This window comes from Bradyrhizobium rifense (genome assembly GCF_008123425.1).
Classification (GTDB): domain Bacteria; phylum Pseudomonadota; class Alphaproteobacteria; order Rhizobiales; family Xanthobacteraceae; genus Bradyrhizobium; species Bradyrhizobium rifense.
In genome coordinates this window covers 1-115,343 of sequence record NZ_VSSS01000038.1, presented here as the reverse complement: position 1 = coordinate 115,343, position 115,343 = coordinate 1, and the positions used below count along the sequence as shown (strand labels likewise).

84 protein-coding genes and 13 pseudogenes (1 of these 97 running past the window's edge) are annotated in these 115,343 nt (G+C 58.0%); 29 read left to right on the top strand and 68 right to left on the bottom strand.

Annotation, left to right across the window (positions count from 1 at the left end; all coding sequences use genetic code 11):
• The 4 genes and pseudogenes from FXB40_RS25235 to FXB40_RS25220 form a co-directional block, all read right to left on the bottom strand.
• A protein-coding gene (locus tag FXB40_RS25235) for a C45 family autoproteolytic acyltransferase/hydrolase (RefSeq protein ID WP_148774865.1) crosses the window boundary here: on the bottom strand, positions 1-334 show its 5' end (the start). 758 nt of this gene lie to the left of the window's left edge; 334 of the gene's 1,092 nt are visible here — the first part of the coding sequence; it begins with the start codon at positions 332-334; the stop codon falls past the left edge of the window.
• Between the two features lie 592 nt (positions 335-926).
• Positions 927-1,426 (bottom strand): annotated as a pseudogene (locus FXB40_RS25230) (helix-turn-helix domain-containing protein); the annotation flags it as partial.
• 302 nt (positions 1,427-1,728) lie between these two features.
• Positions 1,729-2,415, bottom strand: a complete 687-nt coding sequence (locus FXB40_RS25225) for an SUI1 family translation initiation factor (protein WP_148774864.1) — start codon at positions 2,413-2,415, stop codon at positions 1,729-1,731.
• A 500-nt stretch (positions 2,416-2,915) separates the two neighbouring features.
• On the bottom strand, positions 2,916-4,199 hold the full coding sequence (locus FXB40_RS25220) for an IS256 family transposase (RefSeq protein ID WP_187437126.1): 1,284 nt from the start codon (positions 4,197-4,199) through the stop codon (positions 2,916-2,918).
• Positions 4,200-4,676: 477 nt separating this feature from the next.
• Between FXB40_RS25220 and FXB40_RS25215 the strand changes: the two genes are divergently transcribed.
• Positions 4,677-5,633 carry a D-2-hydroxyacid dehydrogenase gene (locus tag FXB40_RS25215; protein WP_187437133.1) on the top strand — a complete coding sequence of 319 codons (957 nt, stop codon included), beginning with the start codon at positions 4,677-4,679 and terminating at the stop codon, positions 5,631-5,633.
• Between the two features lie 1,665 nt (positions 5,634-7,298).
• On the opposite strand, the gene FXB40_RS49925 is transcribed toward FXB40_RS25215, so the two are convergent.
• Complete coding sequence (locus tag FXB40_RS49925; RefSeq protein ID WP_283812948.1) at positions 7,299-7,421, bottom strand: hypothetical protein; 123 nt, start codon at positions 7,419-7,421, stop codon at positions 7,299-7,301.
• Positions 7,422-7,471: 50 nt separating this feature from the next.
• Between FXB40_RS49925 and FXB40_RS49320 the strand changes: the two genes are divergently transcribed.
• Positions 7,472-7,708 carry a hypothetical protein gene (locus FXB40_RS49320; RefSeq protein WP_246207947.1) on the top strand — a complete coding sequence of 79 codons (237 nt, stop codon included), beginning with the start codon at positions 7,472-7,474 and terminating at the stop codon, positions 7,706-7,708.
• On the opposite strand, the pseudogene FXB40_RS49315 reads toward FXB40_RS49320, so the two are convergent.
• Positions 7,649-7,822 (bottom strand): annotated as a pseudogene (locus FXB40_RS49315) (hypothetical protein); the annotation flags it as partial. The gene FXB40_RS49320 and the pseudogene FXB40_RS49315 overlap by 60 nt on opposite strands.
• Before the next feature lie 132 nt (positions 7,823-7,954).
• On the opposite strand from FXB40_RS49315, the gene FXB40_RS25205 reads away from it, so the two are divergent.
• Positions 7,955-9,337 carry an LLM class flavin-dependent oxidoreductase gene (locus tag FXB40_RS25205; protein WP_148774861.1) on the top strand — a complete coding sequence of 461 codons (1,383 nt, stop codon included), beginning with the start codon at positions 7,955-7,957 and terminating at the stop codon, positions 9,335-9,337.
• A gap of 385 nt (positions 9,338-9,722) precedes the next feature.
• On the opposite strand, the gene tnpC is transcribed toward FXB40_RS25205, so the two are convergent.
• From tnpC to tnpA (FXB40_RS25185), 3 genes are all read right to left on the bottom strand, one after another.
• Complete coding sequence (tnpC, locus tag FXB40_RS25195; RefSeq protein ID WP_148774927.1) at positions 9,723-11,201, bottom strand: IS66 family transposase; 1,479 nt, start codon at positions 11,199-11,201, stop codon at positions 9,723-9,725.
• 122 nt (positions 11,202-11,323) lie between these two features.
• Positions 11,324-11,680 carry an IS66 family insertion sequence element accessory protein TnpB gene (gene tnpB / locus FXB40_RS25190; protein ID WP_135179688.1) on the bottom strand — a complete coding sequence of 119 codons (357 nt, stop codon included), beginning with the start codon at positions 11,678-11,680 and terminating at the stop codon, positions 11,324-11,326.
• On the bottom strand, positions 11,677-12,105 hold the full coding sequence (gene tnpA / locus FXB40_RS25185; RefSeq protein WP_148774860.1) for an IS66-like element accessory protein TnpA: 429 nt from the start codon (positions 12,103-12,105) through the stop codon (positions 11,677-11,679). Before tnpA (FXB40_RS25185) ends, tnpB (FXB40_RS25190) begins: the two co-directional genes overlap by 4 nt.
• A 609-nt stretch (positions 12,106-12,714) precedes the next feature.
• Here tnpA (FXB40_RS25185) and FXB40_RS25175 point away from each other — a divergent pair.
• A pseudogene (locus tag FXB40_RS25175) lies at positions 12,715-12,964 on the top strand (transposase domain-containing protein); the annotation flags it as partial.
• A 232-nt stretch (positions 12,965-13,196) separates the two neighbouring features.
• Here the strand turns inward: FXB40_RS25175 and FXB40_RS25170 are convergent.
• On the bottom strand, positions 13,197-15,020 hold the full coding sequence (locus tag FXB40_RS25170; RefSeq protein WP_148774859.1) for a hypothetical protein: 1,824 nt from the start codon (positions 15,018-15,020) through the stop codon (positions 13,197-13,199).
• Between the two features lie 154 nt (positions 15,021-15,174).
• Between FXB40_RS25170 and tnpA (FXB40_RS50455) the strand changes: the two genes are divergently transcribed.
• The 5 genes and pseudogenes from tnpA (FXB40_RS50455) to FXB40_RS49305 all read left to right on the top strand — a co-directional run.
• Complete coding sequence (tnpA, locus tag FXB40_RS50455; RefSeq protein WP_210352184.1) at positions 15,175-15,756, top strand: IS66-like element accessory protein TnpA; 582 nt, start codon at positions 15,175-15,177, stop codon at positions 15,754-15,756.
• Positions 15,757-16,100: pseudogene (gene tnpB, locus FXB40_RS50450) on the top strand (IS66 family insertion sequence element accessory protein TnpB).
• A gap of 112 nt (positions 16,101-16,212) precedes the next feature.
• Positions 16,213-16,779 (top strand): annotated as a pseudogene (locus FXB40_RS25155) (transposase domain-containing protein); the annotation flags it as partial.
• Positions 16,780-17,035: 256 nt separating this feature from the next.
• Positions 17,036-17,809, top strand: coding sequence for a class I SAM-dependent methyltransferase (locus FXB40_RS25150; RefSeq protein WP_187437124.1), 774 nt, complete (start codon positions 17,036-17,038; stop codon positions 17,807-17,809).
• Between the two features lie 405 nt (positions 17,810-18,214).
• Positions 18,215-18,445: pseudogene (locus FXB40_RS49305) on the top strand (transposase); the annotation flags it as partial.
• Positions 18,446-18,635: 190 nt separating this feature from the next.
• Here the strand turns inward: FXB40_RS49305 and FXB40_RS25145 are convergent.
• A pseudogene (locus tag FXB40_RS25145) lies at positions 18,636-18,770 on the bottom strand (ATP-binding protein); the annotation flags it as partial.
• 514 nt (positions 18,771-19,284) lie between these two features.
• On the opposite strand from FXB40_RS25145, the gene FXB40_RS25135 reads away from it, so the two are divergent.
• Complete coding sequence (locus FXB40_RS25135; protein ID WP_148774856.1) at positions 19,285-21,387, top strand: recombinase family protein; 2,103 nt, start codon at positions 19,285-19,287, stop codon at positions 21,385-21,387.
• Positions 21,388-21,393: 6 nt separating this feature from the next.
• Here FXB40_RS25135 and istB read toward each other — a convergent pair.
• Positions 21,394-22,032 (bottom strand): annotated as a pseudogene (gene istB / locus FXB40_RS25130) (IS21-like element helper ATPase IstB); the annotation flags it as partial.
• A 19-nt stretch (positions 22,033-22,051) separates the two neighbouring features.
• A complete protein-coding gene (istA, locus tag FXB40_RS25125; protein WP_148774855.1) occupies positions 22,052-23,593 on the bottom strand; it encodes an IS21 family transposase in 1,542 nt (513 codons plus the stop codon).
• 338 nt (positions 23,594-23,931) lie between these two features.
• On the opposite strand from istA, the pseudogene FXB40_RS25120 reads away from it, so the two are divergent.
• Positions 23,932-24,176 (top strand): annotated as a pseudogene (locus tag FXB40_RS25120) (transposase domain-containing protein); the annotation flags it as partial.
• The gene (locus FXB40_RS49300) at positions 24,173-24,523 is read left to right on the top strand and encodes a hypothetical protein (RefSeq protein ID WP_246207921.1); all 351 of its coding nucleotides are present in this window, start codon (positions 24,173-24,175) and stop codon (positions 24,521-24,523) included. The pseudogene FXB40_RS25120 and the gene FXB40_RS49300, both read left to right, overlap by 4 nt.
• Before the next feature lie 124 nt (positions 24,524-24,647).
• On the opposite strand, the gene FXB40_RS25110 is transcribed toward FXB40_RS49300, so the two are convergent.
• The 3 genes from FXB40_RS25110 to FXB40_RS25095 form a co-directional block, all read right to left on the bottom strand.
• On the bottom strand, positions 24,648-25,718 hold the full coding sequence (locus FXB40_RS25110; RefSeq protein WP_148774854.1) for an NAD-dependent epimerase/dehydratase family protein: 1,071 nt from the start codon (positions 25,716-25,718) through the stop codon (positions 24,648-24,650).
• A gap of 11 nt (positions 25,719-25,729) precedes the next feature.
• On the bottom strand, positions 25,730-27,253 hold the full coding sequence (locus FXB40_RS25105) for a GMC family oxidoreductase N-terminal domain-containing protein (RefSeq protein ID WP_148774853.1): 1,524 nt from the start codon (positions 27,251-27,253) through the stop codon (positions 25,730-25,732).
• Positions 27,254-27,945: 692 nt separating this feature from the next.
• On the bottom strand, positions 27,946-28,995 hold the full coding sequence (locus tag FXB40_RS25095) for an NAD-dependent epimerase/dehydratase family protein (protein WP_148774852.1): 1,050 nt from the start codon (positions 28,993-28,995) through the stop codon (positions 27,946-27,948).
• A gap of 823 nt (positions 28,996-29,818) precedes the next feature.
• Here FXB40_RS25095 and FXB40_RS50445 point away from each other — a divergent pair.
• Entirely contained in the window at positions 29,819-30,235 is a 417-nt protein-coding gene (locus FXB40_RS50445) for a transposase (protein WP_148774851.1), read from the top strand.
• A gap of 66 nt (positions 30,236-30,301) precedes the next feature.
• Here the strand turns inward: FXB40_RS50445 and FXB40_RS25085 are convergent, their stop codons facing one another.
• From FXB40_RS25085 to FXB40_RS25075, 3 genes are all read right to left on the bottom strand, one after another.
• Entirely contained in the window at positions 30,302-31,696 is a 1,395-nt protein-coding gene (locus tag FXB40_RS25085) for an IS4/Tn5 family transposase DNA-binding protein (protein WP_246207919.1), read from the bottom strand.
• Positions 31,697-31,822: 126 nt separating this feature from the next.
• Complete coding sequence (locus FXB40_RS25080; RefSeq protein WP_148774850.1) at positions 31,823-32,308, bottom strand: hypothetical protein; 486 nt, start codon at positions 32,306-32,308, stop codon at positions 31,823-31,825.
• Between the two features lie 921 nt (positions 32,309-33,229).
• Entirely contained in the window at positions 33,230-35,146 is a 1,917-nt protein-coding gene (locus FXB40_RS25075) for a UbiA family prenyltransferase (protein ID WP_187437123.1), read from the bottom strand.
• A gap of 1,005 nt (positions 35,147-36,151) precedes the next feature.
• On the opposite strand from FXB40_RS25075, the gene FXB40_RS25070 reads away from it, so the two are divergent.
• Together FXB40_RS25070 and FXB40_RS25065 are read left to right on the top strand one after the other, a co-directional pair.
• Complete coding sequence (locus FXB40_RS25070; RefSeq protein ID WP_246207943.1) at positions 36,152-37,471, top strand: M20 family metallopeptidase; 1,320 nt, start codon at positions 36,152-36,154, stop codon at positions 37,469-37,471.
• A gap of 60 nt (positions 37,472-37,531) precedes the next feature.
• The gene (locus FXB40_RS25065) at positions 37,532-38,701 is read left to right on the top strand and encodes a M24 family metallopeptidase (protein WP_148774848.1); all 1,170 of its coding nucleotides are present in this window, start codon (positions 37,532-37,534) and stop codon (positions 38,699-38,701) included.
• Positions 38,702-39,521: 820 nt separating this feature from the next.
• Here FXB40_RS25065 and FXB40_RS25060 read toward each other — a convergent pair.
• The 4 genes from FXB40_RS25060 to FXB40_RS25040 form a co-directional block, all read right to left on the bottom strand.
• A complete protein-coding gene (locus FXB40_RS25060) occupies positions 39,522-41,342 on the bottom strand; it encodes an ABC transporter permease subunit (protein ID WP_148774847.1) in 1,821 nt (606 codons plus the stop codon).
• Between the two features lie 18 nt (positions 41,343-41,360).
• Positions 41,361-42,407: an ABC transporter ATP-binding protein gene (locus FXB40_RS25055; protein ID WP_148774846.1), complete on the bottom strand. Its 1,047-nt coding sequence runs from the start codon at positions 42,405-42,407 to the stop codon at positions 41,361-41,363.
• A 138-nt stretch (positions 42,408-42,545) separates the two neighbouring features.
• Entirely contained in the window at positions 42,546-43,535 is a 990-nt protein-coding gene (locus FXB40_RS25050) for an ABC transporter substrate-binding protein (RefSeq protein ID WP_347339779.1), read from the bottom strand.
• 845 nt (positions 43,536-44,380) lie between these two features.
• Complete coding sequence (locus FXB40_RS25040) at positions 44,381-45,916, bottom strand: porin (RefSeq protein WP_148774844.1); 1,536 nt, start codon at positions 45,914-45,916, stop codon at positions 44,381-44,383.
• Between the two features lie 476 nt (positions 45,917-46,392).
• Between FXB40_RS25040 and FXB40_RS25035 the strand changes: the two genes are divergently transcribed.
• Positions 46,393-46,875 carry a MarR family winged helix-turn-helix transcriptional regulator gene (locus tag FXB40_RS25035; RefSeq protein ID WP_148774843.1) on the top strand — a complete coding sequence of 161 codons (483 nt, stop codon included), beginning with the start codon at positions 46,393-46,395 and terminating at the stop codon, positions 46,873-46,875.
• 23 nt (positions 46,876-46,898) lie between these two features.
• Here FXB40_RS25035 and FXB40_RS25030 read toward each other — a convergent pair whose 3' ends face one another.
• Complete coding sequence (locus FXB40_RS25030; protein ID WP_148774842.1) at positions 46,899-47,753, bottom strand: alpha/beta hydrolase family protein; 855 nt, start codon at positions 47,751-47,753, stop codon at positions 46,899-46,901.
• Positions 47,754-48,673: 920 nt separating this feature from the next.
• On the opposite strand from FXB40_RS25030, the gene FXB40_RS49290 reads away from it, so the two are divergent.
• A complete protein-coding gene (locus FXB40_RS49290) occupies positions 48,674-49,393 on the top strand; it encodes an aspartate/glutamate racemase family protein (RefSeq protein ID WP_246207917.1) in 720 nt (239 codons plus the stop codon).
• A 145-nt stretch (positions 49,394-49,538) separates the two neighbouring features.
• Here the strand turns inward: FXB40_RS49290 and FXB40_RS25020 are convergent, their stop codons facing one another.
• From FXB40_RS25020 to dapA, 3 genes are all read right to left on the bottom strand, one after another.
• Entirely contained in the window at positions 49,539-50,669 is a 1,131-nt protein-coding gene (locus FXB40_RS25020; RefSeq protein WP_148774841.1) for a M20/M25/M40 family metallo-hydrolase, read from the bottom strand.
• 95 nt (positions 50,670-50,764) lie between these two features.
• On the bottom strand, positions 50,765-51,325 hold the full coding sequence (locus FXB40_RS25015; protein WP_148774840.1) for a cupin domain-containing protein: 561 nt from the start codon (positions 51,323-51,325) through the stop codon (positions 50,765-50,767).
• 121 nt (positions 51,326-51,446) lie between these two features.
• Positions 51,447-52,340: a 4-hydroxy-tetrahydrodipicolinate synthase gene (dapA, locus tag FXB40_RS25010; RefSeq protein ID WP_148774922.1), complete on the bottom strand. Its 894-nt coding sequence runs from the start codon at positions 52,338-52,340 to the stop codon at positions 51,447-51,449.
• Between the two features lie 681 nt (positions 52,341-53,021).
• On the opposite strand from dapA, the gene FXB40_RS25005 reads away from it, so the two are divergent.
• Positions 53,022-54,443 carry an FAD-binding oxidoreductase gene (locus FXB40_RS25005; RefSeq protein ID WP_148774839.1) on the top strand — a complete coding sequence of 474 codons (1,422 nt, stop codon included), beginning with the start codon at positions 53,022-53,024 and terminating at the stop codon, positions 54,441-54,443.
• Between the two features lie 187 nt (positions 54,444-54,630).
• Here FXB40_RS25005 and FXB40_RS25000 read toward each other — a convergent pair whose 3' ends face one another.
• The 20 genes and pseudogenes from FXB40_RS25000 to FXB40_RS24905 all read right to left on the bottom strand — a co-directional run bounded on the left by FXB40_RS25000 (position 54,631) and on the right by FXB40_RS24905 (position 80,696).
• Complete coding sequence (locus FXB40_RS25000) at positions 54,631-56,520, bottom strand: DUF6259 domain-containing protein (protein ID WP_148774838.1); 1,890 nt, start codon at positions 56,518-56,520, stop codon at positions 54,631-54,633.
• Between the two features lie 562 nt (positions 56,521-57,082).
• Positions 57,083-57,913 carry an ABC transporter permease gene (locus tag FXB40_RS24995; protein ID WP_148774837.1) on the bottom strand — a complete coding sequence of 277 codons (831 nt, stop codon included), beginning with the start codon at positions 57,911-57,913 and terminating at the stop codon, positions 57,083-57,085.
• 5 nt (positions 57,914-57,918) lie between these two features.
• Entirely contained in the window at positions 57,919-59,169 is a 1,251-nt protein-coding gene (locus FXB40_RS24990) for an ABC transporter permease (protein WP_148774836.1), read from the bottom strand.
• A gap of 65 nt (positions 59,170-59,234) precedes the next feature.
• A complete protein-coding gene (locus tag FXB40_RS24985; RefSeq protein WP_246207916.1) occupies positions 59,235-60,299 on the bottom strand; it encodes an ABC transporter substrate-binding protein in 1,065 nt (354 codons plus the stop codon).
• 118 nt (positions 60,300-60,417) lie between these two features.
• A complete protein-coding gene (locus tag FXB40_RS24980) occupies positions 60,418-61,512 on the bottom strand; it encodes an ABC transporter ATP-binding protein (RefSeq protein WP_148774835.1) in 1,095 nt (364 codons plus the stop codon).
• An 890-nt stretch (positions 61,513-62,402) separates the two neighbouring features.
• Positions 62,403-63,512 (bottom strand): S-(hydroxymethyl)glutathione dehydrogenase/class III alcohol dehydrogenase, encoded by a 1,110-nt coding sequence (locus tag FXB40_RS24975; RefSeq protein ID WP_148774834.1) that lies wholly within the window; start codon positions 63,510-63,512, stop codon positions 62,403-62,405.
• 131 nt (positions 63,513-63,643) lie between these two features.
• Positions 63,644-64,879: an NAD(P)/FAD-dependent oxidoreductase gene (locus FXB40_RS24970; protein ID WP_148774920.1), complete on the bottom strand. Its 1,236-nt coding sequence runs from the start codon at positions 64,877-64,879 to the stop codon at positions 63,644-63,646.
• A gap of 14 nt (positions 64,880-64,893) precedes the next feature.
• Positions 64,894-65,727 carry a sugar phosphate isomerase/epimerase family protein gene (locus FXB40_RS24965; RefSeq protein WP_148774919.1) on the bottom strand — a complete coding sequence of 278 codons (834 nt, stop codon included), beginning with the start codon at positions 65,725-65,727 and terminating at the stop codon, positions 64,894-64,896.
• A gap of 61 nt (positions 65,728-65,788) precedes the next feature.
• Positions 65,789-66,109, bottom strand: a complete 321-nt coding sequence (locus FXB40_RS24960) for a Rieske 2Fe-2S domain-containing protein (protein WP_148774833.1) — start codon at positions 66,107-66,109, stop codon at positions 65,789-65,791.
• Positions 66,110-66,266: 157 nt separating this feature from the next.
• Positions 66,267-67,268, bottom strand: a complete 1,002-nt coding sequence (locus FXB40_RS24955; protein WP_148774832.1) for a sterol desaturase family protein — start codon at positions 67,266-67,268, stop codon at positions 66,267-66,269.
• Positions 67,269-67,815: 547 nt separating this feature from the next.
• A complete protein-coding gene (locus tag FXB40_RS24950; RefSeq protein WP_148774831.1) occupies positions 67,816-68,907 on the bottom strand; it encodes a Gfo/Idh/MocA family protein in 1,092 nt (363 codons plus the stop codon).
• A 28-nt stretch (positions 68,908-68,935) separates the two neighbouring features.
• Complete coding sequence (locus FXB40_RS24945) at positions 68,936-69,562, bottom strand: cupin domain-containing protein (RefSeq protein WP_148774830.1); 627 nt, start codon at positions 69,560-69,562, stop codon at positions 68,936-68,938.
• Positions 69,563-69,583: 21 nt separating this feature from the next.
• Entirely contained in the window at positions 69,584-70,435 is an 852-nt protein-coding gene (locus FXB40_RS24940) for a phosphoenolpyruvate hydrolase family protein (protein WP_148774829.1), read from the bottom strand.
• Positions 70,432-71,634, bottom strand: coding sequence for a Tm-1-like ATP-binding domain-containing protein (locus tag FXB40_RS24935; RefSeq protein ID WP_148774828.1), 1,203 nt, complete (start codon positions 71,632-71,634; stop codon positions 70,432-70,434). Before FXB40_RS24935 ends, FXB40_RS24940 begins: the two co-directional genes overlap by 4 nt.
• 964 nt (positions 71,635-72,598) lie before the next feature.
• Positions 72,599-74,743, bottom strand: a complete 2,145-nt coding sequence (locus FXB40_RS24930) for an ADP-ribosylglycohydrolase family protein (RefSeq protein WP_148774827.1) — start codon at positions 74,741-74,743, stop codon at positions 72,599-72,601.
• A gap of 399 nt (positions 74,744-75,142) precedes the next feature.
• Positions 75,143-76,060, bottom strand: coding sequence for a ribokinase (locus FXB40_RS24925; RefSeq protein WP_148774918.1), 918 nt, complete (start codon positions 76,058-76,060; stop codon positions 75,143-75,145).
• A 33-nt stretch (positions 76,061-76,093) separates the two neighbouring features.
• Positions 76,094-76,281: pseudogene (locus FXB40_RS49285) on the bottom strand (sugar kinase); the annotation flags it as partial.
• Positions 76,282-76,463: 182 nt separating this feature from the next.
• A complete protein-coding gene (locus FXB40_RS24915; RefSeq protein WP_246207914.1) occupies positions 76,464-77,525 on the bottom strand; it encodes an ABC transporter substrate-binding protein in 1,062 nt (353 codons plus the stop codon).
• A gap of 323 nt (positions 77,526-77,848) precedes the next feature.
• A complete protein-coding gene (locus FXB40_RS24910; RefSeq protein ID WP_148774826.1) occupies positions 77,849-79,075 on the bottom strand; it encodes a RidA family protein in 1,227 nt (408 codons plus the stop codon).
• 595 nt (positions 79,076-79,670) lie between these two features.
• Positions 79,671-80,696 carry an NAD(P)-dependent oxidoreductase gene (locus FXB40_RS24905; RefSeq protein WP_148774825.1) on the bottom strand — a complete coding sequence of 342 codons (1,026 nt, stop codon included), beginning with the start codon at positions 80,694-80,696 and terminating at the stop codon, positions 79,671-79,673.
• A 401-nt stretch (positions 80,697-81,097) separates the two neighbouring features.
• Here FXB40_RS24905 and FXB40_RS24900 point away from each other — a divergent pair, with 401 nt between their 5' ends.
• The 5 genes and pseudogenes from FXB40_RS24900 to FXB40_RS50440 all read left to right on the top strand — a co-directional run bounded on the left by FXB40_RS24900 (position 81,098) and on the right by FXB40_RS50440 (position 86,051).
• On the top strand, positions 81,098-82,177 hold the full coding sequence (locus FXB40_RS24900; protein ID WP_187437122.1) for an ABC transporter substrate-binding protein: 1,080 nt from the start codon (positions 81,098-81,100) through the stop codon (positions 82,175-82,177).
• A 46-nt stretch (positions 82,178-82,223) separates the two neighbouring features.
• The gene (locus tag FXB40_RS24895; protein WP_148774823.1) at positions 82,224-83,072 is read left to right on the top strand and encodes an ABC transporter permease; all 849 of its coding nucleotides are present in this window, start codon (positions 82,224-82,226) and stop codon (positions 83,070-83,072) included.
• 7 nt (positions 83,073-83,079) lie between these two features.
• A complete protein-coding gene (locus FXB40_RS24890; protein WP_148774822.1) occupies positions 83,080-83,970 on the top strand; it encodes an ABC transporter permease in 891 nt (296 codons plus the stop codon).
• Positions 83,971-83,982: 12 nt separating this feature from the next.
• Positions 83,983-85,065: an ABC transporter ATP-binding protein gene (locus FXB40_RS24885; RefSeq protein ID WP_148774821.1), complete on the top strand. Its 1,083-nt coding sequence runs from the start codon at positions 83,983-83,985 to the stop codon at positions 85,063-85,065.
• Between the two features lie 583 nt (positions 85,066-85,648).
• Positions 85,649-86,051 (top strand): annotated as a pseudogene (locus FXB40_RS50440) (transposase).
• Here FXB40_RS50440 and FXB40_RS24870 read toward each other — a convergent pair.
• Together FXB40_RS24870 and FXB40_RS24865 are read right to left on the bottom strand one after the other, a co-directional pair.
• A complete protein-coding gene (locus FXB40_RS24870; RefSeq protein WP_148774818.1) occupies positions 86,009-87,406 on the bottom strand; it encodes an aminotransferase in 1,398 nt (465 codons plus the stop codon). The pseudogene FXB40_RS50440 and the gene FXB40_RS24870 sit on opposite strands and share 43 nt — an antisense overlap.
• A gap of 12 nt (positions 87,407-87,418) precedes the next feature.
• Positions 87,419-88,927 carry an NAD-dependent succinate-semialdehyde dehydrogenase gene (locus tag FXB40_RS24865; RefSeq protein WP_148774817.1) on the bottom strand — a complete coding sequence of 503 codons (1,509 nt, stop codon included), beginning with the start codon at positions 88,925-88,927 and terminating at the stop codon, positions 87,419-87,421.
• A gap of 157 nt (positions 88,928-89,084) precedes the next feature.
• On the opposite strand from FXB40_RS24865, the gene FXB40_RS24860 reads away from it, so the two are divergent.
• Positions 89,085-89,561, top strand: coding sequence for an Lrp/AsnC family transcriptional regulator (locus FXB40_RS24860; protein ID WP_148774816.1), 477 nt, complete (start codon positions 89,085-89,087; stop codon positions 89,559-89,561).
• 587 nt (positions 89,562-90,148) lie between these two features.
• On the top strand, positions 90,149-91,828 hold the full coding sequence (locus tag FXB40_RS24855; RefSeq protein ID WP_148774815.1) for an MFS transporter: 1,680 nt from the start codon (positions 90,149-90,151) through the stop codon (positions 91,826-91,828).
• A gap of 247 nt (positions 91,829-92,075) precedes the next feature.
• Here the strand turns inward: FXB40_RS24855 and ald are convergent, their stop codons facing one another.
• The 7 genes and pseudogenes from ald to FXB40_RS24820 form a co-directional block, all read right to left on the bottom strand.
• A complete protein-coding gene (gene ald, locus FXB40_RS24850) occupies positions 92,076-93,188 on the bottom strand; it encodes an alanine dehydrogenase (RefSeq protein ID WP_148774814.1) in 1,113 nt (370 codons plus the stop codon).
• Between the two features lie 198 nt (positions 93,189-93,386).
• Complete coding sequence (locus FXB40_RS24845; protein WP_148774813.1) at positions 93,387-93,734, bottom strand: hypothetical protein; 348 nt, start codon at positions 93,732-93,734, stop codon at positions 93,387-93,389.
• A gap of 15 nt (positions 93,735-93,749) precedes the next feature.
• Positions 93,750-94,231, bottom strand: a pseudogene (locus FXB40_RS50435) (amidase family protein).
• Between the two features lie 242 nt (positions 94,232-94,473).
• Complete coding sequence (locus FXB40_RS24835; protein ID WP_246207909.1) at positions 94,474-95,889, bottom strand: amidase; 1,416 nt, start codon at positions 95,887-95,889, stop codon at positions 94,474-94,476.
• A 939-nt stretch (positions 95,890-96,828) separates the two neighbouring features.
• Positions 96,829-98,220: an amidase gene (locus FXB40_RS24830; RefSeq protein ID WP_148774811.1), complete on the bottom strand. Its 1,392-nt coding sequence runs from the start codon at positions 98,218-98,220 to the stop codon at positions 96,829-96,831.
• Between the two features lie 77 nt (positions 98,221-98,297).
• Positions 98,298-99,833 (bottom strand): AMP-binding protein, encoded by a 1,536-nt coding sequence (locus FXB40_RS24825; RefSeq protein ID WP_148774810.1) that lies wholly within the window; start codon positions 99,831-99,833, stop codon positions 98,298-98,300.
• Positions 99,834-100,310: 477 nt separating this feature from the next.
• Positions 100,311-100,985, bottom strand: a complete 675-nt coding sequence (locus tag FXB40_RS24820; RefSeq protein ID WP_187437119.1) for a GntR family transcriptional regulator — start codon at positions 100,983-100,985, stop codon at positions 100,311-100,313.
• A gap of 88 nt (positions 100,986-101,073) precedes the next feature.
• On the opposite strand from FXB40_RS24820, the gene FXB40_RS24815 reads away from it, so the two are divergent.
• The 4 genes and pseudogenes from FXB40_RS24815 to FXB40_RS24800 all read left to right on the top strand — a co-directional run bounded on the left by FXB40_RS24815 (position 101,074) and on the right by FXB40_RS24800 (position 104,745).
• Positions 101,074-101,859, top strand: coding sequence for an enoyl-CoA hydratase/isomerase family protein (locus FXB40_RS24815; RefSeq protein ID WP_148774808.1), 786 nt, complete (start codon positions 101,074-101,076; stop codon positions 101,857-101,859).
• A gap of 411 nt (positions 101,860-102,270) precedes the next feature.
• Complete coding sequence (locus tag FXB40_RS24810) at positions 102,271-102,993, top strand: helix-turn-helix transcriptional regulator (protein ID WP_148774807.1); 723 nt, start codon at positions 102,271-102,273, stop codon at positions 102,991-102,993.
• Positions 102,994-103,087: 94 nt separating this feature from the next.
• Complete coding sequence (locus FXB40_RS24805; protein ID WP_148774806.1) at positions 103,088-103,720, top strand: acyl-homoserine-lactone synthase; 633 nt, start codon at positions 103,088-103,090, stop codon at positions 103,718-103,720.
• 71 nt (positions 103,721-103,791) lie between these two features.
• Positions 103,792-104,745 (top strand): annotated as a pseudogene (locus tag FXB40_RS24800) (LysR family transcriptional regulator).
• Here the strand turns inward: FXB40_RS24800 and FXB40_RS24795 are convergent.
• From FXB40_RS24795 to FXB40_RS24740, 12 genes are all read right to left on the bottom strand, one after another.
• Positions 104,718-104,960, bottom strand: coding sequence for a DUF2274 domain-containing protein (locus FXB40_RS24795; protein ID WP_148774805.1), 243 nt, complete (start codon positions 104,958-104,960; stop codon positions 104,718-104,720). The pseudogene FXB40_RS24800 and the gene FXB40_RS24795 sit on opposite strands and share 28 nt — an antisense overlap.
• Positions 104,961-104,966: 6 nt before the next feature.
• Positions 104,967-106,172 (bottom strand): TraB/TrbI/VirB10 family type IV secretion system protein, encoded by a 1,206-nt coding sequence (locus tag FXB40_RS24790; RefSeq protein ID WP_148774804.1) that lies wholly within the window; start codon positions 106,170-106,172, stop codon positions 104,967-104,969.
• Positions 106,169-107,143, bottom strand: coding sequence for a P-type conjugative transfer protein TrbG (gene trbG / locus FXB40_RS24785; RefSeq protein WP_148774803.1), 975 nt, complete (start codon positions 107,141-107,143; stop codon positions 106,169-106,171). Before trbG ends, FXB40_RS24790 begins: the two co-directional genes overlap by 4 nt.
• Before the next feature lie 2 nt (positions 107,144-107,145).
• Entirely contained in the window at positions 107,146-107,826 is a 681-nt protein-coding gene (gene trbF / locus FXB40_RS24780) for a conjugal transfer protein TrbF (RefSeq protein ID WP_148774802.1), read from the bottom strand.
• Positions 107,827-107,876: 50 nt separating this feature from the next.
• Entirely contained in the window at positions 107,877-109,112 is a 1,236-nt protein-coding gene (gene trbL, locus FXB40_RS24775) for a P-type conjugative transfer protein TrbL (RefSeq protein ID WP_148774801.1), read from the bottom strand.
• A 3-nt stretch (positions 109,113-109,115) separates the two neighbouring features.
• The gene (gene trbK-alt / locus FXB40_RS24770; protein ID WP_246207907.1) at positions 109,116-109,457 is read right to left on the bottom strand and encodes a putative entry exclusion protein TrbK-alt; all 342 of its coding nucleotides are present in this window, start codon (positions 109,455-109,457) and stop codon (positions 109,116-109,118) included.
• 29 nt (positions 109,458-109,486) lie between these two features.
• A complete protein-coding gene (gene trbJ, locus FXB40_RS24765; protein WP_148774799.1) occupies positions 109,487-110,221 on the bottom strand; it encodes a P-type conjugative transfer protein TrbJ in 735 nt (244 codons plus the stop codon).
• Entirely contained in the window at positions 110,218-112,659 is a 2,442-nt protein-coding gene (gene trbE / locus FXB40_RS24760) for a conjugal transfer protein TrbE (protein ID WP_148774798.1), read from the bottom strand. Before trbE ends, trbJ begins: the two co-directional genes overlap by 4 nt.
• A 10-nt stretch (positions 112,660-112,669) precedes the next feature.
• Positions 112,670-112,933 carry a VirB3 family type IV secretion system protein gene (locus tag FXB40_RS24755; protein ID WP_007600323.1) on the bottom strand — a complete coding sequence of 88 codons (264 nt, stop codon included), beginning with the start codon at positions 112,931-112,933 and terminating at the stop codon, positions 112,670-112,672.
• On the bottom strand, positions 112,933-113,259 hold the full coding sequence (locus tag FXB40_RS24750; RefSeq protein ID WP_148774797.1) for a TrbC/VirB2 family type IV secretion system protein: 327 nt from the start codon (positions 113,257-113,259) through the stop codon (positions 112,933-112,935). Before FXB40_RS24750 ends, FXB40_RS24755 begins: the two co-directional genes overlap by 1 nt.
• Complete coding sequence (trbB, locus tag FXB40_RS24745; protein WP_246207938.1) at positions 113,256-114,176, bottom strand: P-type conjugative transfer ATPase TrbB; 921 nt, start codon at positions 114,174-114,176, stop codon at positions 113,256-113,258. The genes FXB40_RS24750 and trbB overlap by 4 nt, the downstream gene beginning before the upstream one ends.
• Before the next feature lie 308 nt (positions 114,177-114,484).
• Positions 114,485-115,343, bottom strand: an 859-nt coding sequence (locus tag FXB40_RS24740; protein ID WP_148774795.1) for an electron transfer flavoprotein subunit alpha/FixB family protein, incomplete at its 5' end; no start/stop codon positions are given.

Below are 115,343 nucleotides of genomic sequence, written 5' to 3'. Positions count from 1 at the left end.
CATCGAGAACTAAGTTTGACAAATCAACAGCTCGCCGAGCCATCAGACGAAGCCAAATTTCGTGCCGAATGTTGAGCATCGTGAGTGTTTCCACAGGCCGATTGGCCGCTTCGGCGACGCCTCGCAGTTCGTCAACGTACTCCGGCGATAGCTTCTCCAGAAAGGAAAGCCAACACTCCGCTTCGGATTGGACGGTCTTCTGATCAGTGCCGTATGCACAAAACCGCTTTAGATAGAATTCCGCATTTTCTCCGATTTCCGACCGCATTATCTCCCCATGTTGCCTCCCGCGCTCGCGAGGCGCTCCAGCGAAGCTAATGAACTTCAAACTCATAATTCGACCCCCAAGATTAGCGGATGTGAGGCCACCCGCCTGCTAATTCTCCGCGGCGAGCGGCTTGTGCGCGCCCTACCGGCGAAAATCGACTTAAGCTGCCGTTTCACAAGAGACTATGTCCTTCGATGTCTCCGTGTGGGAGAGCAGGACTAGTACAGCCTGCCTTCCAGCGCATCACTAGAGAGAAGTAACGCAATTCATCTGCCGCGAGAACATTGATTTCGTCAAAAACAACTTCACTATCCAACGGCAGAACGTGCGCTAGGAAAGCGGGATGTCCGTTAACGACCGAGAGTTTTCAAGGTATCGAATAACCTCATCAAGTTCTCCTGGGTAGAAGCCTCGACTCTGGATGCGTTAAGCAAGAGTCGGGCCTATTGTGAAGAGGGGAGAGTCGATGGTTTACCGGAGAATTCACGATATCCATTTGGCTGCCGTGCCCTGCTTTGGTTCGGAAGGCAAACAGGTCATGTCGACAAATTAGCAATGGTTGGGCGACATATTGAACTGAGAGCTAAGATTCGCTTTCCTGCTCCTTACGTCGGTGGTCAGGCGTACATACTCCACCAGCTCCCAGGCCTTCGCGCGCAATGCAGACGTGAACGAAATCCCACTCTGCGCCACGGCTTTTGTTCGGACCAGTCCGATCGCCGGTGATGCGATGACCGACACGCTCGAAACGCCCGAGCTCTTTGATGTCGATGTGAATGATCTCGCCTGGGTTCTCGCGCTCATGGCGGCGCTCCGGCTCGGCCGGCTCCAGATCGCGTATCCGATTTCAATCCCAAGCGGCGAAGGACGGGGCTGACGGTGGACGGTGACACCTCGACTTCGGCAGCGATCTGCTTGCCGGTGTGGCGCTGGCGGCGCAACGCCTCGACAGCGGTACATATGGTGACCGTCTGGAGGAGCGATCGCGCAACCCTTCCACACCTTCCGCGCGGAACCTCTTAACGCATTGGGCAACGGTATTCGGCATCGTGTTGAAGTGGTAGGCCGCTCGGCCTTGCTCAATTCACCTTCCACCACGCTTCGCACCATCGCCTCTCGGCGTTTGGGTGTCAAAGGCGCATTCTCGTGGATGTTCATCTGGTCCCTCCTTGAACACTGACGCTTCGCAAGCTCAGCTTCATCGGTTCAAACCAGATGGACAACCTGCTGAGAGACGACATCTAGGGCGGAATGTCGCCCCGCCCGGCGGCGGAAGTTCGGCATTTCGATAGCGAGCGCCGCGCGCTTTGTCAGGGAATAGCGCGACAGTGGGGCCACAAAAAAGGCAAGCGGCAGGGCGCGACCAAGGCTTGCAGCTGATCGACGGCGAGGACTGCTCCTGACGAGAGAAGCGATCGAAAGGCACCTATCGAGTTGGCCGGAACGATACAAGGCATGGCTCACGCGCTTCTGTTGTGACGATCGATTTGCCGTATCATCTCCTCGCCGGTTCTCCAGAAGAGCCAATCGTCATCTTGAATGCCCTCGGCTACCAGGCGCAAAATCGACCCACCTGGTTCGCAGTGCGGACAATCATACACCTGCTTATCGACTGTCCACTTCCCTGCAAGTGCACACGTAAAATCAGGAGCCCACATCGCGAGAGACGCACCGAGTAAAATCCCTGTCGTCACGGCTGCCATACCCTGCCCCCTGAAATCTCTGCGCACCCAAAAGTCACCGTGGTAGGCGACCTTTCCCGTGATAGTTCCGGCGCTTGGTGCCTTGCAAATACAGGAGTCCTGTGGATGTGCATGCTTAGTAGGATCTGCGTAGAAGAACCTGAGAGATTGAAGGTGTTCTGCAAGGTTGCTATGGTGGAGATTGTATAGTCGCGCAGCCGCCACAAGGGCCACCTCATTGTCGTTGTCGAAGCCGACGACCCAATATCCTTCGTCGGGCTTAATCGGTGATCGATTAGGCCGAAACACCGGAGAGGTCTTTCCTTTTGTTGGAGTTGCCTCTGTGATCGCGACATATTCATGGAAATCAAATCCAATCGAAACCTTAATACCTTTCTGAAAAGCAGCTTGTTCATGCCGATGAAGGAAGCGTGATACCTCTAACGGACTGATTGGGTTTCTCATGGTAGTCCTTTCTGTTTTCGTCCTGCTTTGATCGCCTGTCGGCCAGCTCGCAGTAGCTGATGTCACAGATGCGTGAGCGGCCCATGTACTTTGGCTCTGCACTGCATAGCGCCTCCGCGGGTGTACAGACGCGTGCAGCTAGCTCGTGCTCGCCCGATAAGCACCGCTGGTGCTCGGTGGTCTCGCACATCTTGCAACTGCTGCACGAAGAGATCATGACTAGATGGCGTACACATATACCCCTCTTCGTGACGACATAGTCGTGAACTTAATTGCTGAATGCCTTTGTCGTTGCCGTATAAGCATTCGGTTTCCCTCGCCCAGTGCACCTCTTCTTTGAGCAATGGTCGTGCCAAGCTTATAGAGGCCACAAGCTTCTGAGTAGGTAGGGGAAACTCAGCGAGAGCTGGGAGGCAGGTGCTATGAACCGGACGAACCTTGTTAGCGCTGTCTGAAACCAGACAGGAGCTATCGCCAAATTTTGGTGACGGCCGGGCCGGTTAGGCGGCGGCGCTTGTGGGCTGACGGTCGGTCGGCTTAGCGATGACCTCGATCCCGTTGTTGAATGTCACACCGAGAATGAGTTTTGGCAACTGGTTGTGGCCATCGAGACGACGCCAGTGTTTCTGGGCGCCCTCGACCAGTTTGAAGACCATCGCGAGCGCGGTCTTGTTGGATAGGCAGCCCTTCGATCGGATCGTGCGGTGGCGCACGGTAGCGAAGGTGCTTTCGATGGGGTTGGTCGTGCGCAGGTGTTTCCAATGCTCGGCCGGGAAGTCGTAGAAAGCCAGCAGCGTGTCTCGATCCTTGCGGAGGCAGTCGGCCGCCTTCTCGTATTTCAGCGTGTAGCTCTCGATGAAGGCGTCGAACGCCAGCTCGGCTGTGGCCTTGGTTTCGGCCATCCAGATCTCCTGCAGCGCGCGTTTGGCTTTCGGGTGCTGGCTCTTCGGCAGCTTGGCAAGTACGTTGGCGGTCTTGTGCACCCAGCAGCGCTGCTCGCGCGTTTTCGGCCAGACCTCACCGGCGGCCTTCCAGAACCCGAGTGCGCCATCGGCGATGACGAGCTGCGGGGCCACGTCGAGCCCGCGCCGCTTCAGATCGAGCAGCAGATCGCGCCAATCGTGCGCGCTCTCCCGGGCACCATCGGTGAAGCCGACCAGTTCCTTGCGGCCTTCCGGCGTCGCGCCGATCAGCACGAGGATGCATTGCTTTTCGTCTTCGAGGCGGGCTTCGAGATGAATGCCATCAGCCCAGATGTAGACGTAGCGCTTGGCCGACAGATCGCGCTTCTGCCACGCGGCATGCTCGTCGAGCCAGCCGTCCTTCAAGCGGCCGATCGCGGAGGCCGACAACCCGGCAGCATGCTTGCCAAGCTGCGCCGCCAGCGCCTCGGAGAAGTCGCCGGTCGAAATCCCCTTCAGATAAAGGACCGGCAGCAGCGTCTCGATCGACTTCGAGCGGCGCATGTAGGGCGGCAGGATCGACGGCGAGAACCGGATGCGGCCAGGATCGGCAGCGGCGGCCTCGCGATCGCGTACACGCGGCTGGCGGACGGCGACCGGACCGATACCGGTCATCACCTCGCGCTCCGGCAGGTGGCCATGGCGGACGACGCGCTGGTGGCCGTCCGCGGTCTTCAAATCGGCATGCTGGCCGAGAAAGTCTGCAACCTCGGCTTCGACCGCCTTGGCGAGAAGGGCACGTGCCCCGTTGCGCAAGACTTCTGTGAGTTGATCGTCGAAGATTCCTGGCTGAATCAGCTGGATGACGTTATCGTTGGACACGGCATATCGCTCCTTCGGTGGAGAAGTGGAGGCGTCAAGCACCCCCACGATATGCCGCCTTCCCGATTCCCGCCGTCACCAACTTTGGGCGATAGCTCCCAGACAGAGTTGCGCCTCTATCCAGCGCCGCTTTACCGAGTCGCGCATGGAGTTCCTTCCGATCACGTGAGCAAGCGACGGATCAACACCACCAGCTCGACGTTGCTACCATAGCAGGTAGTTATTTCGCGGACGCACATGTCGTAAACGTCCATCACAATCGCGTTGCGAGGCCACGCGATGTGCCAACGCCGAACGAAAACAGACTCTAGCATGGAAGGAAGACTCCGGTGATCTTGCCATCTAACATCTTCGACCCCTCCTGTGTTGCGCGCACGCATACGCTAGTGAGTCTTGCGATGGATATCACTAATCCCGGACACAGGTCCTGCCTACGCGAAGTGACCTCGGCCAGCTAGCATGACATTTCCCAGACCTATGGCAGGCGAAGCTGTCACTATCCTGATCAACGATACCGCGGCCGATCAATATTCGGAGCTGATTCGTGAACGCTTTCCCTATGTACGCGTGTTGATCGCCAGGGACGCGTCGTCACTACATGAATACATGACGGATGCAGATGTTCTCCTGAGTTCCCGCTTTCCGGTCCACCTATTCGACCGGGCACGTCGGCTGCGCTGGTTCCAGTGCAGCAATGCGGGCGTCGACTCGGTCCTGCCCATCGGCGATCGCATTAAAGGTATCACCGTGACGAATGCTCGGGGTATTCATGGCGAAATTATCTCTGATTTCGTGATTGCAGGCGTGACCATTATGCACTGGAACTTCCTCCAGTTTTTTCGTGAGCAGGCTCGCAGGGAATGGCGGCCTCGGGATGTCGCGCCACTCGCGGAACGGACGCTCGGCGTGGTTGGTCTCGGGTCAATTGGCTCCGCCATCGCCCGTCGTGGCAAAAGTATTGGCATGAGGGTGATCGGGTCGAGACGTGACGTGTCGCAGCCTGTGGCGGGCGTCGACAAGCTCTTCTCGCCGAACGACCTTGCCGAGCTCCTTCAGCTCTCTGATTTCGTGGTCCTTGCTGTTCCTCAAGTTCCTGCAACAACTAGTCTAATCGGCCGCAAGCAGCTTCAGCTGATGCGCCGCACCGCGTTCCTCGTCAACATAGCCCGGGGCTCAGTTATTGTGGAGCGCGAGCTCATCGACGAGCTCCAAGCTGGCACCATTGCCGGAGCGCTCCTCGACGTGTTCGAGCGAGAACCACTCCCTCCGGATAATCCGCTCTGGACGATGCCTAATGTCATCGTCACCCCGCATGTTGCTGGCTATCCCTCGGACTACACCAGACGCGTGTTCGAGATCTTCGGCGAGAACTTGCAGCGGTTCCTTCAGATGCAGCCGCTGCGCAATGTAGTCGACCTGGATCGCGGCTACTGATTGGCGGTTCAAGGCCGACGAGGCGCTGTTGACGCGAGATCGTCGGTCATTCATATGATGGCCGGCACAGGATGCACCGATCGGACAACCGAGGCCACCGGCAGAGACAACAGCCATACTCGACCTCCAGCAAAGATCGTGTTCATTGCCGACGAATAGCCGGCAGAGAAATAGGGCTCCGCGATCCATATTGCGAGTAGCTTCGCTTTTCCCATAGGCGGGTGCCGACCGAGATCCGGGTTCGTGGCCATTAGATGAAACGTCTATCTATCACCCTCTGGATCACTCCCGAAAGCACCGCGACTGCCAACGGTTTTTCCTCGCTGCGATGGTCGTTGTGGTCGCCACGTGCTCCACTGTCCCACGTAAGCTGCCGGCTCGTAAACGACATCCAAGCTCAGCAGCATCTGTCTCCCGGCACCGTGGTGGGGCAAACGGAGGGCTTTGCGAGTCCTAACATCTGACAATGCCGTTCGCTCTCGTAACCCTCCAAGTAGCCTCGCTTTAAACCTATCGGGATTGTCAGGCAGGGCGCCGCTTACATCCAACTCAGAGCATATTCGCCGTCACTAGGCGAGGCGTTCGACGTTCCTGGTTCACTTCGCCCCGGGCCAAGCAATGCTTTTGGCGAGCAAGCAACTTCTTGACCCAATGGAGAAGACGGTTCAGCGTTGACAGTTTGTCGAACATACGACCGGCCGCTTGGGATGAGCGCCTCGCCTGGAGATCAAGTACGTCCTCCATGCGGGTGACATCTTGGCAAACGATTTGCCGAACTTTGAGGTTATTTTCCGCGAGGCGTCCAAGAATCGCTCGCGCGGCGGAAGGTTGTGTACGGTGAGTTTGACTAGCGCAACCGCCAGCAGCTCAAGCGTCCGGGGGCACGGCCCTTTGGCGGAGTGGCACAGTCTTCCCCCAGCAGGGCCTCTTCCCTTCTAGGGAGTTCGCGCGCTGGCCCCGCCACGCCAATCTTCGTTCAGCGCCCGTCCAGATTGCGTTCCAAGCGGCACTTGGTCCGGTATGCGGTCGAACCACCTAGGTCAACGCTACTAGCGATCTCGTCGTCGATCTCGGCGAACAAACTCTGCGCTTGCTTGAGCTTGCAGGATACATGTTTGTCGCCGCTGAGCGACGCCTCGAGGTGGGCCGATCGATTGGCTGATTTCCGCCCGATAGCGTACATTCATCCCTGCCGTCTAGAGCGTTCACGCCTAAACAGGGGCAGCACCTGGCCTTCATCCACCTCTATAGCGGCTGCATCGCAAATCCGGCGGAGACCGACATGCAAGAATTCGCCTCAGCTCGCGTTCGGTTCACCAAATGGTGCTCTCGTACGAGCGAGCAAGCCTCATCAACATTAAGCCACACCCGAAGTATTGAAGTCCTCATCGATTCCGTGCCAGAGCTAGTATGCGCTGCGACCGAACTCATCAAAATCACTGGCCGGACCCACTGGGCTGCTGCGAGACGTGCGCCAAAGGCATTCAAACGCACACCTCCTAACCTCCACAATCAGGAGTAAAACCAAGCCGGCATGATTTGTTGCTGTCACCTCCAGTGACGTTTGCTATTCGCACACTGTCGGCGAGGTCGTAGATGCACAAACCTTGAAGTTTAGAATACTGTAAGCGTAGCTCTGAGGCCCTTTTGATTGGCGCTTGACGTCTATTTTGCGCGCGTGGTGCGCCGGCGCGACTTCCATATTTCCGACAAGGCGTTGACGGCGGCCTCGAGCGCCTTCCGGTCGAGGGCGTTTGAATCGAACTGCTCGGGGCCCCAGAGGCGCATTTGTTCGTGCTCCGGATGGGTGGGGTCGCTGATGGCGTCGAGGTATTCGGATGGCCTGGCGCACCGCCGACATCTTCCGGAGGACAACGACGGGCGGCCTCGAAACGATAAGGTATCCGCCGAAGCTGACAGCACCAACTGGCCCAAACGCGCTCGACGCCGCCAATCATGCACCTGCTGGGCCGGCAGCCATGGCGGCGGGCGACATCTGTTACAATCGCGCCCGGCTCGAAGCGTTCCGCGGCAATCTGTGCCTTCAAATCGTCCGGCCAGCGCTTTCGACCTGAGCCAGTATACCCTTCGATACGCGGCGACGGTCGTCTTATGTCGTCCGAATGGTCGTCATTGTGAGCACCCTTGCAGAAGATGACGCTTCTAACGGTGCTCCCAAGACCGCGCACAAACAATCTGAACGGCCGCGGCACTACGCTTACAGAATACTACCAGGCCCAGTAGGTCGTACTATATCGCGACGTCGGCTAAGTTGGCCGAACGTGGAGCGCGAGGATGCGCCTCTGAAACGGAGATGTTGGATGCGACGCAATGAGGAAATGAAGCTCGGACTATATCTGGCTCGAGCCGGATATCACGAAGGTGCGTGGCGCGATCCGAACGTGCCAATTAAGGGCGGAGTTGATGTCGATCACTTTGCCAGCCTGGCTTCACTCGCCGAAAGCGCGGCGTTTCACTTCGTATTTCTCGCCGACCATCAAAGCATAATAGATGATCTCCCGGCGATGTCCCGTGTAAGCCGAAATGATGGATTCGAGCCAATTACACTGATGTCGGCGCTTTCGTCGAGGACTAAGAACATTGGCCTCGTTGCTACAGCGACGACAACGTACTACGAACCTTACCATATCGCCCGGATGTTCGCATCACTCGACCATTTGTCAGGTGGGCGCGCTGCTTGGAATATTGTTACATCGGCAATGGATTCCGAGGCAAAAAACTTTGGTGAAGCGACCCTTCCCGATCATGATGCGCGCTACGGTCGTGCGAGGGAATTCGTCGAAGTTGTCAAAGGGCTTTGGGATACGTGGCAAGACAATGCATTTATTCGAGATAAGCAAAGCGGCGTTTACGCGGACACGACGAAACTGCACTTACTCAACCATCGGGGGCACCACTTTTCAGTAAAAGGGCCACTAAATAGCTCAAGACCGCCGCAGGGCTATCCTGTCTTGGTGCAGGCTGGTGCATCCGACGCTGGATTAGCATTCGCTGCAGAGTTTGCGGAAGTCGTATTCACCGCCGAGCCTTCGTTAGAAAACGGAAAGCGCTACTACGCAGGTTTGAAGGAGAACGTTTGCGCACGCGGTCGGCAGGCTGATCAGGTTGTGGTTATGCCGGGAATTGTTCCTGTTATTGGCAGGACAAAAGAAGATGCGATTGCGAAGCTTCAAAGACTACAATCGTATACGCACGAAGACGTTCTGATCGGGGCGGCTGACCTTTGGTTGGGGTCAGTAACCAATCTACGTACAGTGGATCTCGACTCGTTAGTTCCAGACGCCCTGCCCCAGACAAATGCTATCCAAAGCCGGCAAAAGCTGCTCGTCGACTTCGCCGTACGCCGGAGGTACACGTGGAGACAACTGATTCAACTAATATCTGATAGTAAAGGCCATTTGATGGTAGTGGGAACCCCCGGGGAAATTGCCGATGTAATGGTGGATACATTTGAGCAACGTGCGGCCGACGGCTTCAACGTTTTGCCGGCGACGGTTCCTGAGGGGCTTAAAGAGTTTGTTGAGCTGGTTGTGCCCGAGCTGCGGCGACGGGGAAAGTTCAGAGCCCGGTACTCTGGACAAACTCTAAGGGAGGACCTCGGGCTGAGGCGGCCGCTCAACCAATTCGCGCAGGAGGCTCAAGCATTCGGCGCGAAAGGGCAGCGAGGTCTTTCAACTGTTTAGTCTAGCCCGATGCCGAGATCTTCTTGAATCCTCAACATGGAATCGCGCATTGCAGTTGAAGCGTGCTGGACTATCGCGAGCAAAGAGAGTGTGTAGGACAAGCGCCAACAGGCGCGCCCGCATCTCTATGCCTCGCGTCAATCTGGTGATGGAGTTGACGCTCAGCCTCACTTGAGCTCCGTCACGGCGCCTCCTCGCCAGACGATCCTGGCCAGGGCCAAGTCGTGCTCACCGCGGTCGAGCGCGACCTTTTCGATAAGGTATCGCAACAACGCCTTGCGACGCGCATCCGAGATAGTCTCGTCAGCCCATATCTGCGGCAAGCGGCCGGTGAGGCTGATGACCTTGTTATCGAGCTCCTTGCTTATGGCCGTAAGCGTCGTTCTCAGGCCACGGCTTTGAGGTCGTGACGGCAATAGGCCCACGGAAGCAGCTCATCGATGTTGCTGTTTGGATGGCCGTTGACGATCCTGGTGAAGGCATCGGTCAGATAGGCAAGCGGATCGACGTCATTCAGCTTACAGGTTTCGACCAGAGAGGCGATGATGGCCCAGTGCTCGGCGCCGCCGTCGGAGCCTGCGAACAGCGCATTCTTCCGGTTGAGCGTAATCGGGCGGATTGATCGCTCGACCGCGTTGTTGTCGAGCTCGATGCGGCCATCATCGATGAAGCGCGTCAGCCCCTCCCAACGTGAGAGCGCATAACGGATGGCATCGGCCAGCTTGCCCTTTTGGCTGATCAACGCGAGCTTTGCGCGGAGCCACCGTTCGAAGCGTTCCGCCAGCGGCCGGCCCTTCTGCTGCCGGACGAGGCGGCGCTCCGCGGCGCTGCGGCCACGGATGTCCTTCTCGATCGCGTAGAACTCGGCGATGTGCTGAAGCGCCTCGCTTGCGATGGGCGCGGGACCGGGTGTGGCAAGTTCGTAGAAGTTACGCCGCATATGCGACCAGCAGAATGCAAGCTGAACCTCGCCACGCTCGGCGAGCTTGCCATAGCCGGCATAGCCATCGACCTGCAGGATCCCCTTGAAGCCTGCCAGATGGGCGATTGGTCGGTCGGCTTTGCGATCGGGCGCATAGACATAGGCGACGCTCGGCGGATCGGCGCCGCCCCATGGCCGGTCGTCCGCCGCATAGGCCCAGAGCTGACCGGTCTTGGTGCGCCCGCGGCCGGGATCGAGCACCGGCATCGTCGTTTCATCGGCAAACAGCTTTGGCCGTTGCCTGAGCTTGCCGAGGAGGCGCTCATGCAACGGACGCAGGTGGAAGGCAGCTTGTCCCACCCAGTCCGCCAACGTCGAACGATCGAGCTCAATGCCCTGGCGGGCGTAAATCTGGGCCTGCCGGTAGAGCGGCAGGTGATCGGCATATTTGGAGACCAGGACCTGGGCGACGGTGGCCTCGGTCGGTAATCCGCCCTCGATCAGCCGGGCCGGGGCCGGCGCCTGCATGATGCCGTCCTCGCAAGCCCGGCAGGCGTATTTGGGACGCCGGGTCACGAGGATCCGGAACTGCGCCGGGACCAGGTCCAGCCGCTCGCTCCTATCCTCGCCGATCCGGTGCAACTCGCCCTGGCAACAGGGACAGGTCTTGTCCTCGATGTCGACGACGACCTCGATCCGCGGCAGGTGCGTCGGCAAGGCACCACGGTTGCCGCGGCGCTTGCGAGCCCGCGCCTCACGGCCTTCAGGTGCGCTGACGTCCTGCGCCGTCTCACTGTACGCTGCCATTTGCTCGACGTCTTCCAGGCCCAGCAGCATCTGATCTTCAGGCAGCGTCTCTGCCCGCCGGCCAAACCGATGCCGCTGCAATTCCTTGATGATCTGACGCAGCCGCTCGCTCTCGCACCGCTCGGCGAGCAGCATCGCTTTCAGCGTCTCGGGATCGTCAGGCAGGGCGTCGCTCACACCCAAATCAGAGCATATTCGCCGCCATCGGGCGACGCGTCCGACGCTCCTGATTCACTTCGCCGCAGCGCCGCCAACAGCTATCCGGCCTGCGTTGGCTTCGACGTTTCCCGTGCCTCGTGCACAAGCCGCCAGTCGAGCCCCTCCAGCAGCGCCGACAATTGCGCCGCCGACAGACGCATCACACCGTCCTCGATCTTCGGCCAGCGGAAGATCCCATCCTCGAGCCTCTTGGCGAACAGACACAAACCCGTTCCGTCCCAGAACACCAGCTTGATCCGGTCCGCCCGCTTGGCCCTGAACACATAGACAGCTCCTGAGAATGGGTCAGCCCCCATACTCTCGCGCACCAGGGTAGCAAGCCCCTCCATTCCCTTGCGGAAGTCTACCGGTTTGGTCGCCACCATCACCCGGACCGCACCCGACGGACCGATCACCGGCTCGCCTTCAGCGCCTGGACGATCGACGCAATCATCCTTGGGTCCGCACCACGACCGGCCCGGATCGTGATGCCGTTGACTTCGATCTCGATGATCCCGCTATCTGCCTTGCGCACCACTTTGCGCTCCTGGTGAGCAGCCGGCGCCGGTACCACGGCCTCCACCACCGCTGGCACAAACTGGACTTTGTCCGCTTCGGAATGACCGCCTGCTGCTTCTCGCAACTGGCGGCGCCAACCAAACAACTGCTGCGGCGACAATCCATGCCGTCGGGCCACGGAACACACCGAGTCGCCACTCGCCACGATCTCCGCGACGATCCGCGCCTTGTCCTCGTCGCTCCACTTCCGCCGACGACCGGCTCCGGTGAAGACCTCAAGCCGCCGCACCGGCTCCGCGATAGCACTATGCACTGTGTCCATTCTAAGCCTAACGGTCCGAACAAACCGCAGACTCGCAGATCACCCCGTCATCCGGTAGGTGGCCGCTGAACAGCGCTTACTTATGGCCACTTGTGTGATGGCTTTGAAGGGAGTCTATCGGGCAAGCGACTCGTCGGCGGCGCGCACGTCGGTTAGAGCCGCTTCCCATCGGCGCTCGAGTTCTGAGGCGACCAGGCAATTGTCTGGATCAGCTCGGTTGAACTGCCGTTCGGCGAGCGCCGCCGTGTACCGCTTGCGCTCGAGCTCTCGCTGCGCTTGAACGTAACGCGTTGTTCATCGGCTGCTGAACCCGGCGGGAGTGCGACAAGGCATCGAGTTCGGCCGGCGCCACTTGGGACGCGCCTAGTCGTCGGGCGCGTCCCCTAGCCACAACGCACTGCGAGTGCAGTTAGGAATGCATCGGCAACGGCTGCATCGATACGGTTGGCCCGGATGTGTTGGCAGCCTCAATTCCCTCGCTGGAAGGAATCGACTAGCGGAATCTGCAACTGAGTTGGCGACCGCAGAGCGCGGGCTGAGCGGAGAAATCTGCGGTTGCTGCAATTTTGGGGAGTCATATCGCGTCTAATCTGTGATTCACTGCGTCGCATGGATGCCGACCGCGACGCTGTTCCGGATGGCATTGCGGCCCTGAAGGAGGCGCTGGCAGCCGAGCGCGCCAAGGGTTTGGAGATCACGGCTGACTTGCGGTCGCCCGCGCGAAAGCGTCGGAAGACGAAGCGCTGATCGCCCAGTAGCAGCTGCAGATCGCCAAGCTGAAGCATCAAATCTATGGCCAACGGTCGGAGCGTTCGGCCGCCTGATTGAGCAGTTGGCGCTGACGTTCGAGGAGCTGGAACCTTCCGACCGCTCGGGTCCAGACCTCGGGTAAAATTCGTCCGTGTCTTGCTTGTCATAGCTCCATCCTCTCAGGAGTTGGGGCCTCCGGCAAACCCGGGGCGGTTCAGAAGATGAAATCGCTGATGCCATAAATTTAAAAGATCTTGAGGATGTGCCGCAGAGTGGTTGGGCAAGATCATTCTTGACGATTCCGGTTTCACGGTTACGAAGATCACATCTTTCAGGATGCTCTATTGCTGGCTATCCGGCCGCTGTCGCCTTGCTTCGCGGCAGGATTGCTCCGCCAACCCCGCGGGGCGTACAGGCTTCAACAAAAACTGGCTGTGGGCATTCGGATAGTACCCGTCAATGATAGGGGCTTCGAAAGTAGCGGCGGCGACGTAGTCCGCCTGCCTGGCTCCAAATGAGGCCATGACACCGGATTCATCAAGATGACGCGGGCCCTCCGGCGCGATCAGCACCCACGCTTTGGCCAGATCGGCGCAGTTCTCAAGTCCGAGTGCCTTCACCGCGACTGCATCACTGCCGGGATATCCCCCGAATAGCCAAGGTAAACCGAGCGCCCGTGTTTCAAGGATATACAGCAGGGTCGGCGCGTTGGACAGATCAACCACCCCGGTACTGCCTTCAAGGCCGGCCGCACGAGCCTGGGCTCTGGCCGTGACCAGATAGTCGTGGAAGGGCTGCGAGAGCACCAATCTTCCGCCACCCGGCACGGATGTGACGGCGGTATAAGCACGCAGATCTTTCATCTGGCGCCACGGCTCAAGCATGTAGATATTGAGCACTGATGCAGTGAGCAGCTGTGCCAACACCGCCAGGGGCAGTAGGGTCGCAAGGCTGCGTCCGTGTCCCGCAAGAGGGCTTAGGAAGCTAACGGCGGCGAGCATCCAGAACAAGCAGGCATCCGAACCAACGATCCAGTAATCGACCCTAGAGCTCAGTGCGAGCATATGTGGAAGGACCAAAAAACTTAGCGCTAAGCCGATGCTGGTGGGAGTCTGGGTTCGCAGGACCATTCCCTCACGATAGAACAACGCACCAACGCACGCGAATACTGGGACCAGGAACAGTGTCGGCAGCTTGATGCTAATGGGATCGGGCCCCAGCAGCGCAATCGCTATTGTTACGATCAAAACCGCAGCGAGACTCAGCGATGTGAGTAACTTGTGCTTAGACCCCATGAAAATGCTGAGCAGAAGAGCTGTTGCCACTAGCATCGCGATCGCGAGCTGGTAACGACTTGTTTGGAGCCAGTCGATCCGGAGAATGTGAGATACCTTGTGTCCTCCATCGAGCAGGGTTATCCCCTCAGTGCCGTCGACCAGTTGGCTCACCAGCCCAGTGATGCCACCACCGATGAATTGGGCGATAGTCATCAGTAGTGCGAGAGCGATCAGCGCTGCGCCAAACATGGACAGCAGCGACTTTCGGCGCAAAGTAACGACATAGATCATAACGACGAGGGCAAGGGCCGCAGCGGTGGCCGGCCTAGCCATGAAGGAACACCAGCCGCCAAGGCCGACTAGTATCCAGCCCAAGGCTCGGCATATGCGCCCTGGCCGATCGCCTAGGAGCAAACCGATCATCACCATCAAGGCCGATTGAAGGTTCAGGGTGTAATAGTTAGGCGTGAGCGCCCCCCAGTAAAAGGCGACTAATGCAAGGCTGGCGATCCCTGCCGATAACGCGACTGCATGCGGCCAGCCCACCATCCAAAGATGACGGACCGTCAGGAAGCTGAGAAGCCACGCTAGCGCCATTGTAAGCGTGACGTTCGCGATGCGAAGCACTGCAATGTCGCCGCCCGCCCACTTGTATGGCCAGTGATAGACAAAGCCAAAAAAATTCGGCGGAATTTTGATTGAGTATGCGAATGGATCCGCCATGGAGTTGAGCCAAAACCCTTCGTCGCTCGGGTTGAGACCATAACTGCTGTAGTATAGCAACCAAACGAAAAGGATTGCTGTAGTTACGGAGGACAGAGCTATTAAAGTCCCATCCAGCAAGACAGACGACATCCTTCCGCTGGCAAAGTTGTTATGTGGTCGCATGGGGCGTTCCTGCCAACTCGTAGAGGAGACTCGTTCCGATGAACATCATCCTAGAATGCTCTAACTGACCCGAGCCCCGAAATCTCCTCCATGAATTGGTAGGGTTAGTCACACGATCGGGATTAGGCAGGACGTCCCATTCGATGAAGAGCAGATGATCACGACCTTGGCCATGCGGTCGATCGATATCGTTGCGCGCACCTGCGGCTCAGTCGAACCGATCCTTGCCACAAACTTCGGCGTCCGTTACCCAGGCGCCCCGCGGAGGCGCGCCGATCAGTTCAAAGGTCTCCCGAGTGGAAGTTGTCTCTACGGCGCCCGACGCCGTTGGACATTGGAAGAGAAGCACCAGGTGGTTGCCGAGAGCTATGGCGGACCACGATCGGTGTCAGTCACGGCTCGTCGGAACGGGCTGTCTGCGAGCCAATTGTCACGTGGCGCCGGTCGCCGCGAGGACCGGCTGAGCGGGGATGCCGTGCCGGCGCTTGTTCCTGTGGAGATCGCCTTTACGCCTGCTCTGGCTTCGACGTGCACACCGCAGCCAACGTCGTCGCCCCCTGCGCAGCGCGCAAGACTCGGAATAATCGAGATTGATCTTGGCGGCGGCTGTCGCATTCGCGTTGACCGGGATGTTGACGCCGAGGCACTGCAGCGGTGCTTGAACTTCGGGGGCGGCGATGCTTGCGGCGCGGCAATCAGGATAGAAGTGCTTCCCATCCAGATTGTCGCGCTATAGATGATCCCGATCCCGAGCGGCGTCAGGGTCTGGATCGCCACCGGCCACACCGACGTGCGCGTCAGCATCCAAGGTCTGTCCCTGACGGTTCAGAAGAACTTGAAGCGCGATTCTCATGCCGGCGATTTCTCTTCCGTAGTCGCCGCGGCGATCTGTTCAAGACTTTATGGCATTACGCGCTAGGCATGTCGCGCTATGCCAAACGCCTGGACCGCGGCAAGTTCATCTGGCCCTCAGCATCCGTTGGTGCGGTGTCAATCTGGTCGGCGCAAAGGACATATATGCTGGAAGGAATTGACTGGAGGAACCCACAACTAAGCTGGACGCCGCAGAGCGCCCCTTAAGCAGAAGAAATCTGCGGCTGCTGGTATTTTGAGGAGTCACAACGCCCCCAATCTGTGATTTATAGCGTTGCTGGATGCTGATCGCTAGGCTGTTCCGGATGACACTGCGGCTCTGAAAGAGGCGTTGGCGGCCGAGCGCGCGAAGGCGTTAGAGGCCGTAGCGGAACTCGCAGTTGCCTGCGCGAAAACCTCGGAAGGCGGCGCGCTGATAGCCCAGCGGAGGCTGCGGTCGCCAAGGTTAAGCGTCAGATCTACGGACAACGGTCAGAGCAATCATCGCGGCTGATCGACCAATTGGTGCTGACGTTCGAAGAGCTGGAAGCCGATGCCACCGAAGGCGAGCTGGCGCCGGAACGAGCTGTAACGGGGATGACGACGGTACGGGTTTTATACGCAAGCGCGCCGAGCGCCAGACGTTCCCCGAGCATCTCCCACGCGAGCGGGTGGTGATCGATCCGACGACGGTTTGTGGCTGCTGTGGCCGCACGCGGCTGCGCAACCTTGGCGAACACGTGACCCGGATCCCGGAGGCGATCCCGCGTCAAGTTGGTCGAAACCGTACGCGAAAAGTTAGCCTGGCGGGATTGCGAGATATCAGCCAAGCGCAGGCGCTGTTCCATGTGATTGCGCGGGGCTGGGGGCAAGCCTGCTCGCGATGATTCTGTACGAGAAGGTCGGCTAGCGTCAGCCGTTGAACCGTCAGGCTGAGCGCTAGCCCGAAGACTTCGTTGCACAAGCCATGACGATCGACAGCTGTAAGTCGCAAACCGAGAGATTTCCGTTGGGGCGGCAAATGCTCAGAGAAGCGCCCAAGGTCGGATTTCAAACTTTAACCCCTCAAGCGTGATAGGGATCGCCGTCTTTACTATTTCCTAATCGGGATTTATGCCTTCCGAGCACATTATGAGCTATGCAGGTCTCCAATGATTAATGAAGTGAGCGCCTCCGACGATCGCCAAGCGGGTAGCGAATTTTCGGGCAACGAGTTCGATGAACTCTTTCCACTCGGTTATGAGGGACATTACTGGCATCGCGCTCGGACTGCGATTGTGAAGAGCTATGTCCACGCGTTTTGTGGCGTAGGTGATACACTGCTCGAAATCGGCGCGGCTCGGGGCCATTACGTTAGCGTCTTGCGGAAAGCCGGGTTCGACGCGTACGGCTGCGATCTGGGCGATCCATGGCTCCACGAGGAGGCGAGACCGTTTGTGTTTCCGAAAACTGATTTCGCCGAAATCGATAAGGAACTGCGCGAACGAGTCACCACGGTTCTGCTCTTGGACGTCCTTGAGCACATCGAGCAGCCGGTCACATTTCTGGATAGAGTTGTTCGTGCTTTTCCGGCGCTGCGTTTGCTGATCATCGCACTGCCGGCGCGCCAAGAGCTGTGGTCGAACTTTGATGAACATTACCGCCATTTCCTACGCTACGATGTTACTGAGCTTCGAAAGTTGGCCCTTCGGTCGCGGCTTTCGATCAAATCCTACAGTTACGTTTTTCATGGCTTGTATTTGCCGACGCTATTACTGAAGAAGCTAGGCATGAAACGCGGGACTGCGTTTCGCGCGCCCAAGGCGCCCCGGTTGCATCGACTATTGGGAATTGTGCTTCGGGTGGAAAGCCAATTTTTGCCGAAGAATGTGTACGGCACCTCGCTGATCTGCGCCTGTGCCAAAGATCCTCGATCTGAGAACGCTCGGTGCAACTAGTGTGCCCACTACAGGTGTGGTCGAAAGACGAAGCTGACGACCAAATCGATGCCACAGCAACATTGTCCACGATAGCGGAGGCTGAGGCCGGCGTACTAAACAATGCGAGCCGGTCCCGAGGTCTTAGTCCCCGCGCACTCATGCTACCGGGGTAGCACTCAGAGCCCGAATGTGTGACGTCGCAGGACCGGGATGACGACTACTCGATTAGCTGCCAAGCGCGCGCGAGTAACGGCTTCTTCCCAGAACCACTCGGCATAATTTGTTGTCCGTGAAGGACTTCCAAGCCGTTGATCTGGAATCTGGACATGTCCCGCGGAGGCAATCGTGTTTGCCGGGAAACAGGCGTGCGGGAGAGGACTCCTTGCTGGTTTGTGATTCACTCCCCTTTGGCGAGTGCACAAGATGCGCCCATCCGGAGGCCAGGAGACAGGAGTGCAGGATCTGTTCCGCTCGCAGCTCGATCAGATTTATCGACCTGAATCATCCGCTGCTGGCGCTGGGGCGCACAGTGCATTGGCCGTTGCTGGAGCGGGAGTTTGGGGCGGTCTACACGGATGATCCGCGCAGCCCGCCACTGCCCAGAGGCTTAATGGCGGGCTGGCCATCTTCAAGCACACCAATGACCTCTCCGACTAGGTGCTGCGCGATTGCCGGGTTGCGAACCCCTATTTCGGGTTCTTCTGAGACGAGGAGTGCTTCCAGTGCGGATTCCGGGGATTGCGGCCAGGGATTCCGATTGAACGCGACCATGCATTCCGATCGAAGGCGGCCACCTGTTCCGACGAAGGCGGCCGGGGTGTCGTTGCCGGCATGAGGAGTTGGGTCAGGTTTTTTTGGCTGCGTCAAGATTGGCGCGCTGCGCAGTGATCTTTCGCATGCTGTCTCCCTTGAGTGTGAGGCGGTGAGCATTGTGGACGAGCCGATCCAGGACGGCGTCGGCGATGGTCGGGTCACCGAACACGTCAGAGTACCCCTATTCTCGAGCGGGTCGTGTCTCACGTCACGATCACTGACCCGCATCATTTTCTGTTCGGGCACCGGCTTGAGGTGCTGAAGGAGCGGTCGGGACGCGGTCCCGCCTACGTTGTTGTCGCGCTGCCGGACGGACGGCGGCGGGGGGTTCGGATCGCGTCGACGGATCTTACCGAGACGTCGATCGCTTTCCGCCCGAACGCGGCCGACCTGCCGCGCATCAGTGTACGGACGCTGATCCCATTGATGCAACATTTGAGCGCGAGTCTGAGCCTTCTTGACGAGAAGGTGATTCGCGATGACCCACCGACCGCTTCCAGGTCGCGTTGCGTATCGACCCATGCCGACGTTGGCAAATCCACCCGGCCGTCCGACGGACGACATTCCGCCCCTGTGGCCGAATCTGTCCACCGCGACGCAAACTCAGATCGCTCAAATCCTCGCCACGCTGCTGCGGCGGATGCAAGCGGCTCCCGGCACGCCCGGAAGGGGACTGGGTCGTGCTGATCAGCTCGACCGTCGCTGACGAGCGGCTCACGACGGCTCACCGAGCCAAATTGGCCTATGTCTACGTGCGGCAGTCATCCGTGAACCAGGTGCGCCAGCATCAGGAGAGCACCGAGCTGCAGTACCGCCTTGTCGATCGCGCCATCGGTCTGGGCTGGCCGCCCGAGCGCGTCCAGGTGATTGACGAGGATCTGGGCAAATCCGGTGCTGGCGGCGTGGACCGTCATGGTTTCCAGAAGCTCATTGCCGAGATCGGCCTTGGCAACGCCGGTCTCGTGGTGAGTCTCGACGCTTCGCGCTTGGCCCGCAATAACCGGGACTGGCATCAGCTTCTCGAACTGTGCTCGGTATTTGGCGTGCTGATTGCGGATGGCGAGCGGCTTTACGATCCGCGCGCCTATCACGACCGCCTGCTGTTGGGCCTGTCCGGCATCATGAGCGAGGCGGAGCTGCATCAGCTTCGGATGCGCCTTCACCAAGGGGAACGCCAGAAGGCGGCGCGGGGCGAACTGCGGCTGCCGCTGCCGGCCGGGCTCGCCTACGATCGAGCGGGCACAATTGTTCTCAATCCGGATGAGGAGGTGCGGGCCCGTCTTCATCTCGTGTTTGCCAAATTCCGGGAACTGCAAAGCGCGCGCCGTGTGATGCGTTACTTGGACAGGAATGGATTGTCCTTGCCGGTTCGGCCGCTGCTTGGACCTTCTCCACACGAGATCGTCTGGCGTGCGCCAGATAGCACACGCGTCCTTAATATCCTTCAGAATCCGGCCTATGCTGGGGCGTATGTTTATGGCCGCCGGCAAAAGGACCCGAGCCGATGCCGGCCGGGATCGCTGACGGGAACGGTCAAGGTAGCGATCGCGGATTGGGCGGTTTGCCTCCACGCCGCTCACCCAGGCTATATCAGCTGGGAGGAGTTCATGGCCAACCAGGGGCGACTGGCAGATAACGTCTGCCGCTATGAGGCAGGACACTCTGGCGTACCGCGCAAGGGGGCAGCCCTGTTACAAGGGATTGCGATCTGCGGCCGTTGCGGACGGCGCATGAGCATGCGCTACACGGGCCCGAATGCCGACTATCCGGTCTATTGCTGCCGCTCGGATCGGGACCAGCAAGGCAATGCACTGTGTCAGGAAGTCCGTGCCTTGGCGGTTGACGCGCTGGTCGAGCGGGTGGTCCTCGATGCCCTGGTGCCGGATCAGATTGAGATCGCACTCGCAGCCGCGGGCCAACTGGAGCAGGAGAGCCGTCAGCTCGAGCGCCAGTGGGCGCTTCGCGTGGAGCGCGCCCGCTACGAGGCCGAGCGCGCTCGGCGTCAGTATGACGCCGTCGAGCCCGAGAATCGTCTTGTGGCGCGCTCACTTGAGCGGGCTTGGGAAGAGAAGCTGCGTGTCGTCGAGGCGGTCGAGCAGCAGCATGCGCGTTGGCGCGCGCAAGAGCCGCTTCTGATTGGCCCGGTGGAACGCGCAGGGCTACAAGCGCTCGGAGAGAACCTGCCGCGGATTTGGAACGCGGCCACCACGTCGGCAGCCGATCGCAAGCGCATTCTGCGATTTGTGATCCGCGAAGTCGTTCTTGATCAGAAGCGGACCCGAGGTCAGGTGTGGCTCAAGATCGTCTGGCAGACCGGTGCAACCAGCGAGCATCACGTGCAACGGCGCGTTCAGACCTACCGTGATTACATCGACATTGATCGGTTGCGGCAACGGATCGTCGAGTTGAATGCTGAACACAAAATGGATGCCGACATCGCGGCAATACTCAATCAGGAAGGCTTCGTCGCGGCCCGAGGCTGCGCCTTCAAAGGCGAGAATGTCTGGCTGTTGCGTACCCGCTGGGGCATTCCCACCGTCAAAATCAACGGCGTGGACAAGAATCCGATGCGCTGGCCCGATGGAAGCTTCTCAATTCAGGGCGCAGCGGCTGAGCTTGGAGTGACCCCGCAGACGGTGTTCGATTATCTCGCGCGGGGATTGCTGGCAGGTCGTCAGTTAGCCAAAGGCCAGCCATGGCAGATCGAGCTCTCAGACGACCAAATCCGTCAGCTTCGCAATCGGGTACGACGCACCAAGCATTCGAAGAAGGAGGCATCATGAAGTCATCGGCTCGGCGATGACCTCATGCCAATTTTCGATCGGTACCTGGCTGGTGATGATGGTCGATCCGCGCTGGTGTCGATCGTCGACGACTTCGAGGAGATCGCGACGCTGCTCGCCGGTAAGCGGGGCGAGGCCCCAATCATCGAGGATGAGCAAATCGACCCTCGATAGCGTCTTGAGGAGCCGCGCATAGCGTCCGTCGCCGCGGGCGAGCGCAAGAGCTTCGAACAGCCTTGGCAGGCGATGATATAAGACGGATCGATTATCGCGGCATGCCTTGTGGCCGAGTGCGCAGGCGATCCAGCTCTTGCCGACGCCAGTTGGCCCGGTAATGAGCAAATTTTGCTTGCGGCTGATCCAATCGCCATCGACGAGCTTGGCAAAGAAGGCGCGGTCGATGCCGCGCGGAGCGCGCAGATCGACATCTTCGATGATTGCGGTCTGCCGTAGCGAGGCGAACTTCAGGCGCACGGTGAGCCTTTTGTTCTCCCGCTCGGTTGCTTCGCGATCAATCATCAGGCCGAGCCGCTGCTCGAAGGTCAGCGCGGTGACGTCGGGTTGGCGTTGCTGATCATCGAAGGCCTTGGCCATGCCGGCGAGCCCGAGAGCGGCAAGACGTTCGTGGGTGTGGTTGCTGAGCATAAGGTCTCCTTCTTGCTGGTCAGTGGTAGTAGCCGCGGCCCCGGATGTTGCCGTGCTGGATGGGATCGGCGTCGGGGGTGGTGTCGGGAAGGAAAGCCTTGTCGAGGCCGGTCTTGAGGATCGAGGCGATCGACCGATAGCTCGCTGCGCCGATGCTGATACCACGGCGGCATGCGGCCTCGAGACGCTGCGCCCCATAGGTCCTCTCCATCCGCAGGATACCGAGACAGGATCGGAAGCCCTGCTCAGGATGGGGCTTTGTCCGCATGATCGCCTCGCACAGCGCGACCGTGGACGGACCGATCTTCTCGGCGGCGGCCAGCAGACGCGCCGGCGTCCAGAAGGCGTATCGGCGATGCGCGCTCGGCATGTGCTCTGGGATCGTCGTGTGCCGGCGCTTCAAGCCCGAGCGTGCGTGGCTGGCGATGCGGGTGCCGCGATGGAACACCTCGATGGTAGCCTCGGTGGCCCGCACCTCGACGACCTGGCGGATCAGGCGGGATGGCACCGAGTAGAAGTGTCCCTGAACTTCGACGTGGTAATCCGGCGCCACGCGCGCGCGGCGCCATTCGGCGTACTGATAGGGCTCGGCTGGCAGCGGCATCAGGGCCGGACGATCGATGGTGTCGAAGAACTCACGGCGGCTGGCACCGAGCTTGCGCATCAGGCGGGCATTGAGGTCGTCGACCAAGATGCGGATCGCGACGTTCAACTCGGCGAGCGAGAAGAAACGCCGATTGCGCAGCCGCGCCAAAATCCATCGCTGAACGATGAGAACCGCCGCCTCGACCTTGGCCTTGTCGCGCGGCTTGCGCGGCCGCGCCGGCATGATGGTGGTGCCGTAATGGGCCGCGAGATCCTGGTAGGTCCGGTTGACCCCCGGCTCGTAGCGGCTCGCCGTCGTGACTCCGGCCTTCAGATTGTCGCAGACGAGCGCCTTCGGCACCCCGCCCAGGAAGGTAAGCGCATCCACATGGGCGCCGATCCAGTCGGGCAACGCCTCGCTGAACCGAGCTTGGACGAATGTGTAATTCGACGCTCCCATGACCGCGACGAAGATCTTGGCGGCGCGAACCTCCCCGGTGAGCCCGTCGAACACCGGCACGGTATCGCCGGCGAAGTCCACGAACAGCTTCTCGCCGGCCGCGTGGGTCTGTCGCATGGTCGCCGTAATCCCGTGGCGCCATTCGACGTAGAGGTCGCAGAACCGGCTGTAGCCGTAGCCGTCGGGATGATGGCCGCGGTATTCCTCCCACAGCAGCGCCAGCGTTACGCTGCGGCGGCGCAACTCGGCATGGACATGCCCCCAATCCGGAAGCGGCTTCGATCGCGGCGGGTTGTAGCCGGCCGGCGCAAACAGCTTGCGCTCCAGCGCGGTGTCGTCGAGCTCCTCCGGTATCGGCCAAGTGATGCCGATCACCGCGGCGCGGCGGACATACTCCGCAATCGCCGTGCGACCGATCCCGACCGATCGGGAGATCACCCGATCGCTCGTCCCACAGGAATACTTCAGGCGTAGAACTTCTCGAATCTTCCGCATCGGCAATCTCTCGGCGGGCATCGGACCTCCCATTGCGTGAACCGCAAAAGGAGGGACCTTGCCCCGTTCAGATTGCCGACAACGCCCCCCGTCTCACCCTATCAACAGGGTGGCCGCCTTCGTTCGGATTGGGTGGCCGCTTTCGATCGGAATCGGTGGCCGCCTTCCGTCGGAATCGGTGGCCGCATTGCCTCGGATTCCGCACTTCCAGCACCGGATGGTGTTCGATCGCTCGTCGCAGACGCGCTGGCGCAACCGCATAGGCGAGGCGCGGCTGCAGGCACTACTGGATAAGAGCCTGTGATAGCCGCCCAGACCAGGCGATCAAGCCGTCCGAGCTGTCGTGTATGCCTGTCCAACAACGAGGCCTAAGAGGCATCGCCTTGGACGGAAGTCATGGTTGTTCTGCGGCTCTGATCGCGGAGGGCGGCGTGCGACAGCCATGTACAGTCTCATCATCACCGCGAAAATGAACGCCATCGACCCGCAAGCCTGGCTGACCGACGTCTTCACGCGGATCGCCGCCCATCCGTCGCATCGGCTTGACGAACTGCTGTCCTGGAATTGGACGCCGGCGTCAGCGAACTCCGCTCGAGCGGCATGACCACCCACGTCAACAAGGTCCATCACGTCACCACCATCACCCAGGTCGCGAACGACCTCGGCGAAGATGAAGATTGGCTACGAGACGTCGCTAACGAAATGAAGATTGAGGACGGCGCCATTTGGGTGTTCGGCGTCGGCGAAGACGGCGTTCAAGCGTTCACCGACTTCGGCATCGAGCGTCTCATCGAACTCATCCAAATCTCTATAAAGAAAATCCGAGGTTGCTTAAGCGCTGGCCGCCAGAATAATCCCATCAGGGCGCGGCCTACGCCGAATGCTTACTTCTTGCGTAGCGTAGCGCTTGAGCATTCGACCGAACAAGCTCGCCGCCTCATGCTTAGGTAGAAACCAGCCAACAGCACAGTCGCGAACGGCGGATTACTTAAGAACGACCTCAATAATGACTCGAGTTCAGATGCTTCCGAATAAGGCGGTCTTGATCAGCCGGTCAGTCAATAGAAAGATAAGCCTAAATCGCTTGCCTGCTCTTGAGACACGATTCGACCGAGAGGCGCATGCCTTCTCGCAAGGCGATCTTCGGCGCATAACCGAGCACTTTTTTGGCCTTTGCGATATCGCAAGCAATTGTCTTGTTCATTTCAGACAGGACATGGATTTTCGGGTGATAGATGTCGGCATACTGAAGAGTTGCATCAACCATCGTTGCGACTTTGGCTACAATGCTCGGCAGGCGGACTTGGTTGGGCTTGACCGTCATGCCGAAATCTTCATGCAGGACTTTGCTGACGGTCTCGACAATTTCATTCATGGTGTAAGGCGTCTCGTCGGCAAGCCAAAAAATCTCGCCAGCCGCATTTTGGTGGGTTGCGGCAAGCAGGATGCCCTGCGCGAGATTGTCGGTATAACCCATCGAGCGGCGGTTCCGCCCAGGTCCAATGATGGGAAACTTACCGTCCTTGACCAGCTTGAAAAAGAGCGTTTGCCTTGACGGCTGGTTGGGTCCGTAGAACCAGGGCGCTCGGACGATGACAATTTCCGTCGGGCCGCCAACGGCAATTTCCGCACGCAGCGCCTTTTCCATCAGCATCTTGGAGCGGCCGTATCCCATATATGGGTTATACGGGGTTTCCTCTGTGAACCTGTGGTCCGGATGTGGGTTGCAGCCCATCGGCGAATTCGAGGACATGACAATCGCGCGCCGCACGCCTACCTTCTGCGCTACCGTGAGCAGATTGATCGTGCCTTGCGTGTTAATCGCTTCAAACTGAGCAACCGTTTTGGGATGAATGATCCCCGCCAGGTGAATCAGCACGGCGCCCTCGGCACCGGCCACGAATGCACGCACAGTTGCCATATCCCGGATATCACCAGTCACGATTTCCACGCCTTGTTGACGCAGCTGCGACACGTCTTCTCCCGCGAGCACGAGCGCTCTCACCCGGAAGCCTCCGGTTACGAGAAGTCGTGCTTCTGGCAGACCTATCGTGAGCGCCGCCGCTATGCGTCCGCCCAACCAGCCGGCGGCTCCTGTCAGAAGCACGAGCGGCGCATGCAGGCTCACCCGGATATTCTCTTGCACGTTGATACCCCTTAAATTTTGTCTCTTGCGGCTGACCGAGCCCGTTCTTGTGCGGAACGGTAGAGGGCTGCTTCAGCAACCCGGAATGCTAGGGCCATGATGGTCATTTGGGGATTGACGCCAGGCGCTTCCGGAATGAGGCTGCCATCGGCAACAAACAGGTTTTCGACGCCGCGTACCCGCCCGTAACTGTCGACTGGGCAAGCATCTTGATGCTCGCCAGGCGGGCAGCTCGAAAACAGGTGGACGGTCATCAGATTTGTCGCCCCGTTCGGCAGAGGCTTATCCCAGAATTCATGTACCTGATCAGGGCTCGTCCACCCTTCATGCCCGAATATGCTCGGGAACACCTTCCGGGCCCCGGCTGCAAACATGGCTTGGCCAAGGCGGGTGAGAACCTGGCTCAAAGCAATCCAGTCCTCGGGGGCGAGTTTGAATCTAACCAGCGGCTCGTTGAAGCCAGGAAGCCATCTCACTGAGCCGACTCCGCGTGGCCGTATCATGCCGTAATACGAGCCGCAGAAACGCAAGTCTCGCATCAGATCGCCTCGATTAGTCCAGTCTTCCGCAAGCGAGAGCCCAAAGACCGAAGGCGTGAATACTGATCCACCAATTCGTTGGTCTGGCATAAATTCGGTGATTGCCGTCAAAGGAAGCCGCGATTGATGAGCATCGACAGGCTCGCTGAACAGTGCTGTCGCCTTGATCGTCGGGTGAAGGCGCAGTGTATTGCCTATTCGTTCGCGTTTGCCGGACCGACGTAAAAGCGCTGGGGTGTGAATTGCACCTGCGCAAACAAACACCATGCCGGCTTTTACGTGCACTGGAACCACCTGCCCGCCAGCATCGCGCGACCGGGCAATCACCTCTGTGGCACGGCGTTTTTCAATTCGTATCTTGTCTACCCGCGTTTGCGCCAGCAGCCGCATGCCGCGGTTCACGGCCTTTGGCAGAAGAGTCACTGACATGGACTGTTTGGCGCCGTTCGGGCATACATAAGAACAACGGTTAGCACCCTTGCAGCCACGTTGTCCCCGTTTCAGCTCCGACACTTTCCAGCCGAGCGCTTTCCCCCCCTGGCGCAGAATGCCGGTGGCACGTCCGAGCGCACCGTGGGTCAGACTTGCATTTACGACCGTCTCCGCGCGCTCGTAATAGGGCGCCAGTTCATCGGCCGTAAAATTCTCGATCTTGTTGAGCTTGCGCCATTCATTGATGAGATCACCATCGGCTCGTTGGGTAATAGCACTGTTAATTTCTGTTCCTCCCCCGACGCAGCGGCCTTCCGCATAGGTAATGGGAGGTCGGCCAATCGCGGCGGTTATGCCTCCGCCGCGCCAGGCTGCCGAAAATGCCTCTCGTGCGATAGGAGAAGCCGATGATGAGGGAATATGCTGACCTTCTTCAAGCATGATTATAGACAAACCGGCAGCAGTGAGCACATCTGCCACACTGGCGCCGCCAGCACCGGAGCCGATAATCACCGCATCTGCTTCCAATTGCAGGGCGTTGCTTGGATGAAAGCTGCCCTTCATGTTCAGGCCCTCCAATTCTGTGCAGCCCGTAGGGACAACAGCTTTGCTGCCACAGGCGTCTGGTCATAAAATGCAAGCAGCGTCATCGATCGATAAAGACGCACGACGGAGGCGATGGGCCCGGGCGATCTCTGCAGAAGAGTATAAAACGTGTCCGCGCGGAGCGCGCTTGCCAACGGACCGCCCGCGCCGGCTGAAATCAACCATGTGCATAGGCTCAGGAAGATTGAAACGCTTCGAGCCGCCAAATGAATATGAAAGGGAGCGCCTGCAATGGCTCGGGTGACGCTTGCTACGACTTCAGTTACTACGGCTGGTTTTTCTTCCCCGTCCAGCAATGGCCACGGAGGTATCAATGTTGGCACGAGCATTCGATCGAACACCATTTCAGTCTCCTCGACGCAGAAAAGCCAAGACAAAATCGGACCAATCCATTTGTGCAAATGAAATAGTGCTCCAGTCAATTATCCTCATAGTGCAGCAGCCGGCATTGCTAAACCGGATTCGGCTGAAACCGGCTAAGGGACTGACATCTCGATGGAGCTCGAAACCAAACAAAGCGACTTCGATACTGTAACATGCCGGCCTGCCCCAGATTGAGAGACGCTTCTGGACGGCGGCAGGCCGTCAAGTCCGGCTCCATTCAGAAGGATATCGCCGTTGCTGCACTTCAAGCCCGCGGGGTGGCGTATTCATCCTGGGATCATCCGCAATACGTACGGAACCAGCGCCAGAACCTGCTGTTTGACAGGCGACTTATGGTGTGATGCTCCGTGTTTGCCCAGAAACGACTTGTTGGCCTGATACCAATCATAGGTATGGATGATCATCTGAGAATTCGAGTATCTCGGCGAATAACCAAGTTCTTTTTGCGCTTTTGAAATGTCGAAATACATCGATCGCCCGTACATCAGCGAGTGGTAGGGGCCCAAGGGGGAGAGGCCGAGCGCACTTGCCAAATTCGCGGCAAGCGCAGCCGGCCCCGGAGGAATAGACTTGATTCGGCTTTTGCTTCCGGCATGATCGATTACCGCCTGCAGAAGTTCACGCATTGTGCCAAATTCGGCAGCACCGATATTATATTCTGCAAACCCCTTCACATTTGATGCCGCAATGCATGCCGAAGCCAAATCATCCGAGTGAACAAACTGATATCTATTATTTCCGTCACCCAAAACTGGAACGTCGAGGCCCCGTTCGATCCAGTCAAACAGAATTTGGATGATCCCGAGGCGGCCATGTCCCAGAATAGTCCGCGGACGCACAATCGCCACATCCAAACCACGGCGTTCCATTGCTATCTTGCAGATGATTTCTCCTGCGAGTTTTGCCCGTCCGTAATCCTCAGCAGGAGTTGGTTCTGTACTGTCTGTGACAGGACTCGATTTCGGCGCGCCAAAAACGGCGCTGGAGGATGTGTAGATCAGCTTCTCGACCCCGGCCGAAGCCGATTCGTCAACAATGATCTGAGTGCCATCCCTATTGACAGCCCAGAACAGTTCTACTTTTTTGGCTAAAGGGACTTGGGCGACGTTGTGGAATACCCTATTCACCCCGGAGAGTGCCTGTTTGACCGCGGCGCGGTCTAGGATCGTGCCTTTCAAAAACTCCAGATTGGGATGACTGAAATCAGGGAGATTGAGGTCAAACACACGAACGTGGATTCCTTGCTCAAGCAGCTGTTTGCTCAACAACTGCCCAAAGTATCCCGAGCCGCCGGTAACTAGAGCTATTTTCACCATCTCTGACCTAGACAAATCCTAAAGTGCACTGAGCGTTCGATTGGCTCACTAATGACTGGTTTGTCAGTTCTAATCGCACTGGCGTGCTGGGTGACGCCAGCAGCGTAATCGGAAGGTTGCTCACGCGATGACATCTTCATCTATGGAGTTTCAGTTTTTGATCGTCTAATCTCTGGCCTAACATACGGCGAGATGACATGCTTTCCTTCAACAGGAGGTATGTAGATTTTACGATGAATTCTGTTCTGAGAATTGAAAGAAATATTTTGAATGGGCCCTAGATGCCCGGCAATCTCGTGAGATGTCGAAAGGCGTCCAGCAGTAAACGGCTGATGGGTTTTCGTAATTTGCCGAGCTAGGCATTTCCGATCGCAGTTCCTAACTCCCGCCACGCACACATCATCATTAGCCACGTCTCTCATCCTTCTCTCCTTAAATGAACGGCCAGCAATCGCTTATCGCGGAGTGAAGGGGTACACCTGCCCCTAACTGCAGTGCGTCTGTTCCTAACGTTGCATGCTCCGTGCCAAAGAAAAACGCATTTGTTACAGTTGATAGCTTCATCAGGGCTGTGTCGGACATCCGACATTGTTAGATAGCAGACGACATAAAATGCGGGTTGCTCTAGCGACATGATCGATTGGCCATGTACGGAAATCGGATCTTTGGGTCGGAAGTTGCCGGAGCAAGAAGTGCCAGTTGTTTGAAATCAGCATGACCAGAGAGCCCTGGGTGGACTGTAAGCGTCGTTCCGCTCCCACCTTCTCGCGGCACAGGGGATAGGCGAGTTTCACGATCGCTTTGAACGGATCGGCTTGTGTCTATGCTTGACCATACGCTTAAGTCGGATGTGACGGCGCGCCGATTGAAAGTGATCACGGAGACGGGCCGCCGTTTCTCCAAGGACGACAAGGCCCGGATCGTCGAGGAGACGCTGGTACCAGGCGCGGTCGTTTCCGAGATTGCCCGGCGACACGGGCTTGCCCCACAACAAGTGTTCACCCGGCTCCGGCAAGTACGCCGGTTGCCGACGTCGATGGCTGACGATCCGCCGTTTGTACCGACGGTCATAGAGGCCATGGTACCGGCCGCGGCTGTTGGCCATGAGCGCAGACAGCGCGACGCAAGGCCAAGCCGGATGTCGGGGGTATCGAGATCAAAGCAAAGGCGTCACTATCCGGGTCAACCGAGGCGCGGACACGGCGCTAATTGCGGCCATCCTCCATGCGCTGAAGGGTAAGCATCCGGCGAAGCTTTCAATTACCCACATCGTCGGCGAGTTCCGATAGAGAGGCCGAAGGCGATGTCACTGAGGCGTGTTAGGCCTCGCCAGACGACCATGTTTCCTGGCGGCGGATCGTGGTTGCGTGCGAGGTAGCCACGAGCATGGCGATCTGGAGCAAATAGGTGGCGAGGGTCCTGCGCCGGATGCGCGGCTTGGCCCGCGCCGCGTCGATGGCATCAAGCGTCGCGATTTCGGTTGGCGTAAGGACTGTCTCTGGCGCAACCTCGGGCTTTGCTCGTGCGGACATGGTGAGGAAGAAGATGCGCCAGCTGACCATCGCGATGAGGGCGAGGAACTTGGCCAGCCGCTCGGCGTCTCAAGCCTCGCCTCTTCGGCGCGACAGCCAGACTTCATGACCTTGTGAAACACCTCCGCCTTCCAGCGCAAGGCGTACCATTCGAGCTTCTCGATGGCGATGGCGAAATCTGCGACCGGCAGATTGGTCACGAGCTTCCGGTCGATCGGCGGACGGTCCGCCGGCGGGTCGATCTCAAGGGCTTGGATGTAGGTGAGAAGCTGAGGACTGTATCGCTTCTGCTTGCCGACGGGCGGCAAGGTTTGGATGGCGGCGAACTTCACGTGCACGCACGCCGTCTCATCCTCTCCGATCGCGACGTAATGGCGTCCCGCCCAAGGCGCAGCCGAGAGCTGGGCGAAGACCCGATGAGCTCCATCCCGCGGCTCTGCGCCGGCGGGGCGGCGGCCAATCGATTGGTTTGCACCCGCACCAGAAAGCGCGTGCCGAGATCTTGCGCCAGGCAAAAGAGCTCGTAGTTCGCTCTCGCGGTCTGCCACATGCACGCAGCGCTCCGGCGTGCCCACGAGCGCCATCGACTGGCGCAGGTTCTCCAGCCAGCGATAGCTTTCCTTCGTCTCGATCGGCACGCGCGTGGGGTTCACGTGCCGCTTGAGCGTCCAGGTCCCCTTGAACTTCGTGCGTGTCCAGAACTTCGCTGCCGTCAGCCCCAGCGGCGTCCCGCCGAGGGTTACAGCCAGGCTCGAATGCATCAGCACACCACACAAGGTCACCACGTTGGGCTGACCCGCCTTATAACGTCCGGCGTTGATGGTCTTGGTGAAGCCGATCTTACCCGGCTGGGCACGGCTGTAGATGAACTCGGTAGTATCCTGCAGAATGAGGATTGGTCCTTCGCTGGCCGCGCAGCGCATGGCGGTCGCGGCAAAATGGCCGGCCAGCATCCCATGCTCGGTAACGCGCGGGTTGTCGAAGAAGCGATAGGCCGCCTTCGTCGCCGCCCAGTCACCGCATGCCGCTGGGACCGGTTGGCCAGGTGCCGCCGACATCTGATCAAGCAGCCGGCAAAATCGGCGCGCCAGTCGCTTGTCTGGCAGCCCTGCCGAAACGACTTCGTCGTCATGCCAGCCTGCAGCGCCGGCTCCCATGTCTCCGCTCATCTGTGACGCCTCCGCGAATCGGCGTCACAGACAGAATCACAGACGATTCAACAGATGCAAATCCTAAGTACGAGATGTGGGTAATTGAAAGCTTCGCCGTCGTGGCCTCGCGATTCCGGCGATCCGTCAACGGACTGTCTCAGTCAGAGCCGAAACTGCGGCGGCGAACACGATTTGAGAGCTGAGGCCCAACTTCCAACCCAACTTTCGTTTCGAGTGGATCCATCCGTGAAAACGTTGAACTGTAACGAGTGGCTCTCGTGGATAAATGCTATGCGCCAACTGCAAAGGATCTGGCACCATTGCAGAAAGTGCGCCAAGCGTAATAACCCAAGCCGAAGCATTTGTAGCAAACAACCAACTCGCGAGTGCGAGACCTGCGCAGGCGTCAGTACCAACGCACATAACATCGATCATGACCGCTTGGCTCAACCTAAGGCGCTGATTGTCGGCGCCTTTCCCAACCGAGATCGAACGAAGTGGATAGTCCCAGTGCGGGATAGCATCGATCGCAAAGTGACTCGCAAAGCCGAACACGGCTGCGTTTAACGGATCGGATGGAAATAAGCTGGCGATTGCGCCGCCGACGATCGCATGTGTACTCAAAATCATTCCCACGCATCTCCGAGGCTTCATGTTCAACATGAAGTGCGGCGTCTGAGCTCCCAAGTTGTTGGGCAAGATGAATGAACAGTCGCCCTGGCACCAGGAAAACCGGCAGTGAGCTCAGCATGATCGGCCGCGAACCTCACCCACCATAACAGAAAGCACGGGACCGAGCCCTACAGTCCATATATTCCTTCGGAATCGAAAGGTAAATGCCGCATCGCCTACTGTGACGCGCTCCAGATCTTTGCATCTCTCTTTCATCTCAGTGATCTTCCCCCGAACAAGTGGACGGGTTCAAGCAGCTTTTAGCTTCATTTCGATAGGGGCGATATATCCGCCGGCGGAATGGAGCCTAGTTCGTTTGTAGACTCCCTTGATGAAGGCGCAGATATTGCAGTGGGCCTCGGCGCGCGTGTTGTAGTCGCGACGATGGACGAACTCGGTCTTCAATGTATGCAAGCGGCCCTCCATGGGCGTATGTCGCAGTAATCGGCCCTGCGGCTCATGGATGCATTGATGTCGGCGTCGGTAAGAGCATCGCAATACGCTTGTGAGGCATACTGGGCGGATGATGCCAGCTGCTGCCGAAACTTGTCTACCCCAGCGCGGCGCTCCGAATTCCTTCCATAGACCCTTGGAGCGACGGCTCGACACCACCAGCTCAACGGCCTGGCGCCTGTACTCTTCCGTGAACGACGTACGCTGCGTTCTTCCATTCCACACCTCCGGGCTCTCAGAGCCAGCTACAGGTGTCCACCCATCTTTGAGGAGGTTCACCGCCGCCCTCAACTTCCGTCGCCATTAGTCGGGCGATTGCTATCATACCGATTGGCTTGTAGCTGCTTGTGCGTTCGCAATGAGCACGCCTCGCCAACTCACCGTTTATCAGCGCTGCCGGCGGGTGTACCAGGAAACTCAATAATGTCAGATGGCAATGAGAACTACAGCGACGATCGAGGCGACGACAATTGCACTGGTACGATCTCTCAATGCGAAGACAATGGGGTCGTCATCCATTAGACGCCGTTGCGCCATTACGAGGTTCCTGGCCATCCAATACAGAAGAATTGGGCAGATGAGCCATAGCACCCTCGGGTATCGATAGAGTGTCTGCACATCGGGTGATGTAACATAGAGCGCAAAGATGGTGACAGCGTTCAGGCCAGCTGCAGCAACCAAATTGGCAACGACATCAAGGTCGGCGATCCTGTAGTCTCGATCTGAACGATCGGGGAGGCCCCGGTCGAGCCTGGTGGCCAGCTCGACGTAGCGTTTAATGAGCGCGAGCGATGTGAAAACAAAAATAGAGAAGATGAGAAGCCATTGTGAAATTTGAATTTCGACTGCAACACCGCCTGCGATAATGCGTGTCGTGTAGAGAATTGCCAGAGCAATGACGTCTACAAGCATCTGTCGCTTAAAATAGAGAGAATATGCGCTTGTTAGCACAAAGTATCCAACCAATATGTTAGCAAACTCAAGTGAGATTGTAATTGCCAGCGTCAGAGAAAGCAGGAAGAGCGCCGGAACCATAAACAAGCCGGTGCGAAGGTGGAGAAGTCCACTCGCATAGGGTCGCGCGCGCTTGCTAGGGTGTGCGCGATCCGATTTTAGATCTAGTAGATCGTTCACGAGGTAAACGGCTGACGCGCAAGCGCAAAACGCTATAAATGCGATCACACCTGTGAGGATGTTAGCCAACGTAAATTGGTGTGAGGTCAACACCGGCACAAAAACAAGTAAATTCTTGACGTACTGGTGTACCCGAAGGGCCTTGAACCACGCCTGCCTGTCCGCATTCCCGCCCTCTAACGCGACATAGTTACCCTTGAGCGCAATGAGCCGACTCCTTACCGATTTCGAAAGGCCTACGCCGTAGGCTTTATCGGCAACCGCCCAAACTGGGAGATCTGAGGGGCCATTGCCAACGTAGTCAAATCCATGCTTACCGAAGGCAGTTTTAAGTATCTCTGCCTTCAAAGATCCCGACAAACTGGTTTTTACGTCAGAAGCAAACCAACCATCGAAGATGCCCAAATGATCTGCGATGGCCTTCGCGTGTTTCGCGTCGGCTGCGGTAGAGAGATAAACTGTCCTGCCCTGCGCTTTGGCGGTCTGGATTAGATCCAAGACGCGGGTGTTGTACGGGAGAGTCGCGTAATCCAGCTCGGACGATTGGGCAAGATGATGCTTTACGGCCGCTTTGTCATTGCCCAAAGACCGGACCACTGCCAAATTCGCGTTGAACCCAAGAGGCAAGACATTAAAGAATGATTCATACAGCAGGTCCGTTAGCAGCAAGGATCCGTCTAGGTCTATCACTAACGGTTTTTCGCAGGAAAACTTCGTCGCGGCCGCTTCACCATTAACTCCGGCACGCCAGATGCCGTCGTCCAGAACTTTCGGCAAAACATCATCGAGCTGCATCGGAGAACCGACGAAGGCAATGTAGCCGTCGCGATCCACGACGAACGACGTGGGGATCCCGCGAGAAACACTGGGTTCCATCCAAAGCTTGTACATATCACCTGTGCTGTCGCAGGCGATTCGATAATTCAGGTTCGGGAGTTTTTTGGTTAGCCATACGTCAAGGTCGATGCGCGTCTCATCGGGCATCGGAGCTCGCTCACAAGCTGCGACTCCGATGACCTCAAGTCTATGATCTATATATTTCTCTTGCAACTGCTCCATCTGGGGTATCGCCGCCACAAATGGTCCGCAGCAAGTCGGCCAGAATTCGACAACGTACACGGTCCCCGGTTGGAAGCTCGTTAGCGGCGGGCCGCGCAGCCAACTCTTCACTTTGATCGCAGGAGCGCGAGAATCGATGCGCAGCACCATGTTGCTCTCCATAGGTATTGGCAAACACTCCAGGACTTGGGCGCGGGCTTCGTTCTCTCTCAGACACCCCCTTTCAAACAAAGGGAGCATCACTCATCTTTCGACCGCTGCGCGCACTCAGCCTTAATTCGGTGTTGCTGCATCTGAATAGCAACGACCGTGCCAACGGCCTCAGCGCATATTAAGCAACTAGTTCTGCTTTCAAAAACTCCTCGGCCCCAAGATGGCTCTGTCGTGAACCTGACGGGTGGCGGCGTCAGAGACAGGACACGAATTGCGCGCGTCGCGTCCCAAAGGGGCGGGGTGGTTTGGCATTGTTACTGCGAAGGGACTTTCCAATCCCTCTCCGACGCCAGATTGGACTAGATAAAGGCGAGGATGAGGATCGGAGGTGAACCGCCAGGGCCGCCGCAGTTCGGTTGTGGGCCGTCGGCTTGCGCGAGCTTCGTCAGAAAGCCCAATCTCTTCCGCTGAGCGGACTTATTTAGCCGAGGTGTCACACAGCTTCTCGCTCGGACGTGTTCTCTGGACCAGGATAATTGGTTCGCGACATCGACAGCCAAGTTTTCGCGTTTTCTAACGCCCCGTATAATGTGATCAGTCAACTAATGTGCGATACTCGTTGTTGGATGCATGCACATCATGCCAATTCGGAGCTGCTAGAAGATGCGCTACCTCACGAAAAATTAAAGACGGTGCGCGTGCTGCGCCAACTCAGAACAGCCTTTTTGCGAGAACTACTCATCCAGGCTTAAGCTGAGCCAAACGCGGTGCGCACCTCCTTGGTGGGGATTGCCTCAAACGGTCATCTGAATAGCTCCCCCGCACTCGGCATGCCAATGCCATGGTCTCCACGGACACTTCTCGGGCAGATTGAGCGACGGGACACCGTGATCCGGGTTAAGGAGGGAGCGGCGGAGGGCGACTACGGCGTGCATTTGGCAACATGACTGACAGCGCCTCTAGATTTTCACCGAGAACCTTTGTGGCGAGTCTATTCCCTTGATGCAATTCCTGAAATCCGCGTCTTTGTCAGCAATTCGCAGCTTTTCCGCGCCCTTCGCCTCTCCGGCGACGTTATCCCTCGCGTTACTCTGTTATCGTTTTGGCAGGTCGACGAGCGGCGACAACAAGATGAACACAATCGCTAAAACCCTTCTGTCCAGCGACGAACAGGCTGCCATCATCGAGATGCGCCACGGCCTGCACCGAGAGCCCGAGCTTTCGAATAATGAATGGAAAACGCAGAAGCGGATCCGCGAGACGCTTGAAAAGTTTGGACTAAGGGGCGCCAAGACGTTTCACAACACCGGTCTTTACATAGACATCGAGGGATCATCTTCTGGTGTCAAACGATCTGTTGCCGTTCGCGGCGACATTGACGCGCTACCAATCCACGAAGCTCGAGACGATTTGCCGTACAGATCCCAAGTGCCGGGAGTGATGCATGCCTGTGGCCATGACATGCACGCATCGATCGCCTTGGGCACAGCACTTGCGCTGCATAAGATACGGGCTAGCTTCGCTGGGAGGATCCGCATAATTTTTCAGCCTGCCGAAGAGGCAGAACCACTCGGCGGCCGTTCTGTTGCCGACGGAGGTTTGCTCGATGGCTTCGACGCCGCCGTCGGCTTCCACGTGAAAACGGACCTCCCGGCGGGCATGTATGGTGCACGACCGGGCGCAGTGACGAAATCGGCCGATCAATTCTCGCTCAAGCTTATCGGAACAATGGCACATGGCGCTCGCCCGCACGCTGGGGTGGATGCAATTTCAATGGCAGGTGCCTTTATCAATGAAGTGCAGAAGGTCGTCTCGCGGGAAATGCCGTTTGACGACGGAGCGATCGTCACCATAGGAACGATCGCTGGGGGAGAGGCTACGAACATCATATGCCCTTCCGTCTCCATGAGTGGGACGATCAGGACAAGCGGCGCTGACCGCAGAACTCTTTTGGTTCAGCGCGTGCGTGAAATCGCCGAAGGGGTAGCCGCCATGCATCGCGGCAAAGCAGAGTTCTCCTGCAGATTGGGCGAGCCGCCCGTCATCAACGACCCGGCAATGGTCGACCGGTTTAGACGTCTGGTCGTCGAAACAATCGGGGAGGACAGGTTTTCTGACAAACAGTCTCCGACACGCGGCGGCGGCAGCGATGATTTCGGCTTTTACTCAAGCCGTGTGCCTTCGATCTATTTCTGGTTTGGCAGCGAGCAGCCCGGCAATCAGTCCGGCGTCCACACGCCGACTTTCGGAGCATCCGACGACTTGCTCGTACCAACAACCGAGCTCACCCTTAAGTACTGCCTGGCGATGCTGAATTCATGAGCGCTCGCGCGACTTTCGCGACGACAACTGCATGGTAAAAGTTCTCAAGGAGCTGAATTCATGACTATGCCCAAGAGCCCGCAGCCCTTCCCTCGTTCAGAGTATCTACGGCGGCTGACTGCCGTTAAATCGGAGATGAGGAGGCGGGAGATTGACGTGCTTGTAGTCACAACTCCTGCGAATATCACGTACCTTTCTGGTTACACCTCTAAATCGGGATATGTACCTCAGGGCCTGATCGTTTCTTCCAAGGCCGAGGAGCCAACTTTCATCACCCGCCGCATGGACGCGCCGGCGGCGATACACCAAATGTTCATCGATCGAAATCACGTGATCGGTTATCCGGAGGCGCTCATAGCCAATCCCGACCGAGACGGATATGATGCGATCATCGACTTCATCTTGGACGAAGACTTTGGCCGAAGAAGTATCGGCCTCGAAGCGAAGTTCCTGCCGGCGTTGGCCAACGAAAAGTTCAAGGTGCGCGCGCCTGATGCGAAGATCGTCGACTGCACAAATGCGGTGACCTGGATCCGCGGTCTCAAATCTGATTTGGAAATTACGATTATGCGTGAGGCGGCGGCGATCAGCGACGCCGGGATGCTTAAAGCGAAGGAAGTCATCCGCCCAGGAGTGAGTGAGGCGGATGCATCCGCGGAGATCATCGCCACACTGGTACGCGGAGCCGATGGCAAGCCAGGTACCGACCTTGCCAGCTTTTTCCTGTGCTCTACGCCACGCACCTCGACTTGCCATATCCGCTGGACCGAGGACACCTTCCGTCCCGGATCACAGATCAATCTGGAGTTCAGCGGGGTGCGCCACGGCTACACATCCCCTTTGATGAGGACGATGATCATCGGAAAGCCGGCGGATGAGCTACGGCGGCTGCATGAAGGCGAAGTAGCGGGGCTGGAGGCCGCTCTTGCTGCCGCTCGGACGGGAAGAACGTGTAACGACGTCGCGAAGGCATTCAACACGACGCTGCGAAAGCATGGCTTTGAGAAGGAATCGCGGTGCGGATATGCCGTTGGAATCGATTGGACGGAGCCGACGGCTAGTCTGAAGGAAGCCGACATGACCGTCCTGAAGCAGAATATGACGTTTCACCTTATGCTCGGAAACTGGATCGACGAAGACCTGGGTTACGTAATCAGCGAAACATTCCGCGTGACCGATGCGGGAGGCGAACCATTCACGAAATTGCCGCGCGAGCTGTTCCAGCTTTAAAGTTTCTGATTGTGATTTCTCCAGGAGAGATCCGTCAAAGGGCAGTCAGACCCGGACGATTCTGCACCTGAAAGAACCGCCGTGTTAGGCAAAGTCATTGCGTCGCCCATGACGCCTTCATTGAGCCCACCCATCATGTCCCGCGTGGACGACGCGATGGCAGGTCAGTTCCTCTGCATGTTTCAACCGACGGAGTTGCTCTGAGAAAGCGGACGGTGTCTGCCATACGATTAGGGAGACTATCGAACGAGACCTTCTGCAACGCCGCGTGTTTGGAAGCGCTAAACTCTTGTGCCCACTCTCACCGCGCCGGAGCGCGAGGCCCAGTTCAGCACGTTTGCATGACCTTGAGCGCTGATGAGGAGATGAAGAAGGCTTGTCACAGTCCACGCGCTGCGCGCGCGGTGGGTACGCAGAACTTTGAGGGCAAGGCTGCGGAGAACGCAAGGTTTTCAGGCGCTTGATCGCAGCACGAGCGAGCTACAGCGCTACAGCATAGCCGCCAGTGCGGTGAACAAGCATCCGGCAGAGCTTGCCGGGCCTTCTCGGCGCACGCGGTGCGCCAATTGCCGAAAACCTTCCTGAACTCCCACCCCTCCATTATCCGGCGAGCCGTCTTAAGAAGCCATCTTGCCCTGCACTCCAATAGCTGGCGAACACCCTGCGATTCTCTTACCGAACACCGGGAGGGCTGCCGACCTGTTGTGATCATGTTGCCTCACCGGGAGAACACCGATCGCGTCAGAACGGACGGCGCCCAAAACCGAACGGATATCCGTGCACACACTCGTGGGGAGCTTCCCGCGCTGCTTGTCCGGCTCTACTGACGCTGACCCGCGGCGCTGCTAGGCACTTCAGCCCGATCGGCGAGCCCTGCGAGCGGCAGACCTGCCTCATGCGCGCGTCTAGAGCGCCACAGCGTGAGATATAGAGCTACTATCCAGAGCACAGGCATGAGCACAAGTAGAGCGCCTACCGCGGCGATCGTCGGATCGATCTGCTGGTTCATGTTCTCCAGCATCTTCAGCGGAAGAGTTCGCAAGGAAAACCCGCTCACAAGTGACGTGACGACCACCTCGTCGAAGGACGAAATAAAGGCAAATACCGCACCTCCAATGATCCCTGGCCTGATCAGCGGGAGCGTCACCCTAACGAACGTCCGAATGGGACCGGCGCGCATGCTCTTGGCGGCTTGCTCCAAACGCTGATCGAAATTCGATAACGTCGCTGCGACGATGACGACGACGTAGGCAATGGCACCAATACTATGCGCGAGAACTACGCCAATTTTCGTGCCGATCAGTCCAAGGTTTACCAAGCCAAGATAACAGGCAACCCCGACTACGATGGTCGGAAACGTGATAGGCGTCAGGATGATCAGCATGAGGACTCTGCGGATTCGTGAAGACGTGCGGGTAAGCCCGAACGCCGCCAGCGTTCCGGTGACCGTCGAGAGCACAGTGACCATCACGCCGATCTGGAGACTGTTCCAGAACGCGCCAGTCCAGGAGGAATCACCAAAGAACGATCGGTACCACTTCAGCGAAAAACCTGAAGGCGGAAACTCTAGAAAAGCTCCGGCACTAAATGACATGACTATGACGATCAAACCCGGAAACAGCAGGAACATCATCACCAGAATTACGAATATGGCAGCCAGAGTATTCCATGATCTGCCGCTATGTACTGGCTGATACAGCTGTTTTGGCCAGCGACGAGCCCGAAGCGGAACAACAAACTCGCCGACCTGTCGCCGCAACGTTCTCAAAGCGGATGCCCAGCCGTATTCCGATTTGCGAACCGAATCGGGTTGGCTCTGCGTACCGGATAGATCCAGTCCGAAAAGCGACAGCATGATGATGGCTATCAGCAGAAGAATGAAGGCCTCTGCAGCTATTGGGCCGAAATCCAGAGAGTTCGTGAGCTGGGCCGCGATGAAGTTCGACAACATAGCGTCGCTCAGTCCACCGAGCGCTTGCGGCGTGATGTAGAAGCCAAGGCAGACTACAAAAACCAACAAAGTCCCACTTCTGACAGCGGGGAGGCTCAGAGGGAAGAACACTCGCCAAAAGGCCAGGACAGGACGCGCGCCCATACTTCGGGCAGCCGCTACTAACGACTTGTCGATACCGTACATAACACTGACCAGCGGCAAGATCATTATCGGAAGCACGATGTGAACCATGCCGATGTAGACGGCGAGTCGATTATAAAGAAGAGAAAGTGGAGTGGAGATGATACCAATCCCGATAAGAACGTTGTTGATCAGTCCACGGTCACCCAGGATCACGGTCCATGCATAGGTACGGACGAGGCCGCTGGTTAACCAGGGAATGAAGACAAGGACGATCAGCGCCGCGCTCGCGGTTTTCGACGCATTTACGATGAGATAAGCAGTCGGGTAGCCGATGATGAGACAAATGAAGGTAGTTACGACGCTCACCTTGATCGTCTGCAATAGGATCAGGATGTTGCCTGGTTGTTCGAAGAACGCGTGATAATTCGTGATTGAGAATGACGGTGCATTTGTGCTGATCAGGAACAGTTGAATAGCTGGGACGCCGAACACGACGAGTAGAATGGCGAACGCAGGAATTGTGAGTCCAAGGGGTACTCGCCAGATCTTCCGCAGCTCGTTCATTTCGGAGCCTCTCGTGTTCTAGCTCGCGACGAAGCGGATATCGGAGCGCAGCCACTCGAGCTGCACCTCATCGCCTGGCCTAAATATCTGCTGCCCCGCAGCTACATGCTCGCGTATGATCACAACCGTGCTGCCTACGCGCACTTCGTATTTTCTCAATGGGCCGGCATAAATCATGCTCGCGATAGTACCGCTGGCAAACTGGTGTTCACCATTATCAGCTTGCAGCCGCCCGTTAGGTGGGATGATGCGAATGCGCTCCGGCCGAATCATTGGCATCGCATCGGACGTTCGTGCATCCGATTCTATCTTGAATTCGCGATCAGTGAGGAAATTAGCTTCGCCCAGGAAGCTCGCGACGAAGCGCGTGGTGGGACGGTCGTAAAGAGCTTCTGGGGTATCGATCTGCTCGATTTCCCCGGCACGCATAACCACGATCCGATCCGAAAGCGTCAGCGCTTCCTCTTGATCGTGTGTCACGCATATCGTCGTCTTGCTAAACTCACAGTGCAGGCTCTTGATTTCTCCTTGCATCTGTTCGCGGAGGTTCCGATCGAGTGCGCCAAGAGGCTCATCGAGCAAGAGGATAGGCGAATCAGCTATCAGCGCTCGAGCAAGCGCCACGCGCTGTTGCTGCCCTCCGCTTAACTGCGAGGGCATGCGGTCCCCAAATTCCTTGAGATGGACGCGCTCGAGCATCCGAGCCACTCTCGTTGCTCTCTCGCTTGCCTCCATGCCGCGCATTTCCAACGGAAATTCTAGATTTCTACGCACCGACAAATGTGGGAAAAGCGCATAGTTTTGGAAAACGATGCCTTGATCACGGTGATAAGACGGGACCGAAGCTACCGACTTACCGGAAATGATGATATCGCCGCTGCTCGGCGCCACAAACCCAGCGAGCAGCATTAGAGCAGTTGTCTTTCCCGAACCGCTTGGACCAAGGATCGTGAGGAACTCGCCTCGACGCACGCCTAAGGATAACTCTTTTACCGCGGCCACCGCCCCATATAATTTGGTGACGTTTCGGAATTCGACCTGCAGCGTATCAGAAGTTTCTGTCAAGCTTCAGCCTCCGGAAGCAGACTTGAGTTTCTCGAGGTAAGCCACGGGTACACCGCATCAGCAGAATGGGAAATCAGCGATGTGCGCTGAGGCTTTGCCCAGGGACGCCGACGAGACGCGTCCCAGCAGCTTGCGCATCTATCTCACGATCCAGCCGTTCCACCGCTGAGTGAGCCGCTGAGAGTTTGTGAGGCCATCTGCGCCAGTTTGAACATACCACTCGCCGTTCACAAGAAAGCTAGTCTTCATGTACTCAGGATAGGTTGCCAGCTTACGAGCGACCTTCTCGGGTATCTGTTCGTATGCCCGCTGATTGCTCGGAGCTTGCGCAAACAGCTGAGCGAAGGCTGCCTGACGGTCGGCGCGACCGGTAAATGCAATGAACTTCTGTGCGTTCAGCGCGTTGGGGCTACCCTTCGGTATAATCCAGTAGTCAAACGTCAGCTTGGCTTGGTTACGGTTGATCTCTATGGGGTCACCGTTGTCAATCAGCGATAATGCTCGACCATCGACAGATTGGACGAGATCGGCGACCCCGTCGCGCATTACTTGCAATATCTCAGCCCCTGTAGTCCACCACTTGCGAATATGGGGCTTAATCTTGTCGAGACTTGCGAACACGCGGTCGATGTCCATTGGATAGAGCGCGTCCATCGCGACGCCGTCCGCGAGTAGCGCTTCTTCCCACGGCCCCGGCAGGGGGCTCCCGCCCTGACCGTTCCCCAATGAACGCGGCCCTGGGAACTTCGTAGCGTCCCAAAACTCGGCCCAATTCGTCGGACGTGGCTTCTCGGCCGGAAACTTCTTAGTGTTGTAGACCATATTCAAAGAGTAGAGATAGCTGCCGAACCCAAATGGGTGCTTGCAGCGACCTTCGGTCGTTTCCAGCTCGCGAGGATTGTGCAGCGAATAGTCGACTTGTTCGAGATAGCCGCCTCCCGCCAGCGTAAGTCCGGTCACTTGGCTTACCAGAACCGCATCGATGGTGACGCTGTTGTTTTTCACCATCAACCCGACTTGTGCCGCCCGGAGATCTTGGTAGATCGGGGTGACCTTGATTCCCGTCTCCGCTTCAAAGGGTCTAACAAAGGCCGCCATGATCGCATCGCCGAAATTGCCGGCGCTCATGTTGAGTCGCAGGTCGCCCGAGGACGCTGCAGCAGGTCTAGAGACGGAAAACATCGCTCCGGCGGCTATGAGGGACGATGTGCCTTGTACAAAGCGCCTGCGGCTCACTGACTGGTTCACGTTCGCTCCTGCGCGTAGTGGTTTCACGCCCATGTTACCGGGTACCGGAATGAGATTTCTTCATTTCTCCGCGGCTTTCTGTCGAAATCCAGCGCCTCAAGGGCAGCTTTTGTAGCTTTTCCTGCATCTAGCACCGTAACTTCGAGATTAGCACCTCCGCCCGGCTTTGCGCGAACGGTGCAACGTGGTGAGTGAAGCTAGGATTGCGGAGGATCGAACGGCTCCTCGGCGGGAAGAGTGCCACCAGAGATCGAAAGTATTACGGTCCCCCTGAATTTGCTCGGACATTCTCTAGAGAGTTCTTGCGAGCGGCGTAGCACCCCGCGGGCGAGCGCCCTGCCGGAGGCCTCGCCGCGGCCGGACAGCAGCGCTTCGCAGAGCTGGATCAGGCCACCTGCGTCCTGCCGGACATCAAGGGAAGCGCCCGCCAAACAGAGTGCGGCCTCTTTCGGAGATGGTAGCGAGCAGGTCCGTTAAAAACGCGTTTGGCATCGAACACTTCGAAGGTTTACACACGAGCTGTCGGGTAGAGAACGCAGGCTCTCGTTCAGGGCTCCGGTTGCACTTTGAGCCTCGGTGCACACCTCACCGATCGATCGCCAATCCTACATCAAAAGACCCGAGTCATGAAAAGACCTCCGGCGGGCATGCCGGAGGTCTTCTTGGAGGTTAGCTATGTTAGATCCTAAGCCTTTTCGTTTTCTCCTTCCGTTTATTGAACAGAATTAGAAGTTGCGCTGAGCGCGGAGCATCATTTGGAAATTGCTTTGATCCTTCAGCTCATATGCAGCTGCTGGTTTTGCGATGCCAGCCTGCGCGGGCGCCGTAACTGTACTGCCGCTTGCATACTTCTGATCAAGCATGACGTAAGCGGCTTCTGCCGAGAAGGTCAGACCCCTGACGGGGGTCCATCGAGTGGCCACACCAACAACCCCATAGTTGAAGTCGGGATTGCAACCGCCCGCTCCGCTGGACAGAGCAAGCGTTCCTACGAGCGCTCCGCAGATGTAGCCTTTGGCCGTGTTGTTGTATCGGACAGCAGCCCAGCCGCCGAAAAGAGCCGAATTCCACTGCGGATTCCAGTTATGAGTATAGGCGCCGTTGAAGCCGTAGCTGGTGGTCAACTGCTGGCCAGCTCCGGTTACGAAGACTGAATCAGAGACACCCGCAATGCCGAGACTCTGGTAAGCCCCTCCCACACCGGCGCTGCCGTACATCGCGTATGTAAACGCCGTGTAGGGTTGGAAGTTGTAGCTGCTGGCACCATTCGTATAGACGCCCTGAACGTTGATCGTATCGCCGGCGCCAGTCGGAATATTCTTGATCGACAGCGCCAGCTGTCCAGCCCAGCCCCATTTGTCGTTCGGATGCCCGGTCGTTTCATCGAGCCCGTAATAAGCGGCGTGATTGTCGTGTGCGGCGACGGACGCTTGAACAAGACCCCATGCTTGATCAACCCGGAGCGCCGCAACGAAGTCTGGAGATCGAGTACCTCCGATGTCGCCGGCACCGTAGCTGCCCGCCATGAGACCTGCCGCCGTCGCGCCACTTACGTTCCAAATGTTAGTTGTGGTGTGACCGGCCTGATCCTCGGCGGAGAAGCTCGCGGTGATACCTTGGCCGAAATCAGCCGTATACGCGACTTGATTGACAGCTTCCCACCCGCCGCCGCCGGGCAGACCGTCAAAGCTGTTGCCGGGATAGTTGGCCCAGGGCGACGAGAACTGCGACTGGGCACGACCGAAGGTGAAGCCGGCGAATTGGAGGAACGCATAGTACACGCTAAGACTACCGCCGGAGATCATACCGCTGCCACTTCCAGCGGGGTTGCTGCCGTTATATGCAGTTGCGCCATTCGTGAGATTTGTGCCGGCGCCGGCATAACCGCCGGCCGTCCAAGTGAATGCCAGCTCGGCGTATGTACGGACCACGCCGTATTCAGTCGCAGTACGTGTATCGATGCCGAGGTCCAAGCGGGATTGCGACGTGAAGTAGTTGCTCAGGCGGTTGTGCGCCCCACCGACGCCTCCTGTGGCAGGCGACCAGACGCCGTTCGAGTTGAGGATGGCCGTGCCGCGTACGTATCCACCAAGTTTAATGCAAGTGTCGGTACCCGGGATGTAATAGAAACCAGCCCCATAAAGGGAGCAGATCTTCACATATTCGATGGCCTTCGCCTTCACGGGAAGGTCGGCCGCCTGCGCTCCGACGCTCGCGAACATCGCGGCCGAGCCAAGGATCAAACTCTTCATCAACTTCATTACTGGAACCTCCAAGTTGGAAACGTCGCTTCCGTCCTTCAAAGATCCGCCTCAGCCGGCCTCGCGTCTGGCGGGTGCTTGACGGACGACGTCGAGGCGCCCCCTCTCCGTCCGCTCTAGGGATAATTCTGATCTTTAATTACTGCAATGAATTACTTTTAGTAAGCTATATTTGGACTCGAACATGTTGCGTGCGAGCAACACGGGCGACGGCGCAATCTCAGAATGTCAAAATAGGCAAAAGAAAAAGCCCGTCAGGGGGCATCCCGACGGACTTTCTGGAGATTTGGTATGAAGCTTGAAGAGCCTTCCTCAATTGACTTGAAAAGGCCTATCGTAGTTGATTAAGTTCGTCAATTAATTTCATACATGGTACCTATGTTTTTGGGGACCTTCCCTGCCCCTTCCAAGACAGATACCGCTGTTAGGAAGATGGGCCGAACTCAGCGTCACCGGTCCTCTCGCGGGATAGCAGCATGGCTGAAGAACAAAAAACCGACAGATCCATCAGGGACTTCGTTTGGAACATCGTGGAAGTCCATTCTCAGCTGGAAGAGATACACAAAAGCTGGGCGCAACTGCTGGGATTGACTGAGCCGCAATGGCTGATCCTTATGGCCATCGACGAACTGGACGAAGGTCGCGGCGTTTCAGGGATAGGAGTGGCGGGAAAGCTCCGAATCCATCCGCCCTTCGTTACCAATCAAACAAAGCAACTCGAAGCGATGCAGTTGCTGGCCAGGAAGCCTTCTCCAGATGACGCACGATTCGTACAGATGTCATTGACTGATAAAGCACGCGCGGAAATTTCGAAGCTTTCGAGGCTGAGAGAGGCGTTGAACGCGACTTTGATGGAAGGCCTTGATGAGGCTTCGTTCGAATACCTCAACAAACGACTGACTTCGATTGCCAAGAACTGCCGGCTGGCTTCGCAAAAACTTACGATTGGAGTCTTATAAGCGCCGCAGGGCAGCTAACGGCATCATCGCTTTAGTTTGCGGTCCAGCCAATCGAAAATGCAATCATCTGACATCACGAAGTTCTCGAAGTACTCACCGTGCTCCGCGGAGACAATTTCGGGTAGCATCAGATCCAAAGGGATGCCCTCTGCCGTACAATCGGCGTGAAGTTTGATGGCTTCGGAAACGCTAACGAGACCACGGCCGCCTGCAACTACGAGTGCTGGACAATCTAACCGCCGCGCCACTCGGGAACGCCGTGGCGATACCTCCTCTTCGGTTTCCTCACATGCCGCGCCGGTGATCCAACCGATAGAAGCCAGAGTTCGCGCGGAACTCCAAAGCCCGCCGTCACAAACCGCAGCGGCGACACGTTTATCGAACGCAGCGAAGTTTGTAGCTATCTCCGCTGATAACCCATCACCGTATACACCAATTCGTCTTCTATCGACTTCCGTGCGGGATGACAGATGGTCCAAACATAGAGATAGAAGGATCTTCGATTCACCGGGGGAGTATTTTACAAGCTCCTCGCGGGCGACGATGAGAACGGACATTCCATGCTTGATGGCTAAAGGCAGGAGCCTACCAAGTAGCATCGTCCTTTTGTCTTCATCGCTGCTGAGGCAAATGACAGCGGGGCAACATGATTTCGGAGCGCCTCCAGGCAAGTATAACGCGGACAATATCGTGTGATCGAATCCGACCTCTAAGTTCTCCGCTGCGCCGCCGAGGGATACGCCGAAGCGCTGGATGGCAGCCTCGACCTTACCTTCGACATCTAAGCGGTCTCGATCGTCTTCGAGCAGCCTCCTGGCGACCTCAAACGCAGTCAGCGCACAGAGCAACGCCTCCGTGGCCTCGTCGAAAGCTTGCACCTCTATGTCCAGATGGCTTTTGCGTTGATAATCATCTCCAGTCCTCACCCACGAGCTGGCCCAGTTCTGCCGCCGCGCTGGCGTGCAGTGCTCGAACGTTAGACCGCGGACAAACGAAGAGACGTCGCGCCGAGTAGATGCCAAATTGCTCCACCGGCGAAGCCGAGCACCAGACTCCATCGATTTGACCCCTTCGTGCAACTGAGAATGCGCCCGATCTGATGCCGATTATGTGCCTTCGAAGCGCAATGGCTTCTCCCGACGAGTCGCCGCTTGTCGCAGCGCGAGACTCTAGGAGTTCCGAGCGCCGGATTCCCTCAATGGAGGTGCGGAAGGGCGCGAAATCCTTTGCCAGCGTCGGATTCCTGGAGTTTTTGTGCGAGCTGCGAGAGGATTAGCTCCAACATATGATTGGCGAGCGCGTTCGCGGTAGTTCATTGGTGCGAAGCGCAGGTCGTCCGGAGACTGCCTATGCAGGGCCGCGGCCCATCGCCGCGACACTTTCGTGAACGGCTTGCATGTTGCTGCCATATTTATTGGGGTCTCACGGGCAGCAACGCTTCGAAGCTGACCAAACGAAAAGGCGCACTCGTGTCTACCAGATTGCAGGACGCCCGTTATGCGTGATGGCCGTCAGTAGTCTCCCTAGCATGTGACTATTTTAGCGGTTGGAAGCCGGCGGAAAACTCCTGCGCTGCTGCCCGCGCGCAGGCCTCCGCTTCGTTTGAGAGATCCATCGCGCGCTTTTCCTTAGTTACCGTCCCGGTCCAGCAACGCCGAGCGAGAGCAGTTCTCGAGCACCTCGATTCATAAACGAGCGAGTCCTGCTCGGTCCGTATTCCTTCAATCGGCGCATATTTTCCAAGGTAAAGAGCGATTTTTTAGCGCGTTTCGGCTTCAAGGCGCGCTAGCATTCAAGCATGACAGCCGAAAATCAACCGTCTCTAGGCCTCCTGCTCCTCGAACGTGGGGCTCAGCCTGCTTCAACACGCCCGCCGCTTCCGGGCTCGCTTGCAAATCCGGCTACTTTCGACTTTCCGGTCATCTCCGAAACTGTTCAAGGAGCCTGGGTCGAGAACGTCGTACGCGGCGACCCAACTCTTGAGTCGCCCTACATCGCAGCCGCCCGACGATTAGTTGAACGAGGGGCGATCGCAGTAACTTCGAACTGCGGCTTCTCTGTTCGGCATCAGGCGGCGGTGGCCGCGTCGGTTGATGTTCCGGTCGTGATGTCGAGCCTGCTCTTGTTACCGGCCCTGCTTCGCCAGATGCCGCGGAATAGGAAGATGGCCGTTCTCACATACGATTCAACCCATTGCGGTGACGAGCTGCTGGGCGTTGAGGAGCCCTCGGAACGAGACAGAATCGTTATTGGAGGCATCGAAGGTGGCAAGTTCTGGCATGACGAATTGAAGCGACCCGCGCCGCCGCTTGACGTTCCCGCAATCGAGGCCGATGTCACCGCTTGCATTGCGCGCCTTCGGGCTGCGCACCCTGAAATCGGTCTGCTGTTATTTGAATGCGCCGGATTTCCCGTGGTCGCCGCGGCAGTCCGCCGCTCTGCGAAATTGCCAGTTTACGACATCACCACCCTCTGCCAATTGACCATAGCTTCCGTCATGGCCGGACTAGTGCCTTGAAGCAGAATCCTCGCGCCTAAAGCGGATTGCCCCTACGTCCTTCTTCCAAGTTGGCCATGGCCACATTGGCTTGGACGAGCCGCTCTACGGCGAACAGCCTCATCTACAACAACGCCAAACTCATATCGGCTGGGCGAGGCTGGAGTCAGTCCAGCGTACCGAGCAGTCCCGCCATCAGACGGCCGCGCTCCGCCAGGCTGTTTACTTCGATAAACTCCTCGAGCGTGTGAGCGTTTCCGCCACGCGCGCCGAGGCCGTCGAGAGTCGGGATGCGCAAGGCCCCGGTGAAGTTGCCGTCCGAGCCGCCGCCGGCGCTCACATGCGGCAGATCACTTCCTAGGGACCAGGCAATGCCGCGCGCCTTTTCATAGAGCGCCATCGTTCCCGCATCAGGCTCCCACACCGGCCGGGTTACCCCCCGTGTCACCTTGAAGGCGACATCATTCGTGGTGCCCGATAGCGCCAGCATTCTCTCGACGCAGCGGTCGAGATCGGGTTGGCGCTTCGCCATAGAAAGCGCTTCGCCGGTGGCCGTCGTGGCGACGCAATTCACCCACTGTCCCCCATGTACGACCCCTACGGAGAACGTGCAATCGTCCGTCGTCATGGCTTCGATCGCCAGGATCTGCCGCGCCATCTCACGGATCGCCGAGCGGCCCGAAGACAGCGTCGCGCCCGCATGGCTTGGCCGCCCCGTGGCTTCGAGATTGAAGCGCGCGATCGCATAGCGCCCCGTGACCACACCGTTGTCGGTGCGTCCCGGCTCGGGTACCAGCACGTATTTGTTCCGGGCGGCCTCCGCCTCAATGATGTCCCGCGTGGAAGGCGTGCCCACTTCCTCGTCCGGAGTGAACAGCACCGTGATCGGCAGCGGTGTGGTGAATGATGCGCGGATCAACTGCCTGATCGCTTCCAGTGAGAGATAATTTCCGCCCTTCATGTCAAAAATGCCAGGCCCGTAGCACTTGTTGCCCTCACGGCGCCATGCAAGCTTGTCGATAGTGCCGACGGGGTGCACGGTGTCCAAGTGTCCGGCAATCAAAATGCCCGGGCCGCCTTGCTTAGGATGCGGAAAGCGCGCACGGACAATGCCGCCAAAACCCTGGCGCCCGGCGATGCGCTCGATCGTCGCGCCGATTACGGCCATCTCCCGAGCTGCGAGATCGAGCATACGTTCGACTGCAGTTACGTCCCATGTCGGGCTTTCGCACTCCACCCAGGCGCGCAGCTCCTGCAGCATCACCTCAGAGTCAAAAGGAAGATTGGCTATGTTCACGAGACTATTTCCTTCCGTTGTTTGGGCGTCTGATCAAGACAGCATCCACAACTCATGTTTCGGTGCTATAGGCTATTCAGACGATGCACGACCGGTCAGAACGATGGAGGCGAACAGGCGCTTACCACCTCGCAGGGCTCGTCCCCGACGCACCTGAATCGATGGGGTAGACTGCTGGAGAAATAATACCCGTCGCCAGGGCTTAGCACACGGCTCTGATCTTCGACTGTCACCTCCAAGCGCCCACTTATTACAATTCCCCGGTCCTCGCCGGCATGAACGAGCCGCACTTTTCCAGTATCCGATCCAGGACGGTATGTTTCCTTCAGAATCTGGATTGAACGTCCTACCCTATTCTTTCCAATCTGGAGATAGGAAATTCCTCCCTTCCCGATCTCGGTGAATTCCTTCTTTCCAAAGAAGATCTGGTCCCTGCCCTGCTCCGTCAGGCAGAAAAATTCCGCCAAGCTGATCGGAATGGCATCTAAAATGCGTTTCAAGGCCCCCACCGAGGGATTAGAATGTCCAGCCTCTATCAACGAGATAGTTGAATTGACGACGCCCGCCTTTTTCGCCAATGCCCTCTGAGACATCCGATTGCGCTGCCTAATTTCGCGCAAACGTGCCCCGACATTTTCGTTGACGCCTTCGGGCATATTTCCGGTCCGTCCACCTGCAAGGTGCCAGTTCCTCCTAACGCGCGGAAGACGTTCAATCAGTTGAGACTCGTTTGTAACTTCGTGTCGCTTCGAATCCATTCGATACTCACCGTGGCTGTCAACTTATCAGACTGACGTGCGCCATGGCCGCGACGATTTCAGCCTTCGTATCTCCTCCTACGGGCACCAACGGCAATCTCACAGTCGGCAAACACTTTCCGATCAGCGACAGCGCATGTTTGACCGGCGCTGGGTTGCTTTCAATGAATAGACTAGTGTGCAAAGGCGCGAGCCCGTCTTGTAGTTCGAGCGCTGTCCTGTAGTCGCCAGCCAGGCACGCGTTTTGGAAGTCGGCACAAAGGCGCGGAGCGACGTTCGATGTCACGGAAATCCAACCGTGGCCACCATGAGCCATAAAGCCGAGAGCGGTGATATTTTCACCAGAGAATTGAATAAAGTTTCGTCCCATTGCGGCCCGCTGCTGCGACACGCGGCCCATATCGTTGGTCGCATCTTTTACCCCAGCGATGTTCTTCAATTCGGAAAGCCGGGTCATTGTCTCCAGTGACATGTCGACAGCGCATCGACCGGGGATGTTGTAGATGATTATAGGGATTCCGATTGCATCATTGATCGCCTTGTAGTGCTGAAAAAGACCATCCTGAGTTGGTCTGTTATAGTAAGGAGTAACGATCAACACGGCGTCTGCGCCGACCCTCTCTGCGTGCCTGGCGAGGTCTATTGCTTCGGACGTGGAGTTAGAGCCGGCACCAGCGATTATGGGCACGCGCCCTCTCGCCTGGTCTACGCACCATTGAACGATCTGGTGGTGCTCTTTGTGAGAGAGAGTAGGGCTCTCGCCAGTCGTGCCGACGGGCACCAAACCATGGATCCCCTGCGCAATCTGCCATTCTACAAGGTTCCGAAACCTCTCCTCGTCCAGAGCGCCGCTCTCAGCAAAAGGCGTAACCAGAGCAGTAAAGCATCCTCGAAAGCGCGCCTTTTCTATCATCTGCATCTCTTTTTCGCTGGCTATGCACCCGTCTTTCGCCGGACATCAAGAGTTTGCTCGAACTCCTACGGTGCCCGTGGATATGCTCTCCGCGCCGGGATCAACGTTCGACTGGCACAATAAAGACGCGCCCATATCGATTCCACCGACAATGCCACCAAACGCGCTTAATTTCAGCGCTCCACGGCTTTCCATGAAGATTCTGATCGACGTTCACTTCTCACCGGCGCCCGGGATGAGTCAATGCGTTGCCCGCTGACCGATTGCGAACGAGCATACAGAGCTGCTCCCGGGTGCGGAGCCCGCCGGCTGGGACATCCACTTCATTCGAAATGCCTGCTTGGTTGTTGCAATTGGCTCCCGTTCACCGTTGCAGGAGCGAGGGCTAGTTTACGCTGTGCCCCCACATTGCGACGGTCCCGCAGGATTGGAACAAGGAATTGCAGGAATTCTGCGCGCAACACGCGTTTTCGCTCAGAACCGGCAGTGTGGCATTCGCTATTGTGTATTCTCGGGAGCGGGTTCGCGGCGGCGGCAGCCTTGGAGGAGGAAGATGACGGCAAAGGATTTGCTGCCATGTTGCCACCCTGCAGCCAGTCGAGTGGCATGTCGTCTCTCGTTGTACGGCAGGAAATGGGGGCTTTGCTCCGTTGGCCGCCATCGTTCCGCGGAGTGAAGACGATGAATCGGGCGAATGATGCAAAGCTTCTAGGCGCCTTACAGCAAGCGCTCGGCGATCAGCTCGTTCTGACCGGCGGGCGAATACCAGCGAAGGCAATGAGTGATCGAAGCCGCACGGGGCACCATCTGCCGATGATCTACATTCGCCCTCGCAGCGTCCAGGACGTGTCAAGCGCGTTGCGGATCTGCAATGCGCACCGCAGCTCGGTCGTCGTCCAGGGCGGCATGACGGGATTGGCAGGGGGCGCTAATCCCGAGTGCGAAGATGTTGTCATCGCGATGGATCTATTTGCCGGTGTTGAGGAGATCGACAGCAACGCCGCGACCATGACGGTACGAGCGGGAACTATCCTGGAGGATGCACAGAAAGCAGCAGAGGATTCCGGCTTTCTCCTTCCGATCGATCTCGGCGCGCGGGGTTCGTGCCAGATCGGCGGCAATCTTGCGACCAACGCGGGCGGTGTCCGTGTCATCAATCATGGTATGACGCGCGACAACGTATTAGGGCTTGAGGCGGTGCTAGCAGACGGAACGGTGATCTCCTCGCTTAATCGCATGCAGAAGAATAATACTGGGTATGACCTTAAGCAGCTTTTCATCGGGTCCGAGGGAACCCTCGGCATCATAACACGCGCAGTGTTGAAGCTGAAGTCACTGCCAGCTTGTCGAGCAACGGCGTTGTGCGGTTTGCGGAGCTATGAGGATGTACTACTCTTGCTCCGCAACGCGGGTAAGCTGATGGGTCTCTCGGCCTTCGAGTTGATGTGGGGAGCGTTCTTCCGCTTCAGCTCTAAGGCGGAGGAGTTCAGAGCGTTTGAGACTGAATACCCCTTTCTGATCATTATTGAGCAGTCTGGCGAGGCTGTAAATCTCGAGGAATTCCTCGCGACAATGTTTGAGGAAGGGCTGATAGCGGATGCGTTGATTGCCAAGTCCGAGAAGGAACGCGAAAAGTTCTGGAAGGTGCGCGAAGGGCTCTCATTGGGTACCTTGCCAAAGCTGATCGAATACGATGTCAGCCTGCCGATCGGATCGCTCGACTTATATGCGCAGGAGGTGACTACAGCGCTGGCAGCTGAGTTTCCGAGTATTCACGTCTCCGTTTTCGGCCATATCGCGGACAGCAATATTCATCTTTGCGTTTCCGCCGGGCAAGTCGATGCGGCCGAGAAGCACCGCATCAATACCATAGTGTATGATGGTGTACGCAACCATCGCGGCTCCATATCTGCCGAACACGGCATTGGTCTGCTTAAGCGCGAATACCTATCATACTCCCGCAACCCGGAAGAGCTGAACTTGATGCGGCGCCTCAAGAAGACACTAGATCCCCATGGTATACTGAACCCGGAAAGGATAATCTGCATCGCGCCAACAGACCGCTCAGGCTGCAGTAACGGTCACGCGCACCCGCAGCGCTAATGCGGCTACCCAGAGCAAGGCTGAAACCAGAGCGTGCTCGTATTCGAAATCGTAGCAGTTCAGTTGCCAAAGGCTGACCGTTGGCGACAAGCGGGCCGAAAGGCAGTTCATCTTGGAAGATCCATTCAGAGCGCCCCAGCCGAGAGGATCAAGGTTCGGCGAGTAGCCGCGATCGTGGGTGACGGCATCAGTCGGCGAGGGCGACGGATGCGGTGATTGGGATGAGAACGGCAGCCGACCGCGGTGGGATGGCTAGGTTGCTGTCAACGCGGCGCCACCTGGGATCGTCGACAAGCCGGTACCGCAGGGGCGTAGGTTGACCGTCGACGATCACTGAGAGCTTATCGGTCTGCTGGCCGGAGAAGTTACTTACCACCACCGCAATCTGACCATCCCGGTGCCGAAAGGCGGAGTACGGATGGTGTCGGCTGCCGTCCGATCTACGCACGTCGACGCCCACTGTATCGATGAAGGTGGCATCCCACACCCATTCACGGAGTTCGGTCCGAAGCTGATCCATTCGTGCACCATAAGCAACGGTATTCAACGCGTCAGAGAGACGGCCTTGGAAATTGAACGGCTCATAGCTGATCACGTAGCGGTAGAGCAGGCATTGGTTGATCATGTTACGGTCGTCGAAGCCGGTAACTGCCGTCATCAAGATAGCGTCGGGCCTAAGATAGCGGCTCACGGGCGAATGGTTCGGATGTTCGCTCCTGTGATAACCGAGCTGGTATGCATCCAGCTGCCAGTCGTAGGGCGCCTCGCAGGCGAATAGGAAGTTATCGCCAACCCCGCATTCCTTGCGGAATCTAGTAACAATCTCGCGATCGTTCGCTGATACCGGCGCAGCACGCCGATGGTTGTGGGAACCGTCGAAGCATACAAGCGCCGGCACGTGACTCCACGCCTGGTCATGTAGGATGCCGTCGGCATTCAGAAGTACAATCTTGGCGAATTCCTCCTGACAAATCTGCAAGTACCGCTCGCTCAGGAAGCACATCGGGACTAGCCGTTTGGTGTTGATATCCAGCAATTGCGTGATCGTGTCGAAACGGTAACCCGGGTGCATGTAATAGTCGCCATACGGGTCCTTGACAGCTTCGTTAGCAAGTACGCGGTGGAACCACTCTGTGGAGCGGTCTGCCTTGATGAATTCGGTAAATAGCACGATTTTCACCCCGAGTTGCTGACAGCGCGCAATCGCAGTGCGCAGCGCCTCACTCCCGCCGAGTTCCTGGTCAGGGTCGCATGAAGGGTAGCTCTGATCCATGCCGCCTTCCTGCCAGCCGCTGAGCTGGATCGCGGCGACTCCGTGCTTGGCGCACTCCGCGGCAATTTCGGGCAGCTGTGCGAAACTGACCCGACGCCGTTGCCCCTCTCCTGTTTTAAGACATAGTTGAAGCCAAGAATGCGGCTCGGAGGCCCAACTCGGCGCAAGCGCGGTATCCAAACCCCACGCGGCACGGCGCTGCTTGTAGCGGTCGACACCAGCATGCCAGTCGCCCTTATACGCCGCCATGGCAATTGGCGTCAGGGCACGGTGCTCACCGGGCCCAATGTAGGGTACGTGGACCGCTGCGAACCGCACCGCGACCGTATGCGCGGCGGTCTCGGACGCACGTGCACCCGACGGTGTTTCCGCGTCGAGCGAGTCACCGTAACCTGGAGTGAGCTCGGCCAACCACGTCACCAGTTCGACGGACGGCTCGTCCACTCCGACGTAGACGCCCATCGCGCCATCCTCAAGGAGGATCCATGGGACCGTGGGAATACTGCCGCCGAGACTGAAGGGGTGGCTGTGACTCCAGTAGCCTATCCCGAGCGTCGTCCAACGGTGCGCATCGCTTTTGAAATTTGGCCAGATGCTGGAGCGTCTTCCCGTGGCGTACGAGTATGCAAAATAATCCAAGTGGCCGCTTGGCGGCGGCTGGATGTCACCAAGTTCAGGGAAGTACACATTCTCGATAACGTGGTCGCTCTTGTTGTTCAGTGCGACAGCAAAGACAATCCGGTCTTCGTGCGCAGTGATCCTTGTCTGCACGTTAATAGGGTGTCTGTTGCCGTGGTCGTCCACGACGCCATCCCACGAACAGATTACGGTACGACCGTCGTCGGTTATCGAGCTAGTGGGGTCGTCTTGCTGCCAGCCCTCGACATAGTTTGAGCGTCGGTCGGGCAAGGGCACCAGCAAACGGAAGGATCGGCCGAGCTCGGTGCGGTCTAGCAGGCTCCATTCTCCGTGCCGCATTCCGGTCACGGCTCCGGTTTCGATGCTGATGGCTACCGCTAGATCTCCTGCTCGCAGCCAGTGGGCTGCCGCACCTTCGCATCGTGTCATCGTTTTCAGCTCTCGTCCGGTGGGGATTGAATCTCAAGCTAAACGGATTAGCCGGGCTTTCCGACGACCCGATGTAAATCCAAGTCAATCGGGGGTTTTCGTGCGCAGGGCCCAAAATGAGCACCTAGCAAGCGGCTAATAGTAGATGGGCCGCTCTCGCGCTCAAGGTGGACCAATTTGAGGGTCTTGCCGCGAATGTTCATTCCTGAAGTAGCTCGCGATCGGCGCCGCGGCATCGGCTAATCGGGGTATTGGGAGCACTGGAAGCACAAGCGCTTGGCTAGGAAAGAGATAGATCTCAGCTGCTGCGAAGGCCCCGAAGTCGCTCAGACCGCCTGCGCAGAAGTTCTGCTGCGGCAAGTACTACAATCGATATCAATGTCAAAACGGTAGCAGCGGCAATGATAGTGGGACTGATTTCCTCGCGTATGCCTGAGAACATAACTTTGGGCAAGGTACGCTGCTCTGCTCCGGCCACAAAAAGAGCGATCACTACCTCGTCAAAAGAGGAGAGAAAGGCGAAGAGCGCGCCCGAAATCATGCCGGGCATGATCAAGGGCAGCGTCACTTTGAAAAACACGGTCATTGGTGCAGCACCGAGGCTGGCGGCCGCGCGCGCCAGCGAGTCGTCGAAGCCGCTTAAAGTCGCGGTCACGATGATGACGACGAAGGGCGTGGCGATGCTCGTATGCGCCAGGATCAATCCGGTATAGCTGTTTAGCAGCCCAACGTCGGCATAGAAAAAATAGACTCCTACTGCGGTAATCACGGCCGGAACGATCATGGGCGAGATTAGTAGGCTCATTACCGTGGTGCGCCATGGAAAGTTTGGTCGACTCAGACCGAGTGCGGCGGCGGTTCCCAATGCGGTGGATAGCAACGTTACCGTGACCGCGACGATGATCGAATTTTGCAGCGCGTACTGCCATCGGTCGGTCAGGAAAAATTCCTCGTACCAGCGTAACGAAAAGCCAGGCATGGGATAGCTGAAGAACGGCACAGAATTGAACGACAATGGGAAGGTGACGAGAATCGGCGCAATGAGAAACAGCAGCACTGCCCCGCAGAACAGCCGGTGCAGATAGTACCAAGCTTTCTCCAGTGGAGAAGCATAGGCAAGAGTAGACATCGTTCTCAACCTAATTTCATGCGGTCGGTGCCGACTAGCTTGTTGAAGACATAATAGAGGATCAGGGTAGCCGTCAGAAGGATAGCGCCCAGGGCAGAGGCCATTCCCCAGTTGAGTTCCTCGTTAGTGTAGTGGGCGACGAAATAGCTGACCATCTGGTCCTGCGGGCCGCCGACAAGAGCGGGTGTGATGTAGTAGCCGAGGCAGAGGATAAACGTCAGTAGGCACCCAGCAGCCATCCCTGGCAGCGTCTGCGGGAAATAGATCTTCCAGAAGGCGTAGAATGGCCCCGCGCCAAGTGAGCGGGCGGCGCGAACGTAAGTTGGCGAGATCGTCTTCATCACGCTGTAGATTGGCAGAAGCGTGAACGGCAGCTGTATATGGGTCATTGCCACGATCGTTCCGACCCGGTTGAATATGAGTTCGGCAGGTTGAGAAAGGATGTGCAGCGCCATCAACGCCTCGTTGACAAGTCCATGCTGCTGCAGAAGTACGACCCAGGCGGTAGTGCGTACCAGCACGGAGGTCCAGAACGGCAGCACGACCATGATCATTAGGAGATTGCTGTACTTGGCCGGTAATGACGCGAGAAGGTAGGCGACGGGAAAGCCTAGAACGAGGGTAGCGAACGTCACGCTGATGCTTATGCCGAGCGTAAGCAAAAAGATGTGACGGAAGATTGCGTTCTCTGGTGGCGAGGCGACGATCTGACTATCCGGCCCGTACTGCAAATCGACGGAGCGTAAGAGATAATACGCTGTGTAGGCGGAGCTTCCACGCTTCAGAAGACTCCAGACCTCGTGGCGTGCCCAGAGTGGGTCGATCTCGATCAGGGCGTCCTTATAGGTGTCGGTGGAAAGGGTGCTGACCTTGCGGGCGCTTGAGGTAACCTTGCTGCGGGTGCCGGGCAGTTCGTAGTTCATACGCTTGCCGATCTCGGCCGCGGTCTTATCGGCCCAGGACTGCTTCAGGTCGGCCGCGAGCGCGGCATAGACGCCCTCGTCGGGTAAGTCTTTGCCGTCCCATCCTCTGAGCTCCGACATCGTGCGCGGCATCAGTCTCAGCAGCGTATCTTCGTGAACAGCGTTGAATATCATTCGTCCGATCGGCAGAACGAAGGTAGTCAAGATGAACAGCAGGAGCGGTAGGACTAGAAGGAAAGCTTTAAGCTTGCGACGACGTTCGACACGCTGAAGCTTGAGCCGCAGCGGTACGCGATCGGCACTACCGGTGATCTGGGCGGCCATCGTCGCCATCGGCTACTCTCTCTGAGTTATTCGTTGATGTGGCGAGGAGAGCGCATGCCCTCCTCGCCGTTGTCTTACTTTACAAGCCAGGCCGTGAAACGCTGACGCAATTCGTCACCATTCTCAGCCCAGAACGAGGTGTCTACCAGGAGGGCGCCTGCCATATGGTCAGGCGCGCTTGGAAGGTCCGGAAGTATCGCCGGGTCGACATGCGCATTCGCTTCCTTGTTGGCCGGACCATACGCCATATAACGCGTCGGTTCCGCCTGTTGGGCTGGCGAGACGGCGAACGTCAGAAATTTATAAGCGGTGTCCAGGTGTTGTCCGCCCTTTGGCATGACCCAGACATTCAGGCCCAGCTCTTGTGCGTGCCACATGATCTGGAAGTGCTTGCCCGAATTCTTGACCGCGTCGTAAATCCGACCGTTCCAAGCCGAAGTCATCACGACCTGACGATCAGCGAGAAGCTGAGGCGCTTGGGCGCCCGTCTCCCACCAAACGACATTCTTTTTGATGGTATCAAGCTTGTTAAAGGCGCGCTCGATACCGGCGGGGGTGCGCAGGACTTTGTAGACGTCCTTGATCGGCACCCCATCCGCAATGAGTGCCCATTCAATATTGCCGAAGGGCCTCTTATAAAGTCCGCGCTTACCAGGAAAACGCCGCAGGTCAAACAGGTCCGCGATGGTCGTCGGCCCGGTCGGCAGCGTATCCTTGTCGTAGGCGAGAACCGTCGCATAAAGATTTTCTGGAACGCCGCAATCTTGCTGGTCTGCACCTACAAACTTCGCCCGATCGAGACCGAGCTTGTTCCAGTCAATCCGCTCGATGATCCCTTCGGCGCACATCTGGGATGCCGCCGTTGCATCAGCGACAACTAAGTCCCAGCTCACGCTTTTGGATTCGACCATGGCGCGAATTTTCGAGACCTCGCCGCCGTACTCGTCCTCAGTGATCTTAATGCCGGTCTTCTTAGCGAAAGGCTCGATTTGCCCCTTTCGCGTCGCCATCTGTCCAGCACCGCCGAAGCTGGTGATGGTAAGCTGATCGCTGGCAAGGACGGGCTGAGCCAATGGAAGGGCCCCTGCTACGAGCGCCATCACAGACCAAGCGCCCGTGATCCTCAATGCCTTACTCATGTTTCACTCTCTCCTGCTATGCTGTCCCCGGGTGGATTGGGGAATGTGGTTCTGAGGCTCGGCCCATCCTGTTGTGATGGGCTGCTCTATACGTGTTGGGAGATGGGCCGGTTTGACCTTACAGCCTGTCGAGCGCTCGACAGTCTTCAGTTTTCCAGCCGAGCCTGATCAGCTCTCCGGGCCCAACCTGCGCCACACCTTCCGAATTCGGCAACTTGACGACGAAATCGTCTTGTTGCGCAACCGAGGCCCGGATGCGCACATGGTCGCCGAGGTAGATCAGCTCCTTAACGTGCGCGCTTACGATGTTCGAATAAGACCCCGGCACCGGGTTCAGCTTTACGCGCTCCGGCCGCAGAGACAACGTGGTTGGCCGATCGACACCCTCAACATTGATGGGCAGCGCCTGAACATTGCCCAACCCCGGAACGTCCACCGTGCAGACCCCACCATCCATCGCAATGACTTTGCCGGTCAGTTGGTTGTTTTCGCCGATGAACTGAGCGACAAAGGCATTCTGCGGGCGCTCGTACAGTTCGGCGGGGGTGGCAAGCTGCTGGATGACGCCGTCGTTGAACACGGCTATGCGGTCCGACATCGTCAGGGCCTCGCTCTGGTCGTGTGTCACGTAGATTACAGTGACACCAAGATCCTCGTGGATATGCTTGATCTCCAGCTGCATCTGTTCCCGGAGCTGCTTGTCCAACGCCCCGAGCGGCTCGTCCATCAGCACGAGCTTGGGATCGAATACGAGCGCGCGGGCGAGTGCTACGCGCTGCTGCTGCCCACCCGATAGTTGAGCTGGCCGCCTCTTGGCGTAGGTACCGAGCCTGACCATGTCGAGCGCCCGCCGGATCTTAATTTCGATCTCAGCCCTGCCGAGCTTCCGAACCTTGAGCGGAAACGCGAGATTTTCTTCCACGGTCATGTGAGGAAAGAGCGCATAGTTCTGGAAAACCATACCGATGTTGCGCTTGTGCGGGGGCGTCGTCTCGATCGCGCGTCCCTCCAGAAGAATCCAACCTTGAGTAGGCATCTCAAAGCCGGCGAGCATCATCAGAGTTGTCGTCTTGCCGGAGCCAGACGGCCCCAGCATAGTGAGGAACTCGCCTTGCGCGATATCCAGGTTGAGGTTCTTGACGACTAACGTCTCACCATCATACGTCTTTTGCACCTCAGAAAACTTCACAAACGCAGCCTGAGTGCCTAGCATTACCCTCTCCTTGATCTCGCGCTATTACCTGCCGCTACGCGCGCAGACCACCAGACCACCACGTGCCATTTGGCGATTTGCAATTTGAACGCCCGGTCGAACCGTGGAAAAGCTCCAGCCCACGGCATATTCACGGTCAAGCAGTTGGTGTTTCAATTCCCCTCCCACGTGCGCCTTTGCGGATTTGCGGCCGCATTGTGTTTATCTTTTAACAAAACATATTAGGTCGGAACGGGGAGATTCTTCGATCTTAAGCCGTATTGCGGAGAAATTCTGCGCTACTAGGCGGACTAGCAATGTTTTGAGTCACCAGCGTAGTAGGAACAAGACAGTCCGTCCCAAACTATTGCCAGCAGACGCCGCAGGGGCTGACGATACAGGATGTCGTACTCAGTCGCCTTCCCCGCCGGGCCAGCGATGTCTCCACTCGCTCGATTAAGTGACGATGGCGCATGGTCTGGCCACGACTGGTCTGGCCTGATCTACACGACGAAGTCGCGGCTCCTTCCAGTATTTTGCCTGCGCTGATCTCGATCTCCGTTCATTACGGGATGTGGCGCCGTTAGACCGGCCCAGAGCTGGTGATCAATTCAGTTCATCAATGACATGCCCTGGTCGGACTCAATTGTTATCAGCGCTAATTGGTGAACGACTACATCTTGGGATCTAAACGCTGGGGTTCGCTCATCACGCGCAACATTGTGCCCAAGCATTGTCTTGATGTCGAATCGCCGTGGCTGCCAACGATATTCAAGGTGACTTTAACCTTCGAGCGATGTCAAACCTCTCAACTCCTCGCGCTCGCAGCGCAACACTTTCGCCGGACAATCAATCTATAATTTCGCAAGCCGCTCAAGATTGCGGGTCGGAGGTGTTTATCCATTTCTGCGTCAATAGACGACGACGGAACGGATCGATTTGCCCTCATGCATGAGGTCGAAGCCCTTATTGATCTCCTCGAGCTTCAGTACGTGCGTGATCATGGGGTCGATCTGAATCTTCCCGTTCATGTACCAGTCGACGATCTTCGGCACGTCGGTCCGGCCGCGGGCGCCGCCGAATGCAGTTCCGCGCCAGTTGCGGCCGGTGACGAGCTGGAACGGACGTGTCGCGATCTCCTTGCCGGATTCCGCGACGCCGATGACGATCGAGGTGCCCCAGCCGCGATGACAGGCTTCCAATGCCTGGCGCATCACCGTGGTGTTGCCGGTGCAGTCGAAAGTGTAGTCGGCGCCACCGTCGGTGAGGCTCACGAGATGCGGGACGATGTCGCCGGTGATCTTCTTGGGATTGACGAAATCGGTCATGCCGAACCTGCGGCCCCATTCCTCCTTGGAGTCGTTGATGTCGACGCCGATGATCTTGTCGGCGCCGGCCATCTTGGCGCCCTGGATCACGTTGAGGCCGATGCCGCCGAGGCCGAACACGACCACGTTGGAGCCCGGCTCGACCTTGGCGGTGTTGACGACGGCGCCGACGCCGGTCGTGACGCCGCAGCCGATGTAGCAGCTCTTGTCGAAGGGCGCGTCCTCGCGGATCTTCGCCACCGCGATCTCCGGCAGTACCGTGAAGTTGGAGAAGGTCGAGCAGCCCATATAATGGTAGATCGGCTTGCCCTTGTAGGAGAAGCGGCTGGTGCCGTCCGGCATCACGCCCTTGCCCTGCGTGGCGCGGATTGCGGTGCAGAGATTGGTCTTCTGGCTGAGGCAGCTTTTGCACTGCCGGCATTCCGGCGTGTAGAGCGGAATGACGTGATCGCCCGGCTTCACCGAGGTCACGCCAGCGCCGATCTCGCGGATGATGCCGGCGCCCTCATGGCCCAGGATCGAGGGGAAGATGCCCTCGCTGTCGAAACCGTCGAGCGTGTAGGCGTCGGTATGGCAGATGCCCGTTGCCTTGATCTCGACCAGGACTTCGCCGGCCTTCGGCCCTTCCAGATCGACTTCGACGATCTCGAGCGGCTTCTTGGCTTCGAAAGCGACGGCGGCACGTGTCTTCATTGTGGTATCCTGCTTCGAATTTTGAGACGCAAGAAACGTTCCGCACAGGTGACAACGGTTCTGTTTCGCGCGCGTGCAATTTGGTTGACTAGTCCGTGAGCTCGAATTTGTTGCTGTCAGGCTGTTTTAGATCAAAGCGAGCTGCGATGCTGACTGGAGAGAAGCTTGAGACTGATGCTTGGATTCGCAAGCGCCTCAGGTTTTGGAGCGAAGCCCTGAGCGATCATGCCCTCAGCGAAGCGTACTTCCTTCGCGATCGCACCGAGGCTGCCAAAGCCAGCGGCGGCCACCAAGCGTCCGTCGGCGGCCAAGCAGAATAGGAGTTGCCCCCTCGGCCCAAGAACCCTGGGTATGAGCGCATCTTGTTCGCGAAAGAGGCCAGCGATCTGGAGAGTCTCGTCGTACTGATCAGACCAAAACCACGGCACTTTAATATAGGGGCGCTCCGCACCTAGCATATTGGCTGCAGCAGCGGCGCCCTGCTCCCGAGCGTTACGCCATGCCTCAAGCCTGATCCGCTCCCCGTAGAGGCGATGCGGAAACGAGCAGCAGTCCCCGGCTGCAAAGATATCAGGATCGGAGGTAGCCAATGTTTCGTCGAGCATTATGCCATTGTCGGTCGCGAGTCCTGCCGCCTGTGCCAGCTCGACATTCGGGACGGCACCAATCCCAACTAGCACAATGTTAGCGAAGTGCTTGCGACCGTCTTCGAGGAACACAGCTGAGCAGCTTTCATTGACATCGATACACTTGACGTTTGCGCCGGTCACGATCCGAACGCCGGATCGCTCGTGCTTGGCTCTGATCAGGTCAGCCATGAGCGCGGGCACTGCCCGCATCAGCAGCCGCGGTCCGGCCTCCAACACTGTCACCGACGCGCCTTTAGTCACCGCGCTGGCCGCAACTTCGAGCCCAATGAAGCCGCCGCCAATGACAAGTACCTTGCATTGAGGACCGAGGGTGCTTCGGATCGCCACCGCGTCCGCGTAGGTACGTAGCGTCGTAATTCTGCTTTTTGGCTCGACCGTCTTGTTCATTATTCGCGGACGGGCGCCCGTGGCCAACAGCAGTCGTTCATAGCCCAGCCGAGTCCCGCCAGAAAGTATGACCGCGTGTGCTGCGCGATCGATCGATTCGACGCTCGTCCCTTCGAGATACAAGATTCCGAGCTCCGCTAGACGCTCATGCGTAACGAGCATCTTTGGTCCAGGATTTGTCTCCTCGGTCAAGGTCGCCTTTGAGAGCGGCGGTCGTTCATATGGCAAGCATTTTTCGTTGCCTATAAGAACGATGAGGCTCCGCCAGCCTCGCTCCCGAAGCGCCACCGCTGCAGCCGTGCCAGCCTCGCCCGCCCCGACGATCACCATTGACGGCTGGTTGGTCAAGTGAGCAAACCGTCTTCAACACCAGGCTGCTCATCGGAGGCTGTCCGTTCGAATATATCCCGCACCATGGACTTCATTAGAAGAGCTTCCTTCCAGCGGTCGGTGGTGTCGTTGCCATAACGGTCAGTGATCGCATAAGGCCGCGGGCCCAGTTCACACGCAAAAGAGAGAATTCCATCAGGAGCGGCCCGCTTTCGCCAACTTGCAAAGCCGTAGCGCCACCATCCCAGGAACAGATCGAGCCAAATCTTGTGCTGGGAGAAAGTAATCTCAACTTGTACCTGCTCGCGGGAGCCAACCCGCCCATGAAATGCCCAAGTCCTTTCGAGCACCTGTCGCACGAGTCCTTCGTCCTCGTCAGACATCGGGCACCAAAACTCCCGCCCCACCAGGACGTGAGAGAGGTCGGCCAAAATGCGCATTGAAGGAACTTGCTCTAGGAGATCGAGGGTAAACAGGAGGTCCGTTGTCATCCTGTTGCGATGCGTCTCGAAGTAGATCGGTATGCGAGCGTCCTCCGCAACTTTGATCCATCCTTCGAGAAGAGGGATGCATTCCGCAACTCGGCGGGGACGGACGTCCGGCTGCACGTTGAGGTGCAGGACCCCCAGTTGCGCGGCCAGATCGATTGCCGCTTTTAGATCATCGATTGTTTGCGGAAAGCACATCCCCTCTACCGCGAGCCCGGTACTTTCCAACGCACGCGCGACTAGGGCTACTCGGGTAGGATCGACGCAAGAGGTGCTAACACCATCGAACCCTGCGTCCTTTATCATTGACACGTTCTGCTCAATCGAGCGTTCGATGCCCTCGGGGTGGCGGCGCTCCATCGCCCATAACGATTGCATCACGATCAGGCGCTGCTTTGACACGCTGGTGGCTCCCGATGCCTCAAAGCCTTATAAAGACTTCGTTTCCGTCGATCTTGACTTCGTAGCGACGTAAGTCGACACATGCCGGAAGGGCTCGCGCCTCGCCGGTTCGATAATCAAAAGTGCCAAAGTGCTTCGGGCATTCGATGATGTGACCATCGACAATACCGTCCGCGAGATGAACCTTTTCATGGGAGCAGTGACCGTCGAGGGCGAAGTAGTCGCCCTCTGATGATCGGACAATAACGAAGGTGCGCCCGCCGTAGTCGAATCGACGCAGCTCCTCAGGCTGCAACGCATCGGCATCGCAAGCCGCTACCCACTCGAGTCCGTTGGTCAAGATAGTTTCCTTTCATCGGCTACAGACACCAACACTTAGAACGGCTTAGGCCAAACGCACTTAACGTCCCTTCCGATGGTGGCTAGCAAAGCTGATCCCATGCTCCCAGAACGATTGGACGGAATGGAACGTGGCCGACCGCCCAAATTTGTCGGCATCAACGTGATCCGCCACGGGTGTACTTCTTCGCTTTGATGCGCTCGTACATAGCCTGATCGGCTTCGGTCGTCCCATCGTGTGCAGTACCGAACCACTCATCCAAGGGGATCATCAAATCGGCACCGTAATTCACTTCGAAGTATCTATGGTGCAGATAATGATAGTAATTGTCGGTATCGATCGACGTCTTCTCGTCTTTTATCACTCGATCGAAGCCCAGATGCCCGAGCACCGGCGAAAGCGCCGAGCGCACCAGTTGAAACATCGCCGCCAGCGGGCTCGACGGGAGAATGAAATGGATCAGCACACTGGAAAAATAAATAATGTGCTCAAATGTATGCATAGAAAGGCCCGACCAAGGACCCGGATTGACATTGTGATGATGAACTTTGTGAACGATATGATAGAGCGGCCCAATGTGGATCAGGCGATGAATCATGTAGAAGTGCAGAGAATGCCACATGGGCACGAGCGACATCAGCACCACGAAATAGAGTGGATGGTCGCCAATGTCGATGCAAGGAATGTAGCCGTTGGCGAACATCCACCAGGTGAACACCTCGTACGCGGTCCATACGGGCACACCGCTGCACATGGTCCACAACACATTCTCGGCCGTCTGACTTCCGAACAGGAACGTTGAATTGCTTGTATCGGGCCATTTGACGTTATACTTGAAGTCAGTCTCCTGGCGGCGCCAAATATAGAGTACGAGATGGAAACCGCCGTAGACCACGATTGTCAGGATGGCGTTGCGCAGGAATATAAGGGAGATCCAGTCCACGCTGAACTCCTGCATCGTAGCCAGCGAAGGTGTCAGGTACTTCCAAGTTAAGAGCGAGATCAGCACGTAAGGCGAGTTATATTTCAGATAACCAAACAGCCAAAGCAAGAACGCTTTGGGTTGGGCAGGCCAGACGAAAATCGGCGCTCGCTTCGGCCGCCTAGCGGGTTTCCAATATCCCCGTTTATCACGGGCGCCGTACGCCTTATTGTCCACTTCTGTCCCCACTAGTATCAGGGCTGATTGTTGGCAGACGGACCACCTAGGCCTGTCTCACGCCATTCCGAGGCCGCACCATGCTCTGCTCCAGCTTGACAACGCCGATGCATGAGAGCTCCGGAACGCTATATCTTCCCGGCCACTCGTCGGCCTGGAAGACGTCCAGCGGAGCGTGCATCGAAAGCTGTTGGAGAATCTCACAAGTTGGAAGCAGATAAACTCTAAAAGGAGAACTCATTCAGCCGAAAACGTGCGCTAAACGTTAGAAATTCGCGGGCAACCAAGTGGCCGGATTTTGGCCTGTCTGACCCCGAGCAGTTTTCGACTTTCACGAAGCGCATTGAACAAATCGTCGGGTTTAGGGAGGAAAGTTCCTTCACACTTAACTCCGGTCCGATGGCCGATTGGTACTTAATTAAGGAGCGTTCAGTGCCGAATCTCGCGCCACCCGGACGTGCAACGCTCACAGATGGCTTGCCGAAAGCTGAGAACGATTTGATCCCGCCTAGAACATGCGCCGCAATTTTGGCAACTGTGCGCAATGCTATTTTGCAGCGCCTAGCGCAGTACTCTCCTGAAACGATTCAAGAAACTCCTGCACTCTAATAGGCTGCCCGATCCGCGCACTCTCGATAGCGGAGAAGACCATCGCTACAGACTGGAGGTTATCCTCGATGTTGGTGGCCATTGGGGAGCCTCCATCAAGCCATTGGCAGAATTGCTCGATCAAAAGCGCATTTCGCCACTTCTTGCCAGGAAGGAGCGACACCTGCTGCCCTTTCCCCTGCCGATTGGTCTGTCGAATTCGCTTGGGCTGCCGGTGGAACACCTCGACCTCGCGGTGGTCGAGAATGGCCGTCCCGGCGGCCGCTTCCACCCGGAAATATTCAGAGGTCCAGTCGTTAAGACCGGTCGACTGTGCAGACGAGGCCTCGTACACACCGCGAGCACCGTTGGCGAACTCCAGAAGAACTAAGGCGTCGGTATCACCATTATATTCGGCCCATTCGGGTTTCCAGGTGCGCGAGAAAATCGACGTGCAGGATGCGCCCGCGAGATCCGCCATGATGTCGAGGTGATGTACGGCGCCCTCAATCAACATGGGATGTGCCATTTCGTGCCGGAAACGCCCCCACGTATCGTGAACCCTCATGTCGCTGGCAAAGCGACACGAAACCGTGTTGATCCGGCCGAGTGCCTGCGCACTCACGACGCCTTTCAAAGTCGTTTTATCCTGGTCGAAACGATGGCTCATGGTAATCCCCATCTTGCGGCCAGACGCCTTTACCTTGGCGGCGATCCGGACGGACGCTTCCATTGTGTCCGCAATCGGCTTTTCAGAGAGGATATGCATCCCCCGAGCAAGGGCGAGATCGACGATAGACTCGTGCAGAGCAGGAGGGATGACAATGGAGCAGAAGTCGGCGCTCACCATTTGGAACGCTTCTTCCGCGGACGTGAAACACTGTTCCGGTTTTAAGCCGAGGTGCTTACGGCTCCTTTCCAGCGCCTTGGAATCAATATCTACCAGGCCGGCGATCTCAATAGTCCCGTCGGCTATATTTGCCGGAAGATATGTGTCACACCAAAAGGCGCCAAACCCCCCAGCTCCGACATGCAAGACTTTATAGGTCATCGGTGTATTCGCCTGTAAGAAATCCGGATCAGACTCGTTCGGTGCGAACTTCTGCCGGTCCGTGCTTGTGTTCCCAAAGATGTCCGAACCGCTTCTGGCCCTCAAGGGTTGTCTCGAAGTAAGCGCCCTTCACATCGGCTCTGACCTGCGGCAGATCATGATGATGACCCATCCCGATGGGAACGCAGTCTCCCGCGGCAACTTCGAAGCTGCGCGATCCAACGACAACGGTGCCCGCGCCTTCGATGATCACCCAATATTCATCGCAATCATGATAATGGGAGTCGAAAGTTGTCGACTTGGGGTAGCTAACGGGATCGCCTTTTTCCCACTCTGGCGTGCTTGAGGTCATCTTGAAAATGCCGCATCCGCCCAACTCGGTGCCCCACTTACCAAAGAAAATAATGACCTGTGCTTTGCCGTCGCCGACATCGACTGTAAAGGGAGCGTTGGCCTTGTCCATGTCCCAGAACTGGCCTTCTGAGATCACCTGCGCTCCATTCCGACCCGCTAAGCGGCACTTTCCCCGGGTAACCAGTAGACGCTGTTTTTGAGCCGTGAACGGTATCGATCGGGGTTCGGTGAGTTCGATCAACTCGAACCCACTGAGTTCGCACCAACCCGGCGGCTGCTCTCCGCTTCTGAAAACCGACATGCATTATCCCTCGATTCGAAGTCAGGCCGTTTTCCGGCGGATCGACTTAAACGCGACCGTCTGGGACCTGATGGCCTGCTCGGTAGGCAATCGCTCCATGCTGCTTGCGCCATAGAATCCGTGGCATCCCGTGCAAGCGTCTAGGACTGAGCGAGCATCGTCCGGATCGGAGATTGGACCACCGTGACAAAGGATAATGATATCGTCGCGAATCTCTCGCGCCGCCTTGATGCACTGATTAATCAAAACGATACTTTCCTCTAAGGACTTGCCTGATTTAGCCCCAATTACTCCACCACTGGTCAGCCCCATATGACATACGAGAATATCTGCGCCGGACCTTGTCATTGCGGCGGCATCGTCGGGACTGAAGACATATGGTGTAGTCAGCAGATCGAGTTTGTTGGCCTCTGCAATCATGTCGACCTCCTGCGAATAGCTCATTCCGGTCTCTTCGAGATTCTGGCGAAAAAGACCGTCAATAAGCCCAACTGTTGGGAAGTTTTGCACACCGGCAAACCCGAGATCTTTCAGTTGACGCAAGAAGTCTGGAATCGTGACGAACGGATCTGTGCCGTTGACGCCGGCGAGAACTGGAGTGCGTTGTACAACAGGCAGAACCTCGCGAGCCATCTCAAGAACGATTTGATTGGCATTTCCGTAGGCGAGAAGGCCGGCAAGCGAACCTCTCCCCGCCATGCGGTAGCGGCCCGAATTGTAGATGACAATGAGATCGATACCACCGGCTTCTTCGCTCTTAGCCGAGAGGCCCGTACCCGCGCCTCCACCGATGATCGGACTTCCGGCTCGAATCATCTCTCTGAAGCGGCTGAGAAGCGCGGATCGAGCGGGGCGATTAGTATCAGTGCTCACTGAAGGACCTCTTGGAAGCTTGCAACAAGCAATTCTGCGAATTGCGGATCGTTGATGTGGAGAGGAACGCGCGTCAATTGCCGCTTGTCTGTGCGACGCAAAGTGCGCTCAAGCGCAGAAAACAGAGCGGCGTCGGCGTCGGGATCGTGGAAGGGCTGGCCCAGCGCATCGATTGCCGAAACTCCCAACTCTGGGATCAGGAAGCGGACCGGACCTGCACATCGATTAAGTCGCTCTGCTATCCATTCACCGATGCTGTTGCACTCGTCAGCTGTCGTGCGCATCAGAGTGACCTGCGGATTGTGCACGTACAGCCGACGGTTGCGGAACTTGACAGGAATGGTTTCTGGGGCACCGAAGTTGACCATGTCGAGCGCGCCGCAGGAACCAACATAGGGGATCCCAGTTCGAGCGAAAGAACCGAACCGGTCTGCAGTACAGGGAAACACGCCCCCCACGAGAAAGTCACAGACTTCGGTAGTCGTTACATCGATGCCGCCGGCCAACAACCCGGAGTCGGCAAGCTTCTCGAAGGATTGCCCACCAATTCCTGTGGCATGAAAGACAAGGCAATCGAATCTTTTCTCCAGTGCTCGGGTCACAGCCTGAACACACGGGGTCGTCACACCAAACATCGTCAAGCCGATTGCCAACCTATCGTCGTCAATAGCATCTTGCTTGTGGAGCACCATTCCCGCCACGGAGTGAGCCGCGTTGGCGAGTACGACGCGAGAAATTCGGTTCAGACCCGATACGTCGGTGACGGAATACATCATACTTATGTCGCTTGGCCCGACGTAAGGCCCTACATTTCCAGAGGCGACGGTCGATACCAGCACTTTCGGCGTGCCAATCGGCAGCGCTCGCATGGCAGGGGCGATTAATGCAGTGCCGCCAGAACCTCCGGCGCCGATGATGCCGCCCACGTCCTGGCGCGACCGCATGAACCTCACCAGCGCTTCCGACATTGCCGCAACAGCCTTGCCGCGGTCCGCGAGCTCCTCTGCTTTCGGAGGGGCCGGATGATAGCTCATCACTTCCGCCGGCTGCACGTCTATGTCCGGCGCCGTGCTTCCACTGGCCGAAACCGAAACATCGACGAGAAGAACAGGACAGCCTGCTTCGCGAACAAGGCTCCGGAGATAGCACAACTCGCTTTCTTTGGTGTCGCAAGTACCGACTACATAGACTGTATTCATTGCCTCCCCCTTCCCGAAGCACGGCTTTTTGAACATCTGCCTCGAGCGCGTCCGGTCGGGGGTGATCGACGTAGATAATCCGCGGGCAAGTTATCGGTGTATTAGGCCGAATCTCTTCGATTTTTGGTTCTGCAGGCCGAAGCTCGGCGTTTAACCATGACAATGCGAGGATTTTGTGCAGGGATGGCGTGAACAGCGATTCCATCGCATATCGCTGAGAATCGCCGTCTACTCATCTCAAGCTCCTGACACCGGTATTACCTTGGAGTGCTTGCGCGGGTGGACTGATCGCATCATGGACCCGACGTCATCATGACCGTCCTCATACGGGACAACGCGCTTTCGGCTCTTTGACAACGACCTTCAGAACGTCCTTTGGCGCCGAATGCGGCCATCGCGCCACAGCGTGGCTGACGCGGCGCAACAGCCACGCCAGCCGTCGCCGTTGGAGGCATCCCTCGGCGCCAGGCTTGTGACGGGTCGGCCGTTTGTCAGCATCGATGCATGTGCGCGCTGCGCTTAACGATCTCGCCTAAGAATCCAACGTCAGCTGCCCGCAATTGCTAGGGGGCCGCCGGACAAGGAAGCTCTTCGCAGTTGCAGGCTTTTCGAAACTCTGCGCAACTGCTGGGAAATCAGTCAGGCGCAAACAGCTCGGAAGCGTAGGAAAATGTTACTAAAAATCGTTCGGAGAGGTGGTCATCGACCAATGCCGCGGAAGACCGCGCGCGCCGACCGACGCTCGCGTGCGCACGGTCTTGATGTAGTGACCTGCGTGCAAAACATATTGGGAAGTGACCCCGGCGGGGGATAACACTTCCCGGGTCCAGACTGCCGTGAGAACAAGGTGGGCCGCCGACCACCTCGATATTGCCTGCTCGTCGCGGACTAGAATCAGCTTGGATAGTGGTCGCGAGCTAGGCTTGAACCGTTCAACTTCTTGCTGCGCATGTTTCCGATCACCTCAGAGAGGCCGAATGCGAACTTCGCGGTTTACGATCGAACCTGTGTTAATCAGTAGGCCTACACCGCCGCCCGACAATCTTTGGTCGGCGTCTTCAGCCTGAACGACAAGCCTATCGTCGACATAGCCGCGGAGTGTACTCCCGGTCGCCTCTAGCCTGCAGATGTAAGTCTCGTCAAGGTTCCAGACGAACGGCACGCTAGCAATTTCCTCTATAATATGACAGCGTCTCACAAGACAGATCTTCCCACCCTTGTCGAACATCAGAGCGTAATATCTTTCGCGTCCCTGAACTCGGGCGGCGAGACCCCATTGCTCTCCAATGAGGGGCTTGATGTCCGCCTCCACGGAATAATCTTTCCAATCTCTCGATCCCTGAAAGATCGCACCTAGACCGCTTTTATTGGAGATGCGAAGGCCGTCTTCCCACCTGATCTGAAAATGGCTCGCGTCATTTACCCACGCGTGCTTCCACATGACGCTGTCGTCGTCTGGACGGCGCAACGTTAGATCAGGTGCACCTTCCCAGCGAACGTAATCCAGATAAAGGGCTCCATCTACTCCAGTCGAATTCGTCGCTTCAAGCTCTAGGCCAACATTGTAAATCGGATAACCTCCCGTATCCGGAACTTTCCATTGCATGACACGTCCGTCCGAAGGTGCAAGCTCTATGGTTTCTCCGTAGATTCTCATAAGCTCGTCGGATTGATTGAATGCGCTGATGAATAGGCGAAGCGCGATTGCCGCTGTGTTATTCGAGTCAGCCGAAACACCGCATTCGATTGCCTGCCCAGAGTAAAGTGTAGGGCTCGCCATCAGCTCGTAGGTCCGCATGGCGAAAACATCCTTGCCGAAGAACGTCGCAGATCCCACTCGTGCAACGCGGCCGCGGGCGAGGCGCGAAAATTCGATCGCAAGACAGCGCGTGCCTTCCCGGCTATGACCCGAAACGTTCCTCAATTCAACAGGATGCACCAAAGCCGCTGAGCCGGTCTCACACTGGAATCCTTGAAGGCTTCCAGGGAATTCAAAGCTAAATCGTGCACCGCTCTTCGAAGCAGGTGGCGGTTTGACGCCGGCAAGCACATAACCGGCTGAGACTAGGGCCCGCGTTTCGATCACTGCATCAGTGATGGCGGCGCCTCCATCAGCGGAGGAGATATAAATACGGTCGGCAATCGGCGTTCGCAAATCGGGGCCGGCGTCAAGACCAGCGAGCCCGGTCCTAATTCCGAAAAGGCAACCGACATTTCCGGCGTTGCAATCAGTGTCCCAGCCTGCCGTATTCGCAATTCTCATCGCTTCCTGGAAGCTATGGTCTCCATAAAGGGTCGCAAGGATAATCAACGCGTGATTGGGGACAATATGGCAGCCGCCCGTGAACTTGTCATAGCCGTAACGCTGGGCAATAAGAGCCCGCGTGCGCTGCCAGTCGCGATGAGTATCTGCGGCATGCCAGCTGCGGATATCTTCCACGACGCGGCGGATCAATGCGTCTCCGGGCAAGACGTCGAGCCCCACATCGATAAGTTTTTGCACGTCCGTTTCGACAAACGCTTGGGCTTCCATGGCTGCAAGCAACTTCGCGGCGTGTACAGCCTCACCGTCATGACTAACCCGCGCAGCCTGCTCAGCGAGAAAGGCCGCCTGCTCAGGATCGCCGGGACTGACCATCGCCCAGCCGTCAATGAAAATTTGCGCACCTATTTGTTCGGCAACGGTTCTGCCGTTCAGTTCGATTGAGCCGCTCTTTGGCGCGGGAATACCGGACTTCAATCGAAGATAAGCGGTATGCTCGGTCGAATTCCCAATGCCGCCCCACCAAAGCGTAGAGCGCTCTTCCACGATGTAGTTGAGCCAAGCCTGTCCGACCTGCTCCGATGTGAGGCGCTGCGGGAAGCCGTTGTCGGCAAGCGCACGAGGGAACGCGAAGGTTCCAGCCAAGTCATCGTCTGTGACGACTAGTTGATGCGAAAGGAGGGCGACATCGCGCCTTTCATTCACATAGTAGTTGATGGGGCCCAACTGCTGCATAATTCGCTCGTAGGTCCAGCCCTCGAAGGGTCGCCCGAGGTAAACCCCAATCAGCTTGCCTATTACGCCCGCATATACGCGTTCAGCGTAATCGTGAGGAATGACGATCATTGTTTGTCCCTTTATTGTACTTGTACCAACGAGCGCTTCCGATGTGGTACTTGAATTGTTCGCTGTTATGCGTCGGCTGACAATCAACGTCGCCTGCCGCTTGGAGAATGTGCGCGCGCGTTGCTTCAGAAAAGGCCGGCGTCTTATGCATGGCGCCCGGTTGGAGACTGCGAGTCAGTATCCTTGCTTCTTACCGATCTACTTATAACTCCTGCAGTAATACTGATTACGAAGCGGTTCAATGCCCGTTCATATTTTTCGACCGCGTCAGCCAACCTTCCAATGCAAGGCGATAGATCCTGGACCGCACGTCGGCGACTGTACCACCGACAGGCGGAGAGACTTTTTGCGTGCCACGCTGGCCATGAGAGCTTCGACCTCAAGCGCGCGCTGACCTGATCAGCCGGCTGCGAGGACGGCAGCGACCTCTTCCGCAGTCGGCATCGACGGGCCTGCGCCCATCCTTTGCACCGAAATCGAGGCGGCGGCATTGGCGAACACCAGCGCGTCGCGCAACGAAACTGCATCGGCAAGCTGCGCGGCGAGCGAGCCGACGAAGCAGTCACCGGCGCCCGTCGTGTCGATCGCTTTCACGATACGCCCCTGCACGATCAACACCTCGCGCCCGGCGAGCGCGACGATACCGCGTCTGCCGAGTGTGACACAGATGATCTGCTCAGCGCCGACCTGGATACGGCGGGCCGCTTCAACGATCCCGGCGACCTCGGTAGCGTCGCACAGCGCGGTTGCGGTCAGCAATCCAAGCTCAGTTTCGTTCAGCACGAGAATGTCGACGAGCTCAAGAAGTCCGCGGTCGAACGTCTGCGCCGGAGCAGGGTTGAGCAGCGTTGTTGCTTTCGCGATGCACGCACGGCGAAAGAACGCCGAAATTGTCGGCAGTGGGATCTCGAACTGACTGACGGCGACATCTCCCTTGACGAGAGGCACGACGCCGACATCCTCGGGGCCGAGAAGCGCGTTCGCGCCGGGGATGACGACAATGGTGTTATCGGCTTCGGCGACCGTGATGATCGCGGTGCCGGTATGAGCCTCACTCGTCTGCTGCAAATATCCGAGGTCGATCCCCTGGTTGGCCAGAAAGGCAGCGAGCTCAGCGCCGAAAGCGTCCTTGCCGACGCGGCCCACCAGAGTGGTCCCGACGCCAAGACGCGCCGCCGCGACGGCCTGATTGGCTCCTTTACCGCCGGGGAAATACAACACCTGCTTGCCGGCGACGGTCTCACCGATTTTGGGATGCCGGTCGGCCCTCGCCACCACATCCATGTTGATGCTGCCGCCGACGAAGACGCCGCCCATGCGATACCCCGGAGAGGTTAGACCCTGATTGTGGATCTCGACGAGGGTGGGAAGGCCCGCCTCATTGCCGAGACGCTGGATCTTGAAGGTTGACTGCGCGCGAAGTCGAAATGCTCGCGCCAGCTTTTACCGGCATGTGCCAGATACGAATAGATGTCGGCGCCGTGAAACACAGCACCCGCCCCATTGGTGTCGAGCACGCGCTGGCGCGGAATGGCCATCCGCAGACCGGCGCCCCCGCACTTTGCACTGAAACGACGTGGAGCAAACGTCAAGAGCGGCCTACATTGAAGGCCCGGGCAGCGCGGTTGCGGCCACTCTGGTGTTCGGACGATTTTGAGCACACCCGGATCTCCGCCTCTATACCGGCGAGGAGTGCGAATCTCTCCTCGCCGTCCGGATATCATTTCGCAAGCCATGCCGTGAAACGTTGACGCAACTCGTCCCCCCTTTCGCCCCAGAAGGCGGCGTCAATCAGAAGGGCATGAGTCATGTGGTCAGGTGCCGTCGGTAGGTGCGGCAGGACCGCGGGATCAACGTGCGCGATAGCATCCCTGTTAGCAGGTCCATAAGGGATGTACCGAGTTTGATCGGCCTGTACTGACCCAGAGGTGACGAACGCGATGAACTTGTATGCTGCATCAACGCGCGGCCCCCCTTTGGGAATGACCCAGACATTCATCCCGAGTTCCTGGGCATCCCATAGTATTTCAAAGTGCTTACCCGAATTCTTTACCGCGTCATAGATGCGGCCATTCCAGGCTGACGTCATCACGACCTGACCATCGGCGAGAAGCTGTGGCGCCTGTGCGCCAGTTTGCCACCAGACAACGTCCTTCTTTATGGTATCCAACTTCTTCAAAGCTCGGTCTACGCCGGCGGATGTCCCAAGTACCTTGTAGACGTCTTTGACCGCAACGCCATCGGCAATAAGGGCCCACTCCAAGTTTCCGAATGGACTCTTGTACAGCCCGCGCTTGCCTGGAAATTTCTGAGTGTCAAACAAGTCGTTGAGATTTTTCGGACCGTTCGGAAGTTTGTCCTTATCGTAGGCGAGAACTGTTGCGTAGAAATCAGCTGGTACCACGCAATCGTTATCTGCGCCCGTAAACCTGCTTCTATCAAGGCCAAGCCGCTTCCAGTCTATCGTTTCAAGTGCCCCCTCGGCGCACAATTGCTCGCCCCCCACGGCATCCATGTCGACTGCGTCCCAGCTAACGCTTTTAGACTCCACCATGGCACGGATCTTTGAAGTCTCGCTGTTAAACTCCTCCTCAGATATCTTCACGCCCGCCTTCTTGGCGTACGGCTCGAAATAAACCTTTCTCTGTGCCGCCTGATAGGCTCCGCCGAACGAGGCGATCGTAAGCTGATCGTCCGCAAAGACTGGTTTCAATGAGCCCAATCCTCCCGCTGTCAGGCACGTCAGTAGCAACATGCTGAGAACCCTCTTTGATTTGTCCATTTTCTACTCCTCCTATGCCACCCCGTGATCGGCTGGATCTTGCAGTTCGTTTTCAAATTGCAGATAGTGGTGCATCCGCAAAAAGGTCGCGGTAGACCGCCCGATGCGGCGATATACGGGTCTACAATTCTTGCACCATGCTCGCTCGCGGGTGCTTAATTGATGTCACCTCCCTGTTGATCAGCGCAACTGACTTCATTGCGCGGGGAGGTACGCGGTCGGACTCGAATGGAAAGTGCTCTAAAGCTGGAAACGTCAGGAGCGGAGCCCGGATGGCCCGAGTGAACTCCGCACGGGTGTGTGATTATGGGAGTTGAGTGTGATCACCCTTGCGCGACCCCCCATATCTCCACAGTGGTGCTGGGGCTGTGCAACATCGGCTTGGGCACGAGAGTAACGGGTGGGAGCGCACCACCCATGCAATCCGCAAGCGTCTTGGCGAAGGCCACCGTCTCGGCCTCCGTACCTGTCGAGGTGAAGTAGCACACCATGAGCTTCAAATCGGCAGGTGAGCGCCCGAAGGGGCGAAGAAGATCTTCGATGTAGCTCATCGTGAAGCGCGTCTGCGGCAGGAGCTGCCCCTCCATCACCGATCGGCCCTTGTTGTCGTACGGCTGTGCAGGCACCTGGCCCCCGAGCCAGATCATGTCTCGCAGTCTGATGGCCTGACGGTAAGGGGTGGCCCAAGTCCAGTCCCATACGCGCGCCGGCCAGTGGTCTTCTCGCGGAATGTACTTGTCGTAGCCCTTGCGCAACTCGCGCATTGCCATCACTTCGATCTTGGTCTGCGCGCCCTTTGGATTGAGGCGGTGGCAAGGAACCACCGTCGCGACAGGGCCCGGTTCTCGGTAGTGGCTCGCCCGGGCCTTGGACAGCGGCGTCCATTGCTCGCGCGTACTGCCAAAGTAATAACCTTCCAGCTTGATGCTATCTTGTAGGGAAGCTCCAAGCGCAGCTAATGTCTCCCCGTGTTTCTCCATGATCCAGTGGCTCTGGGCCACAGGGTCATCCGGCTGCTCTACGGAGCCTTCGGCAACTTCGGCGGCGCGGTTCGCAACCGCGATGAACTCACCGGCGCGCAGACCCGCGGTAACCTCTCGGCCCCTGAACAGCGCCTTCCTTTGTTCTGGTACCGGGCGCGCTATTGCGCGCACATCGGCTAATACCCGCCAGCCCCGCTGCGCGATGGCCTGGATCTGGATGGTCTGCTCGGCAAAAGGCTGAAATGCCTCGGGCATGGTGCTAATTGCCGGCATCGGATCCGACGGGAAGAACCGAGCTAACGCCGCGATCACCTCCCAGTCATCGCGTTCGGCCGTAAAGTGCGCCTTCAGTCGGACGACGTCTTCGAGTGTGCAGGATTCGCTGGCGAGAGCTTCCGCCAAATTAGTCATCGCTCCTTCGAGCTGCTTGTCAAAGTCTCCCGGATTGCGTATCCGACCTGCGGAGTCGAAGTCACCCGCTCCGCCGACGAAGGTCATCGCGCCAGCGCTACCGGACAGGTGGTGAGTGTGGTCGATGGGGAGAGTCCAGACTAAGGACGATTTCATTTCGGGCATTCTCCCAAGTGATCTGACCAGCGACGGAATTTATTGTGAAGCTTCAGCTGAGCCCACCTTACGCTGCCCAGGTGTGTTGAAAAGATGTTTTCTTCAGACTCGTAAATGACTGAAAAGTATAGGTGGTGTTTCATAAATCGAACACAGCAGTGATTGCCGGTGAGATTGTCAGGTGCTTGTGTGCCTGCAAGGGTCTCCCGGTCGACATCATGCTGCACAATGATGCCGATCAGTTCAATGTCGCCGATAGCAATGATCGGGACGCTTACCGCCTACCTCGGGCTTTGCTTTCTATCTTCGCCGCCCCAGCGGCAAAGCATTCTCGACGCTCGTCTCGAGCGCTTTTGATGCGCGAGAATTGCCCGCGCACTCTGTATGACGGATTCGAACTCCATCTAGCAGTGTGCAGTGACCACAGCGCTGACCGGAACGGAAAGCCTACACCGACCGAGAGGTCTAAGCCTCCGACAAATGCAGCAGCAAACTCCTTGCGAGAGTTTGCTGCTGGTAGACCCGAAACCAAAGTAAAAAGCTCACCCAGCGCTAGACGGCCTCGATGAGCGAGGAGCCCTGAGGGATGACTCGGTCAGTAACCCAGCTCCAGGCTAACCTCCCGCGTGAGCGGGCCGCCTTTGGCAAATTCCAACAGGTTCTTGGTGCCCCATTCGATATTACGTTGCAGCACATCGTCCGCATTTGCAGCTTGATCGTCGGAGCCAATAACATTCGGCAGCTTGTGGACCGCGAGGCGCGACCCTGAGCCAGCTGGAAACGCTCGTCCGAACCCATAACTCCACCAAACGTCTGCCGCGTAGCCGCTCAAACGGCCTGAGGTAAGTGCTTCATAGAGAGGCTTCTCTTGGATCACAGCTCCCCGCGAAATGTTGATCAGAAAGGCCGACGGCTTCATAGCCGCGAGTTCCGCCTTTCCTATCAGCTGACTGGTTTCGGTGGTGTTAGGGGTCGCCACCACGACATAGTCGCATTTAGCTAAGGCCGAGTGTAATTCGTCGATCCCGTAGACGGCATCGACGCAATCAACCGGTTTACCCTTGTTTCGCCGGACGCCTATTACCTGCATGTCAAAGCCCTTTGCGTGCTTCGCGACTCGACTGCCGATTTGGCCAAGGCCGATGATCCCGATCGTACGACCATGCAACATGGCTGAGCGATTCTCGTCTGCATAGACCGGAAATGGCTTCTGCCGCTCCTGCAGAGCGTTGTGCTTGAGCAAGGTCTTCTTCGCCAGAGCCAGCACAAACATCATTGCTTGCTCCGCAACTGCAACCGCGTTGGCACCCCGAATGTTCGTAAGTTTCACGCCACGTTGCTTGAAGAGCGCTAGCGCTCCCATTTGCCGCAGGTCATCGACGCCGGAATGTAGCCAGGAGAAGATCTTTAGCTTTTGAGCGACTTCAAGAACGCCCTCGGGCACGCTCAGGGCTATGATCGCATCGGCGTCGGCTGCGAGGTGCTTCACATCAGAGTATGCGCAGTCAAATCGAGAGAGATAGTCCCCGATCGGGGCTACGACCTCTGTGCCAGCTGGCATCGCACCCTTAATGTAATCGATCTCGTCTTGCACCGCGTACCACAAGCAAAGCACCTTCATCTTTTACCCCCCTGATCTAGCCTACCGTGTGAATGCTTGATGTCATTCCACCTTAGCCTACCGGGCAAATCGCAGCTGTTTGCTGCGCAATCCGGGAGGAACGCGGCGATTTTATGCAAGAAGTGAGCTCCTTATCGCATAAATCTGTTTTCCCCATGTTTACGGGGTTCAGGGGGGCCGATGTGCAACAGTAAGCAGGGTTCACGGCAGATCGATGGGAGGGTGTAGAGCGGGGCGGAGAAGGCGGCCACACTCCCCGTGGGCCACATAAATTCATCACTTTGCATGTAGCTGCCGCCGAATTTATGCCCCTACGATGCGTACTACGAAGAATTTATCGCTTGCTCAGGGTGGTATGCTCGCTGTGGAAGGCTATGCGCCTTCACAGGGGAGAGACGAGCATGTTCAGTACACGCCGCCAATTTCTGAAAAGTGCAACTTCGGCCGCGGCTCTTGGAGCGAGCGGGTCGCTCGCGACCACTGTCGGCGCCCGCGCCGAAGACACAATCACTGCAGTCGATTGGGGCGGGAATTACGCGAACGAGATAAAGAAGCTCGCAGCAAAGCAGTCCGACATCAAGGTCAATTGGCAGCTGCATGCTGGAGGGGCGATGGCCATCCTTCCGAAGATCAAGGCGAAATGGCCAAACCCCGGTATCGACCTCCTCACCGGATGGGATCCCTCCTGGCAAATGATCGCCCGGGAGGGATGGGCGGAACCAGTCACGACGGAACGGGTCCCAAATCTGGCAGACATTCCGCACAAGCTGCTGGTTAAAGACGGCAGCGGAAACGTCATCAATATCCCGCGAACCATCTCAGCGATGGTCTGGTTTTACCGTGAGGACATCGCTCCTTTCCCGATCACCACACTTGACGATCTCCTCGATCCCCGTTTGAAGGGCAAGATCTGCTTCCCAGTCCCTTCGCTCGGATCCAATCTTCAGATGCTCTCGCTTGCACTGCATAAAGGCGGCGACGAGAGAACTATGGAGCCGGCATGGGAATTCATGAAGAAGCTGGCGCGCAGTGGAAATATCGGCCGCATCGCGAATGCGGATACTGACATCACCACCTCGATCACGTCGGGAGAGACCTGCCTTAGCATTCAGGGCGCATCGGCTCCAATCGAACGGGCCCGCAACTTCAAAATTCGCATTCTGAGCAAAATGGATAAAGAATCCGGCTTTCGTACATTCATCTATCACGAGGGTTGGTGCGTATTGAAAGGCGGTCATACTGATGCAGCATTCAAGTTCGCGAACTTCGCAATTGCTCCCGAGACGAATGCCGAATTCAATCGAGCCATTAGTGGCGTGCCCGTCAACATCAAGTCGAAGGTATCCGACGAGATCAAGCCCATCACGTTCAATAACGAGGAGATGGAGAGATTTGCTTATATCCCCGACTGGGCGTTCCTCTCCACACAGACAGATGCTTGGATGAAGAGGTGGGAGCAGGAGATTGCGCCCCTTCTTTGAGCGTTTGGCCAGCTAATCGACAATAGGTGGGTTGGGTGGAAACAACATGAGCGCCGCCAGGTCTAAAGTGTTGCTGTTGCTCCCCGCTGTTGCAGTCTTCGCGCTGTTATTAGTAGCGCCAATTTTGATGGTGCTCGACGAGAGCTTCCGCGCGTTCGAGCCCGGTCGCATCGGATCAGTGCAAGGAGCCTCGCTTACACTCGCAAACTATGCAGAGCTTCTTCTACCAGCTTACGTGCAATATTTTGCTCAAACGTATTTCTTGGCCTTCTGCGCTTCCGTCGTCGCGGTCTTCATTGCTTTTCCTATTTCCTATTGCATAGCGAGGACCGAGTCTCCTTCAACACGGAAAGCTTCGCTTTCGGCGATCGTGGGTCTCATGTTCCTCAGCGCATTAGTACGGGTTTATGCGCTTGAGCTGACTTTTGGCTCCGCGGGAGTTCTCTCTCCGGTAATGTCGTTCATGAACATCAACCCGAATGGTAGACAATACATCAATTTCGTCATCGTCGCCGGATTGCTTCACTACGCCATCCCCATGTCGATCCTGATCTTGTTCGGAGCCATTCAAAACCTAGACCCGCGCCTGATCGAAGCTGCTCAGTCTCTAGGCGCCTCGGCACTATCATCCCACATCACTGTGACACTCCCCTTGTGTACCCGGGGCATCTTCTCTGCATTTGTGGTCTCGATGACACTTGGAGTCAGCGCATTCATTATACCTTGGATCCTTGGGCGCGGCCGCGTGCTGTTCATCTCGAATTTAATTTATACCCGATTTAGCGAGGTCGCTGACTATCCGAGCGGCGCAGCCATTTCGATCGTCATGATGGTTCTTTCGCTGCTCATGATATTCAGCATGTCTAGACTGGCAACCTCGTTTGAACGGACGTGAGACTGCGATGCTGAAGACCGAAGAGGCGGCTGTGGTTCAGGTGGAGCACGGCATCAATGCGAATCTCGCGTTAAGGCTGGCGCTCCGCAAGCGAACGGCGGACGCCGTCCTTCGCATCGGCGTTATCGCCGTGGTCACGATAACCTCGGTCTTCCTGCTGTTCCCGGTCATCGTGACGGTCTTCATGGCATTCGACGCTCGTGACTATATTGGTGCATTTCCTCCAACGAGCTTTTCAACCCAATGGTTCGTCCAGCTTGCTGGAAGTGACTTCCTTTGGTCAGCATTCAAGACAAGCCTGTTGCTTGCAACTGCCACCACTATTGCTTCGACCACGATCGGTGCTTGCGCTGCGCTCGCAATCAGCTGGATGACGCCGAAATGGAGCGACCTGGTGACTACGGCCTTTCTGTCGCCCCTAGTGCTACCCGGCGTGATCATTGGTTTCGGCCTGCTCATGTTCCTGTCCGTTCACGATGGGCTGCCGGTTTTTGCGAAATTGTTCGCTGGACACCTCATCATCGCGCTTCCATTCGCAGTAAGACTGACGCTGGTTGGTCTGGCCGGAATCAGCGAGACGCTTCGCGAGGCGGCATTGTCGCTCGGAGCAAACGAAATCCAAGCCTTTTTCACGATAACTCTCCCGCTCGCAAAGAATGGTATTGCTGCCGGAGCGGTATTTGGATTCGCGACCTCAATGGATGATGTGACGGTCAGTCTCTTTCTCAGTGACTTCAATACATTTACGCTGCCGGTGGCGCTTACAAGCTTAATCCGATCCAGCTTCGATCTCACGATCGCCGCGGCCGCTGTCGCGCTGATGAGCGTTACATTGCTTCTCCTGATCGTGTTGGACCGCGTGCTCGGGCTTGAGCGGGCGATTGGCCGTAAAACTTGAAGGGCTGCGTATATGACTGTTCTCGAGCTGAGGAATGTCACAAAAACGTATGGTGGTTTCACTGCAGTCGACGGTGTGACGCTGGAGGTCGAGCAGGGCAAGATTTTGTCGCTTCTCGGGCCGAGTGGCTGTGGCAAGACAACAACGTTGCGCATCATTGCGGGATTCGTCTCGCCCGATGCCGGGAGCGTGCGGATCGGCGGCGACGATGTCGGCAAACTGAAGCCCTACGAGCGCAATGTAGGACTTCTTTTCCAGGATTATGCGCTGTTCCCCCACATGACGGTGTCGCAAAACGTCGCGTACGGAATGAGGTACCGAGGAACGCGTGCCGCCGCAGTACCATCTCGAGTCGAGCAGATGCTGTCGCTCGTTCAGCTGGCCGGGATGGAGACCAGATATCCAAATCAACTGAGTGGCGGACAGCAGCAGCGTGTTGCACTAGCGCGAGCTCTCGCTACCGATCCGAAGGTCGTTCTTCTGGACGAGCCGCTGTCTGCGCTCGACGCTAAGCTTCGGCTTGAACTGCGTCTCGAGCTGAAGGAAATTCTGAGAATTGTGGGGGCAACCACCATCGTTGTCACGCACGACCAAGAGGAAGCCCTTAGTCTGGGGGACGAAGTCGTCGTTATGCACGCGGGTAGGATCGTCCAGCGTGGCACTCCGACGGAGATCTATCGAACGCCCGCGGACAAATTCGTTGCCGAATTTATAGGAAGGTCAAACTGGTTTCAGGCAGTTCCTGGCGGCGAAATGAATCAAAGCCTCAACTCCTACATCACTGAGGAGGGATTTGAAATTCGGGCAAGAGCGGCGCAATCCAATCGTAGTGATGCGGCCCTTTGCGTGAGACCAGAACACATCGAACTTTTCGACGGCGCTGCCCCCGAACCGACTCACGACCCTGAACAGAATATTCTAGCCGGAATGGTTTTAGACGTTGCACCTCTCGGACCTGACGTGCATGTGGTCGTCGAGCTTCCCGGAAAACGGCGCCTATTGGCCATCAGGAAGAACGTCGGCCGAAATCCAGGAGTTGTATCCGGACAACCTGTGCGAGCGTATTTTCAAGCCTCGGATGTGCTTGTGTTCTAGCGAATCTCTGAGGGCGCATCGGGCTCACTGCGATTAGAGCATGTTGTTTTTTTGTAGGTTCGGGATTCCCAGCGGGACGGATTTCTGATTCAAGCTCCATGCTGGAGAACGGGGGCCAGCATGGATGACGCGACCCTATTCGGAAGACCTTCGTGAACGCGCTCTGGCGCGGGCGGACGCAGGGGAGACGGTTCGTTCGATTGCCGAGGCGCGTCAGATTAGCCGGTCCTGTGTAACGAAGTGAAAGAATCTGAGGCGGGAGACTGGAGGCGTTTCGCCCGGCAAGATCGGTGGTCACAAGTGCCGGTTTTGTCCGGTGCCAATGCTGACTGGCTGCGCAAGCGCGTTCTCTCGGGGCCGTCCACGTTGCGGAAGCCGACACGGGAACTGGCGGCGCGCGGGATCAAGACAGATGTGCGGGCGGAGTGGACGTTTGTGCATGCCGAAGGGGTGAGCTTCAAAAAAATGCCGGCCGAACAAGATCCCCGACGTCGCCCGTAAACGGACGCGCTGGAGTGCCCATCAAGGCAGGATCGACGCTTCACGCCTGATCTTTATCGGCGAGACCTGGCTCAAGACAAACATGGCACCACTGCGCGGCTGGGGTCCGAGTGGGCGCCGGCTCCAGGCATCTGCGCCTTTCGGCCACTGGGAGACCATGACTTTCATTGCGGCGCTGCGGCACGATCAGATCAGCGCACCATGGGTCATCGACGGTCTCATCAATGGCGAACTCTTCACCCTCTATGTCGAGAAGGTGTTGGCGCCAACTCTGGCAGGTCGCCATCCTCGACAATCTCGGCAGTCACAAGGGCAAGGCCGCCCGTAATACCATCCGCGCCCCCGGAGCGCATTTGCTCTTCCTGCCCCCATACAGTCCCGATCTCAATCCGATCGAACAACAGGTCACTTCATCCTCTCCTCACGGGAAACAGCGCTCCGACTACTCTTTTGCGAGTTCGTCCATCACTTGTTTGGTGGCCTGATAAGCCAGGTCGACGATCTCGTCGATCTCGGCTTCTGATACTACCAGAGGGGGTGCAAATCCCAGAATGTCTCCATGCGGCATGGCTCGTGCAATCAGCCCACGATCACGGGCAGCTTTGGAGATCCGCGCGCCAACTTTTAGGTCGGGATCGAATCGCCGCTTGGTTTGGCGATCCGCAACATATTCGACGGCGCCGAGTAGGCCGACGCCTCGGACTTCTCCCACGATCTCCAATTGCGCGAAACGCTCTTTCAGGCGCTTCTGGAAGTGCTCCCCGACGGTTTTGGCCCGGTCGCGCAACCGCTCCTTCTCTACGATGTCGAGAACCGCGTTTGCAGCTGCGGCGGCGATCGGGTGACCCGAGTAGGTATAACCATGTGAGAATGCCCCCACGCGATCGGAGGCCTCTTCCATGACTTTGTAAACTTTTTCGCTGACGATCGCTCCGGACAGCGGCATATAGCCGGAAGTAAGCCCTTTCGCGACCGTCACCAGATCCGGCTCAATCTCGTAAAGCGAGCAGCCGAAGTCTGCGCCGGTGCGGCCGAATCCACAGATTACCTCATCTGCAATCAGGAGGACGTCGTACCGCCTGAGCACCGCCTGGATTTCACGCCAATATCCCTCAGGCGGCGGCGTTATCCCCCCGGTGCCTAGCACCGGTTCAGCTATGAAGGCACCGATCGTTTCTGGCCCTTCCCTTAGGATCAGATCTTCCAGTTCCGCAGCACGGCGGCGGGAAAAGTCCGCTTCCGTTTCACCCGGGTGGGCGTGCCAGTAATGATGCGGCGCCCCAGTGTGCAGAATGCCCGGGAATGGCAAATCCATGTGGTCGTGGTAGAAGGACATGCCGGTCATCGAGCCGGAAACTACCGAGCAGCCATGATAACCTCGCTCACGCGAGATGATCTTCTTTTTCTTCGGTTGACCACGCAGGTTATTATAGTACCAAACAAGCTTGGCCTGGGTCTCATTGGCATCGGACCCTGACAGTCCAAAGAACACTTTGCTGGCTTTGCCAGGGGCCATGCGTACGAGACGATCCGATAGCGTAGCCAGCTGTTCGGTCGTGTGCGCCGCATACGTATGATAGTACGCCAAACTGTACGCCTGGCGCGCGATTGCCTCTGCAACTTCAGTTCGGCCGTATCCGATGTTCACACAGTAAAGCCCGGCAAAGGCATCGATATAAGTGCGACCTTGCGCATCTTTGATGTTAATTCCTTTTCCGCCCGTGACGATCGTAGGATCGCCCGCTTTTCCGGTAGCGAAATCCTTCAGATGAGTGAAGGGATGCAAAACACTCGAACGATCACGTTCCGCAATTTCCGCAATGGTTTTGATATCGAGCATTTCATATTCTCCCTAAACCAGATCGCCGAAGCAGACGTATTTCAATTCCATGTACTCCGCCAATCCGTGCCGTGACCCTTCGCGACCCAGCCCCGATTGTTTCCAACCACCGAATGGTATAGGGGGCCCAGTAAATGAAGCGGTATTGACACCGACCATGCCGCACTCGATCTGCTCGGACACTCTGAGTGCTCGCCGGACACTGTCCGTGTACACGTATCCGGCCAGCCCCAATTCATTGGCGTTAGCTCGGCCTATGACTTCTTCTTCGGTGTCGAACGGAAGCACAGCTGCTACGGGCCCAAACGTCTCTTGACGAGCGATGAGCATGTCTTCCGTGACATCACTGAGAAGTGTTGGAGGAACGAAGTTGGGGCCGAGAGTTCTTCCAATTTTCGACGAGAGAACGCGCGCCCCCCTTTGTCTCGCGTCGAAAATGTGTGCCCTACATTTCTCGGCAACAGAAAGTTTGGTCATTGGGCCGATATCGGTTGATGGCTCTAGGCCATGCCCGACTTCGAGTCGCCCGATCTTTGAGGCAAATGCGTCAACAAAGGCGGCATAAATCCCTCGTTGCACATAGATGCGGTTGGCGGCCAAGCAGTCTTGTCCCGAGGTGGCAAATTTTGCAGCCATAGCCCCTTCCACCGCTTTGGAGAGGTCGACGTCGTCAAAAATCACAAAAGGTGCATGTCCACCCAATTCCAACGACACCTTCTTCACGCTCTCGGCAGCTCCTTTGAGAAGAAGACGCCCGACATCGGTCGAACCGGTGAACGAAAGAGCTCGGACTCTGTGATCTTTCAATAGCGGGCGCGAAAGCTCGATTGAATCACCAACGAGCACCTGAAGCACGCCGGGTGGGAGACCTGCCTGTTCGCCTAACCTAGCGATCGCAAGCGCAGAAAGCGGGGTTTCAGGTGCGGGCTTGACGATGATCGGGCAACCGGCCGCAAGAGCGGCTCCTGCCTTTCTGGTGATCATGGCGATCGGGAAGTTCCAAGGAGTGATCGCGGCTGCGATACCTATGGGCTGCATCCGTACTTGAAGCAGACTGCCTACCTTGTGGCTGGGTATGGTCTCTCCGTACGCGCGCTCACCCTCGGCCGCAAACCAATCGAGAAATCCGGCCCCATAAGCTACTTCCTGTCGAGCCTCAGACAGAGGTTTACCCTGTTCGCTCGTCACCAAGATCGCGAGCTCTTCGGCATGTTCGAGCATCAATGAGGCCCAAGACCTCAGAATGCCCCCTCTTCTGGCGGGAAGCAGTTCTCGCCAGCTTGGGAATGCGCGCTCTGCCGCCCCAATCGCCTCGTCCATATCTGAAGCGCTACAGCGACAAACATCCGCGATTTCTTCCCCCGTCGCGGGATCAATCACTTGATCTCGCTCTCCGTTCGCGACCCAGCGCCCGTCGAGCAGCGCCGCTCCCGAGAGGAAGTCACGCCGTTGCAGGCTTCTGAGGTACCGAGCAGCAAGATCCGCGGGAGAGGCAGTTTGGTTAAGGGTCGCCTGGTTCATCTGCGCATCACGCAAGGTCCGATATTGAAATCGTGCATGTATTCAGGATACTGATAGTGCGCAGAGATTTACGTCACATTTCCCTATAGCAGGGCGGATTTCCTGCAACATGTGCACGCTCTGCGACGGAATGCACCTAAAGGCTGGAGGCGATGATATGCAATACGACCGGATCGACGCGCGCATACTGGAGATCGTACAGAAGAACAATCGTCTGACGTCTGAAGTCATCGGTGAAATGGCGGGCCTTTCTGCTACGGCTTGCCAACGACGCTTGAAGAGGCTGCGCTCCGACGGGATCATCGAGGCCGACGTATCGATCGTTTCCGCCAGGGCGGTTGGTAGACCCATTCAGATGCTTGTCCTAGTGAGCCTGGAGCGGGAGCGCTCAGACATCATCGACAAGTTCAAGAAGGCCATCAAGTCGTCCGCGGAGGTCGTCAATGGGTTCTATGTCACCGGCGATGCCGATTTTGTTCTCTACATCACGGCCCGCAGCATGGAAGAGTACGAGCAGTTCACGCGGCGCTTCTTCTATGAGAATCCGGACATCAAGGGGTTCAAGACGATGGTCATAATGGATCGCGTGAAGGCCGGGTTTGCCGTTCCGATCGAACCGCCGTCAGAGGATTAGCTTGGCTACGTATCCCTTTATGATGCGAAGTTTTTCATCGTGCGTCCGCGCAGAAAGCCCGAAACCGTCGTTTGAGTGCACTATTGTTAGTCAATGAAGTGGCCGATACCGACTAAGGTGGCTTATGTCTGAAGCGGATCCTCGGATCATCCACTCTCTTGAGAGATGATGCATAAACTAGGAACTTGGCGGAAGCTCATCTGCCGCGCGGTTCGTCGAATGGCTCACCTTTGCTCGAGCAAGTGCAGCGGCGAATTCGCACTTCAGAATCAAGCAGGAATAGACTTGAGACGGCGGCAAACAGGATGCCCCGCGACCGAATTGAATTTGCTTGCACTCAGTGGCCTCAACCGCGACGAGATCGGTGCACTTTTTTTCCGAATCTTTGCCCAATGGGTTCGCTCATCAGCGAGGGAAGCCAAAGACGCGCGCCGTAGACGAACCTGGCGCGCAGCATCCACGGGCGATAGATTGACTCGCAGGTACTATGTCGACCTCGGGCGTAGCGCGCGGCAACTGTCTTCGTTTTTGCTGCATATCAAGCACGGCCTTTCAATCGGGGCCTCCGGCGCAACGCAGAACTCGAGATGGGCCAGTCCTTGAAGACGCCGGTATTTAGCTCGGATGGCATTACAGCCCCGCTTCGCCAGCTCACTTTCCGAAGGATCTGGCTCACCAGTGTACTTGCGAATCTGGGGGCGCTGATCCGGAGCGTCGGCGCCGCGTGGGCCATGACGCAGATGACGTCGTCAGCCGATAAGGTCGCGCTCGTCCAGACCGCTCTGATGCTGCCCGTGATGCTAATTTCGATGCCCGCCGGCGCGATTGCGGACATGCACGACCGACGCATCGTGGCGCTGGTGTCCGTTACTATAGCGCTAACCGGAGCGGCCTCATTGACGACGCTCGCTTGGATGGGCCTGCTCACCCCAACTTTACTGCTGATTTCATGTTTTGTGGTGGGCACCGGAATGGCCCTGATGGATCCTGCTTGGCAATCTTCCGTCAGCGAGCAAGTGCCACCGGAGACACTTCCCGCCGCGGTCGCGCTCAATAGCATCAGCTATAACATTGCGCGCAGCGTCGGGCCGGCTATCGGCGGAGTCATCGTCGCAACCGCGGGGGCGGTCGCTTCGTTCGCGGTCAATACTTTGCTTTATCTCCCGCTGATTCTGGCGCTCTTTCTTTGGAAGCGCGTCTCAGAACCGGCTCGTCTACCACCCGAACGGCTAAGCCGGGCGATTGTTTCGGGAGTGCGCTACATCGCCAATTCGCCGTCGATCAAGATCGTACTGCTCCGATCAATGGTGATGGGCGTAATCGGCGGAGGAATCATCGCGCTGATGCCCTTAGTAGCTCGCGACCTGCTGCGGGGAAGCGCTCAAACATATGGCATCATCCTCAGCGCTTTCGGCCTTGGAGCAGTAGTAGGCGCCCTTAACATCACGATTATACGCAAACACATGAGCGGGGAAGCGGCGATCCGCGCCTGTGCTTTGTCGATGAGTGGAGCGATTACCGCAGTAGCGCTGAGCGACGTGCCGCTGTTGACGATAGTCGCATTATTCCTCGCCGGTGCTGTGTGGATGATCGCTTGGGCGCTCTTCAACATCGGAGTTCAGCTGTCGGCGCCTCGCTGGGTCGCTGGCCGTTCGCTGGCGGCGTACCAAGCGGCCGGATCTGGCGGGATCGCCGTCGGTAGCTGGGCTTGGGGGTATCTGGCGGACGTAATCGGCGTGCAAACGGCCCTTTTGATCTCGGCTGGGTTGATGATGGCATCATCAGTCCTCGGCGTGTGGCTACGCATGCCGCGCATAAGTGCTCGTGAAGAAGACGCCGAAATATTGGCCGACCCCGAGGTTCGGCTCGAACTTTCCGCTCGGAGCGGACCTTTGGTCGTCGAAATTGAGTATCGAGTAGAAAAGGTAAACGCACGAGCTTTCCACAAAGTGATGCAGGACGTGCAGCTGGTGCGCAAGCGCAACGGCGCGTATGGTTGGTCTATCGCGCGAGACATCGCTGACCCGGAGTTGTGGACCGAACGCTATCACTGTCCAACATGGTTAGATTATTTGCGACAGCGTAACCGCGCGACCCAATCAGAGCGGGACCTGGATAGACAGGCGGCCGCGTTTCACATGGGTCCAGTGCCCATCCGTGTGCGGCGCATGCTGGAGCGACCCTTTGGATCGGTTCGCCGGAAAGAAGACGTACTCGATGCTGCCGCGAGGGATGCAATGCACGGTGAACGACTGCTTCGGAGTTGAACAAGAAGCAGAGCGGGAACTCAGAGGTGAGCGGACATAAGGGGCGGCCCGCGGAATGGCAGGGCGAAGCTCAACACGCGCAGGATGCTGACCCACCCGGAGAACCCTTTTCATAAGGTCGAAGCGCCGTGAACCGAACTCCGCAGGTGATCGGCCCGATGACAGACGTTGATAAAAAAGGGGCCACTCCCGAAGGAGTGGCCCGCCAAGTCAGGGAGGAAATTGCCCCCTAGGGAGCCTCTGGGGATCAGGCCGCAGCCTGGTCGATCGGAGAGAAAGGTAGGCCGAGACTTTCGGCGACAGCCTTGTAGGTGAGACGGCCCCGATAGACATTTAGGCCGGCACGAAGATGGGGATCTTCAAGAATCGCTGCAAAGCCCTTGTTGGCCAAAGAAAGACCGAAGGGCAACGTTGCATTGTTCAGAGCGTGGCTTGAGGTAAGCGGCACAGCCCCTGGCATGTTCGCGACGCAATAGTGAATTACGCCATCAACTTCGTATGTTGGATCAGCATGCGTGGTCGCATGCGACGTTTCGAAGCAGCCGCCCTGGTCGATGGCCACGTCCACGATGACAGAGCCTTTGCGCATCGAACTCAACATCTTGCGGCTCACCAACTTAGGTGCACTCGCTCCGGGCACAAGGACTGCACCAATGACGACGTCCGCGGAGAATACCTCTTCTTCAACGCTCTCGATCGTGGAGAACCTGGTGCGGACCCGCCCCTGGAAGAGTTCGTCCAACTCACGAAGGCGATTTATCGACCGGTCGATGATAGTGATTTCGGCACCAAGGCCGACCGCCATCCGCGCGGCATGCGTACCGACGACGCCTCCCCCGACTATAACGATCCGGGCGGGCTGGACACCCGGAACGCCACCTATCAACAGTCCGCGGCCCCCTGCGTAGCGCTTCAACGCCGTACCGGCCGCCTCGATCGCGAGCCTCCCAGCAACTTCGCTCATCGGCGCGAGCAGCGGGAGACCGCCCTGCGCGTCCGTTACGGTTTCATACGCGACGGCCGTGCAGCCCGACTTCAACAGTCCCTTCGCTTGTTCCGGATCAGGCGCCAAATGCAGGTATGTAAAAAGTATCTGGTTCTCTCGAAGCTGTACCCATTCGGAGGGCTGCGGCTCCTTCACCTTGACGATCATCTCGCTCGATGCAAACACTTCGCGAGCAGATTGTCCAATCGTGGCGCCTGCCTTGCGATAGTCGTCATCTGTCGAGCCGATGCCGGAGCCGGCATTGGTCTCGACCGTGACCTTGTGACCAGCGCTCACATACTCGCGTACGGCTCCAGGCGTCAGACCAACACGATATTCATGTGTTTTGATCTCCTTGGGAACGCCGACCTTCATGTTAATCTCCTCGTTCGATGGGCCCTTGTAATCAAAAATCGCGGTGTTCCAGCTTCGGAGAGGGTGGAACAGCGTAGAAATACAGCTTTGTTTGTCCGTTTGCGCAGGATTTCGAACAGCCCGAACGGACTCACCGCCGAGCATTCGCGAGACCACGTGCTCGGCCCGTCCGAAACCAACCACCTCTCTCAAACGAAACTACCGGATTGGCATCCAACAATGTACTGTGCCGTTCGACACTTCGGCGAGAATTGCTCGAGTCCACTCAGTGGGCGCCAGTAGAAGATCGCATTTTGCAATCATTCCGGCCATCATTCGCCCCGTCGCATGCAGCCGATTGATCGCTGAAGCGTAGTCGGGTGCGCTCAAACTGCTGCCGAGATGGTAACCGTCCAGGATCGCCGGCTCGAGTTCGTCCGCCCTCGGGTGCCGCTGTTCCGATGCGAGCCTTGTGCGAGCAGACAAGGTGATATTCGCAGCCAATATCGTAGTGATGGCGTCGATCAATTTAGAATATTCGAAATCAGGAGGCTCGATCTCGACCACTTCATGGCCGATATTTCACACAACATGGCCATCATCTGCTGTGCACTTGAGGCAGATTGGTTCCACTGAAAGACCCCAGGGATCTCGCCAGAAAGCTATTCGGAGCGGCCGAGCGAACGGCGTGCCGGGGCATGCCTCGAAAACTGAGCCGCTCGGAGAAGCATAAGGCGCACCAGGCTCAAACCCGCCAATCAGATCGAGTGCCCGAGCAGTGTCTCGTACCGTGCGACTGATCACGCCGTCACTGGCCAGCCCTCCCCACCCGTCACCCTTGAATGCACCAGCCGGCTCTCTTCCACGAGTAGGCTTGAGGTCAGACACGCTGCAACAAGATGCTGGAGTTTGAATGGATCGCCGCCATCGCTTCCGTGCGCGATCGCTACTACCCCGCACGCGACGGCAACTGCCGCGCCTGCCGACGAGCCGCCTGCGGTCCGCTGCAATGAAGCCAGCTTCACGGAAACGAATTGCCAGCGTGGACGCTCTTCAAACGTCATCATCTCTCCCCAACACGCCTCTCGTCATGTGGTGCAATTCGAGTGGTGAAAATGTTGAAAGGCAGAGACGTGATAAGTCAGCAGCGCCGTCCGCGAAGTGGTTCATCTCGAGCCAACGAGCAGCGGCAAATACATCGATCATAACGCCGTCTCACCGGAGACTGCGAAGCGCGCGATCAGTCTGCTTGATCTACGAGACCTATATGCCGCAGCAAAAGCACCATCATCATACTGAGCCACAATCAAGTTGCTGGTCGTGGATCGATTGGCGTACTGCCCCGGAGGCCCAAGATATCCTCGAGCTCCTTAGCGCCCGCCAACAGCGCTCCGTCCGCGCGAGGAGCCGCGACCATCTGCAGTCCAACCGGAAGACCCGAATCGGTGAAGCCGCAGGGCAGAGATAGCGCCGGGCAACACACGAGCGTGATCGCAAAAGCTATCGCGACCCACTCGATATAGTTATCGAACCTTTCGCCATTGCATTCCGAAACGTAGCGATCTCGCACTGGAAATGGCTCCACGATCGTTGCGGGCGATAGGAGTAGGTCGTATTCCTCGAAGAATTTGAGAACCCGCGCAGCCATCGCCACTCGCTGCGCCTCAGCGCGCTCGATCTGCTCCATGGATAGCTTCAGGCCTTCCTCGATGTTCCAGATAACCTCCGGCTTCAGAAGGTCGCGATGGCTTCGCAGAAGAGAAGCCTTGCTGACAGCAAAGTCGAACGCACGGAGGATCTGGAAGCACTCATGGGCTTCTCGCAGATCCGGATGAGCCTCATCAACGATCACGCCGGTCTCGGCGAAGCGCCGCGCAGCTCTTTCCGCCACTGCTGCGACTTGCGGGTCGACAGGCGTAATGCCCAGATTCGACGAAAACGCAACGCGCTTCGGTCTCTTACCGCTCCGCGTGGTCGCCAAAAAGGATTCAGATGGTGACGGAAGGGATAGCGGATCACCTGGGTGTTCCCCGCTCATCGCGTCCAACATTAGCGCGACATCTTCGACCGTCCGCGCCATGGGACCCTGGATGCCAAGGTTGCGGTCGATCTTGAATTTCGGGGTTCGCGCCACGCGACCTAGGCTCGGCCGTAGGCCAACTACACCGCAGAAACTTGCCGGGTTTCGGAGCGAGCCGCCCATGTCGGAGCCGTGCGCGAGCCATGCCATCCCGGCGGCGAGGGCGGCCGCGGCGCCACCAGACGAACCAGCGGCTGAGCGCGAAGCGTTCCAGGGGTTGAGCGTAGCTCCGAAAAGTTCGTTGACAGTGTTCGCGCCTGCGCCGAACTCGGAGGTGTTCGATCTCGCATATATAACGCCCCCGCTCCGCTCGAGTCTGTCGACTAAAATGTCCGAACTGATCGGAGTATTATCCCTGAAGATGCGCGAACCTTGGGTGTTCCGTAAGCCGGCGACATCGACCAGGTCTTTTATTGCTACCGGCAAACCAGCTAGGCAACCTCGCTGACTAACGGGTTGATGCATCAGCGCGCAAGCATGGTCTCGCGCTCTGTCAAAACACAAGATAGGCAGTGCATTGACTTTACTATCGACTTCCGCGATTCGCTTTTCGAGCACATCCAGAAGATCGATGGGCGTGATCTCGCCAGCTGTCAGCTTCTCGACGATACGGCAGGCCGTGTCACGGATCAACTCGTGCACTTCGAAAACTCCAGTTGTCTTATCGATTCCCGAAAGGGGGGCGAGTGAAGCAGAGTGCGGGGGCAAATAGGAGCCGCTCCCGCGTCTCGAATTGCGACTGTTTGAGCGACTGTGATCGAGTGCAGGCAACATTGATCGTCGCGTGGATCGGATCATCTTGAATTTCTCATGATGACACCCTGTCGGCCTGCGGAACGAACTTACGGGGTCCTTGAGAAGAAAACGGCGAAGAACTTAAAGAGACCCGCGGAGATCCTGCCTATTTGGCGGATAGTACGCAGGAAATCGTCTTTACATATCTCATCCCGCCATTTCGATGGGATGCCAGGCCGTCTCTCCAGAGACCACGTGCAAGAACTCAGAATCAACGCCAGCCTGAAAACGCACGACCAGTGGCCATATTCGGAGCGGCGCAGAATTGGTAATGCTTAATATGAACCGATCGGTCGGATCGCGGCCCGATCCCATTGCCGACTGCCAGTTGAGGAGCTCAGATGCGAGCATTAGCACCAGTTGCGGTTTGGCGCTTGCATGCTACCGGCCTTCGCCGACTTCTAGATCGTCTTGTTCTTCATCCAATCCGGTGAACCGATGTTCAACTAATGTCGAGCGACTCTCATGGGGCACACCAACTCGCGAGCGAGGCACCGCTCCGGCCACCTGGGCGCGAGATAGTTGCGCGCTGCAGCCGTGTGTCGCCCAGCATGGACTGGCTTAAACCCACGGTCTTCTTGGTGCCGGATCTCGGTTGGTAGCGTGACTACAGGGTCGGCCTCATCCGATCTCGACGGGCGCGGCGCAAGCTCTCCAAGCGCAAACGCCGTTTCGCGCTTCTTGTCCCGAACTGGATGCACTGCGCATGAACTCCGGCAGCTAGCGCCTCGCGAACCGTCCACCGTGTTCTCGCCTGCTCAGCCGCCTTTTAAAGAGCATTGGAGCTCACACGGGCCGCTCGTGAATGGTCTGGCTTATCCATCGAGCAATTCCCGCTAGACCGTCGTCTGTATGCTGCTGCCCTATGACCTGAACCCCGACGGGAAGCTCATGGATAGCAAGGAGTGGCATTGTGATGGTTGGAGCACCAAGCACAGAGGTGACGGCATTGTAGTTTGGCAAGCCGGTCGTGTGTATGACACCGGAATCAACGCCCTTATTGTTCAAAGTTGGCGCGGGACCGACGGAAGACGGAGAAATAATGGCATCGGCGATGTTCGAGATTGCGTGGTGGGCTGCTCTTGCCGCGTCACGTTTTGAGAGTACCAGACGGTAGTCATCGAGCGTCATCTTGCGTGCGATATCGAGACGCGACCTAAGGCTTTCGCTCAACCCTCCACCAAACTGTTCGAGAAGGTTCTCAAGTGACCAACGCATTTCGTATGCGCAAATGTCCCGGCTTATCGCCAGACTTTCGCTAATTGCCTGCTCAAAAGCCTCCACGAGTGGGTGATCTGTTCTGCCGATAATCTCTACGCCGGCGCGGTGGAGATCCGACAGAAGACTATCGAATGCTCCCTTAGTGGCTTCATCCAGCTCTGGCGCTCCTTCCGCTTCCATCACAATGAGCCTCGCTGGGCGCGCCGCGGCGTGAAGCACTGTTCCGCCGTAGAGGCCCGGAAAACCGGGGTCTCCTCCCGACCTCTTGGCGACTTCTATCGAAACTTGCCACATATCGTGAAGATCGCCAGCATGAATGCCTATATGGCTCTGGCTGAAACCCAGCCGCTCCCCGCGATTAAGAGCGCCGAGAGTGGGCTTAATCGCGTAGTTCGCACAAAAGCTCGCCGGCCTGATCACTGAGCCAACGACCTGTGTTCCGATCGCCGCAGGGACCATGCGGGCACCGACCACCGCCGCGGATCCGCTGGATGATCCCCCTGGGGTACGAAGCGGATCAAAAGGGTTGGTGGTCGGTCCGGGGTGAGACATACCGAGCTCGGTTGTAACCGTCTTTCCGAGGACAATAGCGCCGGCTGACCTGAGTGCTTGTACGCAAGCAGAATCCTGTTTGGTGTAATTGCCTTCGAATAGGGGCGAGCCCATGCGAGTACGCATGTCTTTAGTCATCAGCATGTCTTTTATGCCGACTGGCATACCATCGATGGTCGATAGCTCACGTCCGGCCTGATACCGCTTCGTCGAGGCATCGGCAGCGGATCTCGATGCCGGGATGTTCATCTCGACCCAAGCTCGGACAACTGGTTCGCGGGTCTCGATGGTTTCAAGACATCTCTCGAGGTATTTGCGGGGGTTGTCCGTACCGTCCTTAAAGGCCGGCACCGCATCGTGGAATGTGAGAGGCTGAAAGTCAGCGGGGCTATATTGGGCGGACAACGGATTATCCTCGGAGTTGAGTTGCTGGACGAGCTAAAGACAGGATTGCTCCAACCGCGCTGAACGATTGAAGTGTGTTATTGGGCCCCGGTGACGAGGCGTCGCGATGGCTCAGCGAGCGAGCTCCGAAGCTCTTTCTTCATAACCTTGCCCATCGTATTCCGCGGCAGTTCATTGACAACGACCACCTGCTTGGGGACCTTGTAGTTTGCGAGACGATCCTTGACACGCTGAATCACTTCGCCGGCGGTCGGCGGGAGCTCTTTGTCTGAAGGGATGACGAAAGCTACGACACACTCGCCGAAGTCGGGATGCGGGGCACCGACGACTGCTGACTCTTGAACAGAGGGCATTTCGTCGATCACTGCTTCTATCTCGGCGGGATAGACATTGTAGCCGCCGCTGATAATGAGATCCTTGGCTCGGCCGGTGATCGATACGTATCCTTGGTCATCGACAAATCCCAGATCGCCAGTGCGGAAGAAGCCGTCGGCTGTGAATTCCTCGCGGGTCTGGTCCGGCCTATTCCAGTAACCGGAAAACAGGCCTGGCCCTCGCGCTTGAATCATTCCGATAGTTCCCGCTTTCAAAACCTCATCGCTACTTCCACTGATGCGCAGATCGACTCCAGGAATCGGAAGCCCTACTGAACTTGGCTTGCGCTCGCCTTCCAATGGATTCGAGCAGAGGATCATTGCTTCCGTCGAACCATAACGTTCCAGAATACGATGACCGGTGCGGGCTTCGAATTGGCCATGCACATCCGCGGAAAGAGGTGCGGACCCCGATACGAAAAGTCGCACTCGTCTGCACCGATCACTGTTTAGCAACGGGCTCGTCAGCAATCGATGGTAATAGGTCGGCACGCCCATGAATACGGTCGAACGCGGAAGGGCCTTGAGTACATCGGCAGCATCGAACTTGCTTTGAAGAAGCAGCCGCGCTCCGCTTGCCAGAGCTAGGTTGAACGAAATGAAAAGTCCGTGGCTGTGGAAGATCGGCAGAGTGTGGAGGAGAACGTCCGATGCGGAGAAGCCCCAGAGTTCGCTCAAGGTCTGCGCAGAGTACGAGAGCGCACCATGGCTGATGAGAGCACCTTTAGGGCGTCCGGTGGTACCGGACGTATAGAGAAGCGCGGCCGGGGCGCTTCCACTCAGCTCGATCGTCCGGTATGTTGGATCTACCAATTCAACGATGGCCGCGAACGTCCCTTCTCCTTGTGGACCGAAGGTGAAGGCCTTCGTTGTCGCTGGTACGATCTCCGCCGCAAGAGCTTCCGCGGTTAGTCCCGTGAAGAATACCGCCGGCTGAGCATCCTGCAGGAGATAAGCCAATTCGGCTGGCCGGTACGCGGTGTTCATCGGCAAATAGCAAAATCCTGCACGCAAGCAGGCGAGGTACAAGGCGAACGCGTGCGCCGACTTTTCCAGTTGGACCGCGACGCGATCACCGGTTGCGCATCCGGATCGCCGCAATGCATTCGCATAACGTCCTGACAGGACGTGAAGCCATTCGCGCGTGAGCGTCTCGCCGGTCTCGAGCTCGAAGACCGCGCCGGTTGGCTCCAGTTGCAGCCAGGTCTCGAACAACCGGTAGAAATTTGCATCAGTCATGATTTGAGCCGTCTTCGTTTTGGGTCTCCGGGGCGCAACCCGCGCTAAGTGGTGGGGAGCCCCTAACTGCCTTTTCAACGAATTTTGATGTTTTAATACGAGTAAAAAAAATATCTTTCAAGGGAAAAACAATATGACGCCTTTGGCGGCAGCCTTGAGTGCGTCGCAAAGGGAAGGGAATTAGCCGAACTTTCCGCAATGGATTAGTCGGGATCGAGTCGGCCCTCTCCCGCCTGGAGGAGCTTCACAACCGTTCGGGGCTTTTGCGGCGCGCGAGGGGCTTCATGCAGCTTTTCGTCGGTGCGTCCAGTTGCACTTACGTAGCTGTGCGTCGAGAGGTGATGAAAGCTGGCCCACGCTTGATGTGTCCATCGGTGTTTTCCGATGTCATTCGCGTTTACTCGATTCAATGCAGCTCGGAGGTGACCCAATTCCAATCAGCGGGTTGAGCTGTTAGGCCTCCAGATCAGTCCTTGGTCAGGAGCGCCGTCCCATTTCGGCAATTAGGTCTGCGAACACGCGGCCGCCAACGCTGATGTGATCTCGCATCGCGCTCCCGGCCGTCTCCTCGTCGCCCCTCAATATGGCCTCGAGGATCTGGGCGTGATCAGCGAACGAGCGGCGGATGCGACCTGGCTTCTGAAAGGGGTACCTGCGATACACGCGTAAGCGACCGCGGACATCCTTGATGCTCGTTTCGAGATAATCGTTGCACGAACAGCGATAGATCAGCTCGTGAAATTCCCTATTGATCGCGTCGTACTTCTCGAAGTCCTGGGTCGGAATGAATGCCGCGCTGCGCCGGTGAATCTCGGCCAGCTCCTCCCGAAGGTCAGGCGAGATCCGCGACGCGGCGAGCCTGGCCGCCATGCTTTCGAGCTCGGTCATGACCTCGAACATCGAGATCACCTGCTCGACGCTAAGCAGCGTAACGATAGCGCCACGACGCTGACGCAACTCAACCAAGCCGATCGAAGAAAGCTGGATAAGGGCCTCGCGCACCGGCGTTTTCGAGACGCCGAACCGTTCTGAGAGTGGCCGCTCCTCCAAACGCGAGCCCGGCGGAAAGGCGCCTGACTCGATCTCGTGGCGAATCCACTGCGCGATCTCCTCTGTTCGGTATGGCTTCTTGGTCAGCAAAGCGGAATCCACGACCATCTCCCCATGAAAGCGACCCTTGCAGTAAGCCCAGACATTTCCATCTTGACAGATATTTTTTTTGAGAACAATAAAACACCCTATGGATCCGGAGAAAGCACTTGAGCGGTCGGGGCTGCCGACGTTGCGTGTCTCTGAAACGAGCGCGTGGATCCTTTTGAACAGGCCGCAGCAGCACAATCGGTTCGAGCCGGCGGACATCGAAGCGCTTTCGGCGATGCTAAGAGAATTGGCGGGACACAAGGGCCTGCGGGTTCTAATCGTCACGGCCAGCGGACCGAGCTTCAGCTCGGGATTTGACCTCGACACGCTGTCAAGCGAGCGAGCCGTGGAGTGCACCGCCGCGTTTGCGGCTATGTGCGACTTGCTCGAAGCGTTGCCGATCCCGACGGTGTGCGGACTTAATGGGAATGTCTACGGGGGAGCCACTGACTTCGCGCTCGCGTGCGACTTCCGCATCGGGGTCGAAGGTTGTCGTTTGCAGATGTCTCCTGCACGGCTAGGCATCCAGTACTACCATTCCGGTCTCCGCCGATACGTAGAGAGACTCGGCTTGCCCGAGGCCAAGCGGTTGTTTCTAATGGGGGAGCAGATTGACACCGCCACGATGTTGCGGATCGGCTTTCTCACCGAAAGCTGTACGCCCGACAGGTTCGAAGCGCGATTGGAGGTCGTTGCCGGAATGCTCGCTCAGCGTTCTCCGGCTTCGCTCCGCGGCCTCAAGGCGTCGCTCAATTCAATTTGCCGAGGCACCGCCGATCCGGCAGAGATCAACGCGAGATTCTTTGAAAGTCTCTCTTGCGCCGATGCTCAGGAAGGGCTGAAGGCCTGGTCCGAGCGCCGCCTTCCTGGCTTCGCGGCCGTATGAATCTTGCACGCTCTTGCCGCCGGGGCCCCGGGGCGGTGATTCCCGGATCCAATTTCTCGTTATCCAAGAAGACGCATGGTTACTAAGTTGCGGCGTGACGATCAGATCGCAAGTGCCGAACAAACCTCCAACTTGGAACGCAAAGAACGCAGTAATCCGGCGATCTTCGGCGCCCTCTTACAGGATTTCAAACAGACGACGGAGTTCGCGGACTTGGTCGCGATGATATCACAACTGAGCGCGAGGACTCGGCTGACCCGATACGCCTCAACGACCCGATGCAGGGTCTCGCGATCGAGATCGATCGAAGCCGGAATAGATGGGCTTCTTCGTTGTTTTGCCCCATTCGCAGTGATGCTCGATCTGTAATGCGAGTAGCGCTTGCGAGGGAGGCCCGCGGGTTCATCAACGATGGATCGGGTTTTTCAAAGATTTGCAGAGCAATTGACCGAAAGCACGCATCGAGACGCAGCTCAGCAGAGCATGGCCGAAGTCGCCGCTGCGCTCGAACTGTCGTGCTTCGCATATCTCGCTTTTCCCAGTAGGGCGGGCAGTGCACCCAATCTGATCTCGACATATCCACCCTCATGGACCGCCATCTATCTGCAGCGCGGCTACGAATCCGTCGATCCGGTGGTACGTCGGGCAATGCGCCAGCCTAAGCCCTTCCAATGGGGACTTGGATTCGAAGCGCGAAATCGGTCAGAGGCAGAACGCGCTCTGTTCGAAGAAGCCGCCAAATTTGGGATTCGCTGCGGATTTACATTCCCTATCCACGATGACAGGGGCGCGCTCGCCGCGCTGAGCTTTGCAAGCGACGATAATCGAACTGGTTTCAAGCGCTCGCTGATCGAGCACGCCCAGAGCCTGCGGTTAATCGCAACGTTTTTCCATGCACATGCAAAACGTTTCTGGACGATAGATCGCATGGTCGGTGGGGTGGTGCTGTCTCCTCGCGAGTACCAGTGTCTCGAATGGTCCGCGCGCGGCAAATCAGCTGGGGAGATTGGGATCATTCTCGGCATCGCAGAGCGAACCGCGGGATTTCACCTGGATAACGCGCGCGCGAAGCTTGGCGTCAGCTCGCTTCGTCAAGCGATCGTGCTGTTGACCGAGTCAAAATCTCGAAAATAGATCAACCACAAGCTGCAAGCACCTGTGCAACTCCACAGGATGTGCTCTCCTGCCTTCTCTGCTTGCTTGCCTGAAGCAAGGCAAGGAGGCAAGAATGATGCAGCTCATCACGCCGGAGTACTACGGCGAATTCGTCGACGATCTCACCGAGATGCACCGGCTGCGGTATCGCGTTTTCAAACAGCGCCTGGACTGGAACGTCGAGGTCAGCGGCGAGATGGAAGTCGACGAGTTTGACGTCCTTCGACCCGTGCACCTCCTGAACCGCTCGAACGCTGGACGTCTTCAGGGTTGCGTCCGCCTTCTGCCTTCGAACGGCCCAACCATGCTGAGAGACACCTTCCCGATCCTTCTGGACGGCCAGCCGGCGCCACGAAGCGACCGGATTTGGGAGAGCAGCCGATTCGCGCTCGATGTTCCTCCGGATGCGCCGAAGGCAAATGGTGGACTTGCTGCTGCTACTTACGAGCTGTTTGCGGGCATGATTGAATTCGGCCTTTCGATTGAATTGACCGAAATCGTTACCGTCACTGACGCCCGGATGGAACGCATTCTTCGCCGCGCGGGCTGGCCGCTCCGTAAAATCGGAAAAGCTCGTCCTCTCGGAAACAGCACGGCCATTGCTGGATACCTGGAGGTCTCGCCCGAAGCGTTGCATGGCATCCGCAAACCGGGACACATCTCAGGTCCGGTGCTCTGGGCTCCAGTCATCCAAGCGGCCGCCTAGGATCTAGAAGTAAGTACAATCGGGGCATTGCTGCGCATTGGAGCGGAAAGCCCATCTGCTTAAGACTTACGATGCACAAACCACGTCGAGCAACACCCTCCCTTCAAGCCAGCAAGGCAATCGAACTGAAGCACCTGCAATCGGTCGTAGCTGCGGCTGATTGTGGCAGCCTCCGTCAAGCGGCGGAATTGCTGAGAACACAACAATCGAGTCTCAGCCGAAGAATCAGCGAGATCGAATATCACCTGGGAGTTGCGGTTTTCGAGCGCTTCAGCGGTGGTGTGCGCCCAACGCAGGCAGGCCGAAGTGTTCTTCGCCTGGCAAGGACAATTCTGGAGGAGTTCGATGCTCTCATCGCGACCGCGAGGGCCGTTCGGAACAGCGAGGCCGGCCGGCTGAGTGTCGGGCTCTGCACTTCACTTTCCATTGGCAACCTGCAGACGTCCTTGCTGGATTTCAAGCAGCGATTCCCGCAAATCGAGCTTGTGACGATCGAGAAATCACGAACACGCCTCGCGACGGCACTTCGCAACGGCGTTCTCGATATCTTGATCGTCACAGGGAACCTGCCGTTACTCGACAACCGAGTGATGCCGCTGTGGAGCGAACGTGTTCTGGTCGCCTTACCCCATGATCATCCCCTCACCGCGCGCGACACAGTCTATTGAACTGACCTGCGCGGCGAGACGGTCCTGCTGAGCCATTACGATCCGGGAAAAGAGTTTGAAGATCTTCTGATTTCCAAGCTCGTGTCGCCTGAGGACCGTCCTAAACTCGAGCGCCACGACGTCAGCCGTGGTATCATCAAGAGCCTGATCAGGATGAACACAGGAATCAGCCTGGTGCTGGAATCCGACATGGGCATCAACTATGCAGGCCTCGTCTACCGCGAATTGCGCGACGGAGCCGGCCCGAGCCGATTCGACTTTTCGGCATACTGGCGAGACGACAACGAAAACCCCGCGTTGGCTGCCTTCTTGAACTTGCTTTCTGAGCGCTACCCCTCGCCTCCGCTCGGACGTTGACGCGCGCGTCGAGCCTTGCGGAAATTCCGGTCCGCTGCCATGAACCGCGCCAACATCGGTGCAATCAGTTTGGCCGGATCCTGGACCGGTTGCCCCGTTTCCTGTGCCAGAATTTCGGCGTACGCCACGATATCCCTGTGAACGCTCGCCGGGAGTTCATGCGTAATCTTGATCGGCTTATCGTCCTCGAGCGCTCCAAGTTTAAGCTTGGCCATAGTACCTCACCCTCTATATGGTTCGAGCATCAGGTCGCGATTGACGATCACCCGCACCGGAAATCCCGGACGAATCGTCAAGGTCGGCTGGATGTTGAGATTGCGGCGGACCACCTGCTGGCCCGTCTGGTTCATCGAGTCCCCCGTGCCACGGCGGAGCGCAGCGATGAGGTCGCTGTTGGTGCTCCCCGTATCCGATCCGGAATTCACCTCGGTGCTGACGGCGAGCAGCGTCGAAAGCGCAGCGGCCCCCAACAGCTCCTTCCAATGGTTGTCGACCTCATCCTCAAGCCCAGAGTAGCCCGCGACATCTGCGCCCGGCTGCCGCTCCAGGACGATCGACCGTCCGTTTGGCATGATGAGGCGCGTCCACACCAGGAGCACGCGCGATTGGCCAAATGCGACTTGACTATCATACGTCCCGATCAACCGGGCTCCTTGCGGGATAAGGCGAGCTCGCCCGGTAGGAGAATCATATACCGCTTCTGTGACTTGGGCCGTGATCTGCCCAGGCAGGTCGGACCGAATCCCCGTGATAAGAGCAGCCGGAATGACCGTTCCCGCCTGGACCACAAAGGGAGAGACCGGTCTTGCCAGGCGATCGGGACTGGTGGTTCGACGGTCAACGGAAGCACTGACGAACGCAAGTTTTCGATCCTGGCCATTCTGGGCGAATGCTTCGTCGGATGATGGCGCTGCATTTGATGGGGCTTCACTTGCCGATGTGGCAGGGGCCTGTGCGCGGACGTTCGTGCTGGCAAACACCTTGCTGGTGCGTGCCGCCTCGCTCTCCTGATTGACGCGCTGCTGTTCAGCGTCAACCCCGAGCGGGCTGGACGTCGAAGAGCCCTGTGCAGCAACGATCGGCCGGCCAAGATCGCCGGGTAAAGGTGGTCCAAGGCGCGGCACCTCCTTCGGGATCTCAGCATAATCCTTCGGCAAGGTTGCAAGCTGATCGGCGACATTGTGGTGGTCGGTCGCGTAAAGCTCCTCGGCGGCCGGCGTGCGTGATCGCTTCTCCTGCAGAGCCCAGAACACCGCACCAGAGATGAGCACCAGCAAAAGAGCGCTGCCGCCCGCAAGCACCTTGCGCGATAGGCGCGTAACTTGCGGCCGATCTGGCCGGAGCCGAAGGGTTTCGGCGATATTTTCCGGCGGCTTAACCCGAGGAGCGTCCTTGGGTGTGTCATTCGGCTGGCCGGTCTCTGTCACAGCGACCTCCCGTCGGTTCGGACGATCCTGACCTTCTGCTGGTGCTCCTCGCCGAGCCTCAGTTCCGCGGCCGCGAACAGCCGGTCGACGATCAGCACATTGCCGTAAGCGCGATAGTTGACGAGCTCGGTCTTGCCATCAGGCCCGATCACGAACAGCGGCGGCATCTCGCCTTGGCCGACGCCGGGCGAAAACTCGATGTAGACCTTGCGTCCATCGTCATAGGCATTGACAGGACGCCAGGGTGGGCTGTCTCCCTCGATGGCGTAGCGGTAACGGCGCTGCGCCTGGTCCGGGATGACGGGTGTGGGCGGCAGAGATCGACCACGCGCGGTCCGATCCTCCGGATAGAACCACGCGACCTGTGGCATGTAGGGCTTTTCCCGGGAGCGGAGCTCGATCAGGTAAGTGCGCCGGTCCGTGTTGACGACGAGATTGGTCTCGATCGCCGGTCGTGTCGGCTTCACCATGATGTGCACACGTCGCGTGTCGCTGCTGCCGCTTTCGGTGTCGCCGACCACCCAGCGCACGGTATCACCCGCGGCAACTGGTCCCGACCCGATCAGTTGCTCGCCCGGCTCCAAGGCGATGTCGGTGATCTGCCCCGGCGCGGCATAGACCTGATAGAGAGCGCCCGGACTATACGAAAACACCTGCACCGCATTGAAGTAGCCGGCCTTCCGCGGCTGCACACGTGCGGCGTCATTCGCGGTCTCAATCCGTTCGATCGGCTCCTTGGCTTCCGCGTTCTTGCCGCCGCGCGCCGCCTTCCAGGCCGGTGGGACATGCAGCGGCCGCGGCCGATCGTCGGCAAGCGCCGGCAGATCTGGAGCCGGCGGGACATCGCTATCATAGCTGATTTGCGGCGGCTTGAACGTGGTGCACCCGCCAAGGGTGGACACACCAATAACGAGAGCCAGAGCCAGGCTCGGGCGGACCCTCTGTGACGCAATAACGAGACCTGACGGCATTGCTAACCCAGCTCCTTCGACCAGTTGATGGCGTTCACGTATATCCCAAGCGGATTCTTGCGGAGGCGATCGAGATCGCGAGGCATCTCCACGATGATGCTGACAATCGCGCTCCACCGCTCGGTTGCAGCAAGCTGACCGTTGTCGTAGCGCCGCTCGACCCAGGCGAGGCGAAAACTCTCAGGGGACGCCCGGATGACGCTCGAGACCTCGATCGCAATTTGCGTCTTGCCGAGCTTGGCGAATGGATCGTTGTTGCGGGCGTAGTCATTCAGTGCGGTTGCGCCGCGATCGGTTGTAAAGTCGTAGGCGCGGAGCCAGTTTTCGCGAAGGACAATGGCGTCCATCGGGAGGCCTCGCACATGCTCGATGAAGCGCGCCAGGTGAAAGGCGACTTGCGGATCGGTCGGTTGATAGCTGGCGTTTGCCGGAGCAACGGCTTTCGCCTCCCCCAATTGATCGACCTCGACCACCCAGGGCGTGATCGTCCCTTGAGCGGATTGCCAGACCAGGGCGGCGGCAAAGCCGGCTGATAAGAAGAGGCAGCCAAAGGCCATCAAGCGCCAGTTCTTGGCCTGCACGCGCGCAGACCCAATGCGATCATCCCAGACCTGGGCTGCGCGTTGATAGGGAGTGACGGCTTCTGGGGTGCGGCCATAGTGAACGGCCGATCGTTTGAACATTGCTTGACCTCAAGAGATAGCGGGGAACCGAATTCGAAAGAAAGGAGGTGTCAGTGATCCTCTTGCGAGAGGTCGACAGATCCGCCGCCGCCGCCGTGATCACCTGAGCGGATCGCGTGGGTTGCCGCTGATGCGCCATGACTGATCGTCTGCGCTCTCTTCATGCGCCGAACCCAGGCGGGCGCACTGTCGGAAGCTCTCGAGGAATCCCCTTCCCCCTTACCGGCATCGCTCGCCGGTCCACCAAGACCAGCTGCGACCGAACGCAAGGGACTTGCGGTGCCGGACGCGCTCGCCTCGGAGCCGGACTGACTCCCCGCCCGAAACACGCTCATGGTGCCGCTTGCAATCGCACTTCCACCTCGTAGCGAGCCTGCAATCGCGCCGCCGGCGAGGCCGGCAGCGCCGGCCGCAACGCCAGCGCCAGCCGCAACGACACCACCGGCGGCAAGTCCCGTCCCAACGGCGCTGCCTGCGCCGAGCTGCGGACCTCCGGAGACGATGCCGTTGGCAATCCCGGGTCCGAAAATGCCGAGGCCTAACAAGGCGAGAGCGCCGAGCACCAGCGCCATCGCGTTCTCGATGGTTGGCTGGTTGCCGCCGAAACCTGCCGTGAACTGCGAGAATAAGGTCGATCCAATGCCGACGATGACGGCGAGGACCAAAACCTTGACGCCGGAGGAGATGACGTTGCCCAGCACCCGTTCGGCCGCAAAGGCGGTCTTGCCGAACAGGCCGAAGGGGATCAGGACGAAACCTGCAAGCGTCGTCAGCTTGAACTCGATCAGCGTGACGAAGAGCTGGATGGCGAGAATAAAGAAGGCCAGAAGCACCACGATCCAGGCGAACAGCAGGACCGCGATCTGGACGAAATTCTCAAAAAAGCTGACATAACCCATCAGCCCCGAGATCGAGTCCAGGATCGGGCGGCCGGCATCGAGCCCCACCTGCGCGATGCGGCCTGGCCGCAAAAAATCGGCCGATGACAGACTCGTGCCCGAGGCTTTGAGGCCAAGACCAGCAAAGCTCTCGAAGACGATGCGGGCGAGGCTGCTCCAGTTGCCGATCAGATAGGCAAAGACACCGACAAACAAGGTTTTCTTGACGAGCCGGGCAACAATATCTTCATCAGTCCCCCAGGACCAGAACAGCCCCGCGAGCGTGAGGTCGATGGCAGCCAAGGTGGTGGCGAGATAGCCGACTTCGCCCCCGACCAGACCGAATCCGGAATCGATATAGCGGGTGAAGGTTTCCAGAAACTGGTCGATGACGGAGGTGCCGCCCATTGCTCACTCGCTTTGGCTTGGAATGGAGGGTGAGAGGGACGGCAGGCGGCTTTCGTCCTTGCGCGGCGGCGCGGAGGAAAATGGCGCGGCGCCTACCCCGCTATCACCGTCTACCGATCCGCTTTTACCCAAGAACTGGCTGCGCCGTTCCGCCCAGATCCTCTGGCATTCGAGCAGAGCCTCTCTCTGCTCGTAGGTGACGGTGCGGCATTGCTCGAGCTTTGCCGCCTTCGGATCGGGCTTCGCAGCGGGCGAGGCGGAAGATTGGGTCGCGCTATCGTCGCCGGGCAGGCGAATGGCGCAGGCGGCGACGACCAGGACTGTGAGGCTAACTGCCACCGCCATCGGCAGCCGTTCAAATCTGTTCTTTATCATCAGTGGAACATCTGCACGGTTGTCGGTTGATAGCCCTGACCTTGGGTCAGAAAGCGCCGCAGCTGCTCCCTGCCCTGATCCTGAGCGACGGCCCGCTGCGCGGATTCGAGCGATTGCGCACGCCCTTGCGCGGCAACGGTCGCCGTGAGGTCCGCAAGCTGCTGAGCTTGCAGTGCAAGGAGCTGGTTGCCGGCCTGACTTGCCTGCAGAGCACCTGACGCGCCCTGGCTCGCCGTGACCAGAGCCGACATCTGGGTGCGGTTGGTATCGAGATTGTCGACCACGGTTGCCTGCACCCGCATGGCGTCCTGCAGCCCGGCAACCGCATTCTGCCAGCGTGTCTGGGCGTTGGCGACGAGGAGCCCATTGGACATGCTCGCGGACGTGGGCGCGTAAGTGGTGGAGAACGCGCGATCGATCTGCTGGACATCGTAGGCAATGCGCTGCGCTTGACTGAGCAGCTGCTGCGTGCGCTGGATCGATTGCTCGAGCTGCTGCAACGACGAATACGGCAGGCTCGCCAGGTTTTTCGCCTGATTGATCAACATCTGCGCTTGGTTTTGCAGCGAAGTGATCTGGTTGTTGATCTGCTGCAGCTCGCGCGCGGCCGTCAGCACATTTTGCACGTAGTTGTTGGGATCGAACACGATCCACTGCGCCTTCCCTTCCCGGGGGGCTTGAACTACGGCAATGGCGATCATACTGGCCGTCAGAAGCGGACGAAGACGGCTCATGACAGGCCTCCTTCCTTGGCAAGCTGCGGAATGAGATTGCAGGCCCAGCCGAGGTCGCGCGCCTTGAGCCAGCCGGTGACGAAATCGTCTCGTCCGTGCTCCTCAAGAACCCGCTCGATGAGGGCCTGATCGGACTTGGACGACGCGGCCGCAAAGGCGAGCGCGATCTCACCAAGGCCGAGCTCGAACAGCCGGTTGCCCCGGCGCGACTGGCAGTAGTAGTCGCGCTTGGGCGTCGCGCGGGCGAGGATCTCGATCTGCCGATCGTTCAATCCAAAGCGCCGGTAGATCGCCATAATTTGGGGCTCGATGGCGCGGTCATTGGGAAGAAGGATCCGGGTCGGACAGCTCTCGATGATGGCCGGCGCAATTGCGGAGCCGTCGATATCGGCCAGCGACTGGGTCGCAAACACGACGGAGGCGTTCTTCTTGCGCAGCGTCTTCAGCCATTCGCGGAGCTTGCCGGCAAAATCGGCATCGTCGAGCGCAAGCCAGCCCTCATCGATGATGAGCAGGGTCGGACGGCCGTCGAACCGATCCTCAATCCGGTGGAACAAATAGGAGAGAACCGCCGGCGCGACACCGGTCCCGATCAACCCGTCGGTCTCGAACACCTGGACGGAGCCCTCTCCCAGCCGCTCACCTTCCGCATCCAGCAACCGCTCAAACGGACCGCCGAGGCAATAGGGTTGCAGCGCGCGCTTCAAGGCATTGGATTGCAGAAGAACGGACAAGCCAGTCAGCGTCCGCTCCCCAACTGGGGCCGAGCCGAGCGAGGTCAAGGCCGACCAGACATGATCCTTGGTCTCGGGCGTGACCTCGATGCGCTCGCGCGCAAGGATCGATGCAATCCAATCGGCTGCCCAACCGCGCTCCGCGACATCGTCGATGCGCGCAAGCGGCTGGAGCGCCACGAATTCTGCCGAGTCTCCGCCAACCGCGCCGCCAAGATCATGCCAGTCGCCTCCCATGGCGATCGCCGCCGCGCGGATCGACCCGCCGAAGTCAAAGGCAAAGATCTGAGCGGCCGGATATCGCCGGAACTGCAGTGCCATCAGCGCGAGCAGCACCGATTTGCCGGCGCCGGTCGGTCCAACGATCAGAGTGTGTCCGACATCGCCGACATGGAGCGAGAAGCGGAAAGGGGTCGATCCTTCCGTCTTGCCGAAGAACAGCGGAGGCGCCTTGAAATGGTGGTCCCTCACCTCTCCCGCCCAGACTGCAGAGAGCGGGATCATGTGGGCGAGATTTAGCGTCGACACCGGCGGCTGGCGCACGTTTGCATAGACCTGTCCCGGCAGGCTGCCGAGCCAGGCCTCAACGGCATTCACCGTCTCGGTCATGGAGGTAAAGTCCCGGCCCTGGATCACCTTTTCAACGAGGCGGAGCTTTTCGTCCGCCGCGTGCGGATCCCTGTCCCAGACCGTGACGGTTGCCGTCACAAAGGCCTCTCCAATCTGATCCGAGCCGAGTTCCTGGAGCGCGTGATCTGCATCCATCGCCTTGTTGTGGGCATCGGTATCCAGAAGCGTGGACGCCTCGTTCGTCATCACCTCCTTCAGGATCGCGGCAATCGACTTGCGCTTGGCAAACCATTGCCGCCTGATCCTGGTCAGGAGCTTGAGAGCATCCGTCTTGTCGAGCATGATCGCCCGCGTCGACCAGCGGTACGGGAATGCGAGGCGGTTGAGATCATCGAGGATCCCGGGCGTCGTCGTCGTGGGAAACCCCACAACCGTCAGGACACGCACATGCGCGTCACCCAGCATCGGCTCAAGCCCGCCTGTCAGCGGCTGATCGGCAAGCAGCGCGTCGAGATACATCGGGATTTCCGGCACTCGAACGCGATGCCGCTTGGTCGAGACCGTCGAGTGGAGGTAGGTGAGCGTTGCCTCGTCATCGAGCCAGCCGCATTCCGGCATAAAGCCCTCAACGAGCTGCAGCACGCGGTTGGTCCGGTCGACGAAGCCACTCAGCACCTCGCGCGCATCCGCTCCCGCGCTGCGATGGCCGCCCTCGTACAGGAGACGCTCTGCCACAGCTGCACTCTCTGCAGGCGGCAGATAAAGGAAGGTCAGGTAGTAGCTCGATTCATAATGGCTGCCGGCCTCCTCGAATTGCGCTTTGCGCTCCGCATCCACCAGGGCGGATGCGACATCCGGGAATGTGTCGGGCGGATAGCGCCCTGCCGAATGCCGTTGCGCCTCGACGAAAACCGCCCAGCCCGATCCGAGACGCCGGAGCGCATTGTTCAGCCGGCTTGTGACCGCAACAAGCTCAGCCGGCACGGAACTGTCGAGGTCCGGTCCCCTGAACCGCGCCGTCCGCTGAAGTGAGCCGTCCTTGTTCAAGACAATTCCCTCGTCGACCAGAGCAGCCCAGGGCAGGAAATCAGCAAGGCGCGTATTCGAGCGGCGGTATTCGGCAAGATTCATCATGGGACTTTTCTCAAGCGCTGAGGTGACCGGGAACACGAACGTGCCGGCGCACGACTTCGACGAATTCCGGATCGCGTTTTGCGGCCCAGACCGCGGCCATGTGGCCGATGAACGCCAGCAGAAGGCCGGCCAGCCACAAGCGCAGACCAAGGCCGAGTGCTGCAGCCAAAGTGCCATTGAGAATGGCAACCGATCGCGGTGCACCGCCCATCAGGATCGGCTCGGTCAGCGCACGGTGGACAGGGGCGACAAAGCCCGGGACTGGCTCATCCATCAGATCACCACCCCACCGCCGAACGAGAAGAACGACAGGAAGAAGCTCGAGGCGGCAAATGCGATCGACAGACCAAACACGATCTGGATCAGCCGCCGGAAGCCGCCCGACGTGTCGCCGAATGCGAGCGAGAGACCTGTCACGATGATGATGATGACCGCGATGATCTTGGCGACGGGTCCTTCAACCGATTGCAAGATCTGGTTGAGCGGCTGCTCCCAGGGCATGTTCGAGCCGGCGGCCCAGGCCGGCACGCTGGCCAGGTACAGACAAGCGAATGCCGCACCTGGCGTGAAACCTCGCCCGAGAGATGATCGTACGTTCATGACTGATCTCCGATTTTCGAAAGGGTGTAGTCGCCTGATGGTCCAAGCCCGGTGACAGAAGCGAGTTCGCTCAAACGCCGTTCGGCACCGCGGCCAGAGAGCACGGCGATGACGTTGATGGTCTCGGCGATCAGCGCGCGCGGGACCGTCACGACGGCCTCCTGGATGAGCTGCTCGAGCCGGCGGAGCGCGCCAAGCGCGGTGCCGGCGTGGATCGTGCCGACACCGCCGGGATGTCCAGTCCCCCAGGCCTTGAGCAGATCCAGCGCCTCGGCTCCGCGCACCTCGCCAATCGGGATACGATCAGGGCGCAGGCGAAGCGACGAGCGCACAAGTTCGGACAGCGAGACGACGCCATCCTTGGTCCGCAGCGCCACGAGGTTCGGCGCCGGGCACTGAAGCTCCCGCGTATCTTCGATGAGAACGACGCGATCCGAACCTTTGGCCACCTCCGCCAGAAGCGCGTTCGTCAGCGTCGTCTTGCCCGTCGATGTGCCGCCCGCGACCAGGATGTTCTTGCGTGTAGCAACCGCATCGCGGAGCGCGTTCGCCTGCTCCAAGTTCAGGATGCCGGCAGCGACATAGTCGTCCAGGCCGAAGACAGCGACCGCGGGTTTGCGGATTGCGAAAGCCGGCGCGGCGACGACCGGCGGCAACAAACCTTCGAAACGTTCTCCCGTTTCCGGCAGCTCAGCCGAGATTCGGGGCGAGCCGGCATGAACCTCAGCGCCCACATAGTGCGCGACCAGCCGGACAATTCGCTCGCCGTCGGCAGCCGATAGACTCTCGCCTGTATCGGTAAGGCCGCTCGACAGCCGATCGATCCACAGCCGGCCATCGGGGTTCAGCATTACCTCAACGACGGACGGATCTTCCAGAAAACCTGCGATTGCCGAGCCCAGCGCCGTGCGGAGCATGCGTGCCCCACGCAGCTCGGCTTCCGAATGAAATGAATGGATTGCCACGACTGCCCCGTGCTTGAGGTCGCTGACATCAGCGGCCTTGCGTGGGGACAAGTAGAAAAAGCAGAACCGAGGTAATCGCAACAAGAGCGCTCGCGGTTCGTACTCTGGCGTAGAAGAAGAAAAGATAGGAAAGAATGCTTGCGACGCTTTGATGATGGGCAATCACGCCTGGCCTTCCGCGCGTCCCGCACGAAAGAAAACGCCTCAGAAATGAAACACCGGCCGGAGTTTATACCTCCGGCCGGTGTTTTTAGCGCGTTTTACTTGCCGAGCTTGCCAAGTTCGGCCGTCAGCTCCGGAACTGCATGGTAGAGGTCGGCGACCAGGCCATAATCGGCGACCTGAAAGATCGGCGCGTCCTCGTCCTTGTTGATCGCGACGATCACCTTGGAGTCCTTTATGCCCGCCAGATGCTGGATCGCGCCGGAAATGCCGACCGCGACATAGAGCTCGGGAGCCACCACCTTGCCGGTCTGGCCGACCTGCCAGTCGTTCGGCGCATAGCCGGCGTCGACCGCCGCACGCGAGGCACCGACACCGGCGCCGAGCTTGTCGGCGAGCGGCTCGATGTATTTGGCGAAGTTCTCGCGGCTCTGCATGGCGCGGCCACCGGAGACGATGATCTTGGCCGAGGTCAGCTCGGGGCGGTCGCTCTTGGCAACTTCCTCGCCGACAAAGGACGACAGGCCCGGATCGGCCACAACGGCGACGCTCTCGACCGGCGCGCTGCCGCCGCTCGCTGCCGCCGCGAAGGTCGAGGTGCGGACCGTGATGACCTTCTTGGCGTCCTTTGACTTCACCGTCTGGATGGCGTTGCCGGCATAGATCGGACGTTCATAGGTGTCGGGCGCGACCACCTTGGTGATCTCCGAGACCTGCATCACGTCGAGCAGTGCTGCGACGCGCGGCATCACGTTCTTGAAGCGTGAGGTCGCGGGCGCGACGATCGCATCGTAGCCAGGGGCCAGCGAGACGATCAGCGCGGCCAGCGGCTCGGCGAGATCGTGCGCGTAAGCCTCGCCCTCGACGACCAGCACCTTGGCGACGCCAGCAAGCTTCGAGGCCGCCTCGGCCGCAGCCTTGGTGCCCTGCCCGCCACCGGCGACCAGCACGTGGACG

Coding starts and splice junctions, on each gene's coding strand:
- trbG (WP_148774803.1), bottom strand. CDS start 107,143: ATGCCGTCAGGTCTCGTTATTGCGTCACAGAGGGTCCGCCCGAGCCTG.
- FXB40_RS24815 (WP_148774808.1), top strand. CDS start 101,074: ATGGATCCGGAGAAAGCACTTGAGCGGTCGGGGCTGCCGACGTTGCGT.
- FXB40_RS24805 (WP_148774806.1), top strand. CDS start 103,088: ATGATGCAGCTCATCACGCCGGAGTACTACGGCGAATTCGTCGACGAT.
- FXB40_RS24860 (WP_148774816.1), top strand. CDS start 89,085: ATGCAATACGACCGGATCGACGCGCGCATACTGGAGATCGTACAGAAG.
- FXB40_RS24915 (WP_246207914.1), bottom strand. CDS start 77,525: ATGGACAAATCAAAGAGGGTTCTCAGCATGTTGCTACTGACGTGCCTG.
- trbJ (WP_148774799.1), bottom strand. CDS start 110,221: ATGAGCCGTCTTCGTCCGCTTCTGACGGCCAGTATGATCGCCATTGCC.
- FXB40_RS25035 (WP_148774843.1), top strand. CDS start 46,393: ATGGCTGAAGAACAAAAAACCGACAGATCCATCAGGGACTTCGTTTGG.
- FXB40_RS24755 (WP_007600323.1), bottom strand. CDS start 112,933: ATGGATGAGCCAGTCCCGGGCTTTGTCGCCCCTGTCCACCGTGCGCTG.
- FXB40_RS25065 (WP_148774848.1), top strand. CDS start 37,532: ATGACTATGCCCAAGAGCCCGCAGCCCTTCCCTCGTTCAGAGTATCTA.
- FXB40_RS24890 (WP_148774822.1), top strand. CDS start 83,080: ATGCTGAAGACCGAAGAGGCGGCTGTGGTTCAGGTGGAGCACGGCATC.
- FXB40_RS24910 (WP_148774826.1), bottom strand. CDS start 79,075: ATGAAATCGTCCTTAGTCTGGACTCTCCCCATCGACCACACTCACCAC.
- trbL (WP_148774801.1), bottom strand. CDS start 109,112: ATGGGCGGCACCTCCGTCATCGACCAGTTTCTGGAAACCTTCACCCGC.
- FXB40_RS24980 (WP_148774835.1), bottom strand. CDS start 61,512: ATGCTAGGCACTCAGGCTGCGTTTGTGAAGTTTTCTGAGGTGCAAAAG.
- FXB40_RS24965 (WP_148774919.1), bottom strand. CDS start 65,727: ATGGAGCGCCGCCACCCCGAGGGCATCGAACGCTCGATTGAGCAGAAC.
- FXB40_RS24825 (WP_148774810.1), bottom strand. CDS start 99,833: ATGACTGATGCAAATTTCTACCGGTTGTTCGAGACCTGGCTGCAACTG.
- FXB40_RS24900 (WP_187437122.1), top strand. CDS start 81,098: ATGTTCAGTACACGCCGCCAATTTCTGAAAAGTGCAACTTCGGCCGCG.
- FXB40_RS25095 (WP_148774852.1), bottom strand. CDS start 28,995: ATGGTGAAAATAGCTCTAGTTACCGGCGGCTCGGGATACTTTGGGCAG.
- FXB40_RS25075 (WP_187437123.1), bottom strand. CDS start 35,146: ATGGTGCTGCGCATCGATTCTCGCGCTCCTGCGATCAAAGTGAAGAGT.
- FXB40_RS25170 (WP_148774859.1), bottom strand. CDS start 15,020: ATGCGACCACATAACAACTTTGCCAGCGGAAGGATGTCGTCTGTCTTG.
- FXB40_RS24995 (WP_148774837.1), bottom strand. CDS start 57,913: ATGTCTACTCTTGCCTATGCTTCTCCACTGGAGAAAGCTTGGTACTAT.
- FXB40_RS24930 (WP_148774827.1), bottom strand. CDS start 74,743: ATGATCGTCATTCCTCACGATTACGCTGAACGCGTATATGCGGGCGTA.
- FXB40_RS25205 (WP_148774861.1), top strand. CDS start 7,955: ATGCGACGCAATGAGGAAATGAAGCTCGGACTATATCTGGCTCGAGCC.
- FXB40_RS24885 (WP_148774821.1), top strand. CDS start 83,983: ATGACTGTTCTCGAGCTGAGGAATGTCACAAAAACGTATGGTGGTTTC.
- FXB40_RS24970 (WP_148774920.1), bottom strand. CDS start 64,879: ATGGTGATCGTCGGGGCGGGCGAGGCTGGCACGGCTGCAGCGGTGGCG.
- FXB40_RS24855 (WP_148774815.1), top strand. CDS start 90,149: ATGGGCCAGTCCTTGAAGACGCCGGTATTTAGCTCGGATGGCATTACA.
- FXB40_RS24870 (WP_148774818.1), bottom strand. CDS start 87,406: ATGCTCGATATCAAAACCATTGCGGAAATTGCGGAACGTGATCGTTCG.
- FXB40_RS24985 (WP_246207916.1), bottom strand. CDS start 60,299: ATGAGTAAGGCATTGAGGATCACGGGCGCTTGGTCTGTGATGGCGCTC.
- FXB40_RS24795 (WP_148774805.1), bottom strand. CDS start 104,960: ATGGCCAAGCTTAAACTTGGAGCGCTCGAGGACGATAAGCCGATCAAG.
- FXB40_RS50445 (WP_148774851.1), top strand. CDS start 29,819: ATGCTTGACCATACGCTTAAGTCGGATGTGACGGCGCGCCGATTGAAA.
- FXB40_RS25040 (WP_148774844.1), bottom strand. CDS start 45,916: ATGAAGTTGATGAAGAGTTTGATCCTTGGCTCGGCCGCGATGTTCGCG.
- trbK-alt (WP_246207907.1), bottom strand. CDS start 109,457: ATGGCGGTGGCAGTTAGCCTCACAGTCCTGGTCGTCGCCGCCTGCGCC.
- FXB40_RS24865 (WP_148774817.1), bottom strand. CDS start 88,927: ATGAACCAGGCGACCCTTAACCAAACTGCCTCTCCCGCGGATCTTGCT.
- dapA (WP_148774922.1), bottom strand. CDS start 52,340: ATGATAGAAAAGGCGCGCTTTCGAGGATGCTTTACTGCTCTGGTTACG.
- FXB40_RS24975 (WP_148774834.1), bottom strand. CDS start 63,512: ATGAAGACACGTGCCGCCGTCGCTTTCGAAGCCAAGAAGCCGCTCGAG.
- tnpC (WP_148774927.1), bottom strand. CDS start 11,201: ATGCTGCTCGCCGAGCGGTGCGAGAGCGAGCGGCTGCGTCAGATCATC.
- FXB40_RS49300 (WP_246207921.1), top strand. CDS start 24,173: ATGACCACCCACGTCAACAAGGTCCATCACGTCACCACCATCACCCAG.
- trbF (WP_148774802.1), bottom strand. CDS start 107,826: ATGTTCAAACGATCGGCCGTTCACTATGGCCGCACCCCAGAAGCCGTC.
- tnpA (WP_148774860.1), bottom strand. CDS start 12,105: ATGGACACAGTGCATAGTGCTATCGCGGAGCCGGTGCGGCGGCTTGAG.
- FXB40_RS25070 (WP_246207943.1), top strand. CDS start 36,152: ATGCAATTCCTGAAATCCGCGTCTTTGTCAGCAATTCGCAGCTTTTCC.
- FXB40_RS25215 (WP_187437133.1), top strand. CDS start 4,677: ATGGCAGGCGAAGCTGTCACTATCCTGATCAACGATACCGCGGCCGAT.
- FXB40_RS25060 (WP_148774847.1), bottom strand. CDS start 41,342: ATGAACGAGCTGCGGAAGATCTGGCGAGTACCCCTTGGACTCACAATT.
- FXB40_RS25050 (WP_347339779.1), bottom strand. CDS start 43,535: ATGAGCGCCGGCAATTTCGGCGATGCGATCATGGCGGCCTTTGTTAGA.
- trbB (WP_246207938.1), bottom strand. CDS start 114,176: ATGCTCCGCACGGCGCTGGGCTCGGCAATCGCAGGTTTTCTGGAAGAT.
- FXB40_RS24990 (WP_148774836.1), bottom strand. CDS start 59,169: ATGGCGACGATGGCCGCCCAGATCACCGGTAGTGCCGATCGCGTACCG.
- FXB40_RS24905 (WP_148774825.1), bottom strand. CDS start 80,696: ATGAAGGTGCTTTGCTTGTGGTACGCGGTGCAAGACGAGATCGATTAC.
- FXB40_RS25015 (WP_148774840.1), bottom strand. CDS start 51,325: ATGCCCGAAGGCGTCAACGAAAATGTCGGGGCACGTTTGCGCGAAATT.
- FXB40_RS24925 (WP_148774918.1), bottom strand. CDS start 76,060: ATGGGCGGCGTCTTCGTCGGCGGCAGCATCAACATGGATGTGGTGGCG.
- trbE (WP_148774798.1), bottom strand. CDS start 112,659: ATGATGAATCTTGCCGAATACCGCCGCTCGAATACGCGCCTTGCTGAT.
- FXB40_RS24935 (WP_148774828.1), bottom strand. CDS start 71,634: ATGAATACAGTCTATGTAGTCGGTACTTGCGACACCAAAGAAAGCGAG.
- FXB40_RS49925 (WP_283812948.1), bottom strand. CDS start 7,421: ATGCGCCTCTGGGGCCCCGAGCAGTTCGATTCAAACGCCCTCGACCGG.
- FXB40_RS24895 (WP_148774823.1), top strand. CDS start 82,224: ATGAGCGCCGCCAGGTCTAAAGTGTTGCTGTTGCTCCCCGCTGTTGCA.
- FXB40_RS49320 (WP_246207947.1), top strand. CDS start 7,472: ATGGCCTGGCGCACCGCCGACATCTTCCGGAGGACAACGACGGGCGGC.
- tnpA (WP_210352184.1), top strand. CDS start 15,175: ATGATCACGACCTTGGCCATGCGGTCGATCGATATCGTTGCGCGCACC.
- FXB40_RS25105 (WP_148774853.1), bottom strand. CDS start 27,253: ATGAAGGGCAGCTTTCATCCAAGCAACGCCCTGCAATTGGAAGCAGAT.
- FXB40_RS25085 (WP_246207919.1), bottom strand. CDS start 31,696: ATGAGCGGAGACATGGGAGCCGGCGCTGCAGGCTGGCATGACGACGAA.
- FXB40_RS24950 (WP_148774831.1), bottom strand. CDS start 68,907: ATGACCTATAAAGTCTTGCATGTCGGAGCTGGGGGGTTTGGCGCCTTT.
- FXB40_RS25225 (WP_148774864.1), bottom strand. CDS start 2,415: ATGAGAAACCCAATCAGTCCGTTAGAGGTATCACGCTTCCTTCATCGG.
- FXB40_RS24945 (WP_148774830.1), bottom strand. CDS start 69,562: ATGTCGGTTTTCAGAAGCGGAGAGCAGCCGCCGGGTTGGTGCGAACTC.
- FXB40_RS25080 (WP_148774850.1), bottom strand. CDS start 32,308: ATGATTTTGAGTACACATGCGATCGTCGGCGGCGCAATCGCCAGCTTA.
- FXB40_RS24810 (WP_148774807.1), top strand. CDS start 102,271: ATGGATCGGGTTTTTCAAAGATTTGCAGAGCAATTGACCGAAAGCACG.
- istA (WP_148774855.1), bottom strand. CDS start 23,593: ATGCCCGCCGAGAGATTGCCGATGCGGAAGATTCGAGAAGTTCTACGC.
- FXB40_RS25005 (WP_148774839.1), top strand. CDS start 53,022: ATGAATCGGGCGAATGATGCAAAGCTTCTAGGCGCCTTACAGCAAGCG.
- ald (WP_148774814.1), bottom strand. CDS start 93,188: ATGAAGGTCGGCGTTCCCAAGGAGATCAAAACACATGAATATCGTGTT.
- FXB40_RS24750 (WP_148774797.1), bottom strand. CDS start 113,259: ATGAACGTACGATCATCTCTCGGGCGAGGTTTCACGCCAGGTGCGGCA.
- FXB40_RS49290 (WP_246207917.1), top strand. CDS start 48,674: ATGACAGCCGAAAATCAACCGTCTCTAGGCCTCCTGCTCCTCGAACGT.